This window comes from Pseudescherichia sp. (genome assembly GCF_031979925.1).
In the GTDB taxonomy this organism is placed as follows: domain Bacteria; phylum Pseudomonadota; class Gammaproteobacteria; order Enterobacterales; family Enterobacteriaceae; genus Pseudescherichia.
In genome coordinates this window covers 114,804-199,525 of the sequence record NZ_DALZFB010000006.1, presented here as the reverse complement: position 1 = coordinate 199,525, position 84,722 = coordinate 114,804, and the positions used below count along the sequence as shown (strand labels likewise).

105 protein-coding genes, 2 tRNA genes and 1 pseudogene (1 of these 108 only partly in view) are annotated in these 84,722 nt (G+C 54.7%); 79 read left to right on the top strand and 29 right to left on the bottom strand.

Going from position 1 to position 84,722, the window contains the following annotated elements; translation table 11 throughout:
- The 14 genes from RTM13_RS12930 to mqo form a co-directional block, all read left to right on the top strand.
- Positions 1-350: DUF3304 domain-containing protein (locus RTM13_RS12930; protein ID WP_312212399.1), on the top strand; the 350-nt coding region annotated here is incomplete at its 5' end.
- A complete protein-coding gene (locus RTM13_RS12925) occupies positions 338-925 on the top strand; it encodes a DUF3304 domain-containing protein (RefSeq protein WP_409456040.1) in 588 nt (195 codons plus the stop codon). The genes RTM13_RS12930 and RTM13_RS12925, both read left to right, overlap by 13 nt.
- Positions 913-1,563 carry a DUF3304 domain-containing protein gene (locus RTM13_RS12920; protein ID WP_312212398.1) on the top strand — a complete coding sequence of 217 codons (651 nt, stop codon included), beginning with the start codon at positions 913-915 and terminating at the stop codon, positions 1,561-1,563. The genes RTM13_RS12925 and RTM13_RS12920 overlap by 13 nt, the downstream gene beginning before the upstream one ends.
- Positions 1,551-3,971 carry a DUF2235 domain-containing protein gene (locus tag RTM13_RS12915; RefSeq protein ID WP_312212397.1) on the top strand — a complete coding sequence of 807 codons (2,421 nt, stop codon included), beginning with the start codon at positions 1,551-1,553 and terminating at the stop codon, positions 3,969-3,971. Before RTM13_RS12920 ends, RTM13_RS12915 begins: the two co-directional genes overlap by 13 nt.
- A 22-nt stretch (positions 3,972-3,993) precedes the next feature.
- Positions 3,994-4,251 carry a PAAR domain-containing protein gene (locus RTM13_RS12910; protein ID WP_312212396.1) on the top strand — a complete coding sequence of 86 codons (258 nt, stop codon included), beginning with the start codon at positions 3,994-3,996 and terminating at the stop codon, positions 4,249-4,251.
- A gap of 44 nt (positions 4,252-4,295) precedes the next feature.
- Positions 4,296-5,384, top strand: a complete 1,089-nt coding sequence (locus RTM13_RS12905; protein ID WP_312212395.1) for a hypothetical protein — start codon at positions 4,296-4,298, stop codon at positions 5,382-5,384.
- On the top strand, positions 5,371-8,751 hold the full coding sequence (locus RTM13_RS12900) for an ImcF-related family protein (RefSeq protein WP_312212394.1): 3,381 nt from the start codon (positions 5,371-5,373) through the stop codon (positions 8,749-8,751). Before RTM13_RS12905 ends, RTM13_RS12900 begins: the two co-directional genes overlap by 14 nt.
- On the top strand, positions 8,751-10,337 hold the full coding sequence (tssA, locus tag RTM13_RS12895) for a type VI secretion system protein TssA (protein ID WP_312212393.1): 1,587 nt from the start codon (positions 8,751-8,753) through the stop codon (positions 10,335-10,337). The genes RTM13_RS12900 and tssA overlap by 1 nt, the downstream gene beginning before the upstream one ends.
- 32 nt (positions 10,338-10,369) lie before the next feature.
- Positions 10,370-12,133 (top strand): type VI secretion system baseplate subunit TssF, encoded by a 1,764-nt coding sequence (gene tssF, locus RTM13_RS12890; protein ID WP_312212392.1) that lies wholly within the window; start codon positions 10,370-10,372, stop codon positions 12,131-12,133.
- A complete protein-coding gene (tssG, locus tag RTM13_RS12885; RefSeq protein WP_312212391.1) occupies positions 12,097-13,182 on the top strand; it encodes a type VI secretion system baseplate subunit TssG in 1,086 nt (361 codons plus the stop codon). Before tssF ends, tssG begins: the two co-directional genes overlap by 37 nt.
- Positions 13,169-13,705 carry a type VI secretion system lipoprotein TssJ gene (gene tssJ / locus RTM13_RS12880; RefSeq protein ID WP_312212390.1) on the top strand — a complete coding sequence of 179 codons (537 nt, stop codon included), beginning with the start codon at positions 13,169-13,171 and terminating at the stop codon, positions 13,703-13,705. Before tssG ends, tssJ begins: the two co-directional genes overlap by 14 nt.
- 1 nt (position 13,706) lies before the next feature.
- The gene (tssE, locus tag RTM13_RS12875; protein WP_312212389.1) at positions 13,707-14,180 is read left to right on the top strand and encodes a type VI secretion system baseplate subunit TssE; all 474 of its coding nucleotides are present in this window, start codon (positions 13,707-13,709) and stop codon (positions 14,178-14,180) included.
- Between the two features lie 7 nt (positions 14,181-14,187).
- The gene (locus RTM13_RS12870) at positions 14,188-15,447 is read left to right on the top strand and encodes a VasL domain-containing protein (protein WP_312212388.1); all 1,260 of its coding nucleotides are present in this window, start codon (positions 14,188-14,190) and stop codon (positions 15,445-15,447) included.
- Between the two features lie 112 nt (positions 15,448-15,559).
- Positions 15,560-17,206, top strand: a complete 1,647-nt coding sequence (gene mqo, locus RTM13_RS12865; RefSeq protein ID WP_312212387.1) for a malate dehydrogenase (quinone) — start codon at positions 15,560-15,562, stop codon at positions 17,204-17,206.
- A 323-nt stretch (positions 17,207-17,529) separates the two neighbouring features.
- On the opposite strand, the gene RTM13_RS12860 is transcribed toward mqo, so the two are convergent.
- From RTM13_RS12860 to RTM13_RS12770, 19 genes and pseudogenes are all read right to left on the bottom strand, one after another.
- Positions 17,530-17,733: an AlpA family transcriptional regulator gene (locus RTM13_RS12860; RefSeq protein WP_312212386.1), complete on the bottom strand. Its 204-nt coding sequence runs from the start codon at positions 17,731-17,733 to the stop codon at positions 17,530-17,532.
- 138 nt (positions 17,734-17,871) lie between these two features.
- Entirely contained in the window at positions 17,872-18,105 is a 234-nt protein-coding gene (locus tag RTM13_RS12855) for a hypothetical protein (RefSeq protein ID WP_312212385.1), read from the bottom strand.
- Between the two features lie 35 nt (positions 18,106-18,140).
- Positions 18,141-18,314, bottom strand: a complete 174-nt coding sequence (locus RTM13_RS12850) for a hypothetical protein (protein WP_312212384.1) — start codon at positions 18,312-18,314, stop codon at positions 18,141-18,143.
- The gene (locus RTM13_RS12845; RefSeq protein ID WP_312212383.1) at positions 18,311-18,769 is read right to left on the bottom strand and encodes a hypothetical protein; all 459 of its coding nucleotides are present in this window, start codon (positions 18,767-18,769) and stop codon (positions 18,311-18,313) included. Before RTM13_RS12845 ends, RTM13_RS12850 begins: the two co-directional genes overlap by 4 nt.
- Positions 18,766-19,131: a phage protein NinX family protein gene (locus RTM13_RS12840; RefSeq protein ID WP_312212382.1), complete on the bottom strand. Its 366-nt coding sequence runs from the start codon at positions 19,129-19,131 to the stop codon at positions 18,766-18,768. The genes RTM13_RS12845 and RTM13_RS12840 overlap by 4 nt, the downstream gene beginning before the upstream one ends.
- Positions 19,131-19,334, bottom strand: a complete 204-nt coding sequence (locus RTM13_RS12835) for a hypothetical protein (protein ID WP_312212381.1) — start codon at positions 19,332-19,334, stop codon at positions 19,131-19,133. The genes RTM13_RS12840 and RTM13_RS12835 overlap by 1 nt, the downstream gene beginning before the upstream one ends.
- The gene (locus RTM13_RS12830) at positions 19,325-19,555 is read right to left on the bottom strand and encodes a TraR/DksA family transcriptional regulator (protein WP_312212380.1); all 231 of its coding nucleotides are present in this window, start codon (positions 19,553-19,555) and stop codon (positions 19,325-19,327) included. The genes RTM13_RS12835 and RTM13_RS12830 overlap by 10 nt, the downstream gene beginning before the upstream one ends.
- Positions 19,552-19,710: a DUF1317 family protein gene (locus RTM13_RS12825; protein ID WP_312212379.1), complete on the bottom strand. Its 159-nt coding sequence runs from the start codon at positions 19,708-19,710 to the stop codon at positions 19,552-19,554. Before RTM13_RS12825 ends, RTM13_RS12830 begins: the two co-directional genes overlap by 4 nt.
- Positions 19,707-20,141, bottom strand: a complete 435-nt coding sequence (locus RTM13_RS12820; protein WP_312212378.1) for a regulator — start codon at positions 20,139-20,141, stop codon at positions 19,707-19,709. The genes RTM13_RS12825 and RTM13_RS12820 overlap by 4 nt, the downstream gene beginning before the upstream one ends.
- A complete protein-coding gene (locus tag RTM13_RS12815; protein ID WP_312212377.1) occupies positions 20,138-20,761 on the bottom strand; it encodes a YqaJ viral recombinase family protein in 624 nt (207 codons plus the stop codon). The genes RTM13_RS12820 and RTM13_RS12815 overlap by 4 nt, the downstream gene beginning before the upstream one ends.
- A gap of 368 nt (positions 20,762-21,129) precedes the next feature.
- Positions 21,130-21,261 (bottom strand): annotated as a pseudogene (locus tag RTM13_RS12810) (hypothetical protein); the annotation flags it as partial.
- Complete coding sequence (locus tag RTM13_RS12805; RefSeq protein ID WP_312212376.1) at positions 21,261-21,557, bottom strand: host-nuclease inhibitor Gam family protein; 297 nt, start codon at positions 21,555-21,557, stop codon at positions 21,261-21,263. The gene RTM13_RS12805 and the pseudogene RTM13_RS12810, both read right to left, overlap by 1 nt.
- A gap of 64 nt (positions 21,558-21,621) precedes the next feature.
- Positions 21,622-21,921, bottom strand: a complete 300-nt coding sequence (locus tag RTM13_RS12800; RefSeq protein WP_312212375.1) for a hypothetical protein — start codon at positions 21,919-21,921, stop codon at positions 21,622-21,624.
- The gene (locus tag RTM13_RS12795) at positions 21,908-22,081 is read right to left on the bottom strand and encodes a host cell division inhibitory peptide Kil (protein ID WP_312212374.1); all 174 of its coding nucleotides are present in this window, start codon (positions 22,079-22,081) and stop codon (positions 21,908-21,910) included. The genes RTM13_RS12800 and RTM13_RS12795 overlap by 14 nt, the downstream gene beginning before the upstream one ends.
- Entirely contained in the window at positions 22,078-22,266 is a 189-nt protein-coding gene (locus tag RTM13_RS12790; protein WP_312212373.1) for a hypothetical protein, read from the bottom strand. Before RTM13_RS12790 ends, RTM13_RS12795 begins: the two co-directional genes overlap by 4 nt.
- A gap of 314 nt (positions 22,267-22,580) precedes the next feature.
- On the bottom strand, positions 22,581-22,748 hold the full coding sequence (locus tag RTM13_RS12785) for a hypothetical protein (RefSeq protein ID WP_312212372.1): 168 nt from the start codon (positions 22,746-22,748) through the stop codon (positions 22,581-22,583).
- Between the two features lie 75 nt (positions 22,749-22,823).
- Complete coding sequence (locus RTM13_RS12780) at positions 22,824-23,456, bottom strand: hypothetical protein (protein WP_312212371.1); 633 nt, start codon at positions 23,454-23,456, stop codon at positions 22,824-22,826.
- 204 nt (positions 23,457-23,660) lie between these two features.
- Positions 23,661-23,984, bottom strand: a complete 324-nt coding sequence (locus tag RTM13_RS12775; RefSeq protein ID WP_312212370.1) for an antitermination protein N — start codon at positions 23,982-23,984, stop codon at positions 23,661-23,663.
- A gap of 311 nt (positions 23,985-24,295) precedes the next feature.
- Positions 24,296-24,946, bottom strand: coding sequence for a S24 family peptidase (locus RTM13_RS12770; RefSeq protein ID WP_312212369.1), 651 nt, complete (start codon positions 24,944-24,946; stop codon positions 24,296-24,298).
- A gap of 81 nt (positions 24,947-25,027) precedes the next feature.
- On the opposite strand from RTM13_RS12770, the gene RTM13_RS12765 reads away from it, so the two are divergent.
- The 45 genes from RTM13_RS12765 to RTM13_RS20210 all read left to right on the top strand — a co-directional run bounded on the left by RTM13_RS12765 (position 25,028) and on the right by RTM13_RS20210 (position 52,618).
- Complete coding sequence (locus tag RTM13_RS12765; RefSeq protein ID WP_312212368.1) at positions 25,028-25,213, top strand: Cro/CI family transcriptional regulator; 186 nt, start codon at positions 25,028-25,030, stop codon at positions 25,211-25,213.
- Between the two features lie 133 nt (positions 25,214-25,346).
- Positions 25,347-25,646, top strand: coding sequence for a CII family transcriptional regulator (locus RTM13_RS12760; RefSeq protein WP_312212367.1), 300 nt, complete (start codon positions 25,347-25,349; stop codon positions 25,644-25,646).
- 21 nt (positions 25,647-25,667) lie between these two features.
- The gene (locus RTM13_RS12755; RefSeq protein WP_312212366.1) at positions 25,668-25,817 is read left to right on the top strand and encodes a hypothetical protein; all 150 of its coding nucleotides are present in this window, start codon (positions 25,668-25,670) and stop codon (positions 25,815-25,817) included.
- Positions 25,810-26,697, top strand: coding sequence for a replication protein (locus RTM13_RS12750; protein ID WP_312212365.1), 888 nt, complete (start codon positions 25,810-25,812; stop codon positions 26,695-26,697). The genes RTM13_RS12755 and RTM13_RS12750 overlap by 8 nt, the downstream gene beginning before the upstream one ends.
- On the top strand, positions 26,697-28,043 hold the full coding sequence (locus tag RTM13_RS12745) for a replicative DNA helicase (RefSeq protein ID WP_312212364.1): 1,347 nt from the start codon (positions 26,697-26,699) through the stop codon (positions 28,041-28,043). Before RTM13_RS12750 ends, RTM13_RS12745 begins: the two co-directional genes overlap by 1 nt.
- On the top strand, positions 28,044-28,343 hold the full coding sequence (locus RTM13_RS12740) for a helix-turn-helix domain-containing protein (protein ID WP_312212363.1): 300 nt from the start codon (positions 28,044-28,046) through the stop codon (positions 28,341-28,343).
- A complete protein-coding gene (locus tag RTM13_RS12735; protein ID WP_312212362.1) occupies positions 28,340-28,639 on the top strand; it encodes a hypothetical protein in 300 nt (99 codons plus the stop codon). Before RTM13_RS12740 ends, RTM13_RS12735 begins: the two co-directional genes overlap by 4 nt.
- Positions 28,636-28,824, top strand: a complete 189-nt coding sequence (locus RTM13_RS12730) for a hypothetical protein (RefSeq protein ID WP_312212361.1) — start codon at positions 28,636-28,638, stop codon at positions 28,822-28,824. Before RTM13_RS12735 ends, RTM13_RS12730 begins: the two co-directional genes overlap by 4 nt.
- Positions 28,821-29,228, top strand: a complete 408-nt coding sequence (locus RTM13_RS12725) for a hypothetical protein (RefSeq protein ID WP_312212360.1) — start codon at positions 28,821-28,823, stop codon at positions 29,226-29,228. Before RTM13_RS12730 ends, RTM13_RS12725 begins: the two co-directional genes overlap by 4 nt.
- Positions 29,225-29,614, top strand: a complete 390-nt coding sequence (locus RTM13_RS12720; protein WP_312212359.1) for an ead/Ea22-like family protein — start codon at positions 29,225-29,227, stop codon at positions 29,612-29,614. The genes RTM13_RS12725 and RTM13_RS12720 overlap by 4 nt, the downstream gene beginning before the upstream one ends.
- Positions 29,614-30,033, top strand: a complete 420-nt coding sequence (locus tag RTM13_RS12715; protein WP_312212430.1) for an HNH endonuclease signature motif containing protein — start codon at positions 29,614-29,616, stop codon at positions 30,031-30,033. Before RTM13_RS12720 ends, RTM13_RS12715 begins: the two co-directional genes overlap by 1 nt.
- Positions 30,030-31,106, top strand: coding sequence for an HNH endonuclease (locus RTM13_RS12710; RefSeq protein ID WP_312212358.1), 1,077 nt, complete (start codon positions 30,030-30,032; stop codon positions 31,104-31,106). The genes RTM13_RS12715 and RTM13_RS12710 overlap by 4 nt, the downstream gene beginning before the upstream one ends.
- Complete coding sequence (locus RTM13_RS12705) at positions 31,106-31,255, top strand: hypothetical protein (protein WP_312212357.1); 150 nt, start codon at positions 31,106-31,108, stop codon at positions 31,253-31,255. The genes RTM13_RS12710 and RTM13_RS12705 overlap by 1 nt, the downstream gene beginning before the upstream one ends.
- An 80-nt stretch (positions 31,256-31,335) precedes the next feature.
- Positions 31,336-31,593, top strand: a complete 258-nt coding sequence (locus RTM13_RS12700; protein ID WP_312212356.1) for a lF-82 — start codon at positions 31,336-31,338, stop codon at positions 31,591-31,593.
- A gap of 81 nt (positions 31,594-31,674) precedes the next feature.
- A complete protein-coding gene (locus tag RTM13_RS12695) occupies positions 31,675-31,881 on the top strand; it encodes a hypothetical protein (RefSeq protein WP_312212355.1) in 207 nt (68 codons plus the stop codon).
- 191 nt (positions 31,882-32,072) lie between these two features.
- Positions 32,073-32,528: a YbcN family protein gene (locus RTM13_RS12690; RefSeq protein ID WP_312212354.1), complete on the top strand. Its 456-nt coding sequence runs from the start codon at positions 32,073-32,075 to the stop codon at positions 32,526-32,528.
- The gene (locus tag RTM13_RS12685) at positions 32,525-32,695 is read left to right on the top strand and encodes a NinE family protein (protein ID WP_409456039.1); all 171 of its coding nucleotides are present in this window, start codon (positions 32,525-32,527) and stop codon (positions 32,693-32,695) included. Before RTM13_RS12690 ends, RTM13_RS12685 begins: the two co-directional genes overlap by 4 nt.
- Complete coding sequence (locus RTM13_RS12680) at positions 32,688-32,909, top strand: hypothetical protein (RefSeq protein WP_409456038.1); 222 nt, start codon at positions 32,688-32,690, stop codon at positions 32,907-32,909. The genes RTM13_RS12685 and RTM13_RS12680 overlap by 8 nt, the downstream gene beginning before the upstream one ends.
- Positions 32,902-33,507 (top strand): recombination protein NinG, encoded by a 606-nt coding sequence (locus RTM13_RS12675; protein ID WP_312212353.1) that lies wholly within the window; start codon positions 32,902-32,904, stop codon positions 33,505-33,507. Before RTM13_RS12680 ends, RTM13_RS12675 begins: the two co-directional genes overlap by 8 nt.
- Positions 33,508-33,595: 88 nt before the next feature.
- A complete protein-coding gene (locus tag RTM13_RS12670) occupies positions 33,596-33,751 on the top strand; it encodes a hypothetical protein (protein WP_312212352.1) in 156 nt (51 codons plus the stop codon).
- Complete coding sequence (locus RTM13_RS12665) at positions 33,748-34,365, top strand: hypothetical protein (protein WP_312212351.1); 618 nt, start codon at positions 33,748-33,750, stop codon at positions 34,363-34,365. Before RTM13_RS12670 ends, RTM13_RS12665 begins: the two co-directional genes overlap by 4 nt.
- Positions 34,366-34,596: 231 nt before the next feature.
- Positions 34,597-34,674: transfer RNA gene (locus RTM13_RS12660), tRNA-Met, on the top strand.
- Positions 34,675-34,805: 131 nt separating this feature from the next.
- Complete coding sequence (locus tag RTM13_RS12655; RefSeq protein WP_312212350.1) at positions 34,806-35,213, top strand: hypothetical protein; 408 nt, start codon at positions 34,806-34,808, stop codon at positions 35,211-35,213.
- Between the two features lie 2 nt (positions 35,214-35,215).
- Positions 35,216-35,473 carry a hypothetical protein gene (locus RTM13_RS12650; protein WP_312212349.1) on the top strand — a complete coding sequence of 86 codons (258 nt, stop codon included), beginning with the start codon at positions 35,216-35,218 and terminating at the stop codon, positions 35,471-35,473.
- Positions 35,470-35,937 (top strand): glycoside hydrolase family protein, encoded by a 468-nt coding sequence (locus RTM13_RS12645; RefSeq protein ID WP_312212348.1) that lies wholly within the window; start codon positions 35,470-35,472, stop codon positions 35,935-35,937. Before RTM13_RS12650 ends, RTM13_RS12645 begins: the two co-directional genes overlap by 4 nt.
- The gene (locus RTM13_RS12640; protein ID WP_312212347.1) at positions 35,934-36,272 is read left to right on the top strand and encodes a hypothetical protein; all 339 of its coding nucleotides are present in this window, start codon (positions 35,934-35,936) and stop codon (positions 36,270-36,272) included. Before RTM13_RS12645 ends, RTM13_RS12640 begins: the two co-directional genes overlap by 4 nt.
- A complete protein-coding gene (locus RTM13_RS12635; protein WP_312212346.1) occupies positions 36,269-36,562 on the top strand; it encodes a hypothetical protein in 294 nt (97 codons plus the stop codon). Before RTM13_RS12640 ends, RTM13_RS12635 begins: the two co-directional genes overlap by 4 nt.
- A gap of 129 nt (positions 36,563-36,691) precedes the next feature.
- Positions 36,692-36,907 (top strand): hypothetical protein, encoded by a 216-nt coding sequence (locus RTM13_RS12630; protein ID WP_312212345.1) that lies wholly within the window; start codon positions 36,692-36,694, stop codon positions 36,905-36,907.
- Positions 36,908-36,960: 53 nt separating this feature from the next.
- Positions 36,961-37,194, top strand: coding sequence for a hypothetical protein (locus RTM13_RS12625; protein ID WP_312212344.1), 234 nt, complete (start codon positions 36,961-36,963; stop codon positions 37,192-37,194).
- Positions 37,169-38,239 carry a hypothetical protein gene (locus RTM13_RS12620; protein WP_312212343.1) on the top strand — a complete coding sequence of 357 codons (1,071 nt, stop codon included), beginning with the start codon at positions 37,169-37,171 and terminating at the stop codon, positions 38,237-38,239. The genes RTM13_RS12625 and RTM13_RS12620 overlap by 26 nt, the downstream gene beginning before the upstream one ends.
- A gap of 15 nt (positions 38,240-38,254) precedes the next feature.
- Positions 38,255-38,521 carry a hypothetical protein gene (locus RTM13_RS12615; RefSeq protein ID WP_312212342.1) on the top strand — a complete coding sequence of 89 codons (267 nt, stop codon included), beginning with the start codon at positions 38,255-38,257 and terminating at the stop codon, positions 38,519-38,521.
- 50 nt (positions 38,522-38,571) lie between these two features.
- The gene (locus RTM13_RS12610; protein WP_312212341.1) at positions 38,572-38,814 is read left to right on the top strand and encodes a DUF2560 family protein; all 243 of its coding nucleotides are present in this window, start codon (positions 38,572-38,574) and stop codon (positions 38,812-38,814) included.
- Positions 38,815-38,825: 11 nt separating this feature from the next.
- On the top strand, positions 38,826-39,311 hold the full coding sequence (locus RTM13_RS12605; RefSeq protein WP_312212340.1) for a DNA-packaging protein: 486 nt from the start codon (positions 38,826-38,828) through the stop codon (positions 39,309-39,311).
- A 151-nt stretch (positions 39,312-39,462) separates the two neighbouring features.
- Positions 39,463-40,788 carry a terminase large subunit domain-containing protein gene (locus tag RTM13_RS12600; RefSeq protein ID WP_312212428.1) on the top strand — a complete coding sequence of 442 codons (1,326 nt, stop codon included), beginning with the start codon at positions 39,463-39,465 and terminating at the stop codon, positions 40,786-40,788.
- Positions 40,789-42,969: a portal protein gene (locus RTM13_RS12595; RefSeq protein WP_312212339.1), complete on the top strand. Its 2,181-nt coding sequence runs from the start codon at positions 40,789-40,791 to the stop codon at positions 42,967-42,969.
- Positions 42,970-42,980: 11 nt separating this feature from the next.
- On the top strand, positions 42,981-43,889 hold the full coding sequence (locus RTM13_RS12590) for a scaffolding protein (RefSeq protein ID WP_312212338.1): 909 nt from the start codon (positions 42,981-42,983) through the stop codon (positions 43,887-43,889).
- Positions 43,889-45,193: a P22 phage major capsid protein family protein gene (locus RTM13_RS12585; RefSeq protein ID WP_312212337.1), complete on the top strand. Its 1,305-nt coding sequence runs from the start codon at positions 43,889-43,891 to the stop codon at positions 45,191-45,193. The genes RTM13_RS12590 and RTM13_RS12585 overlap by 1 nt, the downstream gene beginning before the upstream one ends.
- 39 nt (positions 45,194-45,232) lie before the next feature.
- Positions 45,233-45,505: a hypothetical protein gene (locus RTM13_RS12580; protein WP_312212336.1), complete on the top strand. Its 273-nt coding sequence runs from the start codon at positions 45,233-45,235 to the stop codon at positions 45,503-45,505.
- On the top strand, positions 45,441-45,950 hold the full coding sequence (locus tag RTM13_RS12575; RefSeq protein WP_312212427.1) for a packaged DNA stabilization gp4 family protein: 510 nt from the start codon (positions 45,441-45,443) through the stop codon (positions 45,948-45,950). The genes RTM13_RS12580 and RTM13_RS12575 overlap by 65 nt, the downstream gene beginning before the upstream one ends.
- Positions 45,916-47,334 (top strand): packaged DNA stabilization protein, encoded by a 1,419-nt coding sequence (locus RTM13_RS12570; protein WP_312212335.1) that lies wholly within the window; start codon positions 45,916-45,918, stop codon positions 47,332-47,334. Before RTM13_RS12575 ends, RTM13_RS12570 begins: the two co-directional genes overlap by 35 nt.
- Positions 47,334-48,014 carry a phage tail protein gene (locus RTM13_RS12565; protein WP_312212334.1) on the top strand — a complete coding sequence of 227 codons (681 nt, stop codon included), beginning with the start codon at positions 47,334-47,336 and terminating at the stop codon, positions 48,012-48,014. Before RTM13_RS12570 ends, RTM13_RS12565 begins: the two co-directional genes overlap by 1 nt.
- Positions 48,011-48,391 (top strand): hypothetical protein, encoded by a 381-nt coding sequence (locus RTM13_RS12560; RefSeq protein WP_312212333.1) that lies wholly within the window; start codon positions 48,011-48,013, stop codon positions 48,389-48,391. Before RTM13_RS12565 ends, RTM13_RS12560 begins: the two co-directional genes overlap by 4 nt.
- On the top strand, positions 48,375-48,983 hold the full coding sequence (locus RTM13_RS12555) for a DNA transfer protein (RefSeq protein WP_312212332.1): 609 nt from the start codon (positions 48,375-48,377) through the stop codon (positions 48,981-48,983). The genes RTM13_RS12560 and RTM13_RS12555 overlap by 17 nt, the downstream gene beginning before the upstream one ends.
- Positions 48,984-48,992: 9 nt before the next feature.
- Positions 48,993-50,195, top strand: coding sequence for a phage DNA ejection protein (locus RTM13_RS12550; RefSeq protein ID WP_312212331.1), 1,203 nt, complete (start codon positions 48,993-48,995; stop codon positions 50,193-50,195).
- On the top strand, positions 50,195-52,618 hold the full coding sequence (locus tag RTM13_RS20210) for a hypothetical protein (RefSeq protein WP_409456037.1): 2,424 nt from the start codon (positions 50,195-50,197) through the stop codon (positions 52,616-52,618). Before RTM13_RS12550 ends, RTM13_RS20210 begins: the two co-directional genes overlap by 1 nt.
- A 3-nt stretch (positions 52,619-52,621) precedes the next feature.
- Here the strand turns inward: RTM13_RS20210 and RTM13_RS12540 are convergent, their stop codons facing one another.
- Positions 52,622-52,837, bottom strand: coding sequence for a hypothetical protein (locus RTM13_RS12540; RefSeq protein ID WP_312212330.1), 216 nt, complete (start codon positions 52,835-52,837; stop codon positions 52,622-52,624).
- A 94-nt stretch (positions 52,838-52,931) separates the two neighbouring features.
- Between RTM13_RS12540 and RTM13_RS12535 the strand changes: the two genes are divergently transcribed.
- Complete coding sequence (locus RTM13_RS12535) at positions 52,932-54,851, top strand: phage tailspike protein (protein WP_312212329.1); 1,920 nt, start codon at positions 52,932-52,934, stop codon at positions 54,849-54,851.
- A gap of 33 nt (positions 54,852-54,884) precedes the next feature.
- Here RTM13_RS12535 and RTM13_RS12530 read toward each other — a convergent pair whose 3' ends face one another.
- From RTM13_RS12530 to RTM13_RS12515, 4 genes are all read right to left on the bottom strand, one after another.
- A complete protein-coding gene (locus RTM13_RS12530) occupies positions 54,885-56,810 on the bottom strand; it encodes an acyltransferase family protein (protein ID WP_312212328.1) in 1,926 nt (641 codons plus the stop codon).
- Between the two features lie 99 nt (positions 56,811-56,909).
- Positions 56,910-58,079 (bottom strand): phage integrase central domain-containing protein, encoded by a 1,170-nt coding sequence (locus RTM13_RS12525; RefSeq protein WP_312212327.1) that lies wholly within the window; start codon positions 58,077-58,079, stop codon positions 56,910-56,912.
- A 164-nt stretch (positions 58,080-58,243) separates the two neighbouring features.
- A tRNA-Arg gene (locus RTM13_RS12520) sits at positions 58,244-58,318 on the bottom strand.
- 76 nt (positions 58,319-58,394) lie between these two features.
- Positions 58,395-59,336 (bottom strand): formate/nitrite transporter family protein, encoded by a 942-nt coding sequence (locus tag RTM13_RS12515; RefSeq protein WP_312212326.1) that lies wholly within the window; start codon positions 59,334-59,336, stop codon positions 58,395-58,397.
- Between the two features lie 308 nt (positions 59,337-59,644).
- Here RTM13_RS12515 and mlaA point away from each other — a divergent pair, with 308 nt between their 5' ends.
- Positions 59,645-60,403: a phospholipid-binding lipoprotein MlaA gene (gene mlaA, locus RTM13_RS12510; RefSeq protein ID WP_312212325.1), complete on the top strand. Its 759-nt coding sequence runs from the start codon at positions 59,645-59,647 to the stop codon at positions 60,401-60,403.
- 77 nt (positions 60,404-60,480) lie between these two features.
- Here mlaA and fadL read toward each other — a convergent pair whose 3' ends face one another.
- The gene (fadL, locus tag RTM13_RS12505) at positions 60,481-61,842 is read right to left on the bottom strand and encodes a long-chain fatty acid transporter FadL (protein WP_312212324.1); all 1,362 of its coding nucleotides are present in this window, start codon (positions 61,840-61,842) and stop codon (positions 60,481-60,483) included.
- A 370-nt stretch (positions 61,843-62,212) separates the two neighbouring features.
- Here fadL and RTM13_RS12500 point away from each other — a divergent pair, with 370 nt between their 5' ends.
- From RTM13_RS12500 to sixA, 4 genes are all read left to right on the top strand, one after another.
- Complete coding sequence (locus RTM13_RS12500; RefSeq protein WP_312212323.1) at positions 62,213-62,497, top strand: YfcZ/YiiS family protein; 285 nt, start codon at positions 62,213-62,215, stop codon at positions 62,495-62,497.
- Positions 62,498-62,655: 158 nt separating this feature from the next.
- On the top strand, positions 62,656-63,966 hold the full coding sequence (fadI, locus tag RTM13_RS12495) for an acetyl-CoA C-acyltransferase FadI (RefSeq protein ID WP_312212322.1): 1,311 nt from the start codon (positions 62,656-62,658) through the stop codon (positions 63,964-63,966).
- Between the two features lie 17 nt (positions 63,967-63,983).
- Positions 63,984-66,131, top strand: coding sequence for a fatty acid oxidation complex subunit alpha FadJ (fadJ, locus tag RTM13_RS12490; protein ID WP_312212321.1), 2,148 nt, complete (start codon positions 63,984-63,986; stop codon positions 66,129-66,131).
- Positions 66,132-66,341: 210 nt separating this feature from the next.
- On the top strand, positions 66,342-66,827 hold the full coding sequence (gene sixA / locus RTM13_RS12485; RefSeq protein ID WP_312212320.1) for a phosphohistidine phosphatase SixA: 486 nt from the start codon (positions 66,342-66,344) through the stop codon (positions 66,825-66,827).
- A gap of 54 nt (positions 66,828-66,881) precedes the next feature.
- Here the strand turns inward: sixA and smrB are convergent, their stop codons facing one another.
- Positions 66,882-67,433 (bottom strand): endonuclease SmrB, encoded by a 552-nt coding sequence (smrB, locus tag RTM13_RS12480; RefSeq protein WP_312212319.1) that lies wholly within the window; start codon positions 67,431-67,433, stop codon positions 66,882-66,884.
- A gap of 166 nt (positions 67,434-67,599) precedes the next feature.
- Here smrB and prmB point away from each other — a divergent pair, with 166 nt between their 5' ends.
- Genes prmB through RTM13_RS12450 form a run of 6 tightly spaced genes read left to right on the top strand, consistent with a single transcriptional unit; the run spans position 67,600 to position 72,165 of the window.
- The gene (gene prmB, locus RTM13_RS12475; protein WP_312212318.1) at positions 67,600-68,532 is read left to right on the top strand and encodes a 50S ribosomal protein L3 N(5)-glutamine methyltransferase; all 933 of its coding nucleotides are present in this window, start codon (positions 67,600-67,602) and stop codon (positions 68,530-68,532) included.
- 54 nt (positions 68,533-68,586) lie between these two features.
- Positions 68,587-69,672 (top strand): chorismate synthase, encoded by a 1,086-nt coding sequence (gene aroC / locus RTM13_RS12470; RefSeq protein ID WP_312212317.1) that lies wholly within the window; start codon positions 68,587-68,589, stop codon positions 69,670-69,672.
- Positions 69,673-69,675: 3 nt separating this feature from the next.
- The gene (gene mepA / locus RTM13_RS12465) at positions 69,676-70,500 is read left to right on the top strand and encodes a penicillin-insensitive murein endopeptidase (protein WP_312212316.1); all 825 of its coding nucleotides are present in this window, start codon (positions 69,676-69,678) and stop codon (positions 70,498-70,500) included.
- Positions 70,500-71,312: a sulfite exporter TauE/SafE family protein gene (locus tag RTM13_RS12460; protein WP_312212315.1), complete on the top strand. Its 813-nt coding sequence runs from the start codon at positions 70,500-70,502 to the stop codon at positions 71,310-71,312. The genes mepA and RTM13_RS12460 overlap by 1 nt, the downstream gene beginning before the upstream one ends.
- Entirely contained in the window at positions 71,309-71,860 is a 552-nt protein-coding gene (locus RTM13_RS12455) for an elongation factor P hydroxylase (protein ID WP_312212314.1), read from the top strand. The genes RTM13_RS12460 and RTM13_RS12455 overlap by 4 nt, the downstream gene beginning before the upstream one ends.
- A gap of 29 nt (positions 71,861-71,889) precedes the next feature.
- The gene (locus RTM13_RS12450; protein WP_312212313.1) at positions 71,890-72,165 is read left to right on the top strand and encodes a YfcL family protein; all 276 of its coding nucleotides are present in this window, start codon (positions 71,890-71,892) and stop codon (positions 72,163-72,165) included.
- A gap of 85 nt (positions 72,166-72,250) precedes the next feature.
- On the opposite strand, the gene mnmC is transcribed toward RTM13_RS12450, so the two are convergent.
- Positions 72,251-74,263, bottom strand: a complete 2,013-nt coding sequence (gene mnmC / locus RTM13_RS12445) for a bifunctional tRNA (5-methylaminomethyl-2-thiouridine)(34)-methyltransferase MnmD/FAD-dependent 5-carboxymethylaminomethyl-2-thiouridine(34) oxidoreductase MnmC (RefSeq protein ID WP_312212312.1) — start codon at positions 74,261-74,263, stop codon at positions 72,251-72,253.
- A 158-nt stretch (positions 74,264-74,421) separates the two neighbouring features.
- Here mnmC and fabB point away from each other — a divergent pair, with 158 nt between their 5' ends.
- Complete coding sequence (gene fabB / locus RTM13_RS12440; protein ID WP_312212311.1) at positions 74,422-75,639, top strand: beta-ketoacyl-ACP synthase I; 1,218 nt, start codon at positions 74,422-74,424, stop codon at positions 75,637-75,639.
- Positions 75,640-75,897: 258 nt separating this feature from the next.
- Positions 75,898-77,328 (top strand): 6-phospho-beta-glucosidase, encoded by a 1,431-nt coding sequence (locus RTM13_RS12435; RefSeq protein WP_312212310.1) that lies wholly within the window; start codon positions 75,898-75,900, stop codon positions 77,326-77,328.
- Positions 77,329-77,378: 50 nt separating this feature from the next.
- Here RTM13_RS12435 and RTM13_RS12430 read toward each other — a convergent pair whose 3' ends face one another.
- Both RTM13_RS12430 and flk read right to left on the bottom strand, forming a co-directional pair.
- Entirely contained in the window at positions 77,379-78,446 is a 1,068-nt protein-coding gene (locus RTM13_RS12430) for an SDR family oxidoreductase (protein WP_312212309.1), read from the bottom strand.
- Between the two features lie 82 nt (positions 78,447-78,528).
- A complete protein-coding gene (gene flk, locus RTM13_RS12425) occupies positions 78,529-79,536 on the bottom strand; it encodes a flagella biosynthesis regulator Flk (RefSeq protein ID WP_312212426.1) in 1,008 nt (335 codons plus the stop codon).
- A 125-nt stretch (positions 79,537-79,661) separates the two neighbouring features.
- Here flk and pdxB point away from each other — a divergent pair, with 125 nt between their 5' ends.
- The 6 genes from pdxB to folC all read left to right on the top strand — a co-directional run.
- Positions 79,662-80,798: a 4-phosphoerythronate dehydrogenase PdxB gene (gene pdxB / locus RTM13_RS12420; RefSeq protein WP_312212308.1), complete on the top strand. Its 1,137-nt coding sequence runs from the start codon at positions 79,662-79,664 to the stop codon at positions 80,796-80,798.
- Positions 80,799-80,864: 66 nt separating this feature from the next.
- Entirely contained in the window at positions 80,865-81,878 is a 1,014-nt protein-coding gene (locus RTM13_RS12415) for an aspartate-semialdehyde dehydrogenase (protein ID WP_312212307.1), read from the top strand.
- Positions 81,878-82,690 (top strand): tRNA pseudouridine(38-40) synthase TruA, encoded by an 813-nt coding sequence (truA, locus tag RTM13_RS12410; protein ID WP_312212306.1) that lies wholly within the window; start codon positions 81,878-81,880, stop codon positions 82,688-82,690. Before RTM13_RS12415 ends, truA begins: the two co-directional genes overlap by 1 nt.
- A gap of 25 nt (positions 82,691-82,715) precedes the next feature.
- The gene (locus RTM13_RS12405) at positions 82,716-83,375 is read left to right on the top strand and encodes a DedA family protein (RefSeq protein ID WP_312212305.1); all 660 of its coding nucleotides are present in this window, start codon (positions 82,716-82,718) and stop codon (positions 83,373-83,375) included.
- 103 nt (positions 83,376-83,478) lie between these two features.
- Positions 83,479-84,393: an acetyl-CoA carboxylase, carboxyltransferase subunit beta gene (gene accD / locus RTM13_RS12400; protein WP_312212304.1), complete on the top strand. Its 915-nt coding sequence runs from the start codon at positions 83,479-83,481 to the stop codon at positions 84,391-84,393.
- A gap of 68 nt (positions 84,394-84,461) precedes the next feature.
- Positions 84,462-84,722 carry the 5' end (the start) of a bifunctional tetrahydrofolate synthase/dihydrofolate synthase gene (gene folC / locus RTM13_RS12395; protein ID WP_312212303.1) on the top strand. It continues 1,008 nt past the right edge of the window, so 261 of the gene's 1,269 nt are visible here — the first part of the coding sequence; it begins with the start codon at positions 84,462-84,464; its stop codon lies off the right edge, out of view.

The following is an 84,722-nucleotide window of genomic DNA, read 5'->3' as shown; positions in this document are numbered from 1 at the left end:
GGCAGGGGGGCGGCGGTGGCTGCTGCTACGGTGTGCCAGCGGAATGGAAACCGGGATTAACGGTAAAAGTGGACTGGGAAACGGGGGTGGGTTTTTCGATGGATTTCCCGGGATTTGAAAACTGGGATGAGTATTTAGAGTGGAAGAAGAAAATAAAAGCGCAGAACCGGGAACACAGCCTGGTAGTTCCGGTTCCGGATTACACTGGGCAAAAAACCTGCGGAATTACGGTCCACTTTTTACCCTGCGACCAAATTAAGGTCACCACCAGCTGCTACGAGTACGGCAACCCTAATTATCCGATTAAAGATCCGATCAAAATGGAGGAACCCAAAGTATGCCCCCAATGAAGCCCGATCTCGCCTGGTATCCGCCGCAATTTCCGGTCCGCAGGTGCTGGTGGGCATATTTAGTTTTTATCGCAGTAACGATTCTGCTTACAGGCTGCGATCGACCAGAGAAGGATAAAACGATCAGCGGCGGCTACGGCACCATTGAAGCTGTTAACCATACCCACTGGGCGATTAATCAATTCAGCGTTGACGGACAGTCGGGGCTGGACGTTATCGGCCCCTGGCAGGGTGGCGGCGGTGGCTGCTGCTACGGTGTGCCAGCGGAATGGAAACCGGGATTAACGGTAAAAGTAGACTGGGAAACTGGTGAGGCTTCTACAGATGATTTTCCGGGATATGAACATTGGGATAAATATTTAGAGTGGGAGAGAAAAATAAAAGAAAGTCATCGGGAACATAAACAAATAGCATCCATCCCCGATTATACCGGACAAAAAACCTGCGGAATAAAGGTCCACTTTTTACCCTGCGACCAAATTAAGGTTACCACCAGCTGCTACGACTACGGCAATCCCAACTATCCGATTAAAGATCCGATTAAAATGGAGGAACCCAAAGTATGCCCACGATGAAGCCCGATCTCGCCTGGTATCCGCCGCAATTTTCGCATGGCAGGTGCTGGTGGGCATTTTTGATTTTTATTTCGGTAACGCTCCTGCTTACAGGCTGCGATCGGCCAGATAAGGAAAAAACGATTAGCGGTGGCTACGGCACTATTGAAGCTGTTAACCATACCCACTGGGCGATTAATCAATTTAGCGTAGACGGACAGTACGGACTGGACATTATCGGTCCCTGGCAGGGGGGCGGCGGTGGCTGCTGCTACGGTGTGCCAGCGGAATGGAAACCGGGTTTAACGGCAAAAGTAGACTGGGTAACCGGTGTGGCTTTTGCAGACGATGTTCCTGAAATTCCTGAGCCGAAAATACCTGACACTACCGGGATGAGTGAGAAAGCCTCTTATCAAGTATTGCAAGCATATTATGATAAAAAACAAGAGTGGTATAAAAAAATAGAAGCACTGAATAAAACGCATGCGAAAATAGTACCCGTGCCCGATTATACCGGACAAAAAACCTGCGGAATTACGGTCCACTTTTTACCCTGCGACCAAATTAAGGTCACCACCAGCTGCTACGAGTACGGCAACCCTAATTATCCGATTAAAGATCCGATCAAAATGGAGGAACCCAAAGTATGCCCACAATGAAGCCCGATCTCGCCTGGTATCCGCCGCAATTTCCTAAACAGGGACGATTACCAACACAGGCCGCGTTAATTGGGAAAAACTGTAAGCAGCAGGACAGCCAGGAGCTGGCCTACCGCGATGAGCTGTGCCTGGCAGCAGGTCGCCTTGTGGAGCCGCCCTGCTGTAAGACGCTGCATATCAGTCTTTTCTTCGACGGAACCGGTAATAATCTGAACAACGATCTCTATATCGCCGATCCTAAACACCCGACCAATATTGCTCGTCTTTTCCGCGCGACCATTGGCCAGGGCTATGCCGGTGGGGTTCAGGGGCATGCCGGGGAGCTGGTGGATATGGCGGGAACGTTAGGCAATAAATATTATAAATACTATATCCCCGGCGTCGGTACCCCCTTTCCGGAGGTGTCGGATCTGGATTACAGCACGTTCGGTCTGGCCTGCGCTACCGGTGGCGAAGCGCGAATTAACTGGGGGCTAATTCGCATCATTGATGCTTTACGACGCACGCTGGGCAAGCCTGCCTTGTCCGATGATGAAAGCTGGAAATCCGTCCGGGCAATGACGACAGAAATGGAGGACAATCGGGCAAATTCCGGATCGATGATGCGGATGATAGAGTTCCAGAGACTTTTAAAAGATCTGGAATCCGACCTTAAGCTGGCCTTAAAGCAGCCTGAACCCGGTAAACCGAAGCTGCTGGGTATTAAGCTCTATGTGTACGGCTTCTCTCGCGGCGCAGCGGCGGCACGGGCCTTTGTTAACTGGCTGGTTGAGCTGTTGCCCAATGCTTTCCGGAAAGGAGCGAAGCCAGATCTCTGCCTGACCCTGGAGGGCGCTGACTGGCAGGTACCCCTGAGCGTTGAATTTTTGGGGCTGCTTGATACGGTAGCTTCTGTAGGCGTCGCCCATATCGCTCCCGTTGCCGAAGGGCATATGGGCTGGGCGGATGGTGCAATGGAACTACCCGATAACGGCCTGATTAAAAACTGCATCCACCTGGTCTCTGGCCATGAACAGCGACTCTGTTTCCCCCTGGACTCGATTTGCCGCCAGGATGGCACCTATCCGTCCTATGCCAGAGAGGTGGTATATCCCGGCATGCATTCGGATATTGGCGGCGGCTATCCGCCAGGCGATCAGGGGAAAGCGACAGGGGACAACGACGGTTATTTACTATCTCAAATTGTATCACATGATTTATATGCAGCAGCATTTGAGACTGGAGCACCATTGAAGGTGTTTCCAACGGCATTACCCAAAGATCTTTTGCCGCAAAGCTGGCGGGGAATGTCAGCTGAGTTACAGCAAGAATATTTTGTGAAGGAAGGGCTTTTTGAACGCTTCAACGCTTGGCGTGAATTAATGCTAAATCTTCCCTCATCTTCGCAGGAAATAAGCGATGAACGCGCCGCCAAATACGAACCTATACGCGCATCAGTCAATATTATTACCGCGCTGGAAGAGCAAATGGCCTGGATAACCGCATGGCGAATAGGACGGTATGCAAGCGGCAACTATACAAAACAACGGTTTTATCTTGAGTCAGCGGCAAAGGGTATGGATCAAGATAGCAATCCAGAGATAAGAGAAAAATCCGAACAGGCGCGCGAGAAACAACAGGAAGAGGTGGAAAAGACGCGCCAAAAAATGCAGGAGTCCGCGAAAAGAGATATCTATATTCCCTACCCGCCAGGGCCAAAAGATTTTGATCCCGCAATGGCGCAGACGCAGCTGCGTTACGCTGCAGAAGAGTTTCGCCAGGATTACCAGTTGGAACCGCGTGCCATAACCGGGAACTGGCTATATAAGGGCATTAATATATTTAGCAACCTGGCTTATATCTTCAGTGATGACGATGCGAGAGGTGAATATAAAAAGTTAAGAAAAGAGGCCAATGAGAAGGTCGCACAGCTTTTTCCTGCTCAGGGAGAAAGCAGCAACGCACAACAGCCTGGAGGTCTGGTGAGGGCACTTTTTGACGATCAGATCCATGATTCCAGAGCCTGGTTTCTGTATGCGTCTTTGGATACCCGCGAGCCGTGGGGAAGTTATTTTTTATATCGGATGATCTATTTCGGTGAACTAATGAGTAAGAATGTTACTCCGCTTGTAAGATATGGACGTGTTATGGATGCGGAGTTTAAAGATCAGGCACCCGGTGCGAGTTTTCTTATCGAGAGAATTGAGAGAGGTGGGCCTTTTATAGGTAATGAATCGTCGCCTGGAGTAAAACAGAAAATATCAGTGGTAAATGCCGCAGACAATATGCCGTTGGCAATGTCATCTGAGCTTCCTTCTCAGCCTGCATTGACAAATGAGTCAGCTGAATTAATCGCCCAGCAACAACAGCTGTATGAGGCAGAAAAACTGGCAAATACAAAAGCAGCCATAGCCGCACTGTGGTCATAACGAAATTATACATGGAGTAAATATGAAACCGGTAATACGCGAAGGCGATACCCTGCGGGAGTATGGGGGAAAAGTCCTGGCCGGACACTATCTCTGTTTTGGAAAAGGCATTGCTACCAAAGGCGATCCTGTTATGTGTAATAAGCACGGTATGACCACGATAAGTGAGGGTAGCGATCTGTCAACGGTAGATGATCAGCCTGTTGCGCTCCACGAACACCACTGCGCCTGTGGCTGCACGCTGGTGAGTTCTTTTCCAGACTGCGGTGTTGAACAATGAGAGCGCTTCCTAACTTTCCTGATTATCGTACCGCAAGGCCGCCAGTGACAAAACGTTGGCTGGGCGCAGGAGCATTACTGGTCCTGGTCGCTGGCGCAACGAGCACACTATTTCGCGGAGCAGAAAGCGACAACGGAACTGTTTTTGCCGCCATGCTTTGTATTTTAATCTTCACTGTGGGGTTGTGGTTTGTTTCGCAAATGCATTACCGCTTTTCAGTTCACAATGCTACCACCTGGAGAAGGGAGGTGGCAGAGAAGCATCGCTGCTGGTGGTATCAGCATCGTCGGCAGTTTTGCCTGGAAGATGTGGTACTGATTGGACCGGCGGGTGCGGAGAGGAAGGACTGGCTGCGTCTGCTTAAGCGTGAGCAAAAAGCACCTGTAGAACATCTGGAGGCAGGCGGTAAAGTCCTGCGTGTGGCACGCTCTTTTTCTGCCGATACGACAGAACGTGAAAACCAGCTGGCTCGTATGCTGGTACTTCAGTGGAAACATCAACGCGACGGCAAAGACTTCACCTCGCCGCAGCGTTGTTACTGGCAGGGGAGCGAGAATACGTGGCAGGCGTTTGTTGGGCAGATGACGAGCGCTTTCCCGAAGATTGTGCTGCCTGAATTTCCTGAGATGTGGATGGGAGAAAGTACGCTATCAGATATCGCTGCGTTTCTGGATCCAGACGATAACGATGCTCACGTTCTGGTAGCCGGATGTCAGTCTGTTCCTGCCTATGCGGCGGGTTTGCAGCCTGCCGGTGAAGCTGCTGTCTTGTGGCTGGCAGGTTCAGAAGGGTCTGTACGACTTTCCCGGGGGGAATTTTTTTCTTCATCAGCGAAAGAATCACTGAAAGAGGTATGCGAACGTGCGCAGGCGCAAAGCGAGCTCGACGCCGCACCTGATGCCTGCATTCTTTTTTCTCACCCGCAACAATCAGAACTGGCTGGCAGCGGCTGGAATATTAGCCATCATCTGCAGGACACATTCTGGGGCAATACGGAAAAACTTGAGATGCTTGTTGTGGTATCACTTGCTGCTATTCATGCGCAAAGCCAATCGCAGCCCTGCGGCTGGATAGCCACGGATCCTTTACACTCTTTGGCTCTTGGAATTATTAAACCAAATGGACATAGATAAAAATCAGAGTGAAAGTTTTTCTGCTGCGTTAACAGTTACAATTGTCGCCGCAGCGATCACGTTTCTTATTTTATCAGGGGGATTTGCGTACTGGTTTTTTATAAAAGACCATGTTGCAAAATGGTCAGTTATTTATCCAATTATGCTGGTGTGTGGCCTGGTCTGGATTATGCTGGCATGTTTAATATCCCTGGCTTCTCTTGCAGTACATACCTGGCTTATCATTAGGGCCAGACGCTTAACGTTGCGTGAGAAAAATAAATTATCAAAGAAAAAAACGCCGATGTTGTCGGGAGAAATAGCCTCTCACCTCCGTCGCCGTCACGGCCCCCTCTGGCGCTATAAAGTCCGTCTATTACTGGTCACCGGCGAGCCAGCGCATATCGCCGCCATCGCCCCTGGCCTTGCAGAGAAGCAGTGGCTGGAGGGCCGCAATACCGTTCTGATTCACGGCGGCACTCTGTCCGCCGCCATCGACAAAGATCGTCTTCACGCCCTGCGTAAGCTGCGCCGCCACCGTCCGCTGGACGGGATCGTGCTTGCTCTTAACGACGCGCAGGCGACGCCCGCCACGCTGGACATCCACCTTCGTACCCTGGAGCAGGTGGGCGAGGTGTTGCACTACCAGCCCCCGGTCTATCTATGGCCAGTCAGCGACAGCGCGTGGCCGCAGGATGCGCGAATTACCCAAACCGTAGGCGCGCTGTTTCCATTACGCGCCACCCCCGAAGCCGCAGGTCAGCAGCTGGCCGCCATTCTGCCTGCGCTAAGAGCGCAGGGAGTGCAGCAGATGCACGTCACTCCGGCACACGACTACCTTCTGCGTTTCGCCCGGCAGCTGGAGACAGAGGGCATTGCCCGCTGGCAAACCCTGCTTACCCCATGGCTGACGGAGCACCAGAGACGTCTTCCGCTGCGCGGCCTGATGTTCAGCCCGACGTTACCGGCGAGCGAAGCGGGCGCATCCGCACATGAGCACCGCTGGCCAGCTCCGGCGGTGTGGCAGGGCGTGAAGAATGATTGCGGGAAAGCCCGTGGCGTGCGCGTGGGGATGGCGTGGGAGCACACGCTGAAGGTCTCACTCCTGACGCTGCTGGCGCTGTGGGGGTTAGGCAGCGTGACGGCGTTTGCGGTTAACCGCCAGCACATTGTTAGCGCTGCCGATCGGGCGCAGCGGCTGGTGCAGCACCCGGCGGTAAACGATAACCAGCTGATGGCACTGCAGGCGCTGCGTAACGATATCGGACGCATGCAGATCCAGCGCACGCACGGTGCGCCCTGGTATCAGCGTTTCGGTCTTGATCATAACGCCTCTCTGCTGGCGGCACTGATGCCGTGGTACGGACAGGCGAATAACCGTCTGATCCGCGACGCGGCCCTGGAGACACTGACGCAGAAGCTGAACGCGCTGGCGAACCTGCCGCCGCGCAGCCCTTTACGTGAAAAGCGGGCAAAACCGGGTTACGGCCAGCTGAAGGCATACCTGATGATGGCGCATCCGGAGAGGGCCGATGCTGCTTTTTTTACCGGCGTGATGAAAGCCGCCGAACCGTCCCGCCCCGGACTGTCGCCTGCGCTGTGGCAGGTTATCGCCCCGGATTTACAGGGCTTCTATATGCAGAACCTGCCGGCACAGCCGTCCTGGAAAATCACCCCGAACGAGGCACTGGTGGCGCAGGTCCGTCAGGTCCTGCTGGAGCAGATTGGTCAGCGTAACGCCGAGAGCACCCTCTACGAGACTATGCTCACGGCTGTTCGCCGCAACTATGCCGATATGAGCCTGGAGGATATGACCTCCGGGACGGATGCCCGCCGTCTGTTCAGCACACGGGAGGTAGTGCCGGGCATGTTTACCCGCCAGGCGTGGGAAGGGGGCATTCAGGATGCAATTGATCACGCGGTGGCTTCTCGACGTGATGAGATAGACTGGGTGCTGAGTGATAACCACAGTAGCGTCTCCGACGATATCTCCCCGGCAGCCCTGAAGCAGCGCCTGACCAATCGCTACTTTACCGATTTTGCCGGGGCCTGGCTGAGCTTTCTCAACAGCATCCGGCTGGATCCGACGCACAACATTACCGACGTCACCGACCAGCTCACCCTGACCGGCGACGTCCGCCAGTCGCCGCTGATTGCCCTGATGAACACCCTGGCTTATCAGGGGCAGACCGGGCAGCAGGGCGAAGCCATCTCTGATTCGCTGGTCAAATCAGCCAAAGCGCTTATCGGCAGGGATGAGCGGCCTGCCATTGACCAGCAGGCCGCAGGACCGGTCGGGCCGCTGGAGGGGACGTTCGGACCGCTGCTTCAGCTGATGGGTAAAAACAGCACGCAAAACGTGATGGCGGCCGACAGCTCGCTCAGCCTACAGACGTACCTTACCCGGCTCACTCGCGTGCGCCTGAAGCTCCAGCAGGTGGCAAATGCGCCGGATCCGCAGGCGATGATGCAGCAGCTGGCGCAGACGGTGTTTCAGGGGAAAAGCGTGGATCTCACCGATACCCTGGCCTACGGCAGCCTGGTTGCGGCAAGTCTTGGTGAAGAGTGGAGCCGATTTGGTCATACCCTGTTTGTGCAACCGCTGACGCAGGCATGGCAAACGGTACTGCGGCCATCCGCGGCCAGCCTGAACGATCGGTGGCAGCGTGCCATTGTCGCCAACTGGCACGCATCCTTTGACGGCCGCTACCCCTTCGCCGCCGGAAAGAGTGACGTGTCCCTGCCGATGCTGGCAGAGTTCATCCGCCATGATACCGGACGTATCGACCGCTTCCTCACTACCCAGCTGGGCGGTGTGCTGCATAAAGAGGGCAGCAGCTGGGTGGCGGACGAGACCAACAGCCAGGGACTGACCTTCAGCCCGGCCTTCCTGAAAGCGGTGAACCAGCTCAGCCAGCTCTCCGATATCCTTTTCACCGACGGCAGCCAGGGCATTAGCTTTGAAATGCAGGGCGTGGCGATGCCGGAGATTGTCGAAACGCAGATGACGATCGACGGACAGACGCTGCACTACTTCAACCAGCTTGCCGACTGGCAGAGCTTTCGCTGGCCGGGGGTGATTAACAAACCCGGAGCGATGCTGACCTGGACCTCTACAACGACGGGGGCGCGACTGCTGGCTAACTACAGCGGCGCGTGGGGCGGGATCCGGCTGCTGGAGCAGGCGAAACGCGAAAAGGTCAGCGACGGCCTGTACCGGCTGACCCTTACAGCTCCGGATAACCGCCAGCTGCAGTGGCTATTGCGCACCCAGATGGGCGATGGACCGCTGGCGCTGCTGAAGCTGCGTCGCTTTGCTCTGCCGGATGCCATCTTCAGCGTGGGTGCGACGGCTGCTGCGGATAACGGTAATAGGGAGATGAACTGATGGCCTCCCTGCAAACGTTACTCACGGCCTGCATGGCCGAGTCGGCAACCCTGGCGAAACAGACCCAGCAGCGCCTGGCCCTGTGGGAAAACTGGTTACAGCCCGTCACCGCAGGCAACCCCACCGGTGACGATCCCGGTTACGACGACGATTTTCAGCGTATGCGTGAAGAGGTGAATAAGCTCTCCGGCGCGGATACGGCGCTCATCTGCCAGCTTGCTGAAAAGCTGCTGATCGCCGCAACGAAAGATATCCGCGTCGCCACCTATTACGCCTGGGCGCGGCTGCACCGCGATGGCGAAGCAGGGCTGGCAGACGGGCTTGAGCTGCTGGCAGGGCTGATGCAGCACTTCGGCACGCAACTTCATCCGCAGCGTGACCGAAGCCGTAAAGGGGCCATGGAGTGGCTCGCCGGCGGCAAAATGCTCGACAGCCTGTCTCTCTACCCGGAGGTCAATAACGGCGACACCCTGCGTATCGCCGGGGCGCTGCTGCTTATTGACCAGCTGAACGCTGAGTTGTCGCAGGAGAGCCAGCCGCAGCTGGTTCCGCTGTACGGCGCGCTGGAAAACCGGCTTCAGCTGTCCGGTGGCGCGGATGCCGTAGTACCACAAAACGCAGCCAGCACCCCTTTCCCATCACATCTTAGCCTGCCTGAGCTGGCCCGTATTGCCTCCGGTCAGGAGCTGCTGGCGCAGGGGCGCGTCCTGGCGGCGTATCTACGGGAGCAGCCAGGCGGCTGGCTGGCGGCTCACCGACTGTTGAAAAACATCCGTCATGACACGCTGAACGAGCTTCCGACGCAGACGGCAGATGGGCGGACCCGCTTTGAACAGCTGAAAATCGATCCACGTGCGCAGCTTAAGCGTCTCTATCTGCAGCAGCAGTGGCAGCCGCTGCTGGAAGCCGCAGACGATCTGCTCTCGCGTGGTGCCTGCCATCTGTGGCTGGATTTACAGTGGTATATCCACCAGGCGCTGCTAAAGCAGGGCCGCGAAAACGAAGCAGCCATCGTCCAGAACGATCTGAAAGGATTGCTGAGCCGCGTGCACGGCCTGGAGCGGCTGGCCTTCAATGACGGCACGCCTTTTGCCGATGAGGTCACCCTGAACTGGATCCAGCAGCAGGTGCTGGCTACACCCCTGAGCTTTCACGAGCTTCCGGTCAGCAGCGTTGCGACCTCAGAAGACAATGACATCCTGCAACTGGAGCCGGAGGCACTGTCGCTGGCCGACAGTGAAGGTCCAGAAGCGGCCCTGGCCTGGCTGCAACATCGCCCTGGCATAACCAGTGCGCGAAGCCGCTGGCTGCTGCGTCTGCTGATGGCACGCGTCGCCGAACAGGTAGGAAAAAACGACCTGGCGCAGCATCTGCTGGCAGAGCTGGATAGTCACGCGGCCTCGCTTTCCCTGGTGCAGTGGGAGCCGGTACTCCTTTTTGAGGTCAAAGCGCGGCGGCTAAAACTGTTGCGTATAAAGGCCGGGCGCAGCGAAGCGGATAAAACGCGTCTGCAACCGGAAATGGCGTCGCTGCTTGCCGGGCTGATCGCCATCGATCCGGCGCGGGCCGCCGTATTGTGCAGTTAATCCCCCTTGCTTTTTGGATTTTAAGAAAATAAATGGACGATTTAACCCTGCGTTATTTTGACGCCGAAATGCGTTACCTGCGTGAGGCGGGTGAAGAGTTTGCGCTTGCTCATCCTGACCGGGCGGCGAGCTTAAACCTCGACAAAGCGGGCGCACGCGATCCGTACGTGGAGCGCCTGTTTGAAGGTTTTGCCTTCCTGATGGGGCGGCTGCGCGAAAAGTTGGATGATAACCTGCCTGAGCTTACCGGTGGGCTGGTGAGTATGATATGGCCGCACTATCTGCGCACCATTCCGTCGCTCTCTATCGTGGAGTTCGCCACTGACTGGCGGGAGATGAAAGAGCCGGTCAGGATAGAGAAGGGCTTTGAGGTGCTCTCCCAGCCTGTCGGCGAAAAACGGACGCGGTGTCGCTATACCACTACGCAGCCGCTGACCCTGCTGCCGATGTCGCTCTCCCGTGCTGGGGTGTCCACCGATCCGGACGGACGTTCCGTTATCACGCTGCGCCTGGAGTGCGGTCCGCTGGCAAACTGGCGCGAAATTGATTTAAGCCGTATTCCGCTCTACCTCAATGCGGATGCGCCCCTGGCGGGTGCATTACATGAAGCGCTAACCCTGAACGTGGCGAATATTGGCCTGCGTTTTCCGGGAGAGGTGGACAGACACCCGCTGGCTGCGCATTTTGCCGTCTGTGGTTTCGGTAAAGATGACGCCCTGCTGCCAAAAGCGGACAGCAGCTTCAGCGGTTATCAGCTGTTGCTGGAGTATTTCACCTTCCGCGAGAAGTTTATGGCGGTCAGCCTGCGTGGGCTGGATAGCGTCTCGCTGCCGGAGGCGACGCCATGGCTGGAGATTGATGTGGTGCTGAATAAACAGTGGCCGCATGAATTTCCCATCTCGGAAAAACAGCTGCGCCTGCACTGCTCGCCGGTGATTAACCTCTTCCCGCTGGAGTCGGATCCGCTGCACCTGGATCCCCTGTGCACTGAATATCTGCTGCGTCCAATGCGTGTTCAGGATGGCCACACGGAGATTTACGCTGTCGATTCAGTCACCTCCTCACGGCATAGCGGGCATCAGGTGTACGTGCCGTTTACCAGTTTCCGCCATAAAGGGGGAATGCTGCGCCACGATGCGCCGGAGCACTACTACCACACCCGCGTCAAGCGCGGCCCTTCCGGGCTGTATGACACCTGGCTCATCCTCGGCGGTGAGGCATTCGATAACCATACCGTCCCGGATGATGAAAAGCTCTCCCTGAATCTGATCGGCACCAACGGTCAGCTGCCGCGCCGGGCGCTGCAGAGCACGCTGCTCGACACCACCGTCAAGTCTACCGCCTCGCGCATTCGCGTGCGTAATCTCTGCGCGCCGACGTTGCCGTGCTATCCCCCGGACCAGGACCGTTTCCACTGGCGGGTGCTGAGCCATCTGGGCAGCAGTTTTCTGTGGATGATGGATAACGCGGATGTCCTGCGCGGAGCGCTGTCGCTCTATGACTGGACGGATAACGAAATGAACCGCCGTCGCCTGGCTGCCATCATCGACGTGAATCACAGTGAAACCGAACGCTTTGAGCAGGGACATCTGATGCGGGGTGTGCAGATTGAGGTGACGCTGGACGGCAACGGCTTTGCGGGTCACGGCGATGTCTGCCTGTTCGGTGAAATGCTCAACCGCTTTTTTGCCCTCTACACCGATATCCACCTCTTTAATCGCCTGATACTGATTGTACAACCCACCGGAGAGCGACTCGAATGGCAGGAGAATCACAACCGCCGCATTCCCGGCTAAGCGCCCGGCTTGAGCGGGATATTCACCGGGTTAATTTCTACCGCTTTTGCCAGCTGCTGGAAAAAGCTAACCCGGACATGCCGCCGCTGGGCTCCACCCTGACCCCCGCGAGCGATCCGGTTCGCTTTCGTCCGCATCCGGGCATGGGATTTCCGGTCAGCGAACTGAAAGCGGTGGAGTACGACGAAGGCAACCCGGACGCGCCGCCGACGGTGCGCACCACCTTTAACGGCCTGTATGGCGTAGACTCGCCGCTGCCGACGGCCTGGCTGGATGATATCGCCCAGCGGCGCGAAGGATATGAAGCCCAGATGGCGTTTCTGGACATCTTTAACCACCGCATCCTGACGCAGTTCTACCGTATCTGGCGCAAATATTCGTACCCGGCGACCTTTGAGCCTGGTGGTACGGACAGTACGTCGCAGAGCCTGCTGGGGCTTATCGGGCTGGGCATTCCCGGAACCGGAAAACATATTGCGACGCCGGTATCACGCTTTCTGGCGCTGCTCGGCATCATGCGCCTGCCTGCGCGAACCGAAGAGGGGATTCAGGCGCTGGTGAAACTGCTGGCACCGCATACCCAGGCTACGGTCACACCCTACGATCCGCGCACGGTAGTTATCGACAGGCCGCTGGGCTTCTACGGTGAGGAGGACTTTCTCCTCGACGGCTACACGATCCTCGGTGATGAGATGACGGACATCAGCAGCCAGCTGCTGATAGCGCTGTATACGGGCAATGAAGAGGAAGCGCAGGGCTGGCTGCCAGGCGGGCAGTGCTATGACGACTTTCTTGTTCTGCTGCGGGTGTATCTCGGCTGGCGCTATAAAGCACGTATTGAACTAACGGTGCCGACGCAGCTTTTGCCGGCCCCCGTGCTGGACGAAACGCCGTTTATTCTCGGCATGACCGGGGTTCTGGGAATGGAGGGCGAAACGGTTCCGCCGGATCTGCCAGCCACCTTTACCACTGAGTTGGGCAGCTACTGCGGTATGCCGTCTGCCGTCACACAACAAGGAAACCAGCGTGTTATATATGCATTTGATTAAAACCCAGTACCTTCCTCTGCTGATAGTCCCGGTGCTGCTGAGCGGTTGCGGTCTGACCCAGACGGTCAGCGACGATACCTCATCCGCGATAAAGTCGATTTTTTACAGGCAGGTAAAAACCCTGCATCTGGATCTTACCGCCCGAGAGGCGCTGAACACCGATAGCGTGGAGGATGTCTCGCTCTCCGAACCAGTGATGATTCGGGTTTACCAGCTTAAAGATCGTAAGACGTTTGACAAAACGGTGTATCAGCAGCTGGCAAAGGATGCCGAAAGCGCGCTGGGCGCGGATGTGCTTGCCAGCCGCAGCATGGTGGTGAAACCCGGCGCAGATCTCAGCCTGAATATGCCGCTGGACGAACAGGCGCAGTTTGTTGCCATCGTTGGCCTGTTCCGGGCGCCGGACGAGGCGAAGAACGACTGGCGGCTCGTCCTCACTCGTGACGAGCTTGACCCGGATAAACCGCGCATTATCGAAGCTGACAATAACCGCATAACGCTGCAACCCATGAAGGAGGAGTGAGATGCCCGCACGTCATAACGCCCCGTCGCTCTATGAGACGCTCTATGGCAACTTTAGCGGTGGACTTGATCTGCACCAGGTCAGCGAGCAAGACCAGATGATTTTATCGGTACTGGACAATATGCAGCGCATCCTTAACTGCCGCGCCGGAACGCTGGCGCATCTCCCGGACTATGGCCTGCCGGATATGACGAAAATCCTGCAAGGGATGCCCGGCACCGCTCATGAACTGATGAACACCCTCTCTGGTGTGCTGCTGAAATACGAACCGAGGCTGCAAAGCCTTAGTGTGGTCCTGCTGGAGCAGACGCAGCCCGGTGAGCTGCGCTACGGCGTGGATGCCGAGCTGAAGGGCATTGGTCTGGTGCGCTACGGTACGCAATTTATGCCGGAGGGAAAGGTGCTCATCCGGCATCTTAAACAACAACAGTATCTGGACTCCCGGGCGGCAGTCCGATCTCATTACCTGGGCTGAACAGCAGATGAATATACACTCTGAATACTATCTAAAGATCGGCGGCGATCCGCGAACCTTTCCCGATTATGCCGTATTGTGTGATGAACTCGGCAAGCTGACCCATCCGGCGCGTCCGGATGTGGCTTGGCAGCGGGTGGAGATGCTGTGCCTGTCGCTGTTTGAGCGCAACGGCGTAGAGTTACGGTCTCTGGCCTGGTACACCCTGGCGAGAACCCACCTGTCAGGACTTTTAGGTCTGAATGAGGGGCTGGCCCTGCTGGAAGCGCTGCTGGCGCATCAGTGGCGTAATCTGTGGCCGCAGGCGGTGCATGCGCGGGTGGAGATCCTGAGTAGTCTGAGCAAACGTCTGCAACAGGTGCTGCGAATGCAGACGTTCACCTTTGCCGATCTGAGTAAACTCTACCAGGCCGAGCAGCACCTGACCCACATCGGTGACGTGCTACAACGCCTTGAGCTGAAGCATCTCAGTCAAAGTGATGCACTGCGTTTACAGCTGCATCATGCGGCACTGCGGCTTGAGACAGATGAGCACGGCGGAGCCAGGCAGGCCACGCCGCCTGTTTCCACAAGCAGAATCCGCGTAGGGTCAGAGCAGGGGAGGCCCACCGACAAGCAGTGGATTTTTGTTGTGCAATCGGATCGGGGGAGGGGTAACGCACATGCCGATCGTCGCTGGAGAGCGTATATTGCCGGCCTGTTCACTATGCTGGTGGTAGGGAGTGCCTCGCTGTGGGGCTGGCAATATCTTCATCGTCCAAAACCGCTGGATATGCAGCCGAAAGCGGTTATTCTCCGCACGCAGCAGCAGATCGAACGCTTCTCCCGGCTGCCGCCGGATAATGCTCTCCGCCAGCAGGCCATGCTGATACATCAGCTACAAAAGCTTTTCCCCGCAGACCCGGCAGTAAAACAGTTTATCCATCAGTGGCAACAACAGCTCAGCGCCGCGTCCCTGCCGATGGAGAGTCTGAGCGGCTGGCATCAGGGGATGACGCAGTTGAAACAGCTAACAGATCGTTTGAATAGTCTGGATGAACAGCATGGCAAGTATATGACCGTGAGCGAGCTTAAGTCGCAGGTATTTGCTATTACGCAGGCGTTCAATCAGATGCCACCGGTGGAGGAGAATCTGCGGCAGATAGCAGCCCAGCAGCAGGATGGGAAGGTTTCTCCGGCGCTTAAACAACAGGCGGAAGTCCATCTGAATCAGTTATTAATCCGCTTTTTCAGTACACAGGAGCCGGGTGCTTCTGGCTCGTTCTAATTCCATACACTCTGTATGGTTGTTAATAATTTGTTCAATAATACTTTAAATTGTTAATTAATCCGTTAAAATAATCGCCTATTTGTTCAAATTAAGTTGATTGCAATAACAGATGTCACATTTCAGAAAAGTAGTTCCCGCTTTTTCGCTTATCGCGATGCTTGTTGCTTCTAATGTCCATGCTGAAGACACTGCCGAGAAAACAGACGTACTGTTGATTGGCGGCGGTATCATGAGCGCCTCTCTGGGTACGCTGTTACAGGAGCTTCAGCCTGACTGGAAACAGGTCATGGTTGAGAAACTGGACGGCGTTGCGCTGGAGTCCTCCAACGGTTGGAATAACGCCGGTACGGGTCACTCTGCCAACATGGAACTGAACTACACGCCTGAGCGTGCAGACGGTTCGATTGACGTGACCAAAGCGCTGGAGATCAACGAAGCGTTCATGATCTCGCGCCAGTTCTGGTCATCTCAGGTGAAGCGCGGCGTGCTGAACGATCCGCACTCCTTCATCAACTCCACCCCGCACATGAGCTTTGTCTGGGGCGACAACGTTGACTATCTGACCAAGCGCTACGCGGCATTGCAGCAGACGACCCTGTTCCAGGGGATGCAGTTCTCTACCGACCAGCAGCAGATCAAAAAATGGGCGCCGCTAATCATTGAAGGCCGCGATCCGCAGCAGCGCGTTGCCGCTACCTGGACCCCGGTCGGTACCGACGTTAACTATGGCGAGATCACCCGTCAGCTGGTGGGCAGCCTGAAAAAGACCAGCAACTTTAAGCTGGAAACCGGCTCAGAGGTGACTGATTTTGAACGTAACGGTGACAACTCCTGGCACGTAACTATTACCGACGTGAAGAGCGGCAAAGAGCGTGCGGTTGACGCGAAGTATGTCTTTATCGGTGCCGGCGGCGGCGCGCTGAAGCTGCTGCAAAAAACCGGTATCCCGGAAGCGGAAAACTATGCAGGCTTCCCGGTAGGCGGTTCGTTCCTGGTGACCGAGAATCCGGAAATTACCCGTCAGCACACCGAGAAAGTCTACGGTCAGGCTTCCGTGGGCGCACCGCCGATGTCGGTTCCGCACCTGGATGCCCGTTACCTCGATGGCAAACGCGTAGTGCTGTTTGGGCCGTTCGCGACCTTCTCCACTAAATTCCTGAAGCAGGGTTCGTTCTTTGACCTGCTGAGCACCACGACCACCAAGAACGTGATCCCAATGACCGATGTCGGTCTGGATAACTTCGACCTGGTGAAATACCTGATTGGTCAGGTGATGCTGAGCGAAGATGACCGCTTTGAGGCGCTGAAAGAGTACTATCCGTCGGCGCGTAAAGAGGACTGGAAACTGATCCAGGCAGGCCAGCGCGTGCAGATCATCAAGAAAGACGCAGAGAAAGGCGGCGTGCTAAAACTCGGTACCGAAATCGTTACCGATCAGCAGAAAACCCTGGCGGCACTGCTCGGCGCATCGCCTGGCGCATCCACCGCAGCGCCTATCTCTATCAACGTGATCAAGCAGCTCTTCCCGGCGCAGTTTACCTCTCCGCAGTGGCAGGAAAAACTGCACACCATCGTGCCGACCTACGGCCAGAAGCTGAATGGTAACGTGGCGCTCACCCAGCAGGTTTGGGATGAAACTGCCTCTACGCTGAATCTGACCAAACCGCCGGTCATTCAGATGAAGGACGCGGCGCAGTCCATGCCGCAGGCAAAACCGGCTGAAGCCGCACCTGCCCAGCATGACATGGCGCTGTAAGCGTTAAACTCTTATGTCAGCCCCCGCCGCGATGCGCCGGGGGCTTTTTTTATGGGGTTCTTGGGCGTGTTGCAAGCAGCGGCATCAGAGAATGAGCTGAACGCATTGCTTGGATAATAATGTGCTGGAGTATGGGAAGTTGCTGGTTACGAAAAACGTTTCAAAGCCTTGTGCAGCGTGAGATGTCTGGGATTTTTAGAGGTAGGAAAAAGTGTTCAAAGTGTCCCCTGCAAACATCAAATAAATTAGATAAGTGCAGGGAATATAAGAGAAAATAAAAGTGGGTGTAAAATTGTGCCCGCAATTGTGCCCGCAAAGGCAACTCACGATGCTTTTCTTTGAGGAGAGAGGTGGCTGAATTTCCAGTTCTGGTAGTCGGCATATAGCCAGCGAGATGAGCGGCCGTATTTGATTGGCTTTGGCAGCCTGCCGCACTTGATTTGGTCATAGAAGTATTTGGCGGTGTAGCCAGCATCCTCGATCATGAACTTCATGTCAATGAGTGAGTCTTCGCGTAATTCTCTCATCGTTTATCCTCCTGGCAAAAAGAAGCCCCGACTAGCGGGGCAATTACATCAATCCGAACTCTGACGCCAGTCTCCTGTGTCAGAGCGGTGCGGGATTGCACCCAACAGCCTACTCAGTGAGTGGGCTGTAAGTTGCCATCAGTCGTCATCGTCATCATCATCCCAATCCTCGTCGTAATATGGCGCTGCAAGGAGTGGGTTGGTTGCGGAAAGCATTTCGCTGGCTGACCCTTGGCGCTGGAGTCGTCGTAATGCCTCGTACAATTCGAATGCTTCAGTGCGCTCTTTGCCGATATCGAGAGAGCATGCAACTTTATGCGCCTCCGTAACTAAGGCGGATAACTGGCTCCGTATATCTTGGATGGTGCTCATATTGCCTCCATTAAAAAAGCCGCTGTGTTAGCGGCTCATTCGACGTTTACGCAACCCATAAGGTCTGTGATTGCGTCCCTTTCCTGCTGCTGCATCTCACCACCGCCACGCCCAAGCGCCTCTGCCAATGCGTCATAGCAAAATGTTGCCTCTTCATAGCTCATAGAGATGAATACGCATTCCTCTTCGTTGTCATATCTGGCAATCACTGCTCACCTCCTTTCGCCAGCGCGTCATACTGGTTAGGTGTTGTGTCGATGGGGTGGTTTATGGCGTCCTGCAATCTGTCCAACAGCACATACTCCCTGATAGGGTATCCTTCCTTAGCCCAGCCGTGAGCTTCAGATGATGATGCGGTGTAGCAGTATGGCGAGCCACTCTTTAATTGCAGCTCATACAAGTCAGCTACCGGCACGAACATGAAGCCGCTATCTGATGACTGATTGAGGCGCTCTGCGATATCTCCAACCTCCTGTTCGAGCTTTTTAGCGATGGCTAACAGCTCGCTATCCTGTCCCTGCTCAGCCTTAAGCGCCTCCCTGCTTGCCTGCCATGCCATCCAGAAGCCATATTTGATATGCGGCACAATATCGGTGTATTTCGATGACTTTAAATGCTTATACTCTCGCTCAAACCACGACTCAAACTGCTCGCGTTCGCTCATTTGGCCTCCTGAAGCTGCAAGTAGACGATCATTGCTGCCCGGAGCGGCTTGTCGTAGCTGACACTGACAATCGGGTTGGCATCATCAAACAAGTCCCGCGCGTTAGCTGTAGCACAAGGCATTGTTGGGTTATCCAGAATGATGCTGATGTTTTTTTCGGTGATAATCGGCCATGCGGCGGCGGCGTTGTTGCAGTAGTCAGCTGCGGCGATGCAAACCAACTCACCCTTCTTGTCTGCAAAAACTGTAACTTCATTTCGGGCAGGCATGCTCCTGACAACCTCAAGGCCTTCCCTGTCGATAAATACTGACTCAGCCACGGCCTTATTAATCTCAAAATCTGACATCTTGCTGTAATCCATCACACCGGCTCCTCTGCTTCAGAAAGAATGTTGTCAGTGGTGAAAACGGACATTTCTAAATAGCCATCAGCCATGCGGATAATCATGTTGTGAAGCGGCACTCCGTCACACTTGCGGTTGTAGGTTGAGTGATACTCCGCCCGTGAGTGCTGCATCCACTCATCCTGATTAACGTTGTAAATCTTGCCTTTCGTTAGCTCCATCGCACACCTACCTGCTTATTCTTCAGTTCAATTTCTTCCTGGCACGATGCGCATGTCCGGCATCCCGGCACAGCTTCACGCCGCGCCTGTGGGATATCCTCATCGCACTCTCTACAGTGCGTCGCTGATACTGCGTTGCGGTCTATGCGATGTGCTGCAATGGCCTGCTCGCGAAGAAGCTCTTCAAGCTCGCTGGCTTGGTCGATGATTTCGGGACTCATGCTGCCTCCTGCCTATTGCAATATTCCTCAGCAAGTCTCTGCGCCTTTAATGGGTTGCAGATAATCTCACCCCATGGCATTAACCAGCCGTTAGGCCCAACAATGAACGTTAGGCGCAGACCATAAACAACGATGTCATCATGTGAATGGGTCATAGCACAGCCTCGAATTCGTCAATGTACAGCCCGGCCTTAATGAGGCGGGCGCGTCGCTCAGCTTTCTCTATGCATTCTTCACGAAGCCCTCTGGCGCAGTAGCCGAAAGACTTTTTCGTGAACAGGCGAGACTTTGGATTCTGAGGTATAACTACCGCCGGAGGCTTAACGAGCGCGAAGTGGCGATCGGTAATTCCGTCTTCGGTTTTCCATGTCGGTGATGCTTCAATCTTTGCTACATGACCTGCGCCGCGAGTAAGTGTGTGTGCTGCGCTATGATTGAATTCCTGGAGGGTAACGTCGAACACTGCGGCTATTTCACTTCCTGTGACTGGTCGGCCGCGCGTCTGAATCATCCATATGACGCGTTCCTTAACTCCGGTGAATGTTCCAGCCTTTCCCGGCCGGCGGTAGAATGCTGTTCGCTTCATACATCCTCCAGTATCCTTTTCTTCACTTCGGAAACGAGGTTGATAAATTCAGAACGCCTTTCTCGCAGACGCTCAATTTCATTCACGAATTCATCAGCGTGAAGCCGGTACACAATTAGTTGCTTATTATCGGGAAAATCTGAGCAGAAGCTTGTGAAGTCAACCCAGTCCCTGCCAGAGCAATCAAGGTGCCCGATTAGTTGCCACCGATATGCCGGGTCGAATGAGCCTCGCGTGAGCGTTGCGTAATGAGTGGAGGCGATGACTGATTTTATTTCTATTAACCCATCACTACCCACCAGTCCGTCAGGACTGTCACCATAAGTTACGTGATCGAAGAAGCCACCATTATCGACATTGATGAAGTTCATCTCTTCGTACAGCATACGTGCAATAGGCTCCTGCTCGTGACCTCGCTCCATGTGATCATTTGAGAATGCAAACTCAGATTTACAGCCTTTAATTTGTTCAAGAGCTAATTGCAGCGCGTATCTTTTGGCTGGTTCGCCGAAAGCCTTGCCATCGTTTGCCATAATTAGCCCGTAATTCGATGCAGTGGCTTTTCCCAGCCTTAGTGCGTCCCATTGTTCGCTATTTTGCTCAACGTCATGCCATATCATGCCTCGCACTCCTTCATGAGTTGGTTGCGGTGAGCTTCTGAAATGTCCATGCGAGACATGACGGCTTCAAGGTTTCCATCACGCTTGAATGCCGCCTTAGCGTTATTCCATGCCTGTGTTTTATCCGGAGTAAGGAGTGGTTTGGTTATTCGGGCCGGGCTGATGCGCAGCCCCTCAACAGATTCCTTTCCGAAGCGGACATTCTTGTCCACGAATACCGTTACTTTCACGCCTGCCCAATCCTCCAGGAATGGTGATCCGGTAATGCCTTTCAGCATCTTGCTGTTGGTGGCATTCAGGATCATCGGTTTTAACTTCTCGCCCGGGCGTAATTCCCGCTCTTCGAAATAGGCCGTGTTGAAGACGTCCTTTGTCTTTTTTGTTTTATCTACTTCCAGCGTGGCGCGAGATATGGTGAGCACTGTCGGCTCCACAATGTCCGCCGCGCTTAGGTAAGGGGAGTCAAAAGCTTTTCGGTAGTGAGTCTTTTGTTCGCTCATCATTGCGCCTCTTCGATATCAATCTGATGCTTTGCAATTACCCCGGCCATGTAGCTGATGTGCTCAGCCATGCGCTCCTGAAAGTCGACGTCATCGTCAAACGCCAGGGAGATTGCCTGCGCGCTCACGCCAGCACGCTGAAGGTTATCGATGCACAGGGCTTCAAAATGGCGCTGGAAAAGAACCTTCTCGATATCCTGAGCAAGCTCATCTTCTTTCTCTTCGCGAGCAACCTGCTGGTAATGGCGCTTCCAGTCCTGCGCCTCGATTCTGTCCTGTGCGTAATATGCGTTCATAGCTCAACTCCTGGGTGAGCGAGGGCAGCCGCGTAGTGGCTGCCGGGGTGGAAATAGGGTGGTGTTACTTGCCGAGGGCTTTGTTGATGGCGTCCTGCGATTTCTCAAGCGCCGAGTTCATTGCAGATGAGTTTCTTACGCCATACAGTGTTGCAATAAACAAGCTTTGGAGGGCCTCCAGTAATTCAGGAGCTGCGGCGATGAGGCGCATATTGGCGTTGTATTCATCAGTTAGCTTTCCGCCCGTACGTTCTGGTCTGTGACAAATCGCTTTGTACCAGACGCTGTCAAATTCTGTCCCTACTGCATCACAGCACAGGCCAGCTACCTCCCAAGGACCCGGCGTGCCTTCAAACTTGTCCATGCTCACCCCCACGCTGATTCGAATTACCGCGATACCACGGCATGCCAGCGGCCTTCTTCATCTCTTCGTTGGCTTCCATCCACTTGGCACCATTGCGTTGAGCTTTGGCGTCACGGGCTTTCTGCTGGGCCATGCGGAGTAACTGGTGATTGATCGTCATGCCTTCATCTCCGTAATTTGCCCGAAGCCAGCAATCTGCATCTGCCGGCGGGTGAGCTTTATCTTGTTGCGGGGTTTATCAACATCAGTTAGCTTCCAGATGTCCCCTGCCAGCGGTGTGACGCGATACAGCGTGTTGAGGTGGATGACGGTAAGAGGACTGCCGCCAATCTCGATAGTGGACATAATCATCTCCCCGCTTATCGCCGCGGCGCGGAACGTTGAACAATTAACTCGCGTGTCTGTTGCCAAAAAAGAAGCCCACTCGAAAGCAGGATTTTGTTTGGGCAAAAAGAAACCCGCCGGAGCGGGTCTGTTTATCGAAGGCTTTGGCAGATTTCCTCTGCGATATCCTCAGTATCTTCGTCGTAATTGCTGGCTAACTCATCAACGAAGTCATGCCAGTTATCTTCCAAAAACTTCAATACGTACGGCGCATAGCAATCTTCAACCGTCTTACTAATCCTCTTTCCCCTCTCTGTATAAGAAACCCGACCAGGCTACTTGGCAGCCAGCATCGCTTGCCAGATGAATACCACGGCATCTTCCAGCTCAGAGTCATCGTCTACCTGATCTGCGATATCCGGGAACTCTTCGAGCAGCTGCTGAATGCCTGCCGCAATTTGCTCTTCGGTAGGCTGTAAATCGACTTCGTACTTGAATTCCATATCTCACCCTCTGTTAGATTTGCCGTCAGCCCCTCGTGAAGAGAGGCAGCCAATAAAAAAGGCCGCCTAAGCGACCTATTTGACTGAACGAATTGTTGTCCATGACACCGAATGCTCCGCTGTCAGTTTGAATGTTCGTTCGCACTCATGGCACTCATGCTCTTCATCACAGGCGTCGTATGATTCATCGGTGTTTATTTCAGCCTTACACCATGGGCAGCGCGCTTCATTTTCGTGCCAAAAATCCATCTCATCATATTCATCATCAGGAACTATCCGCGCCTCAGCTTCTGCGAGACGCTTTTTGTTAATCTGTTCCTGACAGTCATTGCAACGCCATCCGCCACGGCAACCCCAAACAGCACCAACCCCATCAATGCCAGGAGATTTCGTTGCATGCTCTCTATCTACACCGCAATCAACGCAGACATCATGCTTGTCACAGCGAACATAGTCCCAGTCCTTGGGTGAGCCATTGCAATGGCTGCATCCTTCAACCCAGTGCCACACACCATCAATTTCCTTTGAATACCAACTCTTTTCTGGTGGCGTTATTTCAAAGTCGCATTCCTGGATGCACTTCCCGCCCTGGACAATCCGTTTCCCGAACCTCTGAACCTTGCCACTTCTTGCCCGTTCAATTCCTGAGAAGAGGCGAGGGTCGTTAATGACGTCTCGAATAATCTCACCATCAATTCTGCTGACCATCACCATCACCTCAAACAAGTGGAGTAGATTTGCCGTCAGCCCCTAAGGAGCTGCTGTAGAAATGCTGACGCCGTGCATCGCGTATCTGTCTCAGCTGATGCTCTGTAGCGCCTTTGTGATGCTTGCTGATGTGACACACCGGTGTGCGTGGGTCGAACTCAACGCCGCACACCGGGCAACGAATGGCGTTTTTCATGGGTCGCCTCAGATGAGAGGTATAGATTTGCCTTTTTGCTTCTGGCGGCCGACACAGGTAACTCCACGGGCACCCGGCTTGCTGTACCAGACCTTGTGATTTCTGCGCTCAATCGTGCTGGTGCGGTTTTCCAGCTGCTCCCGGTACTCAGACAGCACCGTGAGGTCAATAGGGTTCACAGCGGCTTCTACGCGTGATTTAGGCTTGCGACTCAGTGACAGCACCGGGCGGCTATCAGGCTTAGCGCTAACCCCAACTAACAGGGGGTTTGCAGCTTTCCACTCTGCCTGTTTCTCAGCGCGGCGGTCACGGCGACGATCTTGTGCGTTCATACATCCTCCTGTCAGTTAGCTTTGGTGTAGGTCAGGGCGGCACCACATCGTTAACCCGCCAGGTCACATATCTGACCTACCCAAAGCTTTCTGCTTTGAACACTGCGCTTTTTCAGCGCCAGATTTTTAAGAGCCCCACCGTCCTAGTGAGTAGTGCGTCCTGCTGATGGGGTTAATTTAAGCGTTCTTAAGAAGTAGTGCAAGTGCTTTTCTTTAGAAATCTTAAATTAATTGGCGTGAAGAATTTAAGTTTCTGAAAACTAAGACAATAAAAAACCCGCGGAAGCGGGTTTGATTTAAGAAGAAGGGGGTTAACGCCTGCGGCGGTACTTCCTGTGCTCCATCATTGTTCCAACAATGCGGATAGGAACAGAGTCAGATCGGAGGGTAGGGTAGTCATCATTTAATGGAACAAGTTCAAACACTTCCTGCCCGTCAATGATGCCTCTGGGCCGGTATTTCTTAAAGAGAGCTTCCTCTTCACCATTTTTCGCTACAACGAAATCACCAGGCAATGGGTAGACGTTAGGGTCGATAACGACCGCATCACCCTCGCTGAAATCAGGCTCCATAGAGCGGCCTTTGATGATCAGCGTGAAAGCAGCGTCTGAAAGTTCCAGGTTAGTCTGCAAGTACTCGATGTTCCCCTCCAAATCCCTTATGGTCGATTCAGCGGTCCATTCCCCAGCCTGAACATAGCTCAGGATAGGGACAAGCTTTGTATCGGCAGCAGCTGGCTCTACATTTGACGGCGAGTCTTCACCGTACAGGATGTACTCCGGTGCGCACTGCAAAGCTTTTGCCAGGGAAAGAAGGTTGTCTCCTTTTGGATTCGTCTTGTCATCTTCCCATTGAGATATGGCACCGCCTTTGACCCCAACTTTCGTTCCTAGCGATACCTGTGTCAACCGCAATTCTTTTCTGCGCTTGCGTATGCGCGTGCCGATAGTTTCATTTTTCATAGTTAAGACATCTTAAGAGTTGTTGACTTAAGATTCCTTTTGTTGAATAATTTAAGAACGCTTAAGAGAAAGGACGTGGACATGTACAAGAAAGAAGTCATTGCCCACTTCGGGAGCCAAAGAGCAGTAGCTCAAGCATTGCGGATCAGCGATGCAGCGGTTTCGCAGTGGAAAGAAGTCATCCCCGAAAAGGATGCGTACCGACTGGAGGCTATTACAGCCGGTGCATTGAAGTATCAGGAACAGTCTTACCGCAAGGTCGCCTAGCACTACCCGCTCTTACACATCTCTCGCTGAAAAAGCGATCACTACAAAAGTCAAAATTCATGGCTTTGTCCGCACTGGGCAAGGCCTAAACGCATATTAACTAAACCAACTTAACTAACAGGAATTATCACAAATGGATTCCACAACGACACGAAACAAAACCCAGGCGCGAAAAATAGAGTCCTGGTTACTGAATCAGATCGCCATGCGCGGCGCTACCAACATTGCTAAGGCGATGGGCATGGACAAGTCAGGCATTACCCGCTGGAAAGAGACGATGTTACCGAAGGTGGCGATGCTGCTTGCGGTGCTGGAATGGGGAGTGGTTGACGACGATATGGCGAGACTGGCGCAGGAAGTAGCAGCGCTACTCACAAAGAAAAAACGCCCGGCGGCAACCGAGCGTTCTGAACAGATAACGATTGATTTTTAAGACCTCAATCAGGAGCTAATTATGGCAAATCCAAAGCGTTTTTACCAGGACGAAGTTCATAAGAACGTCATCCGTGTTCGTTTCCTCCGAAATGTAAGCCAGGTAACCGCCGCGAAGCTGCGAGAACTCCTGACCAAGTGCAAAGCTAAGAAGGAAGCGGATCATGAGTAACGTAGCCTATGACAACGTCGCATTGTTAAGGCCTCATCTGGAGGTCGTGGAGCGCAAAGTGGCTGACCTCGATGACGGTTACGCCAGACTTTCCAACATGCTTCTTGAAGAGTACGCCGGGGCTGATCTGACCAAGCGTCAGTTCAAGGTTCTGCTGGCAATCCTGAGAAAGACATATGGCTGGAATAAGCCGATGGACAGAGTCACTGACTCGCAGATCTCAGAGATAGCGAAACTACCTGTCAAGCGGTGCAATGAAGCCAAGTTAGAGCTTGTCCGGATGGGTCTCATCAAGCAGCAGGGCGGCATGTTTGGCCCCAACAAAAACATCTCAGAATGGCGCACCCCTCAAAACGAGGGAATATCCCCTAAAACGAGGGAGAAAACATCCCTCAAATTGAGGGAGTCGTATCCCTCAAAACAGGGGGACACAAAAGACACTATTCAAAAGACAATAAAAACAAATACCCAAACCCACGATGCGGGTTTGGTTGCTGATGAGAAATCTCAAGCACCAACTGAACAAAAACCGCCTCGCACCAGAAAGCCAAAACCATCGACAGCACTTCCTGATTTCGACCGTGAACGACTCAAGCAGACATGGAACACCAAGGCCAAGGCGCTGGGACTTCCAACCCTGCTAAGCGTGACGACCTCTGTCGAGAAGGGTTTATCCCGCCTGTGGGCATCGTACATCAAGCAATGCAAAGAGCTTGGCAAAGAGCCCCGCGATGTGGACACGTTCATCAACGGTTACATCGAGTTTGGCTACAAGCCTACAGACTGGGCCTGCGGTGCCAATCCATCAGGCAAGAAGTACGGCATCGATACCGCGCTCAGGCAGGAAAAGATTGACCAGATTTTGGCGGAGGAGGCCTGATGGAAAGTTACGAATTTGAATACCAGCTCATCGGTTCGATGATCATGAAGGGCGACCACATCGACTGCCGAGACATAGCCGGGAAGCTCCCCGCGGTGGCTTTTGATAACTTCCACCTGCGCAGCATGTACCAGGCAATCGTCACGCTGCTGAACAAGGCCGAGCCAATCGACATGTTCACGGTGCAGGGGGCGGTACCGGCGGCGACAAAGGACTTAGTTCTTGACGTAGCTACCAAGACGATTAGCGCAGCAAACATCCGTGGATGGGCAAAGCGTGTCCGCCAGTGCTGGATGATTCGAAAGGGCGTCGAGGATTTGCAGAACGCGGCAAAGATTCTCGCAGCGGCAGGCACACACGACATCAACGAGCGCATCGCAGAGGCTACAGGCATCGTAGGGCGCTTGCAGTTCGAAACTAACGACAGGCTGCCGCGGCGAATCGCAGACCTCATCCCCGACTATCTGGAAGTGCTGGAAGAGCGCCTGAAGGGTGAGGAGTCAGGTCTGTACCTCAAAACCGGCATCGAACCCATGGATGCCGAGTACGGCGGATTTGACCGAACTGACCTGATCGTCATCGCTGGCCGCCCTGGTATGGGTAAGACAGAGCTGGCAATCAACATCGCTAACTCAATCGGCCGGCAGAAGGGGCGAGGTCTGCTGATATCGATGGAGATGTCCGAAACGCAGGTCGTTGAGCGTCACGTCGCTGATCGTGCTGGCTTATCGGTCGGCGCTCTCCGAAACCCCCTAGGTATGACGCAGGAGCAGTACACAAAGCTCACTGTAGCCACCGGCACACTCCTGGATGAGGAAAACCATGTGCTGGATGAGACGCTAAGCGTTGACGAGATTATATCGCACGCTGAGCGCATGAACATGGACGGCGGCCTTAGCTTTGTTGCCATTGACTACCTCGGCCTGATGAAGAAGCCAAAGGCTGATCGGCATGACCTGGCTATCGCGGATATTACCGGGAAGCTGAAGCAGTTCTCACTGCGCAACAAGATACCAGTCATCCTCCTGTCGCAGCTCAACCGCGGCGTAGAAGGGCGTCCGGATAAGCGACCAAACCTTGCAGATCTGAAGGACTCCGGTGCTATCGAGCAGGATGCGGATGTGATCATCTTTCCCTATAGGGACGAGGTTTATCACGACAACAGCGACATGAAAGGGATAGCCGAAATCATCGTTGGCAAATACCGCTCAGGCCAGCCAAAGACCTTCTACATGGAATGGCGCAACGGCCACTTCGTGAACATCGATCAGCAGGATGCAGCCAACCGCTTTGCAGAGAACGAGCGACAGGCTGCTAAATCCAATTCCTCCAACTGGAGAGGCTAAATGAAACGAATTTCCTACCTTCAGCAAATCATTAGCTACATCGGCGAGCATCCAGGCCGCCACTCAACCGACATCATCGCTGGTACCGGCCTGATTAAATCAACCGTCAACGGCACTCTCAGCAAGCTCGTTATCGCCCAGCGCGTCCGCCGGGAAGGATTTGAGAAGCAGTACCGCTACATCGCCGTTGATAAAACGGCCCCACACGGCAGGACAAAGCCAGAGCCAAAAGCAGAAGGAGTAAACCTCAACGCGATGTTTAACAGCCTGCTCATGGCAGCCCGGGAGAACAGAGCATGAACGAAGCACGCAACACCCGTGAAATCATTGAGCAGGAATATCCAGAATTTCCGGAAACCATCCTCAACGCTGAACTATGTCGCGCCATGGCCCGCATCGAAGGCCGCAGCATCAAGCAGGCACTGAAGGCATTCGCCCGAGACCGTATCGCTAAGGTCGAATCTAAGCCCCTCAAAGGCGCGCTGGAGCAGATGGCGGTCAGCATGTTCCCTGAGACTGAGATAGCCCGTATACGCGCCTGTGTAGGGCGTATGGAATCGGCACTTGTCAAGACATTCGGAGTGAAGAGAGCATGAGCAAACTAACCAAGCCTCAACGCGATTTCCTCATCTCCATCCACAAAGGCGCAGTAGAGCGCAACTCACTAAACGTCACAGCAAACAACTTAAACAAACTAGGCCTGCTCAATTACTCCTACGACACTCGTCAGTGGTACGTAACAGCAGCAGGCATTGAGCAGATTAGCAAGGGGGAAGCATGAGCAACGTAGATCGATACGATTTCGAGGATTACGGCACTCTGGAAAGTGGCGGGCGCTATGTGAAGTATGAAGACTATATCGCATTACAGGCTGAGCGTGATCAGCTGGCGACGGAGAATGCGACGCTGAAAAAGGCTGAGCCTGCACCGTTCAGTAAGCTGATGATGGAAGCACTGGACGCGTATCAGTCTGGCGCTGACGACGTTCCAGAGCTGGCAATGCTGAGCGCCTATACAAAACTTGGAGATGGCATCAAAACACCGGCTACCGACGCCTGGCAGCGCGAGCAGATGGCTAAGGGTGTGGATGCGTTTGGACAGTATCACAATTTCAGTGAAAAACTATTCATTCAGAAAGAGGCGAAAAAGTTCGCCGAGAAGCTGCGCAACGGAGAGGCTGTATGAGCGACAAATACGCAGCGCTGAAACAGGCGGCTGAGAAGGCTACGTCAGGTGAATGGTGCGCCTTCACTGACGCGAGCTCAAAAACTTATTCTGTTCACACGGCTATTGATAACCGCTGTGGGGACATCATTAAGTGGCCTGGTTTCGATGGGCAGAAAAATGCGCGGGCTAACGCTAAATTCATCGCCGCAGCCAACCCTGCGACCATCCTCGAACTGCTGGCAGAGCGTGATGCTGATAAGGCGCGGGTACTCACCATTAACGAAGCCGACGTAATTCATGTCCTGTCAGGATTGCGCCACGCACCCGGTCGCATGATCGCTATTGATACGCTAGCCGAGTATTGCGACGCCTCCGGCATCAGCCTGAAGATTGAGGGGGAATGATGGCGCTCACTAAAAAACAACGTGCTGATTTGCGGCTGAAGTTTGGCGGCCGCTGCGCCTATTGCGGATGTGATCTTCCTGAAAAGGGTTGGCATGCGGATCATGTCGAGGCTGCATTACGGAAATGGGAGTTTGGTCCTCGCCGCCAGGATGGAACACGCCGGACAGTAGCAACAGGCGAACACTGGCGTCCCGAGAATGACGTTATCGGAAACCTATTCCCAGCATGCGCACCTTGCAATCTCTTCAAGGCTACTTTCACCCTGGAGTCTTTTAGAGAGCAAATAGCAGAGCAGACAAAGCGCGCGAGGTTGTACAGCGTCAACTTCCGCACGGCTGAGCGTTTCGGGCTTATCGAGGTGGTAGAGAAGCCAGTGGTTTTCTGGTTCGAGCAATATCAGGCGGAGACTAACCCATGACACTGAGCAAATTAATCGAAAGCGAAGTTGCCGACTTCTTTGCAGGTTTCGGCGGGCCGGGTGAGCCAGATATCCAGAATGGCGAGGCGCAGCAGCAACTAACTACACGCCTGCTGTCACTGCTGGAGCGCCGGGAGAGGGATAAGCAGGAGTCAGGAGAAGAATGGAGAGATGTTGAAGGTACGGATGGGAATTATTCAGTTTCATCCCTCGGTAGATTGAAATCGAACAGGTCGGGTAAATACCTTTCCACAAATTCTCTTATAGGTAGTGGTTATGTGAAAGCAAGCCTTTATGCCAATGGCCAGAGAGTACAAACATCGATACATAGATTGGTTGCCACAGCATTTCTGGATAAGCAGGATGGAAAGGATGAGGTTAACCATATTAACGGAAATAAAACTGACAATAGATACATCAACCTGGAGTGGGTAAGTCGTAGCGAAAATGTAGTGCATGGTTACTATAAGCTTGGTAATAATATTAAGTCACTTATAGCGGCTCCTGTAGATGGCAGCGGACCGTCATTGATTTTCAAATCTGGTGCTGACGCAGAAAAGTATGGGTTTCACTCATCGCATTTATATGCATGCCTTAGGGGTGAGCATAGCCAGCATGGCGGCTATAAATGGAATCACTACAATCCCGCACCGCCAGCGCCGGTAGTGCCTGAATGCTTCATCAAGTTTCACAAAATCATTGAGGAGAGACATCACGGGAGAATGCCGCAGGAAGTGCAGCAGGCTTTTGATGAATGCGCCGCCATGCTCAAGCAACAGTCAATCATTCAGGCCAGTGATGACGCTGCCTCTGGTGCTGAAATCAAGCAACCAGTAAGCAACTCTCCGGAGATTCCGGATGATTGGGTTAAGTGCAGCGAGCGTATGCCTGCTCCTCAGGAACTTATATACATCTATCATCCTGATTACGGTGTGGACGGGGATGTGTGGTACGAAGAGTGCGCTGGCGAATTTAAGTGGGGTGATGATACCAGAGGAAGAGATATCAGCACCGTGACTCATTGGATGGAAATGCCTGGACTACCGGCAGCACCGAAGCAGGAGAGTGAGTGATGTCTAAAATGACTTTCGTTATTGAGTTCGAAGATGGCAAGGAGCCTCCAGTCCATGCTCACATGGAGGCATTCGGCGGTAAGGTGGTTGCGGTTTCATTCAGGGACGCACTGGAAGAAGCTGATTTCGATGAAGACGACGATAGCTAGGATCGTGCGCAAAGCACCTTGACCAAAACCCCTCCTCTGATACTGTATATATAGACAGTAAAATTACAGGGGAGGGGATTATGGGTGGTAAAGATTTAGGCTATGACGTTATCCATCGTGGCGTAACGCAGGACATCATTACGCCGGGCAAATGGATATTCATTCAACGCGCCAAGTTGTACGGCGGCGGGTGGTGGTTTGGTCGCGCATACCATGACGTATTCCTGTTTGAGTTCGATCATCCCACCTCGCTGGGCAGAGGGATTGACTACATTCTGGCGTACGGAAGCACTACGAAACTTCCCAGTTTTGATGACGATTTTCAGCTAGAGCCGTGACGCTTATAGCACGCAAAAGCCATCATTTTCTTGTCACTCGGTGGATACTCTCCGTCCGGATATTACTCTGAGGGGTTGCCAATGAAGGGTGTCATCGAGTGCCAGCATGCGGATGATGCAGAGGTGCTAGAAAAGTTAAAGCATTACGGTTTTGACGCTGAGATAACAGACAGCGTCACGTTTGATGAGGTCAGCGAACCACTTTATGCGGTAACCCATCATGATGGCGTTCTGGTTCTAAATTGCACGTTGAGCGGGCTGATTAATTTCTGTAATTCACGGAAATAAGTTATAATTACTATGCAGCCTGAACAACTGCATGGGTTCTGAACAAACCCGCCCGGCCCGAACAGCCATAGCTCGTGTGTCATAGATGAGACCATATCTATGACGCAACTGAACGCAACATCTCTCCCGTCACAGATGCTTAACGGCACCTGCGATTTTCTGCATTCTGCGGTCTCTCCTCAGGAGGTCGCATGACTCTTCCAGTAGACGGTATCAAACTCCATCGCGGCAACTTCGCAGCCATCGGTTCGCAGATTCAGCCATTGCTGGATGCTGGTCAGTGCTTCCGACTTCAGGTTAAGCCGTGGCGAGAGAAGCGCAGCCTGTCTCAAAATGCGCTAAGCCATATGTGGTATACCGAAATCAGCGAATACCTCATCAAGTCCGGGCGCAATGACGCTACTCCGGAATGGGTTAAGCGCAACCTCAAAAAGACTTATCTCGGCTGCGAAGAAGTCACCTATACCGACTTCATCACCGGCGCAAAGGAAACCACCTGGGAACCTCGCCACACGTCGCAGCTCGATACTGGTGAGATGCATATCTTCCTGTGCAAAGTCGAAGCGTGGTGCGCTCAGTTCGGTCTGGCGCTGACTATTCCGTCTGGCTGCGAGTTTCAGCAGCTACGCGATAAGCAGGAGGCATGATGCATAGCCCCCTCGCTCGACTCATAGATCGTCACATCTACCGCGTGCGCAAAGAGAAGCGTAAGCCTTCTCCGCTGCCGTCAGAAATACCAACCCTCAAAAACTACACCGCCAGCCTGTGGGACTCCCGCTGGGCCCGTCTGGCTGCACGGAGGAATCATGGATAAGTTGCCCCGCAATTTCGGATGGAATCGCCTGAAGCTGGCGACCCTGAGCTATGAGGAGCTTTCACGGCTGGAAGATGACGTTAAAGCCAATCATGCCTGCAGCGATGGCATCAGCATGTACGACAAGTCCGGGTACAAGAAGCTGGATGCGTTGAGCTGGGCCGTTTATCACAAGCAGAAAGCTGAGCGTAAAGGAGAGGCTAATCATGGCTAATCTCCCTCGCCGCAAATGCAAGGTCTGCAACGAATGGTTTATGCCAGCCTTCGATAACATCCGTTGGTGCTGCCCTGAGCACGGCACTATCTACGCTCTCGACCTCCGCGCAAAGGAGAAGGTGAAAGCCGAGGCTAAGCGCATCAAGGCGCAGCATGAAGAGGAGAAATCTTATCGCCAGCGCCTGACTGAGCGGCGCAAAGAGGTTAAGCCATTACGCCACTGGGTGCAGATGACGCAGCGAGCAGTCAATGATTATCGCCGCGAGCTGCTTCTTTCGCAGGGGCATGGCTGTATCTCTTGCGGAACCATGACCGCGCCGGTCTGGCATGCCGGGCATTACCGTACCACCGCCGCCGCCCCACAGTTGCGCTTCAAAGCAGAAAATATATGGGTCCAGTGTCCCGCCTGTAATGTGCACAAGTCAGGAAATATCGAAGCTTACCGGGCTGCCCTCGTCGAGCTGATAGGCGAAGAGAGTGTGCAGGCGCTGGAATCCAACAACGAAACCCATCGTTACACCCGAGAAGAACTGGATCGCATTCGTGCTGAAGCCAGGGCCAACCTTCGCGCCATTAAAGAGGAGTGCGCCGCATGAGCATCGAAACCATTTACTGCATCGGCTACGTGGCTCTCATCGCCGCGCTAGTGTGTCGTGACTTCCTGTATAGCCGGAGGACGGCGTAATGAACCGATCCGATATCGAGCGCTACCAGCGTGAATCCATCCTCCGCGCCGGATTCGACATCAACCGACGCGGCCCCGGTGGCACAGCACAGCAGATTATCCGCAACAGTGAGCGCCGCAAGGCACAGGCAAAGCAGAAAGAGGTAGCAGCATGAAACGACTAAGCCCGGTGTTCTCGATGGTTAACTTTACCGATGATGCTCAGTTTCGTAAGGTCTGGCGGCATCCGAAAAAGACGATCACCACAAAGCAACGCGCCTGGGTTCACTACATGCTTTCAGTATGGGGCAAGGTTAACCGCGGCGATGACTCTCCAGCTGGCGCTATCAACGTAATCGGTAGGCTGATGATCCGCAGCCAGTGGAGCGAGGACAAAGCCCGGCAGATTGAACGGGTCGTAATGCGGCTATTCGAAGAAGACGGACTGAGGGGCGAGGCGCTGTATAAGAAAGCTCGCGAACTGGTTATACCTCAGTCATCACCAAGCAACATCATCGCTCTCGCCAAAGAATCAGATGATGCCGCTTTTGTAGAAAGCGTAATGGTTAAGGCCTTTCATCGTGAAAGCCCAGTCCGCGATGTAGCCATTAAACGCTACTGCGAGTGCAACTGCACGCAAGATATTGCCAGGCAGATTAGCTATCACACAGGGATCGAGACGGGAGCCGCCCGCAGACGCGTGAAATGGTGCGAGGATGTTCTCGATGCAGAAATCTTTTACGCCATGAAGCGAGAAATGGAGAAAGAAATTACTCTCGAAGCCGCTTAAGTAAAAAATATTTTCTGAAAGTGTTGCTTTCGCGAAATGAAAGTGTATATTTTGCTGTATGCTCGGGAGCAAAAAGCGAAAGAGCAGGTGATGAAGTGCAAGATGACAGCGCTCATGAATCGGGAACATCGAAATCCCAAAAGCTAAATTGTGTGGCGACAGCAAAAACGCGACTTGAGCCATCACCAAAAATATAAGCCACTGGTTAACGCCGGTGGCTTTGTCTTTTCTGGGCTGGAAGCTCATTTGGTATGAGCGATCCCCTCATAAGGGAAGGGTAGATAGGTTCGAATCCTTCGCGGCCCACCAAATAAAAAACTCCCTCTGCCAGCCTAGCGCTGGCTTTTTGTTTTGCGCCCGAGATTATTTCCCCCCTCTCGATACCGGCGCTTTTTTATTCACAGCAGGCCGGAATGTTCCGGGCAGCCGGAGACGGCCTCATGGCGTTTGATCTTTTAAATAAAGAGTTCTTTCTGGGTGTCGGAGGTTCGCTTGGTTACATCCTGGCGGGCGGCATGGCATTTTCCAGAGTCTGGATGAGTAACAAGGCTAAGAACGCCAATGACACCCAGCATATCGACATGTTGGATCGTCAGGATAAAAGCATTGACCGGCTAGAGTCCAAAAACGCCAGCCTTGAAAAGCAGCTCGAAGAAAAAAATAAAGAGCTGACCCAATACTTCAAAGACCTATCCATAGCAACAGGTAAGCTCCAGTTAATCGAGCACCAGTTGGAGCTTCTCAAGCAGCAGAATGAATCGCTATCGCAGCAGGTTAATTTGCTGACAGAGACCAACCGGGAGCTTGCAAAAGAGATTGCTCACTTGCGTGCCACCATGAGGATTTAACTATGACAGGCACCGCAAATCACATCCCGGACAATGAACTTATGAGGCCATGGTACAGACAGTGGCAACTGTGGCTGATGGTATCGGTATGCGCTCTTGGCGTCTTCATTGGTGGCGTAGTTTCAGGCTACTTCATGTTCCGTGCTGAAAGCCTGCAGCGCACCGAGCAGCGCGACAAGAAAGTTGAAGAGATTCAGAAGAAGCTCGACACCCTACCAGAGCAACTCAAAGCCGCAGAAAAAGAGGGCGAGAATAAATGAGCCAGATTATCCCGATCCTCAACCATGAAGAGGGCTATCGAGAGAAGCCGTATATTGACACTGAGGGCTACCCCACGGTTGGTATCGGTATCAAGATTGGCCCAAAAGGCGCAGCACTGAAATATTACACCTTCACCGTTCCGCGTGCTGTTGGTGATTTGTGGGCGCAGACATTCGTTGATGGCGTAATCCGCGAGTGCCGCAGTAACACATTCATCAACGCAGCCATGCAGAAAAGCAACCCGGCGCGGCAGGACATCCTCATCTCGATGGCCTATCAGATGGGCGTGGTCGGGTTGGCGGGGTTCAAGAACACTCTAGCGCTTATCGCCGTTGGTAAATTCACTGAGGCTGCTAACGGCATGCTGAGCAGCAAGTGGGCTAAGCAAACGCCTAACCGCGCCCAGCGCCATGCTGAGGTTATGCGTACTGGCACCTACGACATCTACAAGGGTCTGATATGAGCGTCTGGATTGTCATCATCGCTTCTATTGCTGCCGTGGTCCTGCTTCTGCAGCGCTTCACCAAAATGGAATTTGTCTCCCACGCTCGAATCCTGTTTAAAGCCTGGTCAGTATGGCTGAGTACGGCCGGTGCAACGCTGATGGTATTCCTGATGAGTGCGCCGGATACGCTACTGAGCGCCTGGAACTCACTTCCCGACGAGATTAAAAGCCTCATCCCGCCGCAATGGTTGTCGTATATCGGACCCGGGCTGGTAATGCTCGGCGTAGCTTCTCAGTTCATCCGGCAGCGAAAATTGCTGGAAGAGAAGCGTCAGTTGGAGCGCAGGTTATGAGTGAGTTCCTTAACCCGTTTGGTGTCGTAACGGTGATCGGAGCGATTATCGCGTTCGCCGCGGCCTTTTTCGGTATCGGGCACCTGAAAGGGAAGTCCTCCGCTGAGAAGGCGTCTACCGAACGTGAAACCAAAGCGATGCTCGACGATATCAAGAAGACATCCGAAGCGCGTCAGCAGTCAGCCAGTGAGGCTAAGCATGTTACAGAAAACGTTACTCGCATGTCTGATAGCGATGTCGATAGCCGGTTGCGCAGGGACTGGCGAATACCCTCCGATAAAGATAATTGATACCGGCTGCGAATGGACGTCTTACATCTACCTCACTGACAGCGACATCACCAACCTGTCACCGCAGGCTAAACGGCAAATCCTGACGCACAACGAAACCCGCCAGGCACGCTGCGAGAAGGAAACCAAGTGAGCTTCTACACGCTATGGAATATCGCTGCAGCGTTTGGCCTGGGCGTTCTCTTCTGGAATCTCCGGATGCAGCACCGAGACCGCGAGCACCTCAAAGAGATTCAGCGCCTCAATGAAGAGCACCTCCGCTCTATCAGTAAGCTCCGGGATGATCACCTGAACAGCCTCAACAAGGCGATGGAAGACATCAAGAGCATCATGAGCAAGAAGTAGCCATTACAGAGGCTGTTCACGAGCAGCTTCGATAATGGTTAAAGGAGAATGTCATGGCAACGAGAGACGAAACATTAACGACCGACTGGAAGCAGATTACTGACGGCACTCAAAGCGTGTCTATTCAGGTTACTAGCGGAACAGCATGGTTTCGTGACTCGCCTACCAAACCAGCCACCAATGCACAGGGGCATCAGGTTCCATCACCTCGTTGGCTGGGAGTGACTCCTCCTCAGCAGATGTGGGGCAGGTCATCAGGCGGTGAAGCAAAAATTCTTATTACGTGAGGCGATCATGGGACTCTTTCCGCAAGACGGCTTCTCGCCACCGCAACGCGTAATGACCGACAAGGTGACAACTACAGAGCTTGAGATCGGCAAGGTAGTCACTAACCAGCCAGATCAGGGGGCAGGCGCGTCTATCACTGGTGATGCACCTAAGCAAAAGCTAAACCTCGCAATTCCAAAAGGCGTAGACGGACAGTCTCCAGCTCCTAACGCTTTGTCGATAGGGACGGTAACCACAGGCCAGCCTGCCACCCAGGCAGCGGCAAGCGTAACAGGTGAAGCCCCAAGCCAAACTCTCAACCTAACCATCCCTCAAGGTGCTACAGGTCCTGTTGGCCCACAAGGTCCTACCGGACCACAGGGAGCAACAGGTGCGCAAGGCCCTAAAGGTGATAAGGGAGACAAAGGCGACCCGGGTGTTGCAGGTGATACCGGATTGACTGGACCCAAAGGAGACAAGGGCGACGCCGGAGCAATGGGTGCGCAAGGCATTCAGGGACCAAAGGGTGATCCAGGTGCTCAAGGGCCAAAAGGAGATACCGGACTTACAGGTCCAGCTGGCGCGGTAGGTCCTAAAGGTGACACAGGTGCTCAGGGTAATGCCGGTCCTAAAGGTGATGCCGGTGCAGCAGGCCCCAAAGGTGACACTGGGGCAGCAGGCGTTAAAGGAGATCCAGGGCCGCAAGGAGTGCAGGGTGTCAAGGGCGATGCAGGCCCTACCGGCGCTATTGGGCCACAAGGGCCAAAGGGAGACACAGGCCCTCGCGGAACCTCGCTTTACAGTGAGCAGATATCGGCAACTGTAGTAACTGCTGGCGCGAAGATCGCTGTCAAGTTCGCAAGCACCTACACATCTCCCCCCACAGTAGACGGAATCACATCCTGGAATAACAACCAGATGGTTTCTGGTTTTGCTTCAGACATCACAACAACCGGATGCAACGTCACGGTTAAGCAATCCGTTGGCACTCTGCTGCTGAATGGCAGCCCATTTACTGATGCTCCTGCTGGCGTTACGTGCAGGCTATTAGTTGTCGGTTCATAAACACAGGAGACATAAATGTCCATCAAACGTCACCAGTTGCCGCTGTACAAAGGCAAAGACCATCAAGTCCGCGCCCTGAAGATTAAAGAAATCCATCAGGATCCGGACGGTGCTGCATACCTCACGCCGGAAGACGAGTCCTACCCACAGTTTCAGGTGTCGGCTGAGTTCATGAGCCAGAACAAGCCGAAAGAGGGCGGCTACTACGTCGAGTCGGTTGATGGTCAGCCGTACTACATCGAAGCGAAAGACTTCACCAAAGAGTACTCACTGCTGAAGTGATCATTACAGAGCATCTCAAGGGGTGCTCGATAATGACAAAGGAGACCACCATGTCCGATGTAACCGCACAAACCGATCTGACCTCACAGCAGCAATTGCGACTCGACGTTCTCGCGCTCGTTCAATACGACACAGCAGCAGCAAAGAAGGCAATCGACGATATCGCAGATGACCCGCTGAAGCTTGAGCTATTCAAGCGCCAGTACACGCTGGCACAAAGCGAGCCCACAGCAGTATCCCGCACAACCAAAGCGCTACAGGGCATGAAAGAAGCTCTGCCGCTGTTTGAGTAAGGCAATAACGAATGGCAGCACCAAAGGGTAACCGATTCTGGGAGGCCCGCAGCAGTCATGGGCGTAATCCTAAGTTCGAATCGCCTGAGGCGCTGTGGCAAGCCTGCTGTGAGTATTTTGAATGGGCAGATGACAACCCGCTGTGGGAGGGGAAAGTATTCTCCTATCAGGGTGAAATCATAAAAGCGACACTGCCAAAAATGCGGGCGATGACCATTAGCGGGCTTTGTATCTTTCTAGATATCACTCGGCAAACCTGGGGAACCTTCCGCGCAATGGAAGGCTTTTCTGACATCACAGCACGAGCAGAAGAAATCATCTACGACCAGAAGTTCTCTGGTGCAGCTGCTGACCTTCTCAACGCAAATATCATCGCCCGTGACCTGGGCCTTAAAGAGCAATCGCAAGTTGAAGACGTGACACCTGAGAAGGGAGATCGCGACAAGCGGCGCTCTCGCATTCAGGAGCTTCTTTCACGTGGACACCGCGATTCTTGATGGGCTGTCAGACGAAGAGCAGGTAGAACTGCTTGAGCTTCTGGAGGAAGAGGAAAGGTATCGAGCGACTCACCTGCTTTATGAATACCGGCCGTATGGAAAGCAACGGGAGTTTATCGACGCTGGCGCTGAATACCCTGAACGCTGCTTCATGGCCGGTAACCAGTTGGGTAAGTCATTCACCGGTGGAGCCGAGGTGGCCTTTCACCTGACGGGGCGCTACCCTGGAACCGCTAGCTATCCTGTTGACGGTGCTTTTGGTGGAGAATGGCAAGGCAAGCGCTTCACGACGCCTGTGGTGTTTTGGGTTGGTGGAGAGACAAACGAAACAGTAACCAAGACTACCCAGCGCATACTGTGCGGCCGTATCGAAGAGAATGACGAACCCGGTTACGGCTCAATCCCTAAAGAAGACATCATCAGTTGGAAGAAATCGCCCTTCTATCCGAACCTTGTAGATCACATTCTGGTCCGTCACCACACTGCCGCTGGCGTAGTGGATGGCATGTCTATCTGCTATTTCAAGCCTTACTCACAAGGTCGGGCACGCTGGCAGGGTGACACAATTCATGGTGTCTGGTTCGACGAAGAGCCGCCATACAGCATCTACGGCGAAGGTCTGACGCGTACCAACAAGTATGGACAGTTCTCGCTTCTGACATTCACCCCGCTGATGGGCATGTCTGACGTAGTAACCAAGTTCGTGAAGAACCCCAGCAAGGCGCAGAAGGTTGTCAACATGACAATCTATGACGCTGACCACTACACGGAAGAGCAGAAAGAACAGATCGTCGCCTCATATCCGGAGCATGAGCGTGAAGCTCGCGCCCGCGGCATTCCGACAATGGGTAGTGGTCGCATCTTCCAGATCTCGGAAGAAACCATCAAGTGCCAGCCATTCGAATGCCCCGAGCATTTCTATGTGATAAACGCCCTCGACTTCGGATGGGATCACCCGCAGGCGCATATCCAGTTGTGGTGGGATAAAGACGAGGATGTCTTTTACCTGGCAAGGGTCTGGAAGCAGAAAGAGAAGACCGCCACTGAGGCATGGAGTGCGGTTAAGTCGTGGAACCATCGCATACCAACAGCATGGCCACATGACGGGCATCAGCACGAGAAAGGTGGCGGTGAGCAGTTGCGCACACAATATGCCGATGCTGGATTCCTGATGCTTCCTGAACACGCTACGTGGCCTGATGGTGGCAACGCAGTAGAGCCGGGCATAACAGAACTACGAGACCTTATGCTTGAAGGCCGGTTCAGAGTTTTTAATACCTGTGAGTCTTTCTTTGATGAATTCAGGCTCTATCACCGCGACGAGAACGGAAAGATCGTCAAGATAAACGATGACGTGCTGTCAGCCGTCCGTTACGGCTACATGATGCGACGCTTCGCAAGAATGATGCGCGACATCAAGACGCCAAAAGAGAAAAAGATGCCTGCACCAATTCGCCCAATCCCCCGGAGTAGATAAATGGCCGATACCAATGAGAAATTGCAGACCATTCTCCGGAAGTTCGACCGGGACTGGTCGGCAAGCGACGAGGCCAGGACAGAGGCAAGCAACGACTTATTCTTCTCCCGAGTATCACAATGGGATGACTGGCTGAGCGACTACACGACGCTGCAGTACCGTGGGCAGTTCGACGTTGTTAAGCCGAAGGTCCGCAAGCTCGTTGCTGAGATGCGCAAGAATCCAGTCGATGTGCTGTATAAGCCGAAGGACGGAGCCAGCCCTGACGCTGCTGATATCCTGATGGGAATGTACCGCACAGATATGCGGCATAACACTGCGAAGATTAGCGTTAACATCGCAGTGCGTGAGCAGATAGAGGCGGGAGTTGGTGCCTGGCGCCTGATTACAGAGTACGAAGACCAGAACCCCACCAGTAACAACCAGATTATCCGGCGCGTTCCGATTCACGAGGCGTGTTCGCATGTCGTGTGGGACAGCAACTCCAAGCAGCTCGACAAAAGCGACGCTATGCACTGCACCATCATCAGTGCGATGAGCAAAGATGGCTGGGATGCGTTTGCTGAAGAGCATGGTCTTGATGCTGATGACTACCCGACCTTCCAGTCCCCTTCCTCCAACTGGATATTCCCTTGGGCAACCAGCGAGACATTCTATGTCGGCGAATATTACGAAGTGGAAGAGAAGAAAGAGACTGTATTCATCTATCAGGATCCGCTGACAGGTGAGCCGGTAAGCTACTTCAAAGCCGATATTAAAGACGTTATCGAGGAACTCGCAGATAAGGGAATGGTGAAGATTGGTGAGCGCAAGGTTAAGCGGCGCCGGGTGTATAAAAGCCTCATCACCATGACCGAAATCCTGAAAGACCGTGAGCGCATTGCTGGCGAGCATATCCCTGTTGTGCCAGTGTATGGTGAGTGGGCGTTTGCTGGCGACAAGGAAGTTTACGAGGGCATCGTTCGCGGCACCAAAGATGGACAGCGTCTGCGTAACATGATCATGTCGTTCAATGCTGACATCGTGGCTGTGAAGCCTCAACGCGTGCCTTACTTCTATCCTGAGCAGGTGGCAGGCTATGAACAAATGCACGACAGCGGGAACGCCTATCGCTACAAACTCATCAACCGCACTGATGAGAATGGCAGTGACCTGCCGCCGGGGCCAATCCAGTTCGAGGAGCCTGTTCAGGTTCCACAGGCCAATGCCTACATGCTGGAAGCTGCAACTAATGCGGTGGAGCAGACAGCCAGCGTGGGGGTCGATGCTGAGGATATCGGCGGTCGGCAGGTGGCTTTCGATACCGTTAATCAGATCAACATGCGTGCTGACCTGGACACCTACGTGTTTCAGGACAACCTGGCTACGGCTATGCGGCGTGATGGCGAGATTTACGCGGCGATGGTCAGCGATATCTACGACGTACCGCGCAACGTTACCATGACACTGGAGGATGGCAGCGAGAAGGAGGTTCAGCTCTATTCACAGGAGCTAGATCTCCAGACGGGTAGCATCGTAACGCTCAACGATATCAGTGGGCGCTATGAGTGCTATACGGATGTTGGCCCGTCGTTCCAGTCGATGAAAGAGCAGAATCGCGCCGAGATTCTGGAGTTACTCAGCAAAACACCGCAGGGCACGCCAGAGTATCAGCTTCTCATGCTGCAGTACTTCACCCTGCTTGATGGAAAAGGTGTTGAGCTTATGCGTGATTATGCCAACAAGCAGCTTATCACTATGGGTGCTAAGAACCCTGAGACGCCTGAAGAGCAACAGTGGCTGGCGGAAGCGCAGCAGGCTAAGCAAGGTCAGCAAGACCCTGTCACGCTGGCAGCCATGGGCGAGTATCTGCAAGGTCAGGCTGAGCTTATCAAGGCTCAGAACCAGCAGACCCAGATTCAGGTCGAGGCGGCTAAGGTTGAGGGGCAAAACCAGCTCACTGCGGCCAAGATTGCCGAGATATTTAACGGCATGGATTCGGATAAGCAGAAAGATCTCAGAGAAGCGCTTTCAACCATCACTAAATTCCAGCAACAGAGCAGCGACAACGCCCGCGCTAATGCTGAGTTAATCCTTAAGGGCAATAGTCAGGCGCACTCCCAGCGCATGGACGTTGCCAACATCCTGCAATCGCAGAGACAAACTTCACCCTCCGGCGGCGTAGCCGAGACACCTCAATAAGAGAGTTAATCATGACCGATACCACCGAAATTCAGGCAACTGAAGACTCATCCGCGCACGTCGATAACGCGGCGGCATCCGCAGTCGATACAGCGTCACATGCCAGTGGCGATGGTGTGCACGATGAAGGATTCGAGATTGTCCTGAAGGACGATGAGACCAAACCAAAACAGGATCCGGCACTCAATGCGCAATTTGCACAGCGTCGCCTTGAGCGCAAGCGTCAGCGCGAGCTTGAGCAGCGGGCAGAGGCCGTGCAGCGCGGAGAAATCCCGGAAGACCTGCGTGTAAAACCTGAGTTGCCAGCACAGCCAGACTACAACGACTTCTTCTCAGATGAAGCGTTGGAGAAATATGGCTGGGACACCAATCGTGCACAGGCGGCATTTAATCAGGCCAATAATGAATGGCACATGAAGGCGCTGGATGCCCGCAGTAATGCGGTAGCAGAACAGGGACGAAAAACTCAGGAATTTACCCGACATTCAGCACAAATCGTTGAGGCAGTACGTAAGCACTATGATGCGGCAGAGAAGCTAAACCTGCCGGATTATCAGGAGAAAGAGGAAGTGTTCCGCCAGGCAGTCCCGCCAGATGTGGACACAACCATTATGGACCTCTTCCCTGAGAAGTCGGCAGCGATCATCTATCACCTGGGGTCAAACCCGGAGAAATTACGCCGCATTTTAGCGCTGGACGGTCAGCGTGCGCTCATCGAACTCACTAGGTTATCTGAACAATTAACTCTCAAGCCTCGTGCTAACGCGAGATCTAACGCCCCGCAGGCAGATGAGCCTGTGCAGGGAAGTGTTGCCGCTGCGAACGTATCAGCCATTCAGAAAAAGATGGATGAAGCAGCGAAGAAAGGCGACACGGAAGCTTATCGCAAGTACAAGGCTCAGCTTAAAGGAATTAAATAATGGCTCTTAACGAAGGTCAAATGGTAACCCTCGCAGTAGACGAGGTTATCGAAACAATGCAGAACATCATGCCGATGGTCGATAAGGTCAGCAAATACTCGCCGCCGGGTCGTGAAATGCAGCGCGGAGACAACACGATCTGGATGCCGGTTGAGCAGGAAGCACCGACCCAGCGCGGTTGGGACCTCACAGACAAAGAAACCGATCTGCTGGAACTGAACGTCAAGGTAACTCTCGACGATCCGGATAACGATTTCTTCGACATTCGTGCCGATGATGTACGTGACGAAACCACCTACCGTCGCCGTATCGCAGCATCAGCCAAGAAACTGGCGAACAACGTAGAGCTGGAAATTGCCCGCACCGCAGCGGAGATGGGTTCACTGATTGTTACCAGTACCGGCCCGATCGGCAATGCAAATACCGGCTGGGACTTCATCTCTGAAGCTGAATCCCTGATGTTCTCCCGCGAGCTTAACCGCGACGCTGGTCTGAGCTTCTTCTTCAACGCCAACGACTACCGTGGCGCTGGCCGTGATCTGGCGGGCAAGGACTTCTACGGCCGCATTCAGGATGACGCTTACACCAAAGGTGTGATTCAGAAGCAGGTTGCTGGGTTCAATGATGTCCTGCGCTCACCAAAACTGCCTACTCTGGTTGGATCTACTGCTACTGGTGTGACTGTTTCTGGTGCACAAAAGTTCAAGCCGCAATCATGGCGCCTGAACGAAGATAACTCACGTGAAAACGTGGATAACCGCTTCGCAACGGTGAATGTCAGCTCCGGAACTGGATTTAAGCGCGGAGACAAAATCTCCTTCGCCGGCGTCAAGTTCCTGGCTCAGATGGCGAAAAACGTACTGGTTCAGGACGCGACATTCTCTGTCGTGGCTGTGAACGGGGACGCTATCACCATCACGCCGAAGCCTATCGCACTGGACGACACCTCGTTGACCGCGGCTGAGCGTGCCTATGCGAACGTTAACACCTCGCTGGCCGCCGGTGCGGCAATCAACGTGCTGAACACTGACACTGCACCGACAAACGTTTTCTGGGCTGATGACGCTATCCGTCTGGTATCGCAGCCGATCCCGCTGAACCATAACCTGTTTGCTGGTATGAAGTCCGAGGCGTTCAGCATTCCGGGAACCGGTCTGAACGGCGTAATCGCATTCCAGGGTGATATCTCCACCTTCAGCGGCAAGTGCCGTATCGCTCTGTGGTACAAGTCCACTGCCGTGCGTCCGGAAGCTATCGGTGTTGGCCTGGCGAATCAGGATGTCGCAACTGCCATTGAAGGCTGATGATAAGGGGCTTCGGCCCCTTTCTTACTGGAGAACATCATGAGCACGATGCTTTACAAAGAAGGCAAGGGGACGCGTGTCTGGGGCAAGCAGTACAATACCATCGTAGTAAAGGATTCGGACGTTGATTCGCATCTTGCCGAAGGCTGGCATAAACACCCTGACGATGTTCATGCTCAGAAGGCTGAACAACCCAAAATCAAGCGCACCCGCAAGACCAATGCCGAAGCGGCTGAAGAGGTAGATGATGAGCATGTCGACGAAGGGCGATCTGGTTCTGGCGGCACTTCGGAAGTTGGGAGTGGCGTCTGATGCCACATTGACCGACGTCGAGCCGCAGTCAGTCGAAGATGCTGTTAACGACCTAGAAATGATGATGGCGGAGTGGTATCAGGACGGTGCAGGCATTATCACCGGTTACGTTTTCTCATCAGACGATAACCCTCCTGCTACTGGCGACGAACACGGCATGCGATCGTCGAAGGTGAGTGCTGTTGTTTTCAACCTCGCGGTGCGTATTGCTCCTGACTACGCAGTCGAGCCTTCTGCAAAAATCGTAACGAGCGCCCGAAACGGGAAAGAGCTGCTTTACAAATCAACCGCGCTAACCCGCGCAGAAAGCTCTGGACGTCTTTGTTACCCCAATCGCATGCCAGTAGGATCCGGAAATAGAGGAGCCACGCTGAGCAATATTAATTTCTACCACAGACGGGAAAAGAAAGATGCCGACAGTTCAACTCCCTCTGATGAAGGGTAACGGGAAAAATCACCGGGACGCCGATTACATTGACTATCTTCCTGTGAACATGCTGGCGACACCGAAAGAGGTGCTCAATAGCAGCGGTTATTTACGTTCCTTTCCTGGCATAGAGAAGCGTGGAGATGTGAGCGGATCATCGCGTGGTGTCGAGTACAATACCGCCCAGAATGCTGTGTATCGCGTATGTGGTGGAAAGCTTTACAAGGAGCAGGAAGAGGTTGGTGATGTCGCTGGTTCGGGTCGGGTTTCTATGGCTCATGGGAGAACCTCTCAGGCCGTGGGTACCAATGGGCAACTTACTGAGTATCGCTACGACGGCACGACCAAGACAGTAACAAACTGGCCGACAGATAGTGGGTTTACTCAGTATGAATTAGGTTCAGTGCGTGACATCACTCGATTACGTGGTCGATACGCCTGGTCGAAAGATAATTCTGACTCCTGGTTTATTACTGACCTCGAAGACGAATCGCACCCTGATCGTTACAGCGCAGAGTATCGAGCCGAGTCGCAACCTGACGGGATAATTGGCATTGGGACATGGCGTGATTTCATCGTCTGTTTCGGTTCATCGACGATTGAGTATTTTTCGCTGACAGGAGCTACAACGGTAGGCGCATCACTATATGTGGCTCAACCATCCCTGATGGTACAGAAGGGTATCGCCGGGACGTACTGCAAAACTCCATTTGCCGACTCTCACGCCTTTATCAGCCATCCGGCCACTGGCGCTCCATCCATTTATGTGATTAGTTCAGGCCAGGCATCTCCGATAGCCACAGCAAGCATCGAGAAGATTCTCCGCTCATATACTGCCGATGAACTGGCAACCGGTGTCATGGAGACGCTGAGGTTCGACTCACACGAATTGTTGATAATCCACCTGCCACGCCAAGTGTTGGTTTATGACGCTGCCGCTAGCCAGAATGGCCCTCAGTGGTGCGTACTCAAGACAGGCCTGTACGATGATGTTTATCGGGCAATCGACTTCATGTATGAAGGGAATCAGATAACCTGTGGCGACAAGTTAGATTCGTTTACGGGGCAGATGCAATTCGACATCAGCAGCCAGTACGACACTCAGCAGGAGCACCTGCTCTATACGCCACTTTTCAGGGCAGATAATGCCAGGGTGTTCGACTTCGAGATTGAAGCATCGACTGGCGTTGCACAATACGCAGATCGACTTTTCCTGTCTGCAACCACCGATGGCATCAACTACGGGCAAGAGCAGATGATTGAGCAGAATGCGCCTTTTGTTTACGACAAGCGGGTGCTGTGGAAGCGGGTCGGACGCATCAGGCGGTTAGTAGGCTTTAAGGTAAGGGTCATCACAAAATCGCCAGTAACACTATCTGGATGCCAGATAAGGATTGAGTAATGGCAGATGGTTCACTCAATACACCGGTAATTGTGCAAGCGACGAGGCTTGATGCTTCCATACTTCCCAGAAACATCTTCAGTCAGTCCTATCTGCTGTATGTGATCGCGCAGGGAACAGATCTTGGGAATGTGGCTGGTAAGGCTAACGAGGCGGGGCAGGGAGCTTATGACGCTCAGGTTAAGAATGACGAACAGGATATAACGCTTGCCAACCATGAAGGGAGGATCACCGCCAATACTAACGCGATAAACCTAGTTGAGGTCAGGGTAACAACAGCAGAGGGAAAGATTGTAACCTTGCGTAGCGACGTTGATTACCTACTAGACGAGGTGGTCGATATTCAGGCGGAAATTGTCACCATAAACGGCGATATTGACGCAATACAGGCTGATTACGTATCAAAAACGGTTACGACATCTCAAACTCTAGCATCACCTCTCAATGTCACAACTTCTTACTCTGTCGGCGGCACAAAGGTCGTAGGCGCAAGGCAAACGGGATGGACTGCTGCGACCGGAGCCGCGCTGCTTGGTTCGTTTAACGCAAGTCAGACCTATACCGTCAGCGACGTATATACCCAGGCTCAGATTCAGGCGCTGGCGAACGGTATTCAACAAGCCAGGCAAAGAATCAAGGCGCTTGAGGATATGGCGCGGACTCATGGACTAATCGCATGACTTCAATAGACAAAGTTACTGGCTCACAGCTCATGAGACTATGGGGTGTCTCTTCATGGCCCGAAATTGAAGGCGATTACTTGCTTTGGTGCGGGGTCGGAATATTTGTTTGCCTAGATTTTGGCGATCATGTGGACCTGCATATGGCGATGAAGCGCGGTGAGCGCCACCGATGTAGGGATGCTGTGGCGGATGTTCTGGATCTGATTGGCAATCGAGAGATACATGCGCCAATACGTATTGAGCACAAGCAGGTGTGTAATCTGGCTAAAAAGTTTGGGTTTATCGAAACATGGCGCGGAGAGGTCGAATATGTCGATGACACTCGCGGAAAGTTAATTTTAATGAAGAGGTATGCCAATGGGCGGTATTGCTAAAGGTATTGGTAATGCAATTGGTAGCGTAGTCGGTGGCATCACCGGTTCAAATGCCGCGGCTGATGCTCAAGTAAAAGCTGGTAATCAAGCAAACCAAACGGCATGGAATATTTACCAGGACCAGAAGCAAACCAATCAGCCATTCCTAAATGCTGGGCTTACTGGTCTGAGTGGGCTTACAAGTATAGCAGGTCAGCCAATTAATCGTAATCAGCTTCTGTCAGATTACTATAACTCTCCTGAATACCAGATGATGGGCGCTCAGGCTCGTTATCAGGCGTTGCAGGGAGCAGAGGCTACCGGTGGTCTAGGCAGCACCGCGACCGGAAACGTTCTTTCATCCATCGCGCCGCAACTCGGGCAAAACTATCTGTCCATGATGACCGACCAGCAGAACAACATGTACGGCCAGTTGCTCGGCCTTACAAATGTTGGCTTGTCCGCTGCCGGCGCTAACAATGCCGCCAGTGGCAACTACTCTAATGCATATGGCCAGAATATAGGGCAGATTGGCGCTGCGCGTGCGGGCAAGGCTACTGCCGGATTTAACAACCTTATGCAAATTGGTCAAACTTTGGCAGGCTTATTCTGAGGGTGAACCATGGTAGATCCTATTGATTACAGCGCAGGTCTTGGTAGGGCCATCCTTGTGGGAAATCAGGCGGCGCAAGGCATCCAGCAGGTTCGCGCTAATCGGCAGCAGATGGCTGACCAGGAAGCAGCGAAAGCAACCGCCATACAATTCCAGCAAGACTGGAAGTCATCATTTGGAGATCCGCAAAAGATGACAGCTCTTGCCGCCAAATATCCCGGACAAATGGAAGCTATTAAGGCTGGCATCGGTTTTCAGAATGAACAGCATCAGATTGATCTTGGTAATGCAGCTCGAGACCTTCGCATTGCCATAGCATCCGGAAATCCGCAAGCAATTGGGGTGGCCGCATCACGAAATGCCGGGGTGCTAGGCACTATTGGTTCGTCTCCAGAAGAAATACTGCAACAATATCAGCAAGATCCTCAGTCCCTTGCCCACATTGTAGATGCGGTAGGCTTGAGCGCTCTCGGACCCAAAGATTATTACGGCGTGACTGGAGATAGAGCAAAGCTTGCCGAGCAGATCAGGAGCAATCAGGCCGGCGAGGCGCTCACTGCGCGAGGACAGGATATTACTGTTCGAGGACAGAACATCAGTGCACAGAATGCCGCTTTGTCACGCGAGATCCAAAAGGCTGAGCTGCAGGATAAAGCTCTTGATCGCCAGATCGCGCGTGAAACAAACACGCTGAAGCTTGAGGAGTTGAGGCAGAAGCAGACTGATGTGCGACAGAAAGCAGAGGTCGCTCGTGCTGACAGGCAGGCAACGGCGCAGGGCGCGGTAGATACGTTCAGCACCGCTCTTGATTCGCTTGGCGAAATCGAGAAAAGCCCGGGCCTTGCCAAGGCTGTTGGTGTCCGCTCAGCTTTCCCAACCATTCCTGGCTCTGACGCGGCGAACTTTGAAGCCCGTCTTGACACGTTTAAGGCTCAGACGTTTCTCCCTATGGTAGCCAGCCTGAAAGGCATGGGGGCGCTGTCAGATGCTGAGGGTAAAAAGCTTTCTGATGCCGTAGGGGCTCTCAGTCCGAAAATGAGTGAAGACGCCTTCAGGTCTTCTATCGGCAAGATCCGCACTCAGCTTGAGAGCAAGCTTGGTAACGTCAAAAAACAATTCGACTACCAGGAGCCGCCTGCGCAATCCACAACATTACAGCCAGCACCACAGCCGCAACAACAGGCTGGCTTCTCTTCACTATGGGGTGACTAATGGCTAAGGCATGGAAAGACGTGCTCTCGTCGCAGCAGTATCAGGCATTGGCACCAGAACAGAAAGCACAGGCTCAGGAGCAGTATTTCAATGAAGTTGTAGCGCCTCAGGCTGGAAGCAACGCAGAGCAGGCGCGTCAGCAGTTCTATGCAGCCTATCCCGTAGCCACCGCGGAACAACAGTCGTCTGAAATGTGGCGCGATCAGCCGCAGCCCGGCGGCCAGAGTGCTGCCTGGGGAGATAGAGCGCCGCAAACCCGAGGTCGGGAACTAGGCGAAGCTGCAATGGAAACGGGGCGCGGGCTTCTCCAGGCTGGCGTGAATATTGCGAACATCCCGGCAGAACTTGCTGATGCCATTACCAGCGCCGGGGCATGGGCGGGGCAAAAGCTCGGCCTGGGTGATGGCACCTACACTCCAGCGCCACGAGTGACCACTCAGGGGCTGGAGCAGGACTTCGGGCTTAGCCGTGGCACCCTCACTCCTAATACGGTAGAAGGCCGGATCTTTGCTGAAGCATTGCCATACCTGACCCCAATTGGCGCAGAGCGGGTCGCCGCAAGCGCACCAACATTAGCTGGGCGAGTGGCTAATGCCGCAGGACGCCTTACCGCAGAGAACGTGACCGGAGCGCTAGCTGCGAATAGTGGAGAAGATGGATCGGCGTCTAAATTCATCGGTGAGCTTGGTACTGGTGTCGCCGCAGGCGGTGCGGTTAACTTGGCAGCGAAAGGAATCAGCGCTGGCATTCGTGCTATGGGGAATCGTGGTGTTGAAGAGGCGGCAAACACACTTCGCAACGCAATGACGCAAGGCTCACAGCCAAGCAGAATTGATGATACGGCCAGAATTATCGCGGAGTCGCCAGATAAGTCACTATTACAGCGAAATGTTCAGGTTGGCGCTGCGACGTCGGAGGCTGCATCGGTCACCCCTCAGGTATATCGAGCAGCTGAAGAAGTCAGGCCTAACCAGAGCGTTATTGATGCCGCCAAGCGCCTCGGAATGGAAAGCGAATTGCTCCCGTCTCACTTCTCCAATAACCCAACGTACAGGGCGATTGAGCAGGGACTTAAATCAGTACCTGCCAGCCAGTTGGCAGCCAAAGAACACACTGCCATCGCTTCACTCGCTCAAAAAGCCGATGACCTGATCGAGATGGCGGGCGGCCAGCAAAATAGGGTGGCGCTTTCTGACCGGCTCAAAACTGAGTCGACAAAAGCTATTGATGCTCTGACATCCCAATCAGATGCTATTTACAGCGAAATCAGCAAGGCCATTCCGGCCAGAACGCAGGTGACAGCCAACAGCACTCTCGACCTTCTGAAGAGTAAGGCGGACGATCTCGGCGGCCTGGAGAACCTCTCGCCTGTAGAGCGGACCGTTCTCAGTCGCATGCAAGGTAAGACAGTTGTTAATCCTGACGGCACTAAAACAGTAACTCCTCCAACATTCGCACTACTGGACAATACCCGGAAGCAGATCGGCGCAGCGCTCAGCAGAGGTGAGGGTCCATTCAAAGACCAGACAAGTTCTGAGTTAAAGCGGCTTTACTCCGCTATCACTGATGACCAGGCTACAGTTGTTGCGGCCAATGGAATGGGTGACAAATGGAATGTTGCCAAAAGCCTCGTAGCGCAGCGAAAGCAGCTAGAAGACCACATGGTGACTGCTCTCGGCAAAGACCTGAGCGGCACGCTTTCAGCGCGGTTGTCTCCGGCGGTGCAGAACCTTAGAAAGGGCAACGTGTCGCAGTTCAACCAAATGCTCGACTCCACACCGCCACATATGCGGCAGGAGGTTGTTGCTTCCGCACTGAACGATGCTTTCACGCTGGGCTCAAGGAAAGAGCAGCAGCTCAATATCCCGGGCTTTGTTGACTGGTACTCGGGAGCGCAGCGTAATGGATCGCTGTCTGCTGTAACGAAACATCTACCGGCTGACGCAACAAAACGATTGCGTGATCTGTATACGGTGGCCAACGGCATACGCACAGCGAAAACTAGTGAAATATCCACTGGGCGCATTCAGTCGCTTCTTGACCAGTTCGATAAGGAAGGGGGGATGATCTCAAAGATATACAACATCGGGAAGAAAGCTGCAGCGGCAGAGGGGGTAACATCGGCTGTAGGAATGCCAGGCTTTGGTACAGTTTCTGTTATTGCTTCAACATTGGGTAAAAATAAAACGGCAAGGACTGTGGCCGCAGACCAACTGATTGCATCACATCATTTCCGAAATGCAGCAAAGCTCATGGCTGGTAGCGACAGTGTGAAAGCGGCAACAGCAAGAGCTAATGTTGAAAAGGCTCTGATGAGGAGCAATCAATATAAAAAATGGGCAGCCACGCTTGACGCATCTGAGAGGCAGGCAATTGCTAAAGTTGGACTGATAGCATGGCTGCAAGGAACGCCTAACGAATAGTGACTACCTATTCTGAATCGTGTTTTTAATCTCATCTATCGCCATGCCTAGCTGCTCGATCTCTTCAACCATCTTCTTTAATAGAAGCTCGTGCGCATCCAGACATTTTATAGTTATGTCGTTACTGGATCTTATTTTCCCAAGGATGGAAACAGCCCTAGCAATTTGAATAGCTATAAAAACAAGTACGATGAGAATCATCCACAAAGCTAAATCCATAAATCCTCCAGTGTTTTAACCAATTATAACCGACCTTTAACGCAAGGCCGTGCAACTTTTGTTGTGCGGCTTTTTTTATGCCCGGAGCCCAATAATGGCAGACATCAACGCCAATGTGGTAGTTAGCAATCCTCGCGCACTTTTTACAGCGAGCAGATCCCTCAAAGCTCTTGTTAACGGGCGAATCTATATCGGTGAAATCGATACAGACCCAACACTGCCTTCTAACCAAATCCCAGTATACATAGAAAATGAGGATGGAAGCCTCGTACAAATTCCGCAGCCATTAATAATTAACAGCGGTGGGCACATTGTCTATCTCGGGCAGGTCGTCAAAGTAGTGACCGAGAAAGGCCACAGCATGGCCGTCTATGATGCTTTCCTCCATCTACAGGATTACATCCCCAACGTACTTAAGTATGAGCCAGATCAGTTTAGGGCAGAAATTGAGGGTGTAGATGGTTACAAGCACATTCCTAGCCTGTGGCGTGTGTTATCAGAAATGCCTGTTGAATATTTCCGATCATCCGGAATGTCAGATCAGCAGGTTATTGAAGCTGCCAATAACTACGGCAATGCAAACGGGGTGGCGATCCTATTTGAAACGGACAGGCTGTATGAGGTTGAAACGCTAACCGTTAAGTGCGACTGGCGTGGAAAATCTACAATAAAACGGAAGGCCGGAACCTCATTAACGTTGCTGTCCTTTACCAACGGCAGAACGGTTTCTGGCTTGACCATTGATGGGAATAACTCACAATGCAGTGGATACGCCAGTAACATCCTGATGAACGCAGTGAGCGGAGCAGTTTTCGAAAACGGATCCTCTATTAATGCCCTTGGCCATAGCATTGAGATAAACAACAGCAGCACTACAGATGACAACCGACAACCAAACCGGCTTAGCCATCTGATGATCGCAGGGACAACTGTTGGGCATGGTATTAGTCTCTATGACGCAGCATCCGAAATCATTGACGATATTAACGTTAGTGGTTGTGCTGGCGGTGTGGTTGGCGGGGGCAGTCAGCGGGGTATCAGACCTGTCAGAATGTCCCGCATTGATGCTCACCATAACCGCGACGCTGGTATTGCCACAGGGTTCATTTCCACCGTGGATACGCCGGTATATGAAATGGTATCCATCATAGATGCATACTCCCATCACAACGGGAAAAACGGCTTTGCTGTCCAGTCCCACCACACAACCCTTACAAGCTGTCATGCGTACCGAAACGGAACGCTAACGGAGCATCAGGGATTCCTGATAAATGCCGACAGTGTGACGCTTTCCTCACTCATTGCATTTGAAAATGCCGGGGTGGGATACGATTTTGGTGACTGTCGTAAGTGCACCGGAACCAGCCTGATCGCAGAGTCCAACGGGTGGATAGGTCTTGAAATCAACTCCTGCGAGGATATGGCCTTCTCCGGCATTGTGATGAACGACAACTTCAAGGGTCAGCCTGACGGGGAGATGCAGGCGGCTATAACCATCCATAAAGGGAATGGTGGTTACCCGTTCCAGGGTGATAATAAGAACATTGCGATTTCAGGTGCGGCTATTCGTGGCGGAGATGGTCAACGCTATGCGGTATATGTAGATTCGAATTCGTTCAACGTTGCCTTGTCTTCAATTAGCGCCAAATCGGCCGCTCTTTTGGATGACATTTACACTGCGTCCTCTAACGTATCAGTAAGCAACTGTGTTACCAGGTGGGATCCGCTTGGGCAGGCACGTGCCATTATTTCTAGTGGTGCGCTATCAATCCCAAGCATTGCAGATTCAGTTTCAGTAAACGGAACTGGTAGTGTTATTAATGTAAACATTTTGAACGGAGGTGCTTTCGTCAAAGATCGCACAGTCAGGCTGATAGCAGTGAATGGGTTTACACTTGAAAACTCAGGCCCATCAGGCACAGGGAACTTATTTTTAGGGTCAAGCAGGGTAATTGTGGCAGGTGACTTTATTAAGCTATGGTCAGATGGATCAGGCGGCTGGAAGTTGGGGTAATTTAAAAACGGGGCCATAGAGGCCCCTTAATATTTATTTTAACCCTTTGAATATTTCTTCTTTGTTATATTCGATCAGGTATCGTGCTCCGGCTTTAGTCAGATGCCCCCAGTCTATCGCGGTGAGATTGGAGGCCCCCGGCGCAGTGCGCACCAGACACCCTTCCTTGTTACACATCGACGAGACAGCAGATATATAGTCAGCGCCCATAGCTTTTACTCGAGGCTTCAGATACTCATCAAAATGGAAAATATCCTGAACGAGTCCCGCACTCATATGCTCGGGCGGCATGGCCTTATTGTCTTGATAGAACTTAATGACCTGCCGTAAGAGACTATCCTGCCATTCCGGAACCGGCCCTATTATGACAATTCTTGATTCAGGTGAAACAGTTTTTATTTTGTTTATAGTCTCTGAAAGTTTACTTGCCGTCCATTCCATATCATTAGAGGCGTTTCCTCCATGAGTCATCCATGAAATAAGAATTACCTTCGGCTTAACTTCGGAGACAAATTTCAGCTTCTGCTCATTAGCAACGAGCAGGTCCTTACCTGAGTCAGTGAATCTTCCGCTAACAAAGAATGGAGGCCCGTTACCATCTGTTGCCTGGCTGATTTTTGCTTTGTAGCCATTCGTTTTAAGTACGGATTTGAGCCCTGAATAAAATGTCGCTGCGTATGAGTCACCCCAGATGAAAACCTGATCTGAGTTTGTTGAAATGCACCCGTTCTTTACAGACGTATCAGGGTCTACCGAGTGGCAAACCATGTTCCGCACTTCACCAGGGAAATCAAAGAACTTATACGGCTCGGTGATAGATGAATACTCACCAATTGATCCATTTATCGCCCTGCCTGGTATGCCATCTGAGTTGAACGTGAAAATGCCGACCAGACCCAACGAGAAAACTCCTGCAACCAGAGAGCGCAGCATTGCAGGTTTTTTCGCGCCAAACCTTACGGGAGACTCGATACATTTGTATGTGAAAATAGCCAGCACAAAGCAGAACGCCATCAGCCAGCATTTTACTGTATCTGAGGGTTCTCCAGCGCCAATAATTCGTGCTGATGAATACACAGGCCAGTGCCAGAGGTAAAGAGGGTAGCTAATAATGCCTATATAAACTAAAGGTTTTAATGATAAGACTTTATTAACAACACCATTCTCACTTAGGATCAGCAAGGTAGCGCCTGCAACAGGAATAACAGCAATATAACCTGGGAACGCCATTGATTCGTTGATGAGCGCTATAGATACAGCCAGTAAAACCAGACCGCAAAATGAGATGATATTCTCCTGCTTCTGGCTGAATGATGCTTTGTGATTGGATTTATAACCAGCAAGTAGCGCTCCAAACATCAATTCCCAGAATCGAGACAATGGCGAGTAATAGTTAGAACCCGAAGTAGAGTGCATAGTGTATACGCCAGCAACGAAGCTGATCATAAGCACTGATGCGCTCGTCACGTAAAGCGATCTCTTAGTCTTTGCGAAGGCCATAAGCAGCAATGGCCAGAACAAATAGAACTGCTCTTCAACGCCAAGAGACCACAGATGTAGCAACGGCTTCAGCTGTGAGCTACTGTCAAAATAACCCGACTCACTCCACAGCATCAGGTTTGATATAAAGAATGCCCCTCCGAAAATGTGCTTCCCTAGCGATGAGTAATCACCCTGTAAAAAAAGAAACCAACCAAACACATAACATGTTGATAATACTAACAGCAGGGCAGGGAATATCCTCATTACCCTCTTCTTATAAAACCCTGAGATAGTAAAGGATCCAGCTTTCACATCTTTAATGATGATACTGGTTATCAGGTACCCGGAAATAACGAAGAATATATCCACGCCAACAAAACCACCAGGCAGTAATGATGGAAAGAAGTGGAAAACCAGCACCGACAAAACAGCCACAGCCCGCAGCCCGTCGATGTCACGCCTGTATTTTATCATCATGATTTAAGTCTTAATACAATGGAATATTTATCGCCGGATAATACACGGCGAGACATGTTAAGTTAAGATCTATCTCTACCTCAGCAGGGCATTGTTGCGCTAGCTCACCTTTTCATCAAGCCAGTCGGCCCAATATTGCATCAGCTCTCGCCGCGTATCGAGATATGCCGCATGGTTGTATACAGAGCGCGTACCTCCGCTTACGTGCGCCAGTTGCATTTCAATGGCATCGCTGTTCCAGTGCTTCTCGTTCATTACAGTACTGAACTGGTGACGGAACCCATGCCCACTGGTCTGCCCTTCATAACCAATATTTCTTATCAGGCCCAGAACAGAGTTTTCACTGATCGGCTTCTTCCTGTCATTACGCCCGGGGAAGCATAACTCATATTGGCCGGTGACCTGTTTAAGGAAGCGGAAAAGCTCGACAACCTGATCTGACATAGGAACGACATGAAGTTTACGGCCTTTCATCACTGAAGGGTCAACACTGATTAGCCTGGTTTCAAAGTCGATTCCTGGCCATGCCAGCGAACGGAGTTCAACGGTTCGCATCGCGGTGTAATGCAGAACCTGAGCAGCTATCTTAATTACTATCCACCCACCATAAGCATTCATTGCCCGCTGAAACTCATGTATGCGGTGCATGGGAAGGAATGGGTAGTTTTCTTTCCGATACCCCCTCATTGCGCCAGCCAGGTCTCTGGATGGGTTATATTTAGCTCTGCCAGTAATAATCGCATAGCTGAAAACTTCTCCGCATCTCCGCCTCGCCTTGTCGGCGCGCTCCATTGCGCCTCTGTCTTCGAAGAGCCTGATAACCTTCAGCAGTACCATCGGCTCGACTTCTTCCATCTTCATGTGACCAATGACTGGAAGTATGTCATCTGTGAACATGCTCATCATCTCGTCAGCATATCCCTTTGACCAAACCTTTGATTTATGCGCATGCCATTCCCTGAAGATATCCCCGAAAGAATCCGCGACAGCCTCTTTCTCTTTCTTCTTTACTGCCTGCTTCTGCTCGGCCGGATCCACTCCAGCGAGAAGCTTCATTTTCGCGTCAGATTGCTTTGCCCTGGCTTCAGTGAGAGTGATCTGCGGATATGGGCCGATTACCAGCGTCTTTTCTTTTCCCTCAAACCGGTACCGCATGCGCCATACCTTCTTGCCAGACGGAGGGACGAACAGGAACAGCCCCCCGGCATCAGCCAGGCGATATGATTTTTCGGCAGGTTTTGCTGCGTCGATCTGCTTTACCGTGAGCATGTGGGCATAAATCCGTGGGTATTTTTCGATATGCCCGCAATATGCCCGCAAAAGTTTGGTGGAGTCAATACATGTCGGGTAATGTCAGGTAACAAGAAATCCGCTAGAAACTGAGGTGGGAAGGGGTGATTGGTAACGCCGGGAAATGTGAGGTAATGAGAATGTGGCGTCCCCTGCAGGAATCGAACCTGCAACTAGCCCTTAGGAGGGGCTCGTTATATCCATTTAACTAAGGGGACGAGGCGGCACGAGTATAACGCTATTTGACCGTTGCGTTAAGCTCGGCACCGCCCAACTGCTTAAAGTGTCACCATTTTAAGCCTTTTTCATCTTTTTTCGGGCTTCTTTCGCTTCGGCTGCCGCCTCGGCCTTGCGCTTGTTGCTCATATCGTTGCGGATCTGCGCGTGGCTGAGTAGGGCGAAGATAAAGGTACCGCCGCAGATGTTACCCGCAAGGGTCGGCAGGGCGAAGGGCCAGATGAAATCCGTCCAGGGGATGTTGCCGTTAAAGACCAGGTAAAAGATCTCTACCGCGCCCACCACGATATGAGTGGTGTCCGCCAGGGCAATCACCCAGGTCATCAGGATAATCACCACGATCTTCGCCGAACCGGCCGCCGGGAACATCCAGACCATGGTGGCGACCAGCCAGCCGGAGATGATCGCATTGGCAAACATCTCGGCAGGGGTGTTTTTCATCACCTCCAAACCTATTTCCACAAAGGCATCCCGCGTGGCTTCATCAAAGATCGGCATATACTCAAATGCCCAGGCGGCAATCGCCGTACCGATCAGGTTACCCAGCAGCACCACGCTCCACAGACGCAGCAGCAGGCCGCCGTTTTTCCAGGTCGGGTTTTGCATCACCGGCAGTACGGCGGTCACGGTATTCTCCGTAAACAGCTGCTGGCGGGCCATGATGACAATAATAAAGCCGAAGGTGTAACCGAAGCTCTCCAGCACATAGCTGCCGGGAATCCCCTCCAGCTTATCATGAAAGATCCCCTTTACCAGCAGCGACGCGCCCATTGACAGCCCGGCGGCGATAGCCGACCAGAGCAGCGCCATGGCATCGCGCTCCATCTCTTTCTCGCCGTCCTGGCGAATATGCTCATGGATCGCCATTGCCCGGGAGGGGAGCTGCTCTTCATCCACCTCTATATCTTCGCCGCGCTCGTTCTCCTCACTCTCTACCTCAATCTCTTCCGAAAGCTCATCTGAGTCTTTGTTAATCTTCTCTTCTTTTAATTCATCCACAATGGGTCACCTTTCCATTACTCACTTCACTGCTATAAGCGTAGCGGTATCCGCTAATTTTGCCGGGAAGCGCACCCCTCGCAACGGCGTTATTGGCAGAGGCGTTTAAAATGGGAGACGAAACGGAGAAGATAAAGCCAAAGCCAGGCTATGCTGAAATCATACCGATGTGCTATTCCGTGCGCATGGACATCTTAAAACGTGCTGATACAATCGCTTGCGTATTCTACGGCGAACGCCGGGGCGCTGTGCGTATGTGCCGTCACGGGTGACATTCAGTCATCGCCAATTTTTACAGGGAGACATCTATGAAACTTCGCCTGACGGCGCTCGCGCTGGGCACTACGCTACTGGTCGGCTGCGCCAGCTCCGACTCCGGGGAGCCACAGGGACGCTCGGATCCGCTGGAAGGATTCAACCGCACCATGTACAACTTTAACTTTAACGTGGTGGATCCCTATGTTCTGCGTCCGGTGGCGGTCGCCTGGCGCGATTACGTGCCGCAGCCCGCACGAAACGGCCTGAGCAACTTCACCAGCAACCTTGAAGAGCCTGCCGTGATGGTGAACGCCTTCCTGCAGGGCGATCCCTATCAAGGGATGAAGCACTTCACCCGCTTCTTCCTGAACACCATTCTGGGCATGGGCGGCTTTATCGATGTTGCTGGTATGGCGAACAAAGACCTGCAGCGCACCGTGCCGCGCCGTTTCGGCAGCACGCTGGGCCACTATGGCGTCGGCTACGGTCCCTATGTGCAGCTGCCGTTCTATGGCAGCTTTACGCTGCGTGAAGACGCTGGCGATGCAGCAGATACGCTCTATCCGGTGCTCTCCTGGCTGACATGGCCGCTGTCGGTTGGCAAATGGGCAGTCGAGGGCGTTGAGTCACGTGCGCAGCTGCTGGACTCCGATGGCCTGCTGCGTCAGTCCTCTGACCCCTATATTCTGGTACGCGAGGCTTACTTCCAGCAGCATGACTTTATTGCTAACGGCGGACAGCTGAAGCCGGAGGAGAACCCGAATGCGCAGGCGATCCAGGGCGATTTAAAAGATATTGACGCTGAGTAACCCGGCACAAGGCAATAAAAAAGGTGAACCAAAGTTCACCTTTTTTATGCGCGTTGCGGACTTAGAAAGCCTGGTTTTTAAAATGCATAGTTGAAGTTCGCGCCGTAGAGCCAGGCTTTGCCTTCAGACTCGAAGTTATATGGGCCTTCGGTGAACTTCACCTTTTGACCGTGCATATAGGAGACGCCGACGTCGACGGAGGCATCCTGGTTAAAGGCATAGGTCGTACCCGCGCTCAGCCAGAGGCGATCCTGGTCCGGAATGGAGATGGAGCGTTTGTCAGCCGGGATCGGGCTGTCATCGTAGGCGATACCGCTGCGGAAGGTCCAGTTATCGTCCATATAGTAGGTAGTACCCAACGCCAGGCGGTAAGAGTCGCGGAAGCCCTCCTCTTTATAGAACAGGGTGCCTGCGTCACTGTTTTTCGCCTTCAGCTCCTGGAACTGGCTCCAGCTGGTGTAGGCCAGGCTGTAGTGTACCGCCCACTTCGGTGCAACGCGGTTGTACCCTGAAATCTCCCACATCTCTGGCAGGTTCAGGTTGAGCGAGCCGTCGATAGTGCTGCCGCCAGTGCCGTAGGGCAGGCCGCGCGTCGTCAGGAAGCTGTTAAATGCTGGGTTCAGGCTGCTGCGGTAGTCGCCGTCAAAGTCAATTTTGATTTCGGAGCGGTAGGTCAGGCCGTAACGGTTGTCTTTATCCAGCTCGTAGAGGATACCGGCGTTCCAGCCAAAGCCCCACTCATCACCCTTAAGGTAGGCAATCTGCGTATCGCTGCTCAGGCTGTTGGCATAGCCTGCAATAGAGCGCAGGGCTGCACCCTGTGGGGTTGCAGAGGTAAAGCCCGGAGTCTGGCTCAACTGGCCTGCGGTCAGCTGGCCGAGGTCGCCCGCGTAGCGCTCCAGCTTCGCTTTGGCATACACCGCGTCAAAGCCAACGCCGAAGCTCCAGTGGTTATTCAGGCGATACGCGCCGCTGAGGTTAAGGTTGATAGTCTCCAGCTCGGTTTTACCGCCCATCGAACCTGCGGCATAGCTATCGTTAAACTCGGTAGAGAGACCGTAGTTAGAGGTCAGGGACGCCCCCCAGCCAAACTGATCGTTGATTGGCGCGACGAAATGGAGGTTAGGCACCCACGCTGTCGGCGCAATGTTATCCGCATCCAGGCTACGACCGGACGGAGAAACACCGGAGACATTCACGTCCGGATCGACAAAAATCGCGCCGCCGGAGAAGGTAGGGCGGTCGAACATCGTGATAAGCGCCGGGTTACGGCTGACGTTACCCGCGTCGTCAGCGATAGCACCTTCACCAGAGTAGGCACGGCCAAGACCAGAGGAGGAGAACTCATTAAGTTGGAAGCCTGCTGACCAGGCTTGTGTTGAGACAATTGCCACTGCAACTGCGAGTGCAGACTTGGTAAACAGGGTTTTCTGGCTCATGACCATAACCTCATAATTTATTTTTATACAATAAATGTTACATGCCGTAACAGGAGCGCGGAGTGTAGGGTCTGAGTTACGACTTACAAATCAGACCAGTGGCGAGAGTATAGGTCTGACCAGCATGAATGTTGCAAGTATGTTGATAAGTATTTTCAAATGTGATCACGGAAACGCGATCTGGCTGGCAAAAACGCAACGGCCTTCAATGAGAGGAAAGGGTGATTATTGCGCCAGATCATTTTTAAGTGTGATATCGGTCACTTATCCATTTTTGGAGCCCTAACCGCTGGAGACCGCAACCGCCAGCGCGTAAAATACCCTCACTATTTATCGGGCACGCTACGTGCGAATGAGAGAGGAATTCAAGATGAGTAAATGCAGTGCTGATGAAACCCCCGTTTGCTGCTGTATGGACGTTGGCACCATCATGGACAACAGCGACTGCACGGCCTCTTACAGCCGTGTGTTTGCCGATCGTGCCCAGGCCGAAGAAACTCTCGCGGCGCTGACGGAAAAAGCGCGCAGCGTTGAGTCTGAGCCGTGCGACATCAAGTCAACCTTCACCGAGGTTGACGGCGGCGTGCAGCTCGATATCGACTTCGTGTTTGCCTGCGAAGCCGAAACGCTGATCTTCCAGCTGGGCCTGCGTTAACCTTCCTGTTACGCTCCCGGCACCGGGGGCGTTATCTGCGCTTTTCTCTGTGTTTTAGCTCGCATTTTTTCGCGCTTCCGCTTGGCTAAATGTAAAAAAATGGTTAAGACTATTATCAGGTCAGACCACTTTGCGCATTATGTCAACAGGGGAGTGTTATGAGTCAGGCATTACCGCTTGTCACCCGTCAGGGCGATCGTATAGCCATTGTTAGCGGGTTACGCACCCCGTTTGCCCGCCAGGCCACCGCGTTTCATGGCGTCACCGCCATCGAACTGGGCAAGATGGCCGTGGGTGAATTGCTGGCGCGCAGCGAAATTGCGCCAGAGATCGTGGAGCAGGTGGTTTTTGGTCAGGTTGTTCAGATGCCGGAAGCGCCCAACATTGCCCGCGAAATTGTGCTGGGAACCGGGATGAACGTGCATACCGATGCCTATAGCGTGAGCCGCGCCTGCGCCACCAGCTTTCAGGCGGTGGCGAACGTTGCCGAGAGCCTGCTAGCGGGCACCATCCGCGCTGGTATTGCTGGGGGAGCCGACTCCTCATCCGTTCTGCCGATTGGCGTCAGTAAAACCCTGGCACGCACCCTGGTCGATCTCAGCAAAGCGCGTTCCGGCGGACAAAAACTCAAGCTTCTCTCCCGCCTGCGCCTGCGCGATCTGCTTCCGGTGCCGCCTGCGGTTGCCGAGTATTCGACCGGTCTGCGCATGGGTGATACCGCCGAGCAGATGGCGAAAACCTATGGCATTAGCCGCGAGGAGCAGGATGTATTCGCCCACCGCTCCCACCAGCGTGCGGCCCAGGCGTGGGCAGACAACCGGCTGGCGGATGAAGTGATGACCGCCTATGCCCCCCCTTATCGCGAGCCGTTTATTCAGGACAATACGGTGCGTGCCAACGCGTCGCTTGCCGACTATGCGAAGCTGCGTCCGGCCTTCGATCGCCAGCACGGCACGGTAACCGCGGCCAACAGCACGCCGCTCACCGATGGTGCGGCAGCGGTGATCCTGATGACCGAATCCCGTGCTCGTGAGCTGGGGCTGACGCCGCTCGGCTATCTGCGCAGCTATGCTTTTACCGCTATCGATGTGAAGCAGGACATGCTGCTCGGCCCGGCGTGGTCAACGCCGCTGGCGCTGGAGCGGGCCGGGTTAACGCTTGGCGATCTTACCCTGTTTGATATGCACGAAGCTTTTGCCGCCCAGACGCTGGCTAACCTGAAGCTGATGGCCAGCGACCGCTTTGCCCGCGAGGTGCTGGGACGCGATCGCGCTATTGGTGAAGTGGATGAGAGCCGGTTTAACGTGCTGGGCGGCTCGATCGCCTACGGGCACCCCTTTGCCGCCACCGGGGCGCGGATGATCACCCAGACGCTGCACGAGCTGCGCCGTCGTGGAGGCGGCTTTGGGTTGGTCACCGCCTGCGCCGCCGGTGGGCTGGGGGCGGCCATGGTTCTGGAGGCCGAATAATGGATATGGAAACTGAAATGGCAACTCCCTCCGCATTTACCCTGAACGTGCGGCCGGACAATGTCGCCGTGGTCACTATCGACGTGCCTGGCGAGAAGATGAATACCCTTAAGGCAGAGTTTGGCAGCCAGGTTCGTGCCATCGTTAAAGCGATCCGTGATAACAAGGATCTGCGCGGCGTGGTGTTTATCTCCGCCAAGCCGGACAACTTTATTGCCGGGGCCGATATCAACATGATTGACGGCTGTACCACTGCCCAGCAGGCGGAAGCGCTGGCGTATCAGGGACGAAAAATCATGTCGGATATTCACGCGCTCACCATTCCGGTGATTGCCGCCATCCACGGACCCTGCCTCGGTGGCGGTCTGGAACTGGCTCTGGCCTGCCATGGGCGCATCTGTACCGATGATGCGAAAACGGTATTGGGCCTGCCCGAAGTTCAGCTGGGACTGCTCCCGGGTTCGGGGGGAACCCAGCGCCTGCCGCGTTTAGTTGGCGTCAGCACGGCGCTAGAGATGATCCTCACCGGTAAGCAGCTGCGGGCGCGCCAGGCGCGGAAAGTGGGGCTGGTGGATGACGTGGTGCCTCACTCTATTTTGCTGGAGGCGGCGGTAGCCCTCGCGCTGAAAGGCCGTCCCGCCAGTCGTCGTCTGCTGGTGAAAGAGCGCATTCTCGCAGGCCCCCTTGGGCGGGCGATGCTGTTCCATTTTGTAGGCAAGAAGACCCAGCAGAAGACCCACGGTAACTATCCGGCGGCGTCACGTATTCTGGATGTTATTCATATCGGGCTGGCACAGGGTAAAGGCAGCGGCTATACGGCTGAGGCCCGGGCCTTTGGCGAGCTGGCCATGACGCCTCAGTCTCAGGCGCTACGGCAGATCTTTTTTGCTACCACCGAGATCAAAAAAGATCCCGGCAGCAGCGTCGATCCCGGTCCGCTGCAATCGGTGGGCGTACTGGGGGGCGGCCTGATGGGGGGTGGCATCGCGTACGTGACCGCCAGCAAAGCCGGGCTGCCGGTGCGCATCAAGGATATCAACCCGACGGGCATCAACCATGCGCTGAAATACAGCTGGCAGGAGCTTGATAAAAAAGTCCGTCGCCGCCATATCAGATCCAGCGAACGCGACAGCCAGATGGCGATGATTTCAGGCGCTACGGATTATCGCGGCTTCTCCCGGCGGGATGTGGTCATTGAGGCGGTATTTGAAGATTTAGGCCTGAAGCAGCAGATGGTGTCCGAGGTCGAAGCGCACTGTGCACCGCATACCATTTTCGCGTCCAACACCTCCTCACTGCCGATTGGTGATATTGCTGCCGGTGCGGCGCGCCCGGAGAAGGTTATTGGCCTGCACTTCTTTAGTCCGGTAGAAAAGATGCCGCTGGTCGAGATCATTCCCCACGCTGGCACGGATGAGCAAACCATTGCCACGACGGTCATGCTGGCGAAAAAGCAGGGGAAAACGCCCATCGTGGTGGCGGACAGAGCCGGGTTCTATGTTAACCGTATTCTTGCCCCCTATATCAACGAAGCGATGCGCATGCTGACCGAGGGCGAGCGCGTAGAACACATTGATAACGCGTTGGTGAAGTTTGGTTTCCCGGTTGGCCCGATCCAACTTTTGGATGAGGTAGGAATCGATACCGGCACTAAAATTATACCTGTACTCGAAGCGGCGTACGGGGATCGTTTTTCGCCGCCAGCAAACGTCGTAACAGCAATTTTGAACGACGATCGCAAAGGCAGAAAAAATGGCCGCGGTTTCTATCTTTATGAGACAAAAGGGCGTACAAGCAAGAAACAGGTGGATCCGGCGATCTATTCGCTGGTCGGTGCAGCAGACAGTGGGCGTTTAACCGAAGCCCAGGTGGCTGAACGCTGCGTGATGATGATGCTTAATGAAGCTGCACGCTGTATAGATGAAAAGGTCATCAGAAGCGTGCGCGATGGCGATATCGGCGCAGTCTTCGGGATCGGTTTTCCGCCGTTTTTGGGCGGGCCGTTCCGCTATATGGATCGACTCGGGGCGGATAACGTCGTTGCGACCCTGCAACGTTTAGCCGCCCAGTACGGAGAGCGGTTTACGCCCTGTGAAGTTTTGTTACACATGGCGCAGCACGGCATCACGTTCTGGCCGCACAGGGACGCCGATCGGGTAAGTTAAGGTCTGGTAAGGGTAAATCTGGCGTTGGATGAGCTGGTGTTGCTCAATTTCTAAACAGAGATTGACGAGCGTTACGCCGTTGAGGTAAAACACAGCGTTTCATTCGACGAATGGATAAGGCACAATGCCCGGCCACTGCTATTTCCCGACGCGTTTACGCTGTTTTGCTCGGGCGATATCGGTGCTTCTGGTTAACAAAAGCGGTGCAATATGCAAGTTTTTATCATGCGTCACGGCGACGCTGCTCTTGAAGCAGCCAGTGACTCGGTACGTCCTTTAACCCTGTGTGGCTGTGATGAGTCCCGTCAAATGGCGACCTGGTTAAAAGGACAAAAAGTAAACGTTGAGCGCGTGCTGGTGAGTCCGTTTCTGCGCGCTGAACAGACGCTGGAGAAGGTAGGGGAGTGTATGAACCTGCCGGACAGCGTAGATGTGCTGCCTGAGTTAACACCCGGCGGCGACGTGGCTCTGGTCGGCGACTATCTTCAGGCGCTGGCCAGCAAAGGCGTCTCCTCCGTGCTGGTGATCTCTCACCTGCCGCTGGTCGGCTACCTGGTCTCCGAGCTCTGCCCGGAAGAGGCTCCGCCGATGTTCCTGACCTCTGCGATTGCCAGCGTGACGCTGGACGGCGAAGGCAAAGGGACCTTTAACTGGCAGGTTAGCCCCTGCAACCTGAAAATGGCTAAGGCAATTTAACGCCGCCTGGCCATCGCTAAAGAGCCGCTTATGCGGCTCTTGTCATTTCTGCCATCAGGGTAGTTCTGGCGGCTGCCACTCCTCCACCTCGATTAAGACCAGCAGCGCCGCGTCGCCGCCGTACTCTTTTGGTGCCTGGTGGAAAGCCATTACGTGCGGATGCTGCGCCAGCCACAGCGGCGTCTGCTGCTTCAGGACATGCTTCCCATGGCCGTGCATTACGCAGGCGCAGAAGACATGCTCCCGGCGGCAGGCGGCGATGAGCGCCCCCAACTCCTGCTTGGCCTGCTGCTGGGTTAAGCCGTGCAGATCAAGAAACAGCTCCGGCGAGTAGTCTCCCCGACGCATCTTCTTTACTTCAAAGTGGCTCACGTCTGGTCGAACGTACTTCACCGGCCCGTCGGTGTTGAGCAGCGGCTGGAATTCATCAGAAAAGTAGTGGCTGGCGTCGGCCTGCTCCTGAAGCAGTCGTTTTACCGGCACTTCGCTGACCTTCTTGCGCAGGGGACGGTGCACAATAGTATCCTGCTTGATCTGGCGCGTACCGGTCATCAACTGGCGGAACAGCTCCTGATCCGCCTCGCTAAGTGATGTTTTCTTCTTCATTCATTCATCTCATTTCTGATTTTTTTCAGTTTACCCGACTCGCTGCGCTCTGTGTTCAGGCAAAATGCTTTTTTCCGGCTGGCTGTGCGCGAGAATGCTGATTTATCGGCGTCTTCATGGCAAACTAGCCGCCGAATTTATAGCAAGGCATGTCCCGGAGGATAGCGTGGATAAAATATTTGTCGATGAAGCAGTAAATGAGCTGCACACCATTCAGGACATGTTACGTTGGTCGGTCAGCCGATTCAGCGCGGCAAACATCTGGTACGGGCACGGGACCGATAACCCGTGGGACGAAGCGGTGCAGCTGGTGCTGCCGACCCTCTACCTGCCGCTGGATATTCCAGAAGATATGCGCAGCGCACGCCTGACCTCCAGCGAGCGCCACCGCATCGTTGAGCGCGTGATCCGCCGCGTCAACGAGCGTATTCCGGTCGCTTACCTGACCAATAAAGCCTGGTTCTGCGGCCACGAGTTCTACGTCGATGAGCGCGTGCTGGTGCCTCGTTCACCCATCGGTGAGCTGATTACCAGCCGCTTTGCTGGCATCATCAACCACCAGCCGCAGCACATTCTGGATATGTGCACCGGCAGCGGCTGCATCGCCATCGCCTGTGCCTACGAGTTCCCGGAAGCGGAAGTCGACGCCGTGGATATCTCTCCCGAGGCGCTGGCCGTGGCCGAGCACAATATTGAAGAGCACGGCCTGATCCATAACGTAACGCCTATCCGCTCCGATCTGTTCCGCGATCTGCCCAAGGTGCAGTACGATCTGATCGTCACCAATCCGCCTTACGTGGATGAAGAGGATATGTCAGATCTGCCAAACGAGTATCGCCACGAGCCTGAGCTGGGCCTGGCCTCCGGCAGCGACGGCCTGAAGCTGACGCGTCGCATCCTCGCCTGCGCGCCGGACTATCTCACCGACGACGGCGTACTGATTTGTGAAGTCGGCAACAGCATGGTACATCTGATAGAGCAGTACCCTGAGGTACCCTTTACCTGGCTTGAGTTCGATAACGGCGGCGACGGCGTGTTTATGCTGACCAAAGCGCAGCTGCTGGCGGCCCGGGAGCACTTCAGCATCTACAAAGATTAATAAAACGATAACGCATAGTTAAATGCATAGTTAAATAACGACAGTGGAGCCGTGATGGCAGGAAACAGTATTGGACAACTCTTTCGCGTGACCACCTTCGGGGAGTCACATGGCCTGGCGCTCGGCTGCATTGTCGACGGCGTACCACCGGGGATCGCCCTGAGCGAAGCCGATCTGCAGCACGATCTGGATCGCCGCCGACCGGGCACCTCGCGCTATACCACTCAGCGCCGCGAGCCGGACCAGGTGAAGATCCTCTCCGGCGTTTTTGAAGGGGTGACCACTGGCACCAGTATTGGCCTGCTGATTGAGAACACCGACCAGCGTTCCCAGGACTACAGTGCCATCAAGGACGTCTTCCGTCCAGGCCACGCTGACTACACCTACGAGCAGAAGTATGGCCTGCGCGACTACCGTGGCGGTGGCCGTTCGTCCGCGCGTGAAACCGCCATGCGCGTGGCGGCAGGGGCGATCGCTAAAAAATTCCTCGCGGAGAAATTGGGCATCACCGTTCGTGGCTGCCTGACCCAGATGGGCGATATCCCGCTGGAGATCAAAGCCTGGGACCAGGTTGAGCAGAACCCATTCTTCTGCCCGGATCCGGACAAGATTGAAGCCCTGGACGAGCTGATGCGCGCCCTGAAAAAAGAGGGCGACTCTATTGGGGCGAAGATCACCGTGGTAGCCGACGGCGTGCCGCCGGGACTGGGCGAGCCGGTGTTTGACCGCCTGGACGCCGATATTGCCCACGCGCTGATGAGCATCAACGCTGTTAAAGGCGTGGAGATTGGCGAAGGCTTTGGTTCAGTAGCCCTGCGCGGCAGCGAGAACCGGGATGAAATTACGCATGCGGGCTTCACCAGCAACCATGCAGGCGGCATTCTCGGCGGTATCAGCAGCGGTCAGCAGATTGTTGCCAATATCGCCCTGAAGCCCACCTCCAGCATTACCGTGCCGGGGAAAACTATCAACCGCACCGGGGAAGAGATGGAGATGATCACTAAAGGCCGTCATGACCCTTGCGTGGGCATTCGTGCTGTACCGATTGCCGAAGCGATGCTGGCGATTGTCCTGATGGATCACTTCATGCGCCAGCGGGCGCAGAACGCGGACGTGACGACAACCATCCCACGCTGGTAAACGATGAAAAAAACGCTTATAGCGCTGCTGGCGGCTCTCGCCAGCCATGCCACCTTCGCGGCCACGCCGTGGCAAAAAATTACCCATCCGATTGCCGGTAGTGCGCAGTCGGTGGGCGCGTTCTCTAACGGCTGTATCGTCGGCGCAAGCGCGCTGCCCGTGCAGTCCGATACCTATCAGGTGATGCGCACCGATCAGCGCCGCTACTTTGGTCACCCCGACCTGGTGCAGTTTATTCAGCGACTCAGCGGACGGGTGCATAATCTCAATCTCGGTACGGTGCTGGTAGGCGATATGGGCATGCCTGCCGGTGGTCGTTTCAACGGTGGCCACGCCAGCCACCAGACTGGGCTGGATGTCGATATCTTCCTACAGCTGCCGAAAACGCGCTGGAGCGCGGCGCAGCTGCTGAGGCCTCAGGCGCTGGATCTGGTCTCCCAGGATGGCAAGCATGTTGTCTCCTCCCTGTGGCAGCCGGAAATCAGCCAGCTGATTAAGCTGGCGGCGGAAGATAATGACGTCACGCGCATCTTTGTTAATCCGGCCATTAAGCAGCAGCTCTGCGAAGACGCGGGAACCGACCGCGACTGGCTGCGGAAGGTGCGTCCGTGGTTCCAGCATCGGGCGCATATGCACGTTCGCCTGCGCTGCCCGGCGGATAGCCTGGAGTGCGTCGATCAGCCTCTGCCGCCGCCGGGAGACGGCTGCGGTGCAGAGCTGCAAAGCTGGTTCGAACCGCCTAAACCTGCCTCAACAAAGCCTGAGAAGAAGACACCGCCGCCGTTGCCGCCTTCCTGCCAGGCGCTACTGGACGAGCATGTACTTTAATGGAAAATTTTAGCGATCTCTTTTTGGTTTCCCCGCTGCTGCTGGCAGTCCTGTTTTTTGTCGCCCTGCTGGCCGGGTTTATTGATGCCCTGGCGGGCGGCGGCGGGCTGCTCACCGTCCCGGCGCTGCTGGCGGCGGGCATGACGCCAGCCCAGGCGCTGGCGACAAATAAGCTGCAGGCCTGCGGCGGATCCATCTCGTCAACGATTTACTTTCTGCGCCGTGGGGTAGTAAAGCTTGGCGATCAGAAGCTTAATATTCTGATGACTTTTATCGGCTCGACCACGGGGGCGCTGCTGGTCCAGCATGTGCAGTCCGACATACTGCGCCAGATCCTGCCCCTGCTGATCATCGGTATCGGCCTCTACTTTTTGCTGATGCCGAAGCTGGGGGAAGAGGATCGCCAGCGTCGTCTCTACGGTCTGCCGTTTGCGCTGATTGCTGGCGGCTGCGTGGGCTTCTACGACGGCTTCTTCGGCCCCGGTGCAGGCTCATTTTACGCGCTGGCATTCGTCACGCTCTGCGGCTACAACCTGGCAAAATCCACCGCGCACGCCAAGGTGCTTAACGCCACCTCCAATATCGGCGGCCTGCTGCTGTTTATCATCGGCGGCAAGGTGGTGTGGGCCACCGGGTTTGTGATGCTCGCCGGGCAGTTTATCGGCGCGCGCATCGGCTCGCGGCTGGTGCTGAGCAAAGGGCAGAAGCTGATCCGTCCGATGATTGTTATCGTCTCGGCGGTGATGAGCGCCAAGCTTCTTTTTGACAGTCACGGACAGGAGATTCTCCACTGGGTGGGGATACACGCATGAGCAGTACGACACACCGCTACGAGCAGCTGATTGAGATCTTCAACGGCTGCTTTGCCGACGATTTTAATACGCGCCTGGTGAAGGGCGACGACGAGCCTATCTACCTTCCGGCTGACGACGAGGTCGACTATCACCGGATCGTTTTCGCCCACGGTTTTTACGCCAGTGCGCTGCATGAGATTTCACACTGGTGCGTCGCCGGTAAGGCCCGCCGGGAGCTGGTCGATTTTGGCTACTGGTACTGTCCGGACGGGCGCGATGCCGCTACCCAGGGTCAGTTTGAAGACGTGGAGGTGAAGCCTCAGTCTTTCGAATGGCTCTTCTGCGTGGCGGCGGGCTTCCCGTTTAACGTCAGCTGCGACAATCTTGAAGGCGACGTCGAGCCGGATCGCGTCGCCTTCCAGCGCCGGGTGCATGCCCAGGTGATGAGCTGGCTGGAGCAGGGGATCCCCGAGCGTCCGGCACGGTTTATCAAGGCACTACAGGATTATTATCACACGCCGTCTTTAACGGCAGACCAGTTCCCGTGGCCGGAAGATCTGAACTAGCGGCACGGTTTTTTTAAAGAGGAAAGAAGATGATCGCGGAATTTGAATCACGCATTCTGGCGTTAATTGATGACATGGTTGAGCACGCCAGTGACGATGAGCTTTTCGCCAGCGGTTACCTGAGCGGCCACCTGACGCTGGCCGTCGCCGTACTGGAAAACGGTGACGATCACTCTCCGGAGGCGGTTTACGCCCAGGTGACCTCCAGCCTTCAGCAGGCGATTCAGGGCGGCGAGCTCTCTCCGCGCGATCAGGTGCTGGTGCTGGAGATGTGGGAGAGGCTCTACCAGCAGGCGAGGGCTTAAGTGCAGTCACGCCCGGTGGCGCTACGCTTACCGGGCCTACGGGCTTGTAAGCCCGGCAAACGCAGTGCCGCCCGACGAACCATCGTTACACTTGAGCACGCTTAACCGCCTTACCCTTCAGCAGTTTTCTCACCCACAGACGATTCGGATTCAGCGCCGCCAGGGTCTCACCCTCCAGCGGGATCGGCTCATCGCTCATCTGCGCCGCCAGGATCTCAGCCGCCAGCGGGGCGCTGCACAGCCCGCGTGAACCCAGTGCGCCGAGCATGTACAGCCCGGCATGCACCGGAGCAGAGAGAGCGCTCTCCTGATGCTCGGCCAGGTCCGCATAGTGCTCCAGCGTCGCGTCGTAATCGGCGACGTTGCCAATCATCGGCAGATGATCCCGCGTTGCGCAGCGCACGCCACAGCGCGCCGATTTGCCGCTGACGTCTACCTCTTTCGCCCACCCGGCCTCCGGGAAGCAGTCGATTAGCCGCTGGCGGTTATGCTGCTGATCCTCTTCGCTGTAGCTCGTCTCCTGCTGGCCACGATGGTAGCTCGCACCGATGCAGTGCTCGCCGTTTACCGGATTTTGCGGCGTCAGGTAGCCGTCGTAGCACAGCACCTGACGCAGCGCCGACAGGCCGGGACGGGTAGGGATGTGGCTCACCTGGCCGCCGACGGCGTAGACCGGCAGGTTCTCGGTCTGGTCAAACTGATTAACCCGATGGCCGTTCGCCAGCACTACCGTCTGATGGCAGGCGCTTTCGCCATGGGTGAGCGCCAGCTGCCAGCCCGCGTCCGTGGCGGTGAGGCCATTAACCTCGGACTGATAATGCACCCGCAGGCCCTGAGCAACCGCCAGCTCCAGCGCGGCGGCGGTAAGCTGGGCCGGGCAGAGCCAGCCGCCTGCGGGATACTGAATGCCACCGCAGCCGATTTCCACCCCGGTTGTGGCTTTAACCGCTTCGGTATCTACCGCCACGGCTACTTCAGAAGGGAGTTCAAGGCTAAGCATCTGGGCAATCTTCTGCTGGCTCTTCTCGTCCCAGCCAAGCTGGGTAACGCCGCACCAGTCGTGGTCAAACGCTACCGGCAGGGCATCGTAGAACCTCCGGGCAAAGGTAAAGGCGGCGGGGAAGAAGCGGGCAAGGGCCGGATCGTGGGCGCTCAGCAGCGGATAGAGCGCCCCCTGGCGATTACCGGACGCGCCCTTAGCGGGCGCATCGTCGGCGCAGTAGAGCGTCACCTGCCAGCCCCGGCGCAGCAGAGCCAGAGAGAGCAGGGCGCTGGCGATGCCGCCGCCGACGATCGCGGCCTCGTTGTTTATCGCTGGAGTACGGGCAAACCACGGCGTGCGTCGTGGGATGCTGAGCGTCTGCTGCATCTCGCCAGTCAGCATCTCACGCTTGCGGCCAAACCCCTTTCTTTTTTGCATGGTGAAGCCCGCCTCCTGCAATCCCCGACGGACAAAGCCAGCGGAGGTAAAGGTTGCGAGCGTGCCGCCTGGGCGCGCCAGACGGGCCATGGCATTGAACAGTGACGGCGTCCACATATCCGGGTTTTTCGCCGGGGCGAAGCCGTCGAGAAACCAGGCGTCAACCTTCTGGTTGAGTGAATCATCCAGCGCTTCGGTTAAAGTATTGATATCGCCAAACCAGAGATCGAGCGTGACGCGCCCACCCGCCAGCAGCAGACGATGGCAGCCCGGTATAGCCTGCGGCCACTGCGCCTGGAGCTGCTCAGCCCACGGGGCCAGCTCGGGCCAGTGCCGGTGCGCCTGGGCTAAATCCGCTGCCTTTAGCGGAAATTTTTCGAAACTGATGAAGTGTAATCTTTGCAGCGTAGCCTGCGGGTGTGCGAGCAGAAACGCATCAAACGCCTGCCACAGCGTAAGAAAATTCAGACCGGTGCCGAAACCGCTTTCGGCAACGATAAACAGCGGGCGCGGGTGCACTGGAAAACGGGTGCTGAGGTGATTGCCGTCGAGGAAAACATGGCGCGTCTCCTCAAGTCCATTATCATTAGAGAAATAGACGTCGTCGAAATCTCGGGAAACAGGTGTACCCTCAGCGTTGAATTCGAGGTTGGCAGATTGTATAGCGGTTTGTTTCACGTAAGTTACTCGCGTGGCAGGCTGTGGCACGATCTTAACGATGTCGGCCCGCTGGCGCAAATTTCTCCAGAAATTGGCTGATCGGACTTGTTCGGCGTACAACTGTACGCTATCTTGCGAATCGAATCTTATTATAGTGCGACTTACAGAGGTATTGAATGAAACGTGCAGTGATTACTGGCTTGGGCATCGTTTCCAGCATCGGTAATAACCAGCAGGAAGTCCTCGCATCTCTGCGTGAAGGGCGCTCAGGGATTACTTTCTCCCAGGAATTTCACGATTCCGGTATGCGCAGCCACGTATGGGGTAATGTAAAACTGGACACCACGGGCCTGATTGACCGCAAAGTGGTGCGTTTCATGAACGATGCCGCCATCTATGCCTTCCTCTCCATGCAGGAGGCCATCGCGGATGCTGGCCTGAGCGAAGAGGTTTACCAGAACAATCCTCGCGTGGGCCTGATCGCTGGCTCCGGCGGCTCTTCCAAAGCACAGGTTTTTGGTGCGGACGCTATGCGTAGCCCGCGCGGCCTGAAAGCGGTTGGCCCGTACGTGGTCACCAAAGCGATGGGTTCGGCGGTCTCCGCCTGCCTCGCGACGCCGTTCAAAATCCACGGCGTAAACTACTCTATCAGCTCCGCCTGTGCGACCTCTGCACACTGTATCGGTAACGCGGTTGAGCAGATCCAGCTGGGCAAACAGGACATCGTCTTTGCTGGCGGCGGCGAAGAGCTGGGCTGGGAAATGGCCTGTGAGTTCGACGCAATGGGCGCGCTCTCTACCAAATACAATGACGATCCGGCGAAAGCCTCCCGTACCTACGATGCTAACCGTGACGGTTTCGTTATCGCAGGCGGCGGCGGTATGGTCGTGGTTGAAGAGCTGGAGCACGCTCTGGCACGCGGCGCGAAAATCTATGCTGAGATCGTGGGCTATGGTGCCACCTCCGACGGCGCTGACATGGTGGCTCCGTCTGGTGAAGGCGCGGTGCGCTGCATGCAGATGGCGATGCACGGTCTGGACACCCCGATCGACTACCTGAACTCCCACGGCACCTCTACGCCAGTAGGCGACGTGAAAGAGCTGGGCGCGATCCGCGAAGTGTTCGGCGACAACAGCCCGGCTATCTCTGCTACCAAAGCGATGACCGGCCACTCGCTGGGCGCGGCGGGCGTGCAGGAAGCGATCTACTCCCTGCTGATGCTGGAGCACGGCTTCATCGCCCCGAGCATCAACATCGAAGAGATGGACGAGAAAGCAGAAGGCCTGAACATCGTCACCGAGACCACCGAGCGCCAGCTGAACACCGTGATGTCCAACAGCTTCGGCTTCGGCGGCACCAACGCCACGCTGGTGATGCGTAAGCTGAATAAATAATTGCCCTCCGGCAACATAAAAAAGGAGCCTCGTGGCTCCTTTTTTTATGGCTAACGGTCATGGTTCCAGCAAGGCTGGCTCCGTAGGCCGGGCAAGCTTGCGCCGCCCGGCGTTTATGTCGCTACGTCGGGTGGCGGCTTACGCCTTACCCGACCTACTTGTCAGTGCAGAGCCACGGGCAATTATGTGACACGCGTCCGGCAATCTGCCGCATCGGTTGCTATCCTCGAGTAGATTCCAACGAAGAGGAGGGTACAGATGCCTGGATTTAAAGCAGATTTTCTCTGGGGCGGTGCGGTCGCCGCGCATCAGCTGGAAGGCGGCTGGCAGGAGGGGGGCAAAGGCGTCAGCGTTGCGGACGTGATGACCGCCGGCCGGCATGGCGTGCCGCGAGAGATTACCGAAGGCGTGATCGAGGGGAAATACTACCCCAACCATGAAGGCATCGACTTTTACCATCGCTACCCGCAGGACATTAAGCTGTTTGCGGAGATGGGCTTTAAATGCTTCCGCACCTCCATTGCCTGGACACGTATCTTCCCTCGTGGCGACGAGCTGGAGCCGAACGAGGCCGGGCTGCAGTTCTATGACGATCTCTTCGACGAGTGCCTAAAATACAACATTGAGCCGGTGATCACCCTCTCACACTTTGAGATGCCCTATCACCTGGTCACCGAATACGGCGGCTGGCGCAACCGCCAGACGATCGCGTTTTTCGTCCGTTTTGCCAACGCCGTCTTTACCCGTTACCAGAAGAAAGTGAAGTACTGGATGACCTTTAACGAGATCAACAACCAGGCTAACTTCAATGAAGATTTTGCGCCGTTCACCAACTCGGGTCTGCACTATAAGCCGGGTGAGGATCGCGAGAAGATCATGTATCAGGCCGCGCACTATGAGCTGGTGGCCAGTGCGCTGGCGGTGGAAGCCGGGCACGCGATTAACCCAGAGTTCCAGATTGGCTGCATGATCGCCATGTGTCCGGTCTATCCGCTCACCTGCGATCCCAACGACATGATGATGTCGGTCAACGCCATGCACCGCCGCTACTGGTTTGCCGACGTGCACGTCCGGGGCTACTACCCGAAACACACCCTGAACTACTTTGCGCGGAAAGCGTTCAACCTCGATATGACCGAAGAGGATCTGCGCATTCTGCAGCGCGGCTGCGTCGACTACATTGGCTTTAGCTACTACATGTCGTTCGCCACCAAAGCCACGAAGGATAACCCCCGCCTCGACTATGACGAGACCAAAAGCCTGGTCACTAACCCGTGGGTAAAAGCCTCCGACTGGGGCTGGCAGATCGATCCGGTGGGGTTACGCTACTCGCTGAACTACTTCTACGATCTCTATCAGCTACCGCTGTTTATTGTCGAAAACGGCTTTGGTGCCATCGACAAGCTGGAAGCGGACGGCACCGTGGACGACAGCTACCGCATCGCCTACCTGGGCGACCATATTCGCGAAATGAAGAAGGCGGTGGAAGAGGACGGCGTTGAGCTAATGGGCTATACGCCGTGGGGCTGCATCGATCTGGTCTCGGCGGGCACCGGTGAGATGAAAAAACGCTACGGCTTTATCTACGTCGATAAGGACAACGAGGGCCACGGCACGCTGGCGCGCAGCAAGAAAAAATCGTTCGACTGGTACAAAGAGGTGATCAGAAGCAACGGCGAGAAGCTGTAGTCGGGAAAAGCCAGTCAGCGGCTGCGCTGACTGGCATGTGTACCGGTAAATTATTCCGGAATTATCCGCTCTTTTTTCAAGCGATCAAACAGCCCGGTAAAGGAGTCCAGCGTGCTGCGATAGCCGATAAACCCGGCCTTACGGCTTTTACTCATATCGGTAAAGGCCTCCATCGGGCGTCCCAGGTCAGCATCGGTATGCCACCAGGAGACCAGCTTGTTGATGTCTGCCTCGCGCAGCTGATAGTGCGCGGCAATGGTTCGCCATGCGGCCTCGGCCTCCAGCATCCGGCCCTCCAGCGGCATCATCTTTTCAGGGTAGGGCGCGGCCTCAATACCAAAATACGCGGCGAGGCGCGGCCACAGCCAGTTCCAGCGGAACACCTCCCCGTTAACGGCGTTGAAGTCCTGGTTAGCCGCCGTCGGGCTGGTGGCCGCCCACTCCAGCTGCTCGGCCAGCAGGCCAGCATCGGTCACGTCCGACACGCCGTTCCACTGCTCGGGAGAGCCTGGGAAGATAAACGGCCAGCCTTTTTCCCGGCATAGAGTGGCGTAAACCGCCAGCGTCTGGCCCATGTTCATGGCATTGCCCAGCGCATAGCCGACAATGGTATGCGGACGATGCACGCTCCAGCGGTAGCCATACTTCTCCGCTCCGGCGAAAAGCTCGTCCTCCTGGGCGTAGTAGAAGTTCTCCACCGGCTGGCGGCCCTGCTCTTCGCGGAAGGGGGTCACCGGTACCGCGCCTTTACCGTAGGCTTCAAAGGGGCCAAGGTAGTGCTTAAGTCCGGTCACCAGCGCCACGTGCGCGCCGTGCAGGCGGTTACCCAGCGCTTCAATGACGTTTTTCACCATCGCGCCGTTCACGCGGATGTTCTCTTTCTCACTCTCCTGGCGGGCCCAGACGCTAAAGAAGAGCGCATCGGGTTTAACCGACTTCAGCGCCTCGTTAACTGCCGCCGCGTCGGTTAAATCCGCCGTCAGGCTGGTGCAGCCCGCCAGGACGTCGCCGCGTCCGCGAGACAGGCCAGTCACCTCCCAACCCTCCTCCAGTAGTCTCTCTGCGAGGGCGCGACCAATCACGCCGCTGATACCGACTATCAATGCTTTTTTACGCATTGCTCTCTCCTCTTAACCAGGTCAGATAAAAAGCCTAATAGAGAATTGCGTTCTTATCCCGGTTATCTGCATCAGGAGAGCGTTAAATCACCAGCCAGATAAGCGCCAGCACCACCAGCAGGGCGATAGCAACCAGGCCCGGACGGGCAGAGAGCGAGCGAAACGACTCCATCACCGGCGCGAACAGCGGGTTATAGATCGGCTGGATATGGCGCGGCTCCAGCAGAGCCTCGTTGCGCTCGGCGCGGCGCAGGAAGATGTAGTTGAGCAGATCCTGTACCTGGGCGGTGGTCAGCACCGTCTGCGGCGTCACCTGCCAGGTCTGCTGGGCATAATCCTGAACGCGCTGCCATTCGTGCTCGTCCAGGGGCTGCTTCAGAGCCGACTGCAACGTATGCAGGGTCGGTGCCGTCTGGGTGCTTAACGTCTGGCGCGCCTGCAGCCAGGTCAGCAGGTGAGCAAACTGCTTCGCCGGGATCGGCTCCCCGGTCTTGACGCCGGAAAGCTCAATCATCGACTGCCAGATGAGCTTGCTGGATTCACCCGTGGCGGCGGCCAGCCGGGTGACCGCCTGGTTGAGCGTATTGTGCTCGGCGGGGAGCATCGGGCGATCGGTAGCCGGACGCTGCTGGGGCTGCGGGATCGCCAGCTCGCCTTTCTGCAGCATCACCAGTACGGTTTTGAGCTGCTCGGGAGAGAGCTGGCTGAGGGCCGTCTGGCCAAACTGATGGCGGATAAAGTCGCTCACCGCCTGGCGATTGTTGCCCTGACCCAGCAGCTCCGTTAGCTGCGAAAGCACCTGGCGGTTAGCGTTATTCTGGACGGCACTCTCCAGGCGCTGGCTCAGGCTCTGCTCGGCGGCAGGGAAGTGCTTTGAGAGCAGCGGTGCGTCGTTTTTTAAACCCAGATCGTGCTTCACCCCGGCCCAGACTTCGGCACTCTGCTGATGCGTCAGGGCCACCAGACGAGTAATCAGCCTCTCCAGCACCGTGCGCTGTTGAGTAGAGAGGGGCTGGTCGCCTGCGGCGGTGGTGGGGGTAGTCGGCTCTTGCCCGGGAGGGCGCGCCGGCGCACCCTGAATGGGTTGCATCATTTCTGTCCTTATCTCTTACGTATGCGGCTCGCGTAACGGTCTGCGGCATTGTCGGTATGCCTGGCGGCGAGATTATGGCACACTTGCGCCGTTATCTCCCGTTCTCATACAGGTACCGTAACGTGAAAATCCTCGTCGATGAAAATATGCCTTATGCCCGCGAACTCTTTAGCCGTCTGGGCGAGGTTAAACCCGTTCCTGGCCGGCCGATCCCGGTAGAGGCGCTGGCGGATGCGCAGGCATTAATGGTGCGTTCCGTCACTAAGGTCAATGCATCGCTGCTCAGCGGGACCGCCGTTAAGTTTGTCGGTACGGCCACCGCCGGAACCGATCATGTCGATCAGCAGTGGCTGGGCGAGGCGGGGATTGGTTTCTCGGCCGCTCCGGGCTGCAACGCGATTGCGGTAGTGGAGTATGTCTTCTCCGCCCTGTTGATGCTGGCCGAGCGCGACGGCTTTACGCTGAAAGATCGCACCGTGGGCATCGTCGGCGTTGGCAACGTTGGGTCGCGTTTACAGGCGCGGCTGGAAGCATGGGGCGTGCGCACCCTGCTGTGCGATCCGCCGCGTGCCGATCGGGGCGACGCGGGGGACTTTCGTCCGCTGGAGGAGCTGGTCCGCGAGGCCGACATTCTCACCTTCCATACGCCGCTGTTCAAAGAGGGGCCGTATAAAACCCTGCACCTTGCTGACGAGACGCTGATCAGCGCCCTGAAGCCGGGCGCGATCCTGATCAACGCCTGCCGGGGCAGAGTGGTTGACAACGCTGCGTTGCTGGCGCGTCTTGAGGCCGGGCAGGATCTCAGCGTGGTGCTGGATGTCTGGGAGCCGGAGCCGGATCTCAACGTCGAGCTGCTCAAGCGCGTTGATATTGGCACGCCGCACATCGCGGGTTACACCCTGGAGGGCAAGGCGCGCGGCACTACGCAGGTCTTTGAAGCCTTCAGCGAGTTTATCGGCCATCGCCAGCAGGTGGCCCTCGACACCCTGCTGCCCGCGCCGGAATTTGGCCGCATTACCCTGCATGGCCCTCTCGATCAGCCAACGCTGAAAAGACTGGCCCATTTGGTGTATGATGTGCGCCGCGACGATGCACCCCTGCGTAAAGTGGCGGGCATCCCGGGTGAATTTGATAAGCTGCGCAAAAACTATCTTGAGCGCCGCGAGTGGTCGTCGCTCTATATTCAGTGTGACGACGCCGAGGCGGCAAGCCTGCTGCATAAGCTCGGCTTTAGCGCCGTCTATCACTCGACGCACTAAACTCATTCTCTTTCGCTCTCCGCCAGACGGCGGGGAGCGTACTGCTATTGTCTGGAGTAAACCACCATGTCAGAAGGCTGGAACATTGCCATCCTGGGCGCGACCGGCGCTGTCGGCGAAGCCCTGCTCGAAACGCTTGCTGAACGTCAATTCCCGGTAGGCGACCTGTACGCCCTGGCCCGTCAGGAGAGCGCCGGTAAAGCCCTGCGCTACGCCGGTAAAACTGTCTATGTGCAGGACGCCGCCGAGTTTGACTGGACGCAGGCGCAGCTGGCCTTTTTCGTGGCTGGCGCGGAAGCTTCAGCGACCTATATTGAAGAGGCGACCAACTCAGGCTGTCTGGTGATCGACGCCAGCGGCCTGTTTGCGCTGGAGCCGGACGTGCCGCTGGTCGTGCCGGACGTTAACCCCTTCGTGCTGGCCGACTACCGCAACCGCAACGTGATTGCCGTCGCGGACAGCCTCACCAGCCAGTTGCTGACCGCGCTGAAGCCGTTGATTGAAGAGGGTGGCCTGTCGCGCATCGCCGTAACGAATCTGCTGTCAGTCTCTGCACAGGGCAAGGCGGCGGTGGATGCGCTGGCCGGGCAGAGCGCCAAGCTGCTCAACGGTATTCCTGTCGACGAAGATGACTACTTTGGCCGTCAGCTGGCGTTCAACATGCTGCCGCTGCGCGTTGATGGCGAAGGCAGCGTCCCTGACGAGCGCCGCGTCGTTGATCAGGTGCGGAAGGTACTCCAGGACGAGGGGCTGATGGTCTCCGTCAGTAGCGTTCAGTCACCGGTCTTCTACGGCCACGCACAGATGGTGAATTTTGAAGCCCTGCGTCCGCTGGCGGCGGAAGAGGCGCGCGACGCCTTTGCCCGTGGCGAAGATATCGTTCTCTCCGAGGCCGGTGAGTTCCCGACCCAAGTGGGCGACGCTTCCGGCAATGCTCAGCTCTCTGTTGGCTGCGTGCGTAACGACTACGGTATGCCGGAGCAGATCCAGTTCTGGTCCGTGGCGGACAACGTGCGCTTCGGCGGCGCGCTGATGGCGGTGAAGATCGCCGAGAAGCTGGTCCAGGAGTATCTTTACTGATGTCTGACGTGCATGAGAAGCCGATCTACCGGATCGCGCTGGGCATTGAGTACGACGGCAGTAAATACTACGGCTGGCAGCGGCAGAACGAAGTTCGCAGCGTGCAGGAGAAGCTGGAGAAGGCGCTCTCTCAGGTTGCCAACGAGCCGATCTCGGTTTTCTGCGCGGGCCGCACCGACGCGGGCGTGCACGGCACAGGGCAGGTGGTGCATTTCGAGACTACCGCTCTGCGTAAAGAGGCGGCCTGGACGTTAGGTGTAAATGCGAATTTACCTGGTGACATTGCGGTGCGCTGGGTGAAAGATGTGCCCGATGATTTTCATGCGCGTTTTAGCGCCACGGCTCGCCGTTACCGCTACGTCATCTACAATCATCGGTTGCGTCCGGCGGTACTCGGCCAGGGCGTAACGCACTACCATCAGCCGCTGGATGCGGAGCGGATGCACCGCGCAGCCCAGTGTCTGATTGGCGAGAATGACTTTACCTCGTTTCGGGCGGTGCAGTGCCAGTCGCGCACGCCGTGGCGTAACGTGATGCACATTAACGTAACCCGTTACGGTGCATATGTGGTGGTCGATATCAAAGCCAATGCCTTTGTACATCATATGGTCAGGAATATTGTCGGCAGCCTGATGGAAGTAGGCAGCCACAACCAGCCGGAGAGCTGGATAGCAGAGCTGCTGGCGGCAAAGGATCGTCGGCTTGCAGCAGCAACGGCAAAAGCGGAAGGGCTATACCTGGTGGCGGTGGACTATCCCGCCAGGTTTGAACTGCCCGTGTTGCCAATGGGTCCGCTGTTTTTAGCGGACTAAATGCAGACAGACAAAGGCTAATGACATGGATTTTATCTACTTTCTGATCGACTTTATCCTGCACATTGACGTGCATCTGGCGGAGCTGGTGGCCGAATACGGTATCTGGATCTACGCCATTCTGTTCCTGATTTTATTCTGTGAGACCGGGCTGGTGGTGACGCCTTTCCTGCCGGGCGACTCGCTGCTGTTTGTGGCCGGGGCGCTCTCCGCGCTGCCGAGCAACGATCTCAACGTGCACATGATGGTGATGCTGATGATTGTCGCCGCGATCCTTGGCGATGCGGTGAACTACACCATTGGCCGCCTGTTTGGCGACCGGCTCTTCAGCAATCCCAACTCCAGAATCTTCCGTCGCAGCTACCTCGATAAGACTCACGCCTTCTACGACAAGCACGGCGGCAAGACGATAATTCTGGCGCGATTTGTGCCGATCGTCAGAACATTCGCCCCATTTGTGGCGGGAATGGGCCATATGTCCTATCGTCACTTTGCGGCCTACAACGTCATCGGCGCGCTGCTATGGGTGCTGCTGTTCACCTATGCAGGCTACCTGTTTGGCGATCTGCCGGTGGTGCAGGAGAATCTGAAGCTGATGATCGTCGCGATTATCGTGCTCTCTATCCTGCCAGGCGTGGTCGAAATTATTCGTCATCGACGGGCGGCTTCACGACAGGCAAAATAGGAACCCGGCAACGGTTCGACCACTTTTTTGTCCCAAGTTGCCGACTGTTATGTTTTAATGTGCACCATTTATGGGCTACCAGGTTCATGCAGAAAGGTTATCAATGAGCTGGATTGAACGAATTAAAAGCAATATTACCCCCACCCGCAAGGCAAGCATCCCTGAGGGCGTGTGGACCAAATGTGACAGCTGCGGTCAGGTACTTTACCGTGCCGAACTGGAGCGTAACCTTGAGGTCTGCCCGAAATGTGACCACCACATGCGTATGTCAGCGCGTAATCGCCTGCATAGCCTGCTGGACGAAGGGTCAATGGTGGAGCTGGGCAGCGAGCTTGAGCCGAAAGATGTGCTGAAGTTCCGCGACTCTAAAAAATACAAAGACCGTCTGGCGACGGCTCAGAAAGAGACCGGCGAGAAAGACGCGCTGGTGGTGATGAAAGGCACCCTGCACGAGCAGCCGGTTGTGGCAGCGGCCTTTGAGTTTGCCTTTATGGGCGGCTCTATGGGCTCAGTCGTCGGCGCGCGGTTTGTGCGTGCCGTTGAGCAGGCGCTGGAAGATAACTGCCCGCTGATCTGCTTCTCCGCCTCCGGTGGCGCGCGTATGCAGGAAGCGCTAATGTCTCTGATGCAGATGGCGAAAACCTCTGCTGCGCTGGCAAAAATGCAGGAGCGTGGTCTGCCGTACATCTCCGTGCTGACCGACCCAACCATGGGCGGCGTCTCTGCAAGCTTTGCGATGCTGGGCGACCTGAACATCGCCGAGCCGAAAGCGCTTATCGGCTTTGCCGGTCCGCGCGTCATTGAGCAGACCGTACGTGAGAAACTGCCGCCGGGCTTCCAGCGCAGTGAGTTTCTGATCGAGAAAGGCGCGATCGATATGATCGTGCGTCGTCCGGAGCTGCGCCTGAAGCTGGCGAGCATCCTGGCGAAGCTGATGAACCAGCCTGCGCCAAACCCGGATGCACCGCGTGAAAGCGTGGTGGTACCGCCGGTACCGGATCAGGAAGTCGGCATCTGATAAACCAGAGGGCAGGGCCAGCCGGCTCTGCCTTTTTCTTTTCACACTGGCAGCAATCCCCGGGCACTATGGAAACGAAAAGCACTCCTCAAGCCACGTCGCCCCTGGCCACGTGGCTTTCTTATCTGGAAAACCTGCACGGTAAAACCATCGATATGGGACTTGAGCGCGTCAGTCGGGTGGCCGCTGCGCTGGAGGTACTGAAGCCTGCGCCTTTCGTCTTTACCGTGGCAGGCACCAACGGCAAAGGCACCACCTGTCGCACGCTGGAGTCGATTCTGCTGGCGGCGGGCTACCGGGTTGGCGTCTACAGTTCGCCTCATCTGGTG

Coding starts and splice junctions, on each gene's coding strand:
- RTM13_RS12460 (WP_312212315.1), top strand. CDS start 70,500: ATGGAAAATTTTAGCGATCTCTTTTTGGTTTCCCCGCTGCTGCTGGCA.
- RTM13_RS12500 (WP_312212323.1), top strand. CDS start 62,213: ATGAGTAAATGCAGTGCTGATGAAACCCCCGTTTGCTGCTGTATGGAC.
- RTM13_RS12530 (WP_312212328.1), bottom strand. CDS start 56,810: ATGATGATAAAATACAGGCGTGACATCGACGGGCTGCGGGCTGTGGCT.
- RTM13_RS12735 (WP_312212362.1), top strand. CDS start 28,340: ATGAACGAAGCACGCAACACCCGTGAAATCATTGAGCAGGAATATCCA.
- RTM13_RS12730 (WP_312212361.1), top strand. CDS start 28,636: ATGAGCAAACTAACCAAGCCTCAACGCGATTTCCTCATCTCCATCCAC.
- RTM13_RS12640 (WP_312212347.1), top strand. CDS start 35,934: ATGAGCGTCTGGATTGTCATCATCGCTTCTATTGCTGCCGTGGTCCTG.
- RTM13_RS12600 (WP_312212428.1), top strand. CDS start 39,463: ATGGCCGGTAACCAGTTGGGTAAGTCATTCACCGGTGGAGCCGAGGTG.
- RTM13_RS12525 (WP_312212327.1), bottom strand. CDS start 58,079: ATGCTCACGGTAAAGCAGATCGACGCAGCAAAACCTGCCGAAAAATCA.
- RTM13_RS12830 (WP_312212380.1), bottom strand. CDS start 19,555: ATGAGTCCCGAAATCATCGACCAAGCCAGCGAGCTTGAAGAGCTTCTT.
- tssA (WP_312212393.1), top strand. CDS start 8,751: ATGGCCTCCCTGCAAACGTTACTCACGGCCTGCATGGCCGAGTCGGCA.
- RTM13_RS12920 (WP_312212398.1), top strand. CDS start 913: ATGCCCACGATGAAGCCCGATCTCGCCTGGTATCCGCCGCAATTTTCG.
- RTM13_RS12700 (WP_312212356.1), top strand. CDS start 31,336: ATGGGTGGTAAAGATTTAGGCTATGACGTTATCCATCGTGGCGTAACG.
- flk (WP_312212426.1), bottom strand. CDS start 79,536: ATGCAACCCATTCAGGGTGCGCCGGCGCGCCCTCCCGGGCAAGAGCCG.
- RTM13_RS12650 (WP_312212349.1), top strand. CDS start 35,216: ATGACAGGCACCGCAAATCACATCCCGGACAATGAACTTATGAGGCCA.
- tssF (WP_312212392.1), top strand. CDS start 10,370: ATGGACGATTTAACCCTGCGTTATTTTGACGCCGAAATGCGTTACCTG.
- RTM13_RS12800 (WP_312212375.1), bottom strand. CDS start 21,921: ATGGACAAGTTTGAAGGCACGCCGGGTCCTTGGGAGGTAGCTGGCCTG.
- RTM13_RS12915 (WP_312212397.1), top strand. CDS start 1,551: ATGCCCACAATGAAGCCCGATCTCGCCTGGTATCCGCCGCAATTTCCT.
- RTM13_RS12740 (WP_312212363.1), top strand. CDS start 28,044: ATGAAACGAATTTCCTACCTTCAGCAAATCATTAGCTACATCGGCGAG.
- RTM13_RS12755 (WP_312212366.1), top strand. CDS start 25,668: ATGGCAAATCCAAAGCGTTTTTACCAGGACGAAGTTCATAAGAACGTC.
- RTM13_RS12775 (WP_312212370.1), bottom strand. CDS start 23,984: ATGAACGCACAAGATCGTCGCCGTGACCGCCGCGCTGAGAAACAGGCA.
- aroC (WP_312212317.1), top strand. CDS start 68,587: ATGGCAGGAAACAGTATTGGACAACTCTTTCGCGTGACCACCTTCGGG.
- RTM13_RS12720 (WP_312212359.1), top strand. CDS start 29,225: ATGAGCGACAAATACGCAGCGCTGAAACAGGCGGCTGAGAAGGCTACG.
- RTM13_RS12765 (WP_312212368.1), top strand. CDS start 25,028: ATGTACAAGAAAGAAGTCATTGCCCACTTCGGGAGCCAAAGAGCAGTA.
- RTM13_RS12725 (WP_312212360.1), top strand. CDS start 28,821: ATGAGCAACGTAGATCGATACGATTTCGAGGATTACGGCACTCTGGAA.
- RTM13_RS12760 (WP_312212367.1), top strand. CDS start 25,347: ATGGATTCCACAACGACACGAAACAAAACCCAGGCGCGAAAAATAGAG.
- RTM13_RS12805 (WP_312212376.1), bottom strand. CDS start 21,557: ATGAACGCATATTACGCACAGGACAGAATCGAGGCGCAGGACTGGAAG.
- RTM13_RS12535 (WP_312212329.1), top strand. CDS start 52,932: ATGGCAGACATCAACGCCAATGTGGTAGTTAGCAATCCTCGCGCACTT.
- fadJ (WP_312212321.1), top strand. CDS start 63,984: ATGGCAACTCCCTCCGCATTTACCCTGAACGTGCGGCCGGACAATGTC.
- RTM13_RS12770 (WP_312212369.1), bottom strand. CDS start 24,946: ATGAAAAATGAAACTATCGGCACGCGCATACGCAAGCGCAGAAAAGAA.
- RTM13_RS12595 (WP_312212339.1), top strand. CDS start 40,789: ATGGCCGATACCAATGAGAAATTGCAGACCATTCTCCGGAAGTTCGAC.
- RTM13_RS12610 (WP_312212341.1), top strand. CDS start 38,572: ATGTCCGATGTAACCGCACAAACCGATCTGACCTCACAGCAGCAATTG.
- RTM13_RS12580 (WP_312212336.1), top strand. CDS start 45,233: ATGAGCACGATGCTTTACAAAGAAGGCAAGGGGACGCGTGTCTGGGGC.
- RTM13_RS12655 (WP_312212350.1), top strand. CDS start 34,806: ATGGCGTTTGATCTTTTAAATAAAGAGTTCTTTCTGGGTGTCGGAGGT.
- RTM13_RS12820 (WP_312212378.1), bottom strand. CDS start 20,141: ATGAAGCGAACAGCATTCTACCGCCGGCCGGGAAAGGCTGGAACATTC.
- RTM13_RS12665 (WP_312212351.1), top strand. CDS start 33,748: ATGAAACGACTAAGCCCGGTGTTCTCGATGGTTAACTTTACCGATGAT.
- RTM13_RS12795 (WP_312212374.1), bottom strand. CDS start 22,081: ATGACGATCAATCACCAGTTACTCCGCATGGCCCAGCAGAAAGCCCGT.
- smrB (WP_312212319.1), bottom strand. CDS start 67,433: ATGAAGAAGAAAACATCACTTAGCGAGGCGGATCAGGAGCTGTTCCGC.
- RTM13_RS12565 (WP_312212334.1), top strand. CDS start 47,334: ATGGCAGATGGTTCACTCAATACACCGGTAATTGTGCAAGCGACGAGG.
- RTM13_RS12670 (WP_312212352.1), top strand. CDS start 33,596: ATGAACCGATCCGATATCGAGCGCTACCAGCGTGAATCCATCCTCCGC.
- RTM13_RS12780 (WP_312212371.1), bottom strand. CDS start 23,456: ATGGTCAGCAGAATTGATGGTGAGATTATTCGAGACGTCATTAACGAC.
- RTM13_RS12785 (WP_312212372.1), bottom strand. CDS start 22,748: ATGGAATTCAAGTACGAAGTCGATTTACAGCCTACCGAAGAGCAAATT.
- RTM13_RS12430 (WP_312212309.1), bottom strand. CDS start 78,446: ATGCGTAAAAAAGCATTGATAGTCGGTATCAGCGGCGTGATTGGTCGC.
- tssG (WP_312212391.1), top strand. CDS start 12,097: ATGGCAGGAGAATCACAACCGCCGCATTCCCGGCTAAGCGCCCGGCTT.
- RTM13_RS12690 (WP_312212354.1), top strand. CDS start 32,073: ATGACTCTTCCAGTAGACGGTATCAAACTCCATCGCGGCAACTTCGCA.
- RTM13_RS12840 (WP_312212382.1), bottom strand. CDS start 19,131: ATGGATTACAGCAAGATGTCAGATTTTGAGATTAATAAGGCCGTGGCT.
- RTM13_RS12435 (WP_312212310.1), top strand. CDS start 75,898: ATGCCTGGATTTAAAGCAGATTTTCTCTGGGGCGGTGCGGTCGCCGCG.
- RTM13_RS12575 (WP_312212427.1), top strand. CDS start 45,441: ATGAGCATGTCGACGAAGGGCGATCTGGTTCTGGCGGCACTTCGGAAG.
- mepA (WP_312212316.1), top strand. CDS start 69,676: ATGAAAAAAACGCTTATAGCGCTGCTGGCGGCTCTCGCCAGCCATGCC.
- RTM13_RS12695 (WP_312212355.1), top strand. CDS start 31,675: ATGAAGGGTGTCATCGAGTGCCAGCATGCGGATGATGCAGAGGTGCTA.
- RTM13_RS12825 (WP_312212379.1), bottom strand. CDS start 19,710: ATGACCCATTCACATGATGACATCGTTGTTTATGGTCTGCGCCTAACG.
- truA (WP_312212306.1), top strand. CDS start 81,878: ATGTCTGACGTGCATGAGAAGCCGATCTACCGGATCGCGCTGGGCATT.
- fadL (WP_312212324.1), bottom strand. CDS start 61,842: ATGAGCCAGAAAACCCTGTTTACCAAGTCTGCACTCGCAGTTGCAGTG.
- mlaA (WP_312212325.1), top strand. CDS start 59,645: ATGAAACTTCGCCTGACGGCGCTCGCGCTGGGCACTACGCTACTGGTC.
- fadI (WP_312212322.1), top strand. CDS start 62,656: ATGAGTCAGGCATTACCGCTTGTCACCCGTCAGGGCGATCGTATAGCC.
- RTM13_RS12790 (WP_312212373.1), bottom strand. CDS start 22,266: ATGTCCACTATCGAGATTGGCGGCAGTCCTCTTACCGTCATCCACCTC.
- RTM13_RS12680 (WP_409456038.1), top strand. CDS start 32,688: ATGGATAAGTTGCCCCGCAATTTCGGATGGAATCGCCTGAAGCTGGCG.
- RTM13_RS12715 (WP_312212430.1), top strand. CDS start 29,614: ATGGCGCTCACTAAAAAACAACGTGCTGATTTGCGGCTGAAGTTTGGC.
- mqo (WP_312212387.1), top strand. CDS start 15,560: ATGTCACATTTCAGAAAAGTAGTTCCCGCTTTTTCGCTTATCGCGATG.
- RTM13_RS12855 (WP_312212385.1), bottom strand. CDS start 18,105: ATGAGCACCATCCAAGATATACGGAGCCAGTTATCCGCCTTAGTTACG.
- RTM13_RS12845 (WP_312212383.1), bottom strand. CDS start 18,769: ATGAGCGAACGCGAGCAGTTTGAGTCGTGGTTTGAGCGAGAGTATAAG.
- RTM13_RS12625 (WP_312212344.1), top strand. CDS start 36,961: ATGGCAACGAGAGACGAAACATTAACGACCGACTGGAAGCAGATTACT.
- RTM13_RS12910 (WP_312212396.1), top strand. CDS start 3,994: ATGAAACCGGTAATACGCGAAGGCGATACCCTGCGGGAGTATGGGGGA.
- RTM13_RS12705 (WP_312212357.1), top strand. CDS start 31,106: ATGTCTAAAATGACTTTCGTTATTGAGTTCGAAGATGGCAAGGAGCCT.
- sixA (WP_312212320.1), top strand. CDS start 66,342: ATGCAAGTTTTTATCATGCGTCACGGCGACGCTGCTCTTGAAGCAGCC.
- RTM13_RS12570 (WP_312212335.1), top strand. CDS start 45,916: ATGCCGACAGTTCAACTCCCTCTGATGAAGGGTAACGGGAAAAATCAC.
- RTM13_RS12450 (WP_312212313.1), top strand. CDS start 71,890: ATGATCGCGGAATTTGAATCACGCATTCTGGCGTTAATTGATGACATG.
- RTM13_RS12860 (WP_312212386.1), bottom strand. CDS start 17,733: ATGAGAGAATTACGCGAAGACTCACTCATTGACATGAAGTTCATGATC.
- RTM13_RS12925 (WP_409456040.1), top strand. CDS start 338: ATGCCCCCAATGAAGCCCGATCTCGCCTGGTATCCGCCGCAATTTCCG.
- RTM13_RS12585 (WP_312212337.1), top strand. CDS start 43,889: ATGGCTCTTAACGAAGGTCAAATGGTAACCCTCGCAGTAGACGAGGTT.
- tssE (WP_312212389.1), top strand. CDS start 13,707: ATGCCCGCACGTCATAACGCCCCGTCGCTCTATGAGACGCTCTATGGC.
- RTM13_RS12645 (WP_312212348.1), top strand. CDS start 35,470: ATGAGCCAGATTATCCCGATCCTCAACCATGAAGAGGGCTATCGAGAG.
- RTM13_RS12710 (WP_312212358.1), top strand. CDS start 30,030: ATGACACTGAGCAAATTAATCGAAAGCGAAGTTGCCGACTTCTTTGCA.
- RTM13_RS20210 (WP_409456037.1), top strand. CDS start 50,195: ATGGCTAAGGCATGGAAAGACGTGCTCTCGTCGCAGCAGTATCAGGCA.
- RTM13_RS12635 (WP_312212346.1), top strand. CDS start 36,269: ATGAGTGAGTTCCTTAACCCGTTTGGTGTCGTAACGGTGATCGGAGCG.
- RTM13_RS12815 (WP_312212377.1), bottom strand. CDS start 20,761: ATGATATGGCATGACGTTGAGCAAAATAGCGAACAATGGGACGCACTA.
- tssJ (WP_312212390.1), top strand. CDS start 13,169: ATGCATTTGATTAAAACCCAGTACCTTCCTCTGCTGATAGTCCCGGTG.
- RTM13_RS12455 (WP_312212314.1), top strand. CDS start 71,309: ATGAGCAGTACGACACACCGCTACGAGCAGCTGATTGAGATCTTCAAC.
- RTM13_RS12685 (WP_409456039.1), top strand. CDS start 32,525: ATGATGCATAGCCCCCTCGCTCGACTCATAGATCGTCACATCTACCGC.
- RTM13_RS12900 (WP_312212394.1), top strand. CDS start 5,371: ATGGACATAGATAAAAATCAGAGTGAAAGTTTTTCTGCTGCGTTAACA.
- RTM13_RS12405 (WP_312212305.1), top strand. CDS start 82,716: ATGGATTTTATCTACTTTCTGATCGACTTTATCCTGCACATTGACGTG.
- RTM13_RS12560 (WP_312212333.1), top strand. CDS start 48,011: ATGACTTCAATAGACAAAGTTACTGGCTCACAGCTCATGAGACTATGG.
- RTM13_RS12540 (WP_312212330.1), bottom strand. CDS start 52,837: ATGGATTTAGCTTTGTGGATGATTCTCATCGTACTTGTTTTTATAGCT.
- RTM13_RS12605 (WP_312212340.1), top strand. CDS start 38,826: ATGGCAGCACCAAAGGGTAACCGATTCTGGGAGGCCCGCAGCAGTCAT.
- RTM13_RS12675 (WP_312212353.1), top strand. CDS start 32,902: ATGGCTAATCTCCCTCGCCGCAAATGCAAGGTCTGCAACGAATGGTTT.
- RTM13_RS12745 (WP_312212364.1), top strand. CDS start 26,697: ATGGAAAGTTACGAATTTGAATACCAGCTCATCGGTTCGATGATCATG.
- RTM13_RS12415 (WP_312212307.1), top strand. CDS start 80,865: ATGTCAGAAGGCTGGAACATTGCCATCCTGGGCGCGACCGGCGCTGTC.
- fabB (WP_312212311.1), top strand. CDS start 74,422: ATGAAACGTGCAGTGATTACTGGCTTGGGCATCGTTTCCAGCATCGGT.
- RTM13_RS12550 (WP_312212331.1), top strand. CDS start 48,993: ATGGTAGATCCTATTGATTACAGCGCAGGTCTTGGTAGGGCCATCCTT.
- RTM13_RS12835 (WP_312212381.1), bottom strand. CDS start 19,334: ATGGAGCTAACGAAAGGCAAGATTTACAACGTTAATCAGGATGAGTGG.
- RTM13_RS12750 (WP_312212365.1), top strand. CDS start 25,810: ATGAGTAACGTAGCCTATGACAACGTCGCATTGTTAAGGCCTCATCTG.
- RTM13_RS12590 (WP_312212338.1), top strand. CDS start 42,981: ATGACCGATACCACCGAAATTCAGGCAACTGAAGACTCATCCGCGCAC.
- accD (WP_312212304.1), top strand. CDS start 83,479: ATGAGCTGGATTGAACGAATTAAAAGCAATATTACCCCCACCCGCAAG.
- RTM13_RS12555 (WP_312212332.1), top strand. CDS start 48,375: ATGGGCGGTATTGCTAAAGGTATTGGTAATGCAATTGGTAGCGTAGTC.
- RTM13_RS12615 (WP_312212342.1), top strand. CDS start 38,255: ATGTCCATCAAACGTCACCAGTTGCCGCTGTACAAAGGCAAAGACCAT.
- RTM13_RS12870 (WP_312212388.1), top strand. CDS start 14,188: ATGAATATACACTCTGAATACTATCTAAAGATCGGCGGCGATCCGCGA.